This is a genomic window from Sphingorhabdus sp., assembly GCF_050921905.1.
In the GTDB taxonomy this organism is placed as follows: domain Bacteria; phylum Pseudomonadota; class Alphaproteobacteria; order Sphingomonadales; family Sphingomonadaceae; genus Sphingorhabdus_B.
In genome coordinates, this window is the sequence record NZ_CP050888.1 from 2,428,103 (window position 1) to 2,543,445 (window position 115,343).

The window sequence follows — 115,343 nt, forward strand, 5'->3', positions numbered from 1 at the left end:
CCAAGCCCATCAAGATTGCGCAGGCAACAATCGTTTCCGGATTGCCGCGCTTCCCGCGCTTTTTAAAGACTCTATCAATGGCAATCCCGCCGACCCAGGCACCTATAGAACCGGCGACAAGGATGGTGATGCCGAGGCTGTTACCTGCAGCAGCGACCCCCACACCATACTCTCGAGTGAGCAGTGCCGTTTGCCAGGAAGTGTAAGCGAAATCAGCGATTGCAATCGAAGCCCCCATAAGCAAGGCTATCCAGAGGAGGCTGCGTAGTTGCCAAAGCTCCAAGAAGCCGCCAGAACCAACGGGCGAAGATTTATGAGGCCGCGGGGGCTCCCGAAACGCCAACAGTGCGGGAATAAGTAGCAAGCCAGCACCGCCAAGCAACAGCATAACTTGGCGCCATGGCTCAAGCCCGCTTATGAGGGGCAGATCAGAGAAATTTCCACCGCGCGCCACCTCGAGAAGGAAGCCGCCCCCACTAAACGCAAGTGAAGTTCCTAGCGTCGCCCCGAAATAGGTAATGGCAAACGCCTTTCCCCGTCGCTCGGCGCTGACATAGCTACACATAAGTGATGTTCCAGCGGGCACGAGCACCGCCTCACCCGCCCCGACCAGAATGCGCCCGACAAAAAGCCCAGAAAAGCTAGTTGCAAGCCCGTAGACAAAAGAACCCAATGTCCAAGCGACGACGCCTACAACAAGTAGATTGCGTCGGTTTGAGCGGTCCGCCATCCAACCGCTGGTAATTGTGGTAACCGCATAGGTGATGGCAAACGCGGTTTGCAAGCTACTGAACTCTAAATCTGAAACCTGAATGTCTCGGCGCATGTCATCAAGCAGTACAACCGGGAGAAAACGATGAACAAATGACAAGACCGTTGCGGCAGCCATTACCGTGACGAATGCAAATGCAATGCGGGTGCCAGTCCTGACAGATTGATCCGGTATGATAGAACCACTCCTAAACATATTTTCACATTTAGAAATTTTGCGCTATAACGCAAAAATTGTCAATAAAGCATAGGGTGCTTGATGCGCTTATTCCTTGCCAGCCTACTTGCTGAAACCAACACCTTCTGCGTTATCCCAACCGGACGCGGTGCATTCGAAGAGCAAGGGATTTGTCGGCAGATCGATGACCCAGGTGACCTGATGGGCATGCGCCCAGCTCTTGTCGCAGTAAGGGAGTTCGCCGAATCGGCCGGATGGGATGTGGTGCTAGGGTTATGCACTGCGGCGCAGCCCCTTGGTCCCGTGGTCGAAGATGTCTATCAGGAGTTTCGAGGCGCGATCCTCTCCGATTTGGCGGCAGCAATGCCGCTCGATGCAGTGGTTCTGGTGCTGCATGGTGCCATGACGACCGAAACTTGTAATGACTGTGAAGGAGATTTGTTAAGCGCAATCCGAAGGCTTGTCGGGCCTAAGGTGCCAATTGGAGTTTCCCTGGACCTTCACTGCCACTTCACTGCAGAGATGCGCGCCGCAACCCCAATTCATGTGGCATATAAGGAATACCCGCACACTGATATTGTAGAGACCGCCGTAACGGTCACAAAGCTAGCTATTGCTGCGCGTGAAGGTTCAATCCTTCCGCAGATTGGTTTTGCAAAGTGTCCGATGATTGGTGTTTGGCCAACCACCAATTCGCCCATGCGCGAAATTGTGGAGGAATTACGTCAGATCGAAAACCAGCCGGGCATACTGTCTGTGTCGTTGGGACACGGCATGGCATATGGCGATGTGCCGGAAGCAGGTGCCTGCGCTTGGGTTGTTGCCGACGGCGACATTGAACTTGCAAAATTCTATGCGGAACACTTGTCCAATGAATTCTATCGGATACGCCATGAGATCTCCGCAACCTTTACCTCACTTAATGATGCGCTTGATCAACTGGCGGATTGGCAAGCACCCCGACCGCTGGCTCTTGCGGACTTCGCCGATAATCCCGGCGGCGGTGCCATGGGTGACAGTACATTCATCTTACAGGGACTCATCGAGCGTGGAATAGGGGGTGTCGCACTTGGGGGGATCTGGGACCCGGGCGCCGTACAACTTTGCTTTGATGCAGGGGTGGGCGCTAAGTTTCTAATGCGGATCGGCGGCAAGGCCGGTCCTGCGTCTGGATTGCCAACCGATGTCACAGCGCAGGTCATGGCTCTCGTCCCAGACCACAGCCAGGATGATTTTGGTGGGCGTGCAAACCTTGGCCCATCGGCCTGGGTGCGAACGGAGCAAGGTATAGATTTGGCGCTAATATCGGTCCGTCAGCAGGTGCTAGGGCTTGATTTGTTTACTGGGCTCGGCATCGATCTTGTCAGCCCACGCGGGATCGTCGTAAAGTCTATGCAGCACTTCCTATCAGCCTTTGATTCCGTCGTTGGAAATGTACTTCTTGTAGATACGCCAGGACTATTAAGTACTAACTTTGCGAATATTCCATTCAAAAACAGAAGTCTTCTATTCTGGCCACGTGTCGAAAATGCACATTAAAAACATAAAATATATTTATTTTGAAAATAATTTTATAAAATATTTAATATCTGTACCGAATATTTTAATATTACCATTGAATTTTCCTTTATTTATACAAGTACGTTACTTGATTGCGCACTTGCCACCTCAGGAGATCCTAGCCATTCTTGGGTAAGAATCTGATTAATTGTCTCAAGGTCCCGGGTAGAAACTTTGACGATCATGTCATACCAAATTGCTGTGACGCTGACTCACATTAGGGATTCCCAAAGCTTTAGAACTCTGATTCTATGGCATACTTCATTTGCGGAGGTGATCATGGGTTCAGCGATTAGTTTGCGGGGCGATTTTGATGGGGCAGAATTGAGAAGGTTGGCACGGACATCGAAAAGCGCAAACCAGGCTCGACGGCTTTTGGCATTGGCTCAGATTTACGACGGCGGCAGCAGGAGCGAGGCTGCCAAAATAGGGGATGTCACTCTTCAGATCGTGCGTGACTGGGTGCTGCGGTTCAATAGATATGGCCCTGACGGCCTGCATGATGGCAAGGCTCCGGGCAAGCCTTCGATCCTTAGCGATGCCCAGCGTCAGGCACTGGCGGAAATCGTCGAGCAAGGCCCGATCCCTTCGATCCATGGCGTTGTTCGCTGGCGGCTGATCGATCTGACCCGGTGGCTGTATGACGAATTTGCGGTGTCGATTGATAAGACGACGGTGAGCCGGGAGTTGAAGAAACTGGGCTATGTTAAGCTCACGGCGCGACCTCGCCATCATGCTCAGAACGAACTTGCTCTTGAAGCCTTTAAAAAGGGGGCTTTGCAGCCGAGTTGGCAAAGGTCAAAGCAACTCTCCCGGCAGACACACCTGTAGAGATCTGGTTCCAGGACGAGGCGCGGATCGGGCAGAAGAACAAGATAACGCGGCGCTGGGCCAGACGCGGGACGCGGCCTTGCGCGCCCAAAGACCAGCGGACGAAATCAGCCTATATCTTCGGCGCGATCTGCCCGGAGCACGGCAAGGGTGCAGGGCTGGTACTGCCCTTGTGCAATACCGAAGCCATGACGCTCCATCTGGCAGAAATTGCGATCGCCATCGCCCCTGGCGCTCATGCTGTTGTGCTGATGGATCAGGCCGGTTGGCATATGACAGGCAAGTTGAATGTGCCTGACAATATCAGCATCATCGCGCTCCCGGCCAAATGCCCTGAACTCAACCCTGTCGAGAATATCTGGCAGTTCATGCGCGACAACTGGTTATCCAACCGGGTGTTTACCTCCCACGACAACATCGTTGACCACTGCTGTGAGGCTTGGAACAAGCTTATGGATCAACCTTGGCGCATTATGACCATCGGGCACCGCAAATGGGCGCATAGGTTGCGATCAATGCAATTTGGCATCAGATGCCTCGGCGATCTTCTGGCATTCCACCACCTCATCAAGGTTCGGGAGTCTCTCACAAAACGAACCGGCGGCATCGGATGAATGGCTTTTCAGTGTGACAATAACATAGGCCTGAAGCCATGGCGCAGGACGCAATCATGCGCTAATCAACACTGACCACTTAGTGGTAGCTAGACAGGCAGCCGCTAGCGCAGCAGCAAAGTCCCGATCAACCGAACCGATGACCAAGACGCCGCATTCACGTGTTGCGGGCATTGGGAAAAATGGATTGGGCGCTTTCGATTCCTTGCCCATTATGTCTATTCGGAAAAATTTATTGGACATTTTTCGATATTTTGCCAATTTAGAAAATTATGGAGCATTTCAGGAGCTCAGATTCTGTCGTGCATTGATGTTCAGGCAGATGAAGGTGCACTTTCTCGCGAGATTGGGCCACTTGGCGCAGCGGCCGCAACGATCACCATCGCGATGGGATCCGGGCTTCTTTGGTAAAGAAGGTTCGAGTAATGGGGCAATGTAAGCCTGCACGGTTCTGCTTTCTATACTGCTTGATGCAACCGATTTTTTTTAGGAGTATTATTTAATGAATTATGATGATGTTATAATCGGAGGCGGTCACAACGGTTTGGTGTGTGCGTTTTATTTAGCACAGGCTGGGCGGCGGGTCCGCGTTTTGGAACGACGTCACATTGTCGGCGGTGCAGCTGTCACAGAAGAGTTTCATCCCGGTTTCCGCACCTCAATCGCCAGCTACACGGTGAGCCTTCTGAGCCCCGACGTAATCCGTGACATGCGCCTGACTGAACGAGGGCTTTGTATCGTAGAGCGTCCGTTTGCCGGGTTTGTGCCGTATTCTGATGACCGATACTTAGTTCTCGGAGGCGACCCCGAAAAAGCTCAAGCCCAAGTTAGAAAATTTTCGGAGAAGGATGCAGAAGCGCTCCCAGAATACGAGAATATGCTGAGCGAAGTTGCTGACGTCCTGAGGGACATCGCGAACAAGACTCCTCCAAATAGTGGTGGCGGTTTAAGGGCACTCCTCGCGACTGCGGCTCAAGGTTACAATCTGGCGCGGCTTCCGGTTGAAACGCAACGTAACGTACTCGATCTTTTTACAAAAAGCGCGCGCTCGGTTTTAGATTCTTGGTTTGAGAGTGACCAAGTTAAGGGCGCATTGGGATTCGACTCTGTAATTGGGTTCTATGGCAGCCCTGACACACCGGGTTCCGCTTACGTCCTGCTTCACCACTTTTTTGGCGAAGTGAATGGAAAGCGAGGCGCTTGGGGCCATGCAATCGGAGGAATGGGAGCTATTACAGCTAAAATGGCGCAAGCCTGTGTCGACGTCGGAGTGGAAATCTCACTTAACTCACCAGTTTGCAAGGTGCTGGTTGACAATAAGCGCGTCAGCGGAGTGGCTCTGGAGAGTGGAGAGGTAGTGCTGGGTCGCACGGTAGTCGCGAATGTCGGGCCAAAGCTGCTTTATGAGCGGTTGATCGAACCGCAAGCTCTCTCTAAGCCCTTTCGACGCGCGATGAGCGGCTTTCAAACGGGCTGTGGATCGTTTCGAATGAACGTAGCGCTGAAGGAGCTTCCTCAGTTTACCTGTCTCCCTGGCGACGGCGATCATCATCGAGCGGCCGTATTTATAGCGCCGTCGTTAGATTATATGGACCGCGCGTATAGAGATGCCCGCGAATTCGGATGGTCCAGAGAACCGGTCATCGATATGATGCTTCCAAGTGCTGTTGATCCTTCTCTGGCCCCGGCTGGTTCGCACGTCGCTGCGATTTTCTGTCAACAATTTGCGTCCCATCTACCCGACGGACGTAGCTGGGATGATGCCCGAGAAGACGCTGCCGACACAGTCATCGAAACGATTAATCGCTACGCCCCAAATTTTAGGGATTCGATTATTGCTCGACAGATTCTCTCACCCCTCGACCTCGAGCGGATCTTCGGCTTAGTGGATGGGGACATTATGCATGGGGCTATGAGCCTTGATCAATTATGGGCAGCGCGGCCGCTTTTAGGTCACGCCGATTATCGCGGTCCCATTCGCAACTTATTTATGTGCGGCGCGGGAACTCATCCGGGCGGTGGCGTTACTGGCCTACCCGGTCGCAACGCAGCGCGCGAAGTGGTCCGTGGGTGGTGAGACCGCCAGAATAAAGCCATTCGAAAACCGTTGCAGCAACGATTGAAAGCTATGTTGGCATTGAGATCGACGTGCTCGAGCGCGCTGCATCATTCCCTTGCGGATCGACGTGCAGCCAGTCGGCGTGCTTGTCCGTCGTAAGGTTGTTTGGCGTGGTTGGCGGCGTATATTAGCGGAGACGTGCCTCGTCTGGGGGTCGATGTTAGGCGGCGGTATTGGATCGTTGCAAGCGTCGCTTCAGTTCGCGCTGGCTAGCCGGGGTATAGTCGGCACCAAGACCAAGACCAAGACCGAGACCGAGACGGTGGGGAGGTCTTTGAAGGAAGCGCAGCTAACCGAACGCGGATAATGATAGGTAAGAAGGAACTGCGGTTCCCATCAGCCAGAATAGGGGGTGCACCCGGTGGAGTTTCGTTTTGTAGATTTTGGAAGGCGGCGGCTCCTTTGTCTATCTAGAATGCCCAGGCTTCCGGGCTGGATCTATCCCAAGGAACCCGGGATTATAAACATCAAGAAGATAGACCAGTTGCAGCCAAGCCACACCCGTCTGAGGGCTTGCCAGAGTAAATCGCGTTAAGTCGGTTCGGGAAATGTACAGATTTTTACCTAGAGCGGTCTGCTTCTAGTTTAATTCAAGCTAAGAATCTGAAAAATTATGCCGTCTACAAGATTCGAAGTCGTGCCCCCTGATTATAAATCGCTGGCCCCTGCGGATTGAGGTGAACAAAGGGCTACTGACCAAACTTCTACTCCTAATAGCGGACTGTCGGCACAGTCCAACAAAGCTGCCGTTAAATCGATGTATGAACGAACGTCTGGTTCTGGTGATTGTGCACGTAAAAGCGGACTGTCGGCAACGTCGAAAATTCTGTTGAAAAAGTCAGCCCGCTTAATTTTATTGCGCTGACCAGAAACGATTGCATCCTGTGGCGCAGGAACTTGAATCAATATTCCAAACTGAGCCAATCAATTGGAAAGAAATTTCACCACGGTCTGGAAGATCGACTTTTTCAACAGAATTTCGAACAAAGCTGCCGTTAGCTATTTGGGCAAATCCACCAAGATTTCCCAATGATTTGAGTGCCCATCTTTGGTGCCTGTCGGGCACCACTTATTCTCCTAACATTGCAGATTGCGGGTTTTCCAAATGGGAAACCAGCTTCGTGGGTTCCGATTGACCCTTAGAATTTGATCATGATCCGCCGCACAAGCGCAGGCGAGATGGAGTAGATCAGCCTAAGCAGTTTCACCATGCCGACATTGGCCTCCGGGGCATTGGTCGCAATGGCATCAACGATTTCCGCTGCACATTGGTTGGCCGACATTTTATTGCCGTTGATCCGGCCACGCGTCATCGCGGTGTCTACCACAGGCGGCAGCGCCTCAATCACAACGACGTTGGTGTCGCGCAAATTGTGCCGCAGCGATTGGGTGAAACTGCGCAAGCCCGCCTTGGTGGCGCAATAAACAGGACCGCCCGCGCGTGGTGCAATCGCAAGGCCCGAGGTGACATTGACGATCACCGCCTCTTGCCGCTGCAACAGGCCCGGCAGGAAATGGCCGATCAGATGCAAAGGCGCGTTAAGGTTCAGGAAAACGGCCTGATCGGTCAGCGCAAGGTCCAGCGGCTCATCGGGGCCAAAATTCCCGCTCATCCCGGCATTGTTGATCAGCATATCGATGGGCCGATCCGCCAAAGCAGCGGCAAGGGTCGCGCAGCCAGCGGCGGTGGAAAGATCAGCTTGAATGGCCTCAAAACCTTCCGTGCGCGCCGATGCCAGCGCGTCTGCGCGACGGCCGCATACAATCACGCTTGCGCCTTTTGCCATCAACTGGCGCGCGATTTCCAAGCCAATGCCGTCGGTCCCGCCCGTCACCAACGCGGTCTTATTTGTGATTTTCATGCTGTGGTTTCAGAGTTTTTTGCTGCGAACATCCGCCTCATGACGTGACCTGAAGTGCGGCAACGTCACATGCTTTGTGTAGCCGCCATGCGATCCAAGCGGATATCAAACAGGCTGCTGCGATCATGAACAATGTGTCGGCAATGCCAACGCCAGCGCTCACGAGCAGGCTGTAGACAATGGCGCCAATGACCATTGCGCCGGAATTGACGATATTGTTGGCCGCAATGGTTCGTGCGGTTTGCGACTTTGCAACGGTGGTGGTCAGAAATGCGTAAAGCGGGACCACGAACATTCCGCCGGCAATAGCGATGCCCAAAATGTCGACTATCATCCGTTCACCCCTACCAAGCATCAGGAAACTGTACCAATTCATCAACTCTGCGCCCACTGGACCCCAATGGCTGACGCTCCACCACAGGTCGAGGACGAACAGCCCCATGACAATAACCGATGCCGGTGCATATTTCGCAGAGACCGTTCCCTTAAGCAGGCGGTTGATGGCAATTGAGCCAATCGCGATGCCGATAGAGAAAAATGCGGTGAACAAGGTCGCTACGGTGTTGTCGCCACCAATCGCATTCTTGACCATCGGCGGAAAAATGGAACCCAAAACCGCGCCAATGCCCCAAAAAAAGCTGATCGCCATGATGGCCATGAACAAATGGGGGATGTGCATGGTGTCGCGGACAAGCCGCCAACTGCTGCGGAAAATGTTCCAGTCCATTTTGGCTGTCGGTGCGTCGTTTTCGGGTGGCGCGGTTGGCACAGACTGGGCGGTTATGCGTCCTATGATGGCAACGATGATGATGCCGACGCCAGCAATCTCACCAGGGATGATCCCGCCTGCAATCGTGCCCCCCAATATGGCCAAATAGGTTCCAGCCTCCACAAGGCCAGTGCCGCCCAGCACCTCATCTTTTTCCAGATGTTGCGGCAGGATCGCATATTTGATCGGGCCAAAAAATGTCGAATGCACGCCCATCGCAAACAAGGCGGCGAGCATCAGCGGAATATTCTGCAAATAGATGCCCGCTGCACCAAATAGCATGATGATTATCTCGGCCGTTTTGACCATGCGGATGACCTTGGTTTTTTCAATCGTGTCCGCCAATTGCCCCGCCAGCGCGGAAAACAGGAAAAACGGCAAAATGAACAATGCGCCCGCAATCGCGTTGAAATTTGCTTCGCGCGTGGGGTCGGAATAAATGTCGTAGGTGACCAAGATCACCATCGCCATTTTGTAGAAATTGTCGTTGAAAGCGTTGAGAAACTGCGTGACAAATAGCGGAAGAAAGCGGCGCTTGTTCATCAGAGACATTGTCGTGGCCATAAAATTACCAGTTTCCCATGCGGAAGGATGCCACGTGCCTTAGCTGCCCGTTCGAAGCATGGCAAAGCGGATTTCGGTTCGCGGTTAAATAGTCAGGTGATTTTACGCGCGCATCACGCTATCGACGCTTTATGCTCAGCCTGCCCAACATCCTAACCCTGTCGCGAATTTTCGCCGTGCCCATATTGGTTTTCCTGTTGTGGCCCGGGACAAAGCCAATGAGCGTGCAGCCGACACCGCTCGATTATGCGTTTGCGTTCGTGCTCTATTGCCTGATGGGCATCACCGATTATTTCGACGGCTATCTCGCCCGCGCCCAAGGGACGGTGTCGAAACTGGGCGTCTTTCTTGACCCCATCGCCGACAAAATCATGATTGCCGCCGTCATTTTGATGTTGGTGTTCACCCGCGATTTGGAAGGGTGGCACGTGATCGCCGCCTTGATCATCTTGTTGCGCGAAATGATTGTGTCGGGTTTGCGTGAATTTCTTGCAGGGCTTCAGATTTCGGTGCCAGTGTCCAAACTCGCCAAATGGAAAACGGCATTTCAATTGGTCTCGCTTGGCGGCGTCATTTTGGCTGGGGCGCTGCCGGACTGGATTTTGCTGAAGCAAGCGGCTTTGCTGTTGTTGTGGATCGCGGCGGTGCTGACGATGATTACCGGTTGGGATTATCTGCGCGTCGGCATCAAGCATATGGATTGACGCCATGAAATTGGTGTATTTTGCCAGCGTGCGCGAAGCGATTGGGCTGTCATCCGAAGAATGCGATGTGCCGCAGGATGCCCGCAGTGTTGGCGATCTGGTGGCTTGGATTTCCGCGGGTTCCCAAGAGCATGCCCGCGCATTACATGACCTTTCGCGCCTGCGTTTCGCGTTGGACCAAGAGATGGTTTCGGGCGATGCTTTGCTGGGTGCGGCGCAGGAACTGGCGATTTTCCCTCCGGTCACCGGCGGATGAAAGTGGTGCGGATCAGCAATGCGCCAATTGAGCCCGCGTCGGAGCTGGCCGCCTTGGCGGGTCTTGGCGGTGGTGCATTGGCCAGTTTCACGGGCATTGTGCGCGACGATGGCGGTGTAACCGCGATTGAATTGGAACATTATCCCGGCATGACCGAGGCAAGTCTTTACAGCCTCATAGAAGCCGCCACAGCGCGATGGTCTTTGCTGGGTGCTGTAATCAGCCACCGCGTCGGTATCGTCGCTGTGGGGGCTCCTGTGGTCGTTGTCGGAGCCGCTTCGTTGCACAGGGCGGAGGCATTGGAGGCGACGGCGTTCCTCATTGACCGGCTGAAGACCGAGGCGCCATTTTGGAAGCGCGCGCATTATGCCGATGGCACCGCACAATGGATCGACGCCAAAGCGAGCGATGACGCGCGTTCCGAGCGCTGGGCGTAATTATGCGGCGTATAAGCCGCGCAAAGCATCCGCCAGCAGTTCAAATTCCTCACGGCGCGGGCTGTTGGTGCGCCACACCAACGCAATCTCGCGCGACGCATGTTCGGCGTTCAATGGGCGGGCCTGCACATTGGTGCCGTTCAACAACCCCGCTGTAATGGCCATTTCGGGGATGATGGTCAGGCCAAGGCCATTATCGACCATTTGCACCAGCGTATGCAGCGATGTGCCCAGCATCGTTGCAAAGGCGCGCATTTCTGGGCGGTTGCAGGCGGCAAGCGCATGATCCTTCAGGCAGTGGCCATCAACCAGCAAAAGCAACCTGCTTTCATCGATTAGCTCGGGCTTGATGCTTTCAGGGGGGTCGCGCGGGTCGTCCTTGGGAAACGCCACAAACAAGCGGTCGTCAAACAAAGTCGCTTTTTCAATATCGCCAGCGGCAAAGGGCAGCGCCAGCAATACACAATCGACCTGCCCATGATGCAAGGCGTCGATTGCAGCGGCGCTGGCTTCTTCGCGCAAATATAATTTCAGATCGGGATATTGCTTACGCAATGCGGGCAATAATTTCGGCAGCAAAAAAGGCGCAATGGTTGGAATGACGCTCATCCGCAGATCGTCGGCCAATGGCGTGCCCGCTGAACGTGCCATTTCCGCCAGCTCCTCTGCTTCACGCAATATCCGGTGCGCCTTTGCGACCATCTTGTTGCCAAGCGGCGTGAACCGGACAACGCGGCGCGTGCGTTCAACCAACATAATGCCAAGCAGCGATTCCAGCTCGCGAATGCCCGCCGATAGCGTCGATTGCGTGACGAAACAGGATTCGGCAGCCTTTCCAAAATGGCCATGCTCTTGCAACGCAACCAGATATTGCAGTTGTTTGAGCGTTGGAAGATATGTGCTCATAAATCGGTTCCGTTAATCAATAGAAGACGCATAATCGTTTTTGTTAATATTTATATACATAATTATCGGCAAACTGCATCCTTTGCTGGAAAAACCCACCCGAACGTCTTAGCTTATGAACTATCAACGGGTCCGGCAAAGGCCAGCAGAGTCATGTATGTTTATTTCTAATTTCATCGATTATCTCGACTCGATCAAAGAACGCGACCCCGCGCCGCGTTCACGGTGGGAGATTTTGTTATATCCCGGCGTTTGGGCGGTAGGTTATCACCGCGTCGCGCACTGGTTGTTTTTGGGCCAGATGTTTTTTCTGGCGCGGCTGGTCAATCACTTTGCGCGTTTCCTGACGGGTATCGACATTCACCCTGGCGCGAAAATAGGCAGCAATTTCTTTTTGGATCACGGTTTCAGCGTCATTGGCGAAACGGCGGAAATCGGCGACAATGTCACCATGTATCAAAATGTCACGCTTGGCGGCACCAATCCGACGACGGGAATTGGTGGAAAGCGGCATCCGACCATATTGGATAATGTCATCATCGGTTCGGGCGCGCAGATTCTTGGGCCAATTACCGTTGGCGAACGTGCGCGCATTGGCGCTGCTGCGGTCGTGACAGACGATGTGCCCGCCGGCGCGACCATGATTGGTCAAAAGGCGCGATCGACGCTCGTAAAGGCGGAAACCTACGCACGTGATTTCATGCCCTACGGCACGCCTTGCCGCGAAATGTTCGACCCAACGACGCAAAGCCTTGAGATCATGCAATGCGAGATTGAAAGCTTGCGTAAGAAAGTGGCCGAGTTGATGGCACAGCGTGATGCCAGTTCGAATGTTACGCCTGCCAAGCCACGTCCAGCCAAGGGACGCAAGGTCAGTTGAGCGCGGTCATCACGCCCTTTCCCGGGGTTAGCCGCCATAATCAGGTCGGCTTTGACAAAAATGAGCTGACCCAGATATTGAACCTATATGGCCGGATGGTCGCGGCGGGAAACTGGCGCGATTATGCCATTGACTTGGGCCGCGACGCCGCCGTGTTCAGCATGTTCCGCCGCGCGACCGAGCGGCCTGAATATCGCATCGAAAAACGCCCCGCGTTGCGCAACCGCCAAGGCATATGGGCGTTGGTCGGCGAAGGCGGCGCGATCCTGAAACGCGGCCATGACTTGGGACCAGTGCTGGCGCCTGTCGAACGCAAGTTAATGAAACTGGTCGATGCGTAAAAAAGCCCGGCCAAAGACCGGGCTTTATAAGGCACTATTGGGGCGGCTTAGCCCAATGCTTGCAGCGCCTTCATCACCGCGATGGATTGCTCGCCTCCCGATTGCGGCACCGTTTCGCCGGTGCGGTCGATGATCTTGTCCCATGCTGCGGCGAAACCTTCGACATTGCGGTCTTCCTGACGCAACGCGACGCCCGGCGTCATAGTGACATAGGCCGCGTGATAGCCTCCGCCGCCTGCGCCGATGATCATGTTGGTCGGTGCGTCTTCGCTGACCAGATAGAGCGCGGCCGGCACGACATTTTCAGGGGTGAATTGTTCAAACAGGCCTTCTGGGAAAATATCTTCGGTCATGCGTGTGCCAGCGACGGGCGCAAGCGAGTTGACGCGAACATTATATTTCGCGCCTTCCAAATGGAGCGTTTTGGTAAAGCCAGCAAGGCCAAGCTTTGCCGCGCCATAATTGGCTTGGCCGAAATTGCCATATAGGCCCGTTGACGACGTGGTCATCAAGATACGGCCATAGGCTTGGTCACGCATTATGTCCCAAACCGCCTTGGTGCAATTGGCCGAACCCATGACATGGACCTGAAGCACCAAATTAAAATCAGGCATGTCCATCTTGGCAAAGCTTTTGTCGCGCAAGATACCGGCATTGTTGATCAATATGTGCACGCCGCCAAAGGCCTCTTTCGCCTTAGCCACCATTTCAACCATTTGGTCATATTCGGTGACGCTGCCGCCATTGGCCATCGCTTCGCCGCCAGCGGCCTTAATCTGTTCGACAACTTGCGCCGCTGCATCGGATGTGCCCGTGCCATCACGCGCGCCGCCCAGATCATTAACCACCACTTTGGCACCGCGCTTGGCCAGCTCAAGCGCATAAGCCTTGCCCAAACCGCCGCCTGCACCCGTCACAATTGCGACTTTGTCTTTAAAACTGATGGTCATTCCCTATCTCCAATATGCATAACGGACAAAGCCGCCAAATTTGCTCGCGTCTTGGCATGGCCAGTCACTTGACGCAAGCGTAAAGCAAGGGTGAAAAAGTTTACGCAAAGAGAGAGTTTAATCCTAAAGGCACAATCACCAAATTGCCGTCCGCACGTCATCAGTGGACCTTACCCTAGGAAGTCCGAATGAATCCTCGCTGTCTTATTACCGCACTTGCAACGCTCACAGGATTTGGGATTTCCGCGCCCGCCGTGGCGCAGTCGAAGGATGATGCGCAAGCCGCGCCAGATGCTCGCACATCCAAGGCAACGGACTTGGCCTCAGATTGGCAGCTAAAGCCGCGCTGGCGTATGCAATATGATGTGGCGAGCATCGATGGTCCCGATGGTTTGGCGGGTGTAGGCAATTTTCAAGATATCCGGCGCGCCCGGGTCGGGGTCGATCTTGCCATGCCCTATGGTTTTTCGGCACGGCTTGAAACGGAATTGACCGCTGATCCTATCGAATTGAGCGACGCCTATCTGCAATGGAGTAGCCGACGCTTGAAAGTCATATTGGGCCAACAAAAAGCGCAGTTTCCGCTCGATGAAGAAAATAGCGACCTCGACACCAGCTTTCTGGAGCGCGCCGCGTTTGTCAACGCCTTTGGCTATACAAGGCGCACGGGGATTTCCGGACATTATGTTGCAGGCGATTGGGCGATATCTGGTGGAATCTACACAGACGCCATAGCTGCGCTGAATGACGTGCGCGCCAACAGTGTCTCTGCGGATCTTCGTGCATTTTGGTCCGCGCAATTGGCCAGCACGCGGTTGCATTTCGGCGCTACTTATCGCTGGCGCGATTTGAACGATTTTGGGCTTGCAGCAACGCGCTATAGAAGCCGACCGGCGCTTCGTATTGCCGACACGCGCTACATAGGGACGCCAGAGTTGGCTGTTGAAAAGGAGCAGCGTTTTGGGTTGGAGGCCGCCGCCGTTCAAGGCCGATTCCATTTGGCGTCAGAGGCGCATTGGTTAAAGGCGCAGCGCGACGGATTGCACGACCCGATTTTTTTCGGCGCTTATGCCGAGATTGGCTTATTCCTGACCAAAGACAGCCGTCCGTTAAAAGGTGGCATGTTTGGCACCATCAAACCGCGCAAACCCATCGGCGGTGGCGGGCTTGGCGCGGTGCAACTGAATATACGCTATGATTATCTCACCCTCAACAGCGGGGCGATCATAGGCGGCACGCAAAATGGATATCTCGCGTCGCTTATCTGGACGCCAGCAGAGAATTTTCGCCTGATGGGGCAATATACCAAGCTGAAATACACCGACGCAGCCATAGCCGTTGCGGGAGATCGGTCCTACAGCGTCAATGTGATTGGCGTGCGCGGCCAGATTTCGTTTTAGACGGCGTCTTGATCGAGCGAATAGCCCGCCGAACGCACGGTCCGGATGATGTCGCTGTCAAAGCCTTCGTTCAAGGCCTTGCGCAGGCGGCGGATATGGACATCCACGGTGCGGATTTCGATGTCGCTGTCATGGCCCCAGACGCTGTCAAGCAAGCGCTCACGCGAAAAAACATGGCCTGGATATTCGAGGAAATGCTTGAGCAGCCGGTACTCGGTCGGCCCCAAAGGCACCTGCTTACTACCGCGTTTCACCTTGTGCGCGACAGTGTCCATTTCTACATCACCGAAGCGCAAGGCTTCGCCAGCCAGGGCTGGGCGCACGCGGCGCAGGACGGCCTTCGCACGGGCAACGAGTTCGCGAGGTGAAAACGGCTTGGTGACATAATCATCGGCACCGATTTCTAGCCCGCGAATGCGGTCATCTTCTTCACCGCGCGCGGTTAGCATGATGATGGGCACATTGGCGGTGTTGTCCGACTTGCGCAATTGGCGGCATACTTCGATGCCAGATAAATTCTCCAGCATCCAATCGAGCAATACCAAATCAGGCGTGCGCTCCTTGGCCATCAACAGCGCCTCTTCACCGTCGCCGGTGTGTTGGACGTCGAATTCCTCACGCTCAAAATGCCAGCGGACCAGCTCGGCAAGCGCACTGTCGTCTTCAACCAATAGCAATTGCGCCTTGGGCATATATCTCTCCGCTTTAAGCGTCGGGCAGGTTTTCACCCGTTTCGGTAAAATAAATCATTTGGGCAACGGTGGTTGTGTGATCGCCAATCCGTTCGAGGTTCTTGGCGGTGAACAGCAAATGCGCGACCTCCGTCGCGTTCTGCGGATTTTTTGCCACATAAGCGACGAAATCGACGAACAAATCCTTGTTAAGCTGATCCACCACATCGTCGCGAACGGAGACTGCGCGCGCCAGATCGACGTCACGCTTGGCATAAGCGTCCATCGCCGTGCGGATCATTTCGACGACGATTTCGCCCATGCGGCCCAATTGCTCAAGCGCGGAGGACGGTATCTTGCCATTCATCTGCGGCACGCGCTTGGCGATGTTTTTGGCATAATCGCCAATACGTTCAATGACGGCAGACATTTTGAGCGCGGCGATTAGCTCACGCAAATCGTCCGCCATGGGGGCGCGCAATGCGATGGTCCGGACCACCAATCGTTCTACTTCGGTTTCGAGTATGTCGATAATTTTGTCATCGGCGCGGATGGTTGCGGCTGTGTCGCTATCATGCTCACGCAACGCCTTCATCGCCGCAATGACCGCAGCTTCGGCCCGCGCACCCATTTCGGCAATGAGCCCACGGATTTCGTCCATGTCGTCGTCAAATGCAGTGATTGTGTGCTTTGTGCCAGTGCTCATGTTGCAATCTTTCTAACCGTAACGGCCTGTAATATAATCTTTGGTGCGGTCTTCGCGTGGATTGGTAAATATGTCGGACGTTTCGCCAAATTCAATCAAATGGCCCAAATGGAAAAAGGCGGTGCGTTGTGACACGCGCGCGGCTTGCTGCATATTGTGGGTCACGATGATGATAGCATATTTGCCGCGCAGGTCGTGAATTAACTCCTCAATCCGCGCAGTGGCGATTGGGTCAAGCGCGGAGCAAGGTTCATCCATCAGTATGACTTCAGGGTCCACCGCAATGGCGCGGGCAATGCACAGGCGCTGCTGCTGACCGCCGGACAGCGCCGTTCCGCTTTCGCTCAGGCGATCCTTGACCTCGGCCCACAATCCAGCGCGGGTGAGTGACGTCTCGACGATTTGATCCAACTCGGCCTTGCCGCTGGCGAGACCATGGATACGCGGTCCGTAAGCGACATTGTCGTAAATCGATTTCGGGAATGGATTTGGCTTTTGAAACACCATTCCGACGCGCGCCCGCAATTGCACGACATCCATGCCAGACGCATAAATGTCTTCCCCGTCGAGCAGTATCTGGCCTTCCACGCGGGCCCCTGCGACGGTGTCGTTCATCCGGTTCAACGACCGCAGAAATGTCGACTTTCCGCAGCCAGACGGACCGATAAACGCAGTGACATTCTCACGATCAACGTCGATCGAAACGTCGTTAATGGCTTGCTTGTCGCCATAATATACATTCACATTGCGTGTGGATATTTTGGCTATTCCGGGGGTTACGCCCACATTGAAGTCCTTTGTTTTCATAGGTCACCAACGCGTTTCGAAACGGTTGCGAAGATAGATGGCAAGGGCGTTCATGCCCAACAAGAATATCAGCAAAACAATGATTGCGGCACTGGTTTTTTCAACAAAGCCCTGATTAACCTCGTCCGACCAAAGATAGATTTGCACAGGCAATGCGGTTGTCGCGTCGGTGAAGCCTTCGGGCGCAGCCGGAATGAAGGCGCGCATGCCGATCATCAACAATGGTGCCGTTTCACCCAAAGCGCGCGCCATGCCGATAATAGTGCCCGTTAATATGCCCGGAAGGGCAAGCGGGAGTACATGGTGGAACACGACTTGCACGGGCGAGGCACCAATGCCCAATGCCGCCTCACGGATCGACGGCGGCACGGATTTGACAGCATTGCGGCCCGCAATGACGATGACTGGCATAGTCATCAGCGCAAGCGTTAAACCGCCGACCAATGCAGACGACCGCGGCATTCCGAACAGGCTCAGGAAAACCGCCAGACCCAGCAGACCAAAGATGATGGAAGGCACGGCCGCCAAATTGTTGATCGACACTTCAATCATGTCGGTCAGCTTATTCTTTGCGGCATATTCCTCAAGATATAACGCGGCCAATACGCCGACCGGGAAGGCAAGCATCAGGGTAATCGCCATGGTCATCAGCGATCCCTTGAACGCTGCCCAGATGCCAACCGCCGATGGGTCAGTGGCGTCTGCACCGGTCAGGAACGTCCAGTTAAAGCCTGTCCGCAACGCGTCTTTTTGCGCCAGAGCGGATACTGTCTGTTCGGCTGCCGGCTCACCATCGCGCTTGAACGCAACATCCAATCGCGAATCCACTGGCAACCAAAGCTGCTGCTTTGAGGTGACAAGGCCGGGATTATCAATCAGCATCTGCCGCACATTGCCTGCAGCGCCCGTTGTCAAAAGGCCCTCGCTTATATCCCCATATTGTTGGGCAACGGCCAGTTCAACAATGCCGGGAACATCCATAGAATTCAGCGCGGCATCTGCGTTGGTGCCGCTGATTGAGGCCGCTGTTGTGCCGGACGTTAACGCGGGAAAGTCAAAATCGACCGCAATTTCTGTGCGCTGAAAACCACGCAAGCCTTGGCCCAGCATCGTGAACAGCAAAAAGGCGAGGAACACAGTCGACAAGCCAATAGCCAGAAAGCCCATCGCCTTAAACCGACGCTCGGCCGCATAGCGCCGCGCAATGCGCTTTTGCATGATCTGCCCGTTCCAGTCGGTGGGCGTCGGATCCATCATGGCTTCACTCATATGCTTCCCGATATTTTTTCACCACGCGCAATGCGACATAATTTAGGAAGAATGTCGTCACGAACAACGCAAGGCCAAGCGCAAATGCAGCAAGCGTGTGCGGGCTTCCGAAATCTTGGTCACCGGTCAAGAGCGCGACAATCTGAACGGTGACGGTGGTGATGGTCGCAAATGGGTTGGCGGTGAGGCTGGCGGTGTAACCGGCCGCCATGACGACGATCATGGTTTCGCCAATCGCGCGGCTGACGGCCAGCAAGACGCCGCCTACGACGCCGGGCAAGGCGGCAGGCAGCAACACTTGCTTGATAGTCTCGCTCTTGGTGGCGCCCATCGCAAGGCTGCCGTCGCGCATGGCGCTGGGCACGGCGGCGATGCTGTCATCGGACATTGACGACACCAATGGAATAATCATGACGCCCATGACGATGCCGGCGGCTAAGGCATTGTCGGACGCCGCATTGCTGACGCCCAGCATGACTGCAAAGTCACGCACCGCGGGTGCCACCGTTAATGCGGCGAAATATCCATAGACCACAGTCGGAACACCCGCCAGAATTTCGAGTATTGGCTTCATCCATTTACGCACTGTCGCGGACGCATATTGCGTCAAGAAAATCGCGCTCATCAAGCCCAGCGGAATGGCGACAATCATGGCGATGATCGCGCCAATGAAAATCGTGCCCCAGAATAACGGAATCGCGCCATAACCATTGTCGGCCCCTGGCGTCACAACCGATTTTGGGTTCCATTCCGTGCCAAACAGAAATTCAAATGGCGATACCATTGAGAAGAAACGCCATGATTCAAAAATCAGCGAGGCAAAAATCCCCAGCGTTGTCAGAATTGCAATCAATGATGCGACCAGCAACCCGAACATGACAACGCGTTCGACCTTGCTGCGGGCGCGGAAGTCAGGCTTTATGCGGGTGAATGCAAACGCGCCGCCTGCGAAGAGCAGCAATAATGTCGCGGCCACGCCAATCCATTTATAGTAAGCCAATGCGCCTTTGTACAAAGGCACGAGCCTTTCGCTCTCACCCTGAAAGGCAGTGACTTGGAAACCTTGCGCAATCGCCCGCGCTTCCGACAGGATCGCGGCGCGCGCGAAGCCTTCTTGTGGCAGGTCGGCCGCCGCAGGTGCCGACAGCACCATGTTGGTGACCAATGACGGGGAAATCGATTGCCAGATGAACATGAAGGCAAGTGCAGGCGCAATGGCGCATATCGCAACGAACCAGCCATGATAATAAGGTAGGCTGTTGACGGTGCCCCGAGGCCCGCCCTTTGCGCTGCGCACAAACGCAGCCGCGCGCGCGCGCCCGGCGATCCAGCCAATAAGGCCGAGACCAAGGACAAGGAAAAGCAATGCCGTCCCAGTCATAAACCTAACCACGCTCCTTTGGACCAGATGATTCGAAACCTGTTATATACAGCGCTTCGATACAGAGAAGGCCTGGATCAAACACAGATTCGATCCAGGCCCATAGACGCCATCATTGTTGCACTTTTATTTCAAATCCGCGCCCGTCATTGCGGTCAGGCCGTTCGCAGAGTCGCTGGCCGTCTTATAGTCGGCATCGCTTGACGCAATCATACCCAATTTTGTCAGGTAACCGCCGGTTACACCGCCCTTCAGGAATTCAAGGACAAAATCTTTAATGCCCGGAATTTTATCGACATGCGCTTTCTTGACATAGATAAACATCTTGCGCGCGCCGGGGTAGCTGCCATCTAAAATCGTGGCGTTGGTTGGGCTCACACCATTCACAGTGATGCCATGCACCTTCGATGGATTTTCTTCCATATAGCTATAGCCGAGGATGCCGACCATGTTCGGGTTGGAGCTAAGCTTCTGTACGATCAGATTGTCGTTTTCGCCTTGCTCTTTGAACGCGCCATCGGTGCGCACTTCGGTACAAATCGCCTTGTATTTGTCTTCGTCGCTGTCTTTCAACGCCTTTGTCGTGGCATCGGTCTTGCAACCAGATTCCATGATCAGTTCATGGAATGAATCGCGCGTGCCAGAGGTCGTTGGCGGGCCATAGGCCGAAATAGGCAATTTGGGCAGCGACGGGTTCACGTCGGACCAAAGCTTGGCTGTTTGTGGCTTGCCAAATGGGTTGGCGGCAAGCGCCTTGTAAACATCGGCGGTGGACAATGCGAACTTCACGCCCTCGTTCGATTGTGCAAGCACAAGTCCGTCAATACCAACCTGAATTTCAATAATGTCTTTCACGCCATTTTTCTGACAGTTATCAAATTCGGTTTTTTTCATGCGACGCGACGCATTCACGATATCGGGCGTATCTGCGCCGACACCCTTGCAGAACTGCTCAATCCCGCCGCCCGTTCCGGTCGATTCAAGCACGGGCGATTTGCGAGATGCGTCTGCCTTTGCAAATGCCTCTGATGCGGCCTTGGCAAAGGGGAACACCGTCGATGAACCCACGATGCGGATTTCCTGACGCGAGCCACCCGCAGCGCCCCCGGTGCTGGCTTGGTCATTACACGCCGAAAGCGCGAGTGCACTTACGGCAATGAGCGAAATTTTTTTCAACATATTGGCTGTCCCCATATTGGATTTGACGCAGTTCGAACCGCAATTGACCGCATCCTAGACGGTCCAGATGGCTGATAAATGACTCTTGTGTTACATTATTATGACGGCCCAGTGGGTACGACGGGTAGCAGTACCGCAACGGTCGTGCCTTTTCCTACGGTGCTGCGGATTTCTAGATGGCCGCGATGCCGATCAACGATATGTTTGACGAGGCTTAAGCCTAAGCCAGTTCCGCCAACCAAGCGGCTGCGTCCTGAATCCACACGATAAAATCGTTCGGTTAGGCGCGGCAAATGTTCAGGGGCAATGCCTTCGCCCACATCCGTTACCGAAAAACTGATCATCGCGCCGGATCGTGAATGCCCCAGCAAAACCGTCACGGGTGTTCCAGTGCGACCATATTTGAGTGCATTGTTCAATATGTTGCTCGCCAACTGCCGCAATTGCCCGGCATCTCCAATGACAGGTGGCAGACCTGCCGTCATATCAACCACGATATCTGTGCCGCGGTCCTTTTGGCTGTTGCGTAACTGATCAACGGTTTCCCTAACGATGTCGGAAAAATCGACTGGCGTTTGTGGTGGGTCATATTTTTCGGCCTCAATCCGGCTCAACGACATCAGGTCACGGACAAGCGCCTGCATCCGGTCGGTTTCCGTGGCCATGATGCCCAGAAACCGGCTGCGCGTGGCGACGTCATCACCCGCTGCGGGATCAGCCAGCGTTTCAATAAAGCCCTTGATAGCGGCCAGCGGTGTCAACAATTCGTGGCTTGCATTGGCGACAAAATCGACGCGCATTTTTTCGGCGGCCTGTGTTCCGCTGCGGTCGGCCAAATGCACGATTTTCTGCGATGGACCCATGGTCTGAATCCGCATGTCCCATAATTGGTTTTTTTGGCCAATGCCTGCCAACCGAATCGGGTGCCCGCTGTGCTCCGCATCTGGGTCGGACAGCCGTTCAATCGCGCCAGCGTGACGGAATGCCATCCGCACATTTTGTCCAACAATATTTGTGCCAAGCAAACGCAGCGCGACTTGGTTGGCAGCAGTGACGCGGGCATTTTCGACCATCAATATGGCATCGGCCGACGCATCAATAAACGCCTGCAATTGTGGATGCGAGGTGATGGCTGTGCCATCAATGCTATTGCTATCAGATATGGCTGGTTCGGCAGGTATCTCTTCGCGATCATGTGGATCGGCAACGACGAACAATGCAACCAACATGGATACAAATATGACGAGAACGCGTTCGGCCGTTCCTTCCATTTGGGCAGCGAACATTGCGCCGACAAATGCCAGCGCAAATGCGACCAGAATCCGGGGAGACAACCAACTGTTCACTTTGTACCCTGCTGCAATGCCTGTGAGATCGCCCCACATATAGACACAGCGAATTGGCGCAAGCAACGGCGAAGAGAAAATCGGCTCGGCGTGCTCTGCGCCTCTGCGTGAACTAATTTGATCCCATGCCTTTGAGGCAATCAAGCAATTCGTCAAAATGACCAATGATTGCGTCTGCGCCCATGTCCTCGACCGGCCCATGCAAAAACCCGAAACTGACGGCCACGCTTGGGACGCTGGCATTCTTGGCCGCCATTATATCGTAAATGGAATCGCCGATATAGGCCGCCCTTCCGCCACCACAAAGTTTGATCATTTCAAAGATCGGTGCGCCCGAAGGCTTGGCATTTTCCTTGCCCAAAGTATCTGCGCCCAAAATGCATCCCATGCGGTGTGCAAGGTTCAGGTCGGTGAGCAATTTGACCGCAAGGCTTTCAAACTTGTTGGTCACTACGGCATAACGCACACCCATTTCGTCAAGTGCATCCAGCACCGCCAACGCGCCATCGAACGGGCGGCTATGCACACAGACATTGGCTTCGTAATAGGTCAGCATTTGGCGATAGAGCGGTTTGAAATCGCCATCCGGAATACCGCCTGTTGCCTCCAGTCCTTGTTGCAACATCCGCTTCGCGCCGCCGCCGATATGCTGCTTCACCGTGTCTGGTGATAGCAGCGGCCTGTTGACGCTCTCCAGGACATGATTGACCGCAGCGGTCAGATCGCCGCTGGTGTCCACCAAAGTACCGTCAAGATCGAAACCAATGATGTCGAAAGGAAAATCCAAACCCAAAAGTCCCTCATTATTCGTTTGTGTCGCGTGTCATTGAAGTGTTGCTCTGGAAACCGCAACAATTTGCTGGCATGAGAATATATATGACTGAATTAGCCGCCATCATTCTCGCCGCGGGCAAAGGCACGCGCATGAAATCCGACCTGCACAAGGTGCTGCATCCCATTGCCGGTCGGCCAATGCTGATGCACTTAATGGCCTCCGTCGATGCCTTACGCCCGACCAAAAAGATTGTGGTGGTCGGCAGCGGCAAGGAACAACTGGAGGCCGCTCTGGCGGGCGCAGCACAGCTTGCGGTGCAAGAGCCCCAATTTGGCACTGGCCATGCCGTGCAGCAAGCACAGGCCGCTCTGGAGGGGTTTGAGGGCGATGCCCTTATCCTTTATGGCGATGTGCCCTTCGTGCCGACCGCTACGATGCAAGCCATGGTTGACCGGCTCAACGCACCTGATGCGCCGGCGGTGGTCGTGTTGGCGTTCGCGCCAGAAGATCCAACCGGCTATGGCCGCGTCATCGTCGAAGATGGCCGCATCATCAAAATGGTCGAGCAAAAGGACGCAACCGAGGCGGAAAAAGCGGTGAAGCTGTCCAATTCCGGCCTGATGGCGGTGAAAGCACGCGACCTGTTCCCGCTTCTGAATCGCGTCACCGACGATAATGTGCAAAAGGAATTTTATCTTACCGATATCGTCAACATAGCCAGCGAAGACGGACGGATTTGCGTGGCTGTCACGACCGAACCCTACAAGGTCGCTGGCATCAACAGCCGCGCGCAATTGGCCGAGATGGAGCAAGCGTGGCAGCAGCGCCGCCGGGCGCAAGCCATGGATGATGGCGCAACTTTAATTGCGCCGGAAACGGTCTGGTTTGCGTGGGATACGCAGCTTGGCCGCGATGTCCTGATCGAACCCAATGTCTTTTTTGGCCCCGGCGTTAGCATATCTGACCATGTAAAAGTCCGCGCAAACAGCCATATTGAAGGCGCGATCATCGGTGAGGGCTGCGAAGTCGGCCCCTTTGCCCGGCTCCGGCCCGGAACGGTGCTGGAGGAAAAGGCAAAGATCGGCAATTTCGTCGAAACAAAAAAAGCAATTCTGGGCAAGGGCGCAAAGGCCAATCATTTGACCTATTTGGGCGACGCGATAATTGGCGCAGGCGCGAACATCGGCGCTGGTACGATCACCTGCAATTATGACGGCTATTTCAAATATCAGACGGTGATTGGCGAAGGCGCGTTCATCGGCAGCAACAGTGCGCTGATCGCTCCGGTGAAAATCGGACGAGATGCGATTGTAGCCGCAGGCAGCGCGGTATCCCGCGACGTAGCCGACGGCGAACTCCGCATGGTCCGCGCCGAACAATTGGTAAAGCCCGGCTGGGCGGACCGGTTTCACGATGCGATGCGGAAGAAGAAGGAGGGGAAGTGATAGTGCAGACGGTCGAGAAATTTCAGTCAGCTAATGACTTTTGGGTAGGTATGGTCGAACCTGACTTCCAAGAAAGCCAAAACAACCAAGGCGACCTTCGGGCGGCCCTGCACGCTGCAATTTCTCTTTTCCATATGAGTGACTGGGTTTTCGAACAACACAAATCTAACGTTTGCATCGCCTTCACGTTCACTGACAAAGGGGGACAGTCGCAGTTCGTCAAAGATTCTAAAACCTTTGCACACTCTTTGGAGGAGATTGAAAGTAATTTTGCGCTCATTAGAGGAATTGCAAATGCCGCAAAGCATTTAGCGCTAAAAGATATTCGACCGCATTCGGACGCGCCTAGCCACTCAGCCAATACCGCCAGTCAGTCATTGGGTTATGATGAGGGTGGGTTTGATGTTGGAGGATATGACGCGCTTTCGCAGGTTATGTTAGAAGGAGCAAACGGCCATTTACCTTTTTGCCAAATCGCAAAAAGCGTTTACGAAATGTGGCGCAAGTTAAATATCAAGCATAGTTGGTGGGTTGCTTGACATGATATCATGATATGATATCATTATATCATGACTCGCATCCTCGCCGATCTGCCTGATGAAGACATCAAATGGCTCGACCAACTTGCCGCCGAGCAGGGCAAGTCGCGTGCCTCAATACTGCGGGAGGCTGTGTCGGCCTATCGCGCAGAAGCGCCTACGCCCGGCAATACCGATTGGCTGGAGGCTGGCTTTGGTTTGTGGGCCAAATATGGTTTTACCGAGGACGGCATGGATTATCAGAACCGGCTTCGCGATGAATGGGTGCGCGAATGGGATATTGACTATGATCCTGCGAAACATGGTACTCTGACGGATGAGAAAGACGTCGCTGCGTGAGCGACATCTATTTTGACACCAATATCATTATCGATGCATTGGCAAGGAGACCGCAAGCCCTCGCCGAGCTTCGCCGTGCCAAGCGGCAATGGATCAGCCGTATGACCTGGATAGAGGTTCTCGCTGGTATGCCGGTACTAGCGCGCGCGGAAACCGAGGCGTATTTGCAAAATTATTCCATACGCGAACTATCACCAGAAATCGCCCGACGCGCTGCCGATCTTCGGTTCAATAAGCGTTCGCTCAAATTGCCCGACGCTGTGATCTTCGCTTCGGCGCAGGAACATGGCGCAATTTTGGTAACGCGCAATGTCAAAGACTTTCCTGCGAACATGCCAGGCATTCGCGTCCCTTATATAACGCCAGACAAGGTATAGAATTTATGTGCGGCATTATCGGTATTGTTGGCAAATTGCCTGTCTCTGACCGGCTGGTCGATGGGCTGAAGCGGATGGAATATCGGGGCTATGACAGCGCCGGTGTCTGCACGGTGTTTGACGGTCAACTCATCCGCCGCCGCGCCGAGGGCAAGCTGGCCAATCTCGTCAACGTCCTAAAAACCGATGATGCTGCGGGTAATATAGGCATTGCCCACACCCGTTGGGCCACGCACGGCGCGCCGACCACAAGCAACGCGCACCCGCATGCGACGGGCGAAGTGGCTTTGGTCCACAATGGCATCATCGAAAACTTCAAGCAGCTCCGCGATGAACTGACGGCGCGCGGGCGGACGTTCGAAAGCGAAACCGATACCGAAGTTGTGGCGCATCTGGTGTCCGAGCAGGTCGAGGCTGGTCATTCGCCCGCCGATGCGGTGAAGGCTGTGCTTCCGCGTTTGCGGGGAGCCTTTGCCCTTGCGATTGCGTTTCGCCAATTTCCCGATTTCCTGATTGGCGCGCGGCTCGGAAGCCCGCTGGTCGTCGGCTATGGCGATGGCGAAACCTATTTGGGTTCGGACGCACTTGCGCTTGCGCCATTGACGCAGAAAATTGCCTATCTGGAGGAAGGCGACTGGGTGATTGTCGCCCGCGACGGCGCACAAATTTTCGACAAGGACAATCATCCGGTGGAGCGCGCGATTACCACCTCCGGCGTGTCGGCGGCGCAGATCGAAAAGGGCAATTACCGCCATTATATGCAGAAAGAGATTTTTGAGCAGCCGACCGTGGTCGCGCAAACACTCTCCAGCTACATTCGCCCATTGGAGCAAACCGTTGCCCTGCCGCAGATGGATTTTGATCTTGCCGGTGTCAAACGCATTACCATCGTTGCCTGCGGCACATCTTATTACGCTGGCATGGTCGCCAAATATTGGTTCGAAACCTTCGCCCGCGTGCCCGTCGATATCGATGTCGCGTCGGAATTCCGGTATCGCGACCCCGTGTTGGAGGAAGGCGGCCTTGCGCTGTTCATTTCCCAATCGGGGGAGACAGCAGATACGCTGGCGGCGTTGCGCCATTGCAAGGAAAATGGTCAGACAATCGCGGTTGTCGTCAACGTGCCGACATCGAGCATGGCGCGTGAGGCGGACCTGTTGCTGCCCACACATGCCGGTCCTGAAATCGGTGTTGCCTCGACCAAGGCGTTTACCTGCCAGCTTGCGGTGCTGGCTGCGCTGGCCGCGCATCTGGCGCTGGTGAAGGGCAAGTTGAGCGCCGAGGAAGAACGCGAAATCGTGCGGCATTTGATCGAAGCACCCGCCGCCCTGAACGCGGCGTTGGCGCATGATGAAGATATTGCTGCAATGGCCCATTTGATCGCGCCTGCACGTGACGTGCTCTACCTTGGCCGTGGCCCGGATTATCCGCTGGCGATGGAAGGCGCGTTGAAGCTGAAGGAAATCAGCTACATTCATGCGGAGGGATATGCCTCGGGCGAGATGAAGCATGGACCAATCGCGTTAATCGACGAAGCCGTGCCGGTCATCGTTCTTGCGCCCAGCGGGCCGCTGTTTGAAAAAACCGTGAGCAATATGCAAGAGGTCCGCGCCCGTGGCGGAAAGGTTGTGTTGATATCCGACGCCGAAGGCATCGCCGAAGCCGGCGAAGGTTGCCTTGCCACCATCGAAATGCCAACCGTCCATCCGCTGATTGCGCCGTTGGTCTATGCCGTGCCCGTTCAATTGCTTGCATATCATGTCGCCTGCGCCAAGGGCACTGACGTGGACCAGCCACGCAATTTGGCCAAGTCGGTGACGGTGGAGTGATTTTGCGCAAAAGTCGTTGAAAGCGTGTCGGCAATTCGCCATCAGTTGAATTGCCTGGAGGTTGGACAAATTGCGGTTTTTTGCGCGCTTTAAACGCTATTTCAGTCGGCAAAAGTTGCTGCCACCGCCGCCGCGCGAGACGGGGGCGGCTGCACCATGGCCACCCGCGCCTGTTGCAGCCACTGCGCGCAATGCCTTTCAATCTGCCGTGTCACCAGAGCCTGCTTGGCTAAAATATCCAGTCACGCCGCCCAAGGGGCACATCATTGTTTTTGCCAATGAAAAAGGCGGCGTGGGTAAATCTATGTCTGCGTTTCACACCTGCATTGCGCTTTGCAATGCGGGTGAAAGCGTGGCGGCGCTTGATGTCGACTTGCGGCAGTTGACGCTCCACCGCGCTTTGTGGGCGCGGTTGGAAAGCGCTACGGAATATGGGGTGAAGCTGCCCGGACCAGAGCAAATCATGCTCGCACAACAAAATGAGAGCGAGCTTGAAGAAAAGCTGCGCATGGCGCGGATCCGGCACAGTTTCATCATCATTGATGTTGGCGGCCATGATTCGCCAATCGCGCGGCGGGCGATTTTCATGGCGGATACAATTGTAACGCCCGTAAATGATAGTTTCATTGACCTCGATATGCTTGGCCGTATTGACCCGCGCAGCGGGGAGTTCAAAACGCTCGGCAATTTCGCGCGATTGGTCGAGCATTTGAAGGAGCCGGGCCTTGCCATTCGACCCAAGCCGCTGGATTGGGTGGTGATGCAGAACCGGTCCCGAAGTCTTGGCACCAAAAACGAAATTAAGGTGCGCGAGGCGCTGGAAAAGATCGCGCCGGTTGCTGGCTTTCGCCTTGTACCGGGTTTGCGCGAGCGTGTGACCTATCGCGAACTGTTTCCGCAAGGGTTGACCCTGTTTGACCTGGAAATGCTTCCCCAATTGGGCCGAATGCAACCACAGGCACGTGAAGAAATCTGGGCGATGTTGCGTGCGCTGAGGCTCCCAAGCGAGGCGCTTAATCGGGCTATTGAATAGGCGCGTAAATATTTAGGGTCAGGACCACTTAAATCCATCTTCGGATTTGACCCTAGCATGCTGATAAAGCGTGAGTTGCAAAAATGTAAACCGGGCTTCTTCTGATTTTGCATTGCCTAACGTGCCCCTATGCTCGTTAAGAGGTATCAGAAACATCGGAACATGCTCATGTCTCACTATAGCGATATTCAATCTACCCATTGCAAGGCACTCGGATTTTCGGACTGGTTCGCCTTGCGGATCACCAAGACCCTGCGCTGGGGCGCAGATACGTTTTTTGCCAAACGATACGGCAATCGCGCGATAGTTTTAGAGACCGTCGCTGCTGTGCCCGGCATGGTTGGTGCAACGCTATCCCATTTACGGGCGCTTCGGCTGATGCAGGACGACCGGGGCTGGATCCGCACATTGATGGACGAAGCGGAAAATGAGCGGATGCATCTGATGACCTTCATCGAGATCGCGCAGCCATCTTGGTTTGAACGGATTGTCATCCTGTCCGTACAATGGGTCTTCTATATTTTCTTTTTCTTCCTCTATCTGATTTCCAGCAAGACGGCGCACCGGCTTGTTGGCTATTTCGAAGAAGAGGCCGTGCTGAGCTATACCCTATATCTCGCGGAAATTGACGAGGGGCGTCACCCCAACCCGCCCGCGCCCGCGGTTGCGCTGCGTTATTGGAACTTGCCTGAGGGCACGACGTTGCGCGATGTGATCCTGATCATCCGAGCGGATGAGGCCCACCACCGTGACACCAATCATTATATGGCCAATGCGCTATCGGGTCGTGATGCTGACCATGAGGCGATAACAGCATGCCCACCGCATGTGTCGCTTGACGCCGGATTGTTGTAACGGTTCGGGGTTGTTCATGACCCAAGCGGCGTTATGGGTGGGCGTATGAGTATGCCCGCCAAAATGATCATCATTTTTATCCTATTGTGGATGGCGGTGCATTTGTTGCTCTATGGATATTTGAAACGCCGGATCGCCGCTGCCAAGCGTGACAAGGATGCAGAGGCATAGCTTGATTTGCCATTTTCACATGCCTATAGCGAGAGAGTAAAAACAAGCGGTCCCGTGGGGCCGCTTTTTGGCTTTTGGAATATGCCAAACATTTGGTCGGAAGGAAGAAACCATGTCGATTACGCCCTTGATGCCAGTCTATCCGCGCTGCGGTTTTCGGCCGGTGCGCGGTGAGGGCGCTTGGCTGATTTCCGAAGACGGCAGCCGCGCACTGGATTTTGCCGCTGGCATCGCGGTGAATTTGCTTGGCCATGGCCATCCGCATTTGACCAAGGCCATTCAGGATCAGGCTGCAACGCTTATTCACGTATCTAACCTCTATGGTAGCCCGCAAGGCGAAGCCTTTGCCCAAAGGCTGGTGGATACGACCTTTGCCGACACCGTGTTTTTCACCAATTCCGGTGCCGAGGCCGTCGAATGCGCGATGAAAACCGCGCGGGCGTATCATCAGAGCCAAGGTAGCGACCGGTTCGAGATTATCACTTTCAAGAACGCCTTTCATGGCCGGACGATGGCGACGATTTCGGCAAGCAATCAGGAAAAGATGCACAAGGGCTTCATGCCATTGCTTGACGGCTTTAAATATGTCGATTTCGACGATTTGGAAGGCGCGAAAGCCGCTATCGGGCCAAAGACCGCCGCGTTTCTGGTTGAACCCATTCAGGGCGAGGGCGGCGTTCGTCCTGCGTCAGATGCGTTCATTCAAGGCCTGCGTGCGCTGGCGGATGAACATGGTATCCTGCTGATCCTGGATGAAGTGCAATGCGGTGTGGCGCGCTCGGGCACGCTATATGCGTATGAACAATATGGCATCATTCCCGACATCATGGCGACGGCAAAGGGCCTGGGCGGCGGATTTCCGGTCGGCGCATGCCTTGCCACCGAAGCGGCTGCGCGCGGCATGGTCGTTGGTACGCATGGATCGACCTATGGCGGCAATCCGTTCGCCATGGCGGCCTGTCAGGCGGTTTGGGATGTCGTGGCGAACGAAGAATTTTTGGCGCAAGTGCGTTCGACTGGCGACAAGCTACGTTCAACGCTTGAACAATTTATCGGCAATTATCCGGATTTGTTTACCGGTGTGCGCGGTAAGGGCCTGATGCTCGGCGTGATGATGACGCATGAAACACGGGCCTTTGTGGCGCATTTGCGCGATAATCACGGGCTGTTGTTGGTGGCGGCGGGTGACAACACCTTCCGCGTATTGCCGCCGTTGAACATCGGTGATGCCGAAATCCAGACATTCATGGAAAAGCTGTCGGCGGGTGCGGCAAGCTACCAGATGCCGCAAGCTGCATGACGCGCCATTTCTTGAACTTGAGCGACGCCGGCGGCGATGCAGTTGCAGCGATGTTGAACGATGCCATGGACAGGAAAAATGCCCGGATCGGATGGCCAAAGGGCAAATCAGATGCCGACGCGCCGCTTGCTGGCCACATATTGGCGATGGTTTTTGAGAAAAACTCGACCCGCACGCGGACATCGTTTGAAATGGCGATGAAGCAATTGGGCGGCGACAGTATCTTCATGGCGTCTGGCCAGATGCAGCTTGGCCGCGGTGAAACCATTGCCGACACGGCGCGCGTATTGTCGCGCTATGTCGACGCCATCATGATCCGCACGGATGACCATACTAAGGTCGAGGAACTGGCACATTACGCCAGTGTGCCAGTGATTAACGGTCTGACTGATCTGTCGCATCCCTGCCAGATTGTTGCTGACCTGTTAACGGTGATGGAACATGAAAAGGCATTGCCGGGACTAGAAGTAGCGTGGCTTGGTGATGGTAACAATGTGCTCAATTCTGTGGTGGAGGCGGCAGGGCTGTTCCAGTTTAATGTGCGGATCGCCGTACCCCAAGGGTATGAAAGCGACAGCAATTTTATACAAGCGGCCAAGGCCGCTGGTGCGAACATCACGCTTACCCGCGACGCCGCAGAGGCGGTGGCAGGCGCAGACATGGTTGTGACCGACACATGGGTGTCGATGGGGCAGGAGCATGCCCATAACAAAATGGCGGCCATGATGCCGTATCAGGTGAATGAACGCCTCATGGCTTTGGCAAAGCCGGATGCGAAGTTCCTACATTGCCTGCCAGCGCATCGTGGCGAGGAAGTGACCGACGCTGTGATCGACGGCCCGCAATCACTCATTTGGGATGAGGCTGAAAACCGGCTGCATGCGCAAAAGTCGATTTTGTTATGGTGCCTCGGCAAGTTATAATGGCCGAACAATCGGAAACCTTATCCAATCAGCCATTGCGCTTTTCCATACCCACGCGCGACGCGCGCGGACGGTTGGTGCGTCTCGACGATGTGCTTGGCGAAATTTTGGCGGCCCATGCTTATCCGCCAGTGATTGAACGGACGTTGGCGGAGGCTTTAGTTTTGACTGCGCTGCTGGGCGCGTCGTTGAAGGAGCCGGGCAGCCAGCTGACGTTGCAAACGCAGACGGAAAAAGGCGCAATCCGCTTATTAGCCTGCGACTATAAGGATGGCGCATTGCGCGGCTATGCGCAGTTTGATGCCGCGACTGCCGCTGCCCTGTCGCAGGATTCGACGCTATCTGGCATCTTTGGCCAAGGCTATCTCGCGATCACTTTTGACCGGATGAAGCCCGCGAGCGAAGGCGGTGGCCGTTATCAGGGCATCGTGCCACTTGAGGGCGAGACGCTCGCCGATGCGGCGCAGAATTATTTTGTACAATCCGAACAAATCCCGACCTTCATTCGCGTTGCTGTGGACCATGTCGATGGCCGTTGTGTGGCGGGCGGCCTGCTGGTGCAGCATTTGCCCGAGGGGGAGGAAGGTCGCGAGCGTTTGCATGTGCGGCTCGACCATCCTGAGTGGGCGCATATCGAGGTCATGTCTTCGACCATCGCCGCCGCCGAGCTTTCCGACCCGGCGCTTCCGCTTGAGGAAATCGTCTGGCGATTGTTCCATGAAGAAAAAGAAGTGCGTATTGAGCAAGGCGATGTCCTGTCAAAGGGCTGCCGCTGTGATCCAGTTCATATCCGCGATGTCATTGCCAAATTTCCTGCCGTTGACCGCGCCGAAATGGCAGATGATGCCGGAGACATCATCGTCGACTGCGAATTTTGTTCGCGTCGCTTTCCGATAAGCCTTGCCAGTTTTAACAACTGAACTGCGCAACAACGGCGGCACTTCATTTATCGTTCATGAACCACATGCTATCGTGCAAAACGTCACAAATGATGGTATGTAGATCACGAAAAATGGGTCGCTTCGCTGTATAAGGCTGATTTGCCGACAAAAGTTTATGAACAATATTTTCCTTCTTTATGCCTTCCCCGGTGCGCTTTTGCTTTCGCTGGCTGCGGCGGGTTCCGCAAAATCAGATGGCGATATGGCTTTGCTTGACTCACTCGATCGGGGAATGTGGCAATTACGACCAACGGGTGGGAGTGTGCCGACGACCAAAATCTGCCTTGGTAAATCGGAAAGCCTTACCCAAATCCAACACAGCGGCTTAGCGTGCGAACAGTATTTCGTGCGTTCGAGCCCAAATTCCCTAACGGTCAGCTACACCTGCGCAGGGCATGGTCAGGGGTTGACGATTATCCGTAAGGAAACAAACCGGATCATCCATATCCAATCGCAAGGTATTCGAGATAATGCGCCATTTTCGTTTTCAGCGGAAGGGCGAAGAACTGGGCCGTGTTAACCGAACATTTTTTCTCATTGGCCGTTCATCAATAATTTAATATCTTGGCCATATGAGGTCAGGTGTGTCTCTCACCAGACACGCTTTCCTCCCAATGGCTGAGAAGCCTAGCCTGGGCCGCTGCTGAAAAGCTGAGCGGCCCATTTTTTGTTAGAATGCCGCGATCCCCGTGATGGCGCGGCCCAATATAAGCGCGTGCACGTCATGCGCGCCTTCATAGGTATTGACCGTTTCAAGGTTTACCATGTGGCGCATGACCTGATATTCCTCGCTAATGCCGTTGCCGCCATGCATATCGCGCGCCACGCGGGCGATATCGAGCGCTTTGCCAACATTGTTGCGCTTAACGATGGAAATCATGTCAGGCGCAAGCTGGCCTTCGTCCATCAAGCGGCCAACGCGCAACGATGCCTGAAGCCCCATGGCAATATCAGTCATCATATCGGCCAGCTTCTTTTGATATAACTGGGTGGCGGCAAGCGGTTTGCCAAATTGGTGGCGATCAAGGCCATATTGCCGCGCGGAGTGCATGCAGAATTCTGCTGCACCCAATGCGCCCCAACTGATGCCGTACCGGGCGCGGTTGAGGCATCCAAACGGGCCTTTTAGCCCTTGTACATCGGGCAGCAATGCGTCTTCGCCAACTTCGACATTGTCCATGATAATCATGCCCGTTGTCGATGCGCGTAACGACAGCTTCCCCTGAATTTTCGGAGCAGTGAGGCCTTTCATACCCTTTTCAAGGACAAAGCCACGAATGCCACCGCCATGCGCTTCGGATTTTGCCCAGATGACAAAGACATCGGCAAAAGGTGCGTTGGAAATCCACGTTTTCGATCCATTGATGACATAGCCGCCATCAACCTTTTTAGCGAAGGTGCGCATGCCCGCAGGGTCCGACCCGGCGTCAGGCTCAGTCAGACCAAAGCAGCCGATCAGCGTGCCAGCAGCAAGACCCGGCAGATATTTGCGCCTCTGCGCTTCTGAACCAAAAGCATATATGGGATGCATCACCAAAGACGACTGTACCGATGCCATCGAACGATAGCCCGAATCGACGCGCTCAATTTCGCGCGCGATCAGCCCGTAAGCGACATATGACGCGCCGGCGCCGCCATATTCCAACGGTATGGTCGCGCCAAGCAGGCCGGTCTGCCCCATCAACGGGAATAGTTCAGGCGCATCACATTCCGTCCGGTAAGCATCGATAACGCGTGGTTGCAATTCGCTTTGCGCAAAGGCGCGCGCGCTGTCCCGGATCATGCGTTCGTCTTCGGTCAGTTGGTCCTCAAGACGAAAAGGGTCAGACCAATCGAATGCTGCCAACTCGGCCATTTTTATCTCCCTTGGGAAGGCCTGCTGAATAGCGACCTGCGCATTGTTCGCCTTTATAAGCGTGCGGGCAAGACAGCAACCCTTGCCATCAACTCTGCGCCTTGCCATGCATTATGGGAATGCAGAATAATGACTGGGGGCGGTAATGGAATGGTTTATGTTTCCGCCCCCCGGGGGCGGCAGTCTGGTCCGATTGTTAAGCTATGCCTTGCGCACCGCGTCCCTATGTGCGCCGCGCGACGAACACGATAAATTATTCCGACAATCTGCCACTTGCGCAAGGGGTGACATTCGACATAGGCTGATCGCCCAAAGGAAAGCGAAATGCAGGTTGATACACTACCGCCGGTGAAAGCAACGCTGCAACCGAGCAACCATCCCTATCTCAACGGGGCGTGGACGCCGCAGCATGCGGAAGTCACCGCGACCGACCTTGATGTGATCGAGGGCCGTATTCCCGACGACATTGACGGCATCTATTTGCGCAACACCGAAAACCAGTTGCATCAACCACTAGGCCGCTACCACCCGTTTGACGGCGATGACATGATCCACCAGATCGATTTTTCTGGCGGCAAGGCCAGCTATCGCAATCGTTTCGTCCGCACTCGCTGTTTTCAGGCGGAGCAGGATGCGGGCGGGTCTTTATGGGGCGGGTTGATGGATAAAAGCAGCCTGTCCAAACGCCCCGGATTTGGCGCGCATGGCAGCCTGAAGGATTCCTCTAGCACGGACATCATTGTACACGCGGGCAAGGCTGTTTCCACTTTCTACCAATGCGGGGAGGGCTATGTGCTTGACCCCGAAACGCTGGAGCAAGAGGGTGTTGCGTCTTGGGTTCCGCTTGATGGCATTTCCGCGCATCCCAAGGTTGACCAGCGCACGGGTGAGTTGCTGTTCTTCAACTATTCAAAACATGCGCCCTACATGCATTATGGCGTCGTCGATCGCAGCGGCAAGCTGGCGCATTATGTCCCCATCCCGCTGCCGGGGCCACGTTTGCCGCATGACATGATGTTCACGCAAAGCTGGTCAATATTGTGCGACTTCCCGTTATTTTGGGATGAAGAGTTGCTGAAGCGTGACGTCCATGTGACGCGGCTACATGAGGGACTACCATCGCGTTTCGCGCTCATCCCGCGTTACGGTCAGCCAGAAGATATCCGCTGGTTTGAAGCGGAGCCGACTTTTGTTCTGCACTTCATCAATGCCTTTGAAGACGGTGATGAAGTCGTGCTTGATGGTTATTTCGAAGAAGACCCCTATCCCCCGCCACTCGAAAACGCCGACGGCTACGGCCATATGATGGCGTATGTCGACGAACATAGCTTCATGCCAAAGCTGCACCGGTGGCGGTTTAACTTGGCCGATGGCACAACGCGCGAAGAGCGGCTCGATGACCGCATCCTCGAATTCGGGATGATGAACCAGCGTTATTTGGGGCTGCCCTATAGATACGCCTATAGCACGACTTCTAAGCCCGGCTGGTTCCTGTTTAACGGTTTATGACATGGTCACGGGCGAGTCATGGTCTGTGGAGCTTCCAGAGGGGCGCTACGGCAGTGAGGCACCCTTTGCCCCTCGTGTCGGTGCGGTTGACGAGGATGACGGCTATCTCGTCAGTTTTGTGACCGACGAAAATCGCGGAACATCCGAATGCATATTGATCGACTGCAAACGCTTTGCAGAAGGGCCAGTGTGCCGGATTGCGCTGCCGCATAAAATCAGTAGCGGCACCCATGCACATTGGGCAGATCGCTCGGCCTTATAGTAAAAAGTTATTGCCATCGTTTCGGCTGGCATCTTGGTTTTGAATGGCGCGCCCTACAGGAGTCGAACCTGTGGCCTCAAGATTAGAAGTCTCGCGCTCTATCCAGCTGAGCTAAGGGCGCGCGCTGATTTGCGCAATAACGGCTTTGCGCGCGAACGCAAAGCTGCTTATGTCGATTCATGCACGACGACCTTATCATTGACGAAAGCGCCAGCGCAGTTATCGGCCGCCAGTTTCGCTATTATGACTTCGTTATGGCGGCGTTTGTCGCCATTTTGTTGCTCTCGAACGTCATTGGGGCGGCCAAACCTGCGGCGCTGACAATATCGGGCGAGCAATGGATTTTTGGTGCTGGAATATTGTTTTTCCCGTTGGGCTACGTCATTGGTGACGTCCTGACTGAAGTCTACGGCTATGCGCGCGCGCGCCGTGTCATCTGGGTTGGCTTTGCGGCGCTGCTCTTCATGGCGTTTATGAGTTGGGTTGTTGTGACCCTGCCGCCTGCACCCGGTTGGGAAGGGCAGGCGGCATATGAAAGCGTCTTCGGGCAAGTTTGGCGGATCGTTATTGCATCAATCACTGCGTTTTGGGCGGGTGAGTTCGTCAACAGCTATGTGATGGCGCGCATGAAGATTTGGACCGCAGGAAAGCATTTATGGACGCGCACTATTGGTTCAACGATTGTCGGTCAGGGCATCGACAGCCTCATTTTTTATCCGCTCGCCTTTTGGGGGGTGTGGAGCAACGAGCAGGTTATAAGCGTTATGATTACCAACTGGCTGTTGAAAGTGGGCTGGGAAGTTGTGCTTACGCCCGTCACTTATGGTGTTGTTGGTTGGCTGAAACGCAAAGAGGGCGTCGAAATATTCGACAAGGGTACGAATTTTTCGCCATTCAAAACAAAAATTTAGGACATCATGCAAGACCGTTTACAGCTTCTGGCCGAGCATTGGGTCAGCTATAAAATCTGGCTAATCGAAACAGTTGGCCTGACCAATGATGCGATGCATATTCATGGGGCGCTTTTGATCTTATGCGTGTCGGCCCTGGTGTTGCGGCGGCGCCCCGACAGCCCGTGGTGCTGGTTAATCGTATGTATCGCTGAATTGTTTAACGAATATGCCGATTTGCGGGGGGCTGCGGCCGGAGAGGCTACCATAGATGCAGCCCTGCATGATGTTTACAACACGATGTTTTGGCCGACCGTGCTCTTGATATTGGGGCGTGCTTTATTTCCGCGAGAGCAAGCGACGCCTGTCAGCCCGGCAGCAATATCAAGCGATCTGCCGCACCAACCCCTCGAACAAGCGACGTCCGTCTGACCCGCCATGCACGGCTTCGGTCATGCGTTCGGGGTGCGGCATCATGCCCAACACATTTCCGGCAGCATTAAGCACGCCAGCGATGTTGCGGGCCGAACCATTTACGTTTTCGGCGTAACGGAAGGCAACACGGCCTTCGCCCTCAAGCCTATCAAGCGTCTCAGTATCAGCGAAATAATTGCCGTCATGATGCGCAACGGGAATTCGGACCTGCTCACCGGCGGAATAGCCGCTGGTAAAAACAGAGCGATTATTTTCGACCGTTAGCCCAACCGTGCGGCACACGAAGCGGATCCCGGCATTGCGCATGAGAGCGCCCGGCAACAGACCAGCCTCTGTCAAAATCTGAAAGCCATTGCATACACCCAGAACGGGCACCCCGCGTTCCGCAGCCTTAATGACCGCCTGCATAACCGGAGAGCGCGCAGCCATGGCACCGGAGCGCAGATAGTCGCCATAAGAAAAGCCGCCGGGAATAGCGATCAGATCAAGCCCATCAGGCAATTCGCCAGCGCGGTGCCAGACCAAAGTTGTTTCGGCACCGGTAATGTCGCGAATGGCAACGGCCATGTCACGATCACAATTAGAACCCGGAAATTGGATGACCGCCGCGCGCATCAGGCCTGCTCAATCTCGAAATTCTCAATAACCATATTGGCCAGTAACTTGGTGCACATCATTTCCAGGTCAGCCTTTGACACGCCCGGTTCATGATCAATTTCGATCAGGCGTCCGGCCCGCACGTCATGAACGCCCGAAAAACCTAAGCCCTCTATGGCGTGATGGATGGCTTTTCCTTGTGGGTCGAGAACACCGTTTTTCAATGTTACAAAAATGCGCGTTTTCATAGGACCCGTCCAATTGCCAGTTTCCGTTTCTATAGATGCCGCCACGTGCGATTCAAGCGTAAGCTAACGCCAATCGCATTTTAACGCGGTTTGGAAAGTCCGGCCCATAAGAATAATGTCAAAAGCCAGGGGCAGGACCACTTAAATCCACCTTCGGGGCGTCAAAATGGCACAGATATCGATGACGTTGCAGCATCAGGCAGCGGCGAAGTAACGAGAGTCACTCCGTCGGGCGTCAAAGGCCAGACTTTTTAACGGCGCGCCAGGTGCGTGGAAAGCGCCGCCGCTTCAAAGGAAGCCTCCAAAACCCGCAGAATTGCTTGCAAGTTCACACCAAAATCGCATTTGACCAAATTGCGCATTATATCGGGCGCGCAATAAAATTTCCTACAGGATCGCGGCGGGAGAGACGCGCGTAGGAGGGGCGTTATGGGATGCCGCATTTGGCTGTCAAAGAACGACGGAACATTATAGGAACAGGGGGTGATTGTCAAGTTGGGTGGTGACTGATCGGACGGTGACGTGACGCCGGGGCGGTACAGTGGACGGGCGACCACAAGCGGTTTCAAAACGACAGCCGCGCCATCGAAGAGGTTGGATAACATGGCAGGCGGGTCTTCAATTTAGACGGAGGCAGCCCTGTAAAGCAGGACCAGCTTCGATAGTTTTTACGTGCGACATAAGCGAATGTGTGCAATGGCGAATGGCCAGAAAGCGCCATTCAATTATCGAGTGACATATGCCGACGAAGTTATCCCAATCCGACGCTTTTAATACCCGAGCTGACAAGTTTAACAATGTAGCCTGTGTTCTCGCTCGCCTATCAATCTTAGTCGGTGGCGTAGTTTTGGCATCCTGTGGGCAAGCAAAGACGCCGTTGCGGCCTTCTATTTTGCCAGAAGTGGCTAAAATTCAGCCAGTTCTTGACTGCATTGAGGCTACTCCGCAGGGCGCAAATTCGGTAATTGAAAGCTGCGTAAATAAGGCAGGAATTAATATTGATCACGTGCCGGATGAACCAAAGAGAGCAGCGGAATTTATGCCGCTTGTTATCGCTTCTTGGGTGTTCTTCGATCAAGATAAGACCAAGCGGCTTTCTTCGAAATCTCTTCCATTGATGATCGATTATGCTCGATGCGTTGAAACGAATGCGTATGCCGACAGATCTTTTTCCAACCGCACGGAAAAAGGCGTCACACAGGCGCGGCTGCGTGCCGAACTTGCTTGTATGGAGCATCCGCTTGCTCTCTCAGGTTTGAAACCGGAACAAGCGGCCACGACAAGCAATCTTAGGGAACGCATGTTGGCCAATTTGATAGCAAACACCGCTACAACTTTCGCGCTCGAAGCAAATGGCTGGTATCCCGATGAAATGCGTCGCTGCGTCAAATATCTGGATGGTAGGCCACCATCAATCGGTTGCTCTCTCAATCCTGAGCCAAAATCGACTCCTCCGTTTGCCCCACCTGGTAATTAGCCCTATAATTTCCCCGCAATTTTTGGCGACAAGCCTATTCTGAAGATTCTATCCTTTGGTCAATTTGTGCAGGTTATCAGAAATTCACGCACGGGCTTGCAAAAGACATGTCTGCTCTTTTCTTAGGTGCACGAGCGGCAAGTGAATGCCTGCTCACTACAGCAAATTCGCTAAAGCGGTCAGCAAACGGCAACGTTTCGGTCGTTATCGATTATTCTCTTGTCCGCCGAGAGCGGACGGGAGTGTATTTGGCCACAGAAAGGGTAATGAACCAAGGACGAAGCCCAAGAAGGCTGCTTGTAGAATAAGGGCTAAATCAAAGCCGGGTATCCGCAGCGCAAAAGATGCAAATGCATTTGCTAAGACGTCGGTCACCATCACGACGGCCGCGAGCAGCAAAGCGCAACGTCGCCAACCTGCAATGATCAGAACTATCACAAGCGCGTCTAAAACCACAAGTGAAGTCCAGAACGCCTCTAATGCAGGCGGGCCAAAGGCGTAAGGCCGCCAACCGCGCGACAGAAAATCCGCAGCATGGCTTACGACGCCGATGCCGAAGCAAGCGATATATATGCCCAAGGCGAACCGTGTGCGCGTAAAATGCATCGCATCTTGCTAGCCCGAACTATGTCCGGATTCCACCCATAATCGGTCTTTTTTGAGCGATCTAACGATACCCCTAAACGGACCGGCAGTTTTGAGGGGTTCGTCACAGAAAGCCGTCCGTCCGTTCTCGACAACATTGCGGACTTAGCCATAGAAAGCTAAACACAACTAGGGGGGGTCAGACAATGTTGTTGGTTACAATCGGGTGTGCTTACGGTGCCGTGATGATATGGCTTGCGCTGCGCGCCAATACTAGATTTTCCGGTGAGCGACGCTTACCCATGCAATGGTGGCTTAACGGGGAAGTTACTTGGTATGCTCCGCGTCGTGTGGCGTTGGCCTTCATTCCAACGTTAGCAATCGGTATGTTTGGATTTACCGCCACAACAAAACCGAGGCCCGGCGATGAGCACCTCGTCATACCCGTTATGTTGTTTATGGGTTTTCTTTGTCTGGGTATTCAGTTGCTTTACCTATATTTAGTAAGGAAAACACTGCATCGGAATGGCGGCTAACCACCCAATTCCGGCCATACAGACAACAATGCCCCACAACCTTCAAACCCAAACCTACCCCGCCAAACTCCTCGCCGCTTGCTCCCAAAAATGCAGCAGGCCCTGGCTGAAACTCAATGGCACATAGGCGTCGCAGGTGGTTTCATCGACGACGTGCAGGCGGACGTTGATATGGTCGATGATTGTCGCTGCGCTGCATCCGGCGGCGAAAGTTGGGCTTTCGGCGTCGAATACGCCGCCTTCCATGAGGAGCGTGCGCCAGCCTTTGCCCGACAGGCGGATGCGGACGATGCCGCCGCCGATGGCTGCGCCGTTCTGGAACCGGATGTGTTTCCAAATCTTGTATCATATATCGAACGCGGGGAAATCCGGCCGATAGTAGCAGCAACCTACGACCTATCCGATATCGTCAAAGCGCAGGAAGCATTTTTGACGAAGCAGCATGTCGGAAAAATTGTCCTGTCGTTTTAATCAACAGTTTCGATCAATTCACTGATCCGTCCAACGATTTCATCGATATGGGATTTTTGCAGGATGAGCGGCGGCGACAGCGCAATGATGTCGCCTGTTGCGCGCACGAGCACGCCATTGTCGAAGCATTTGTGGAATAATTGCATGCCGCGCTTGCCAACGCCGGCGGCATTTGGCGCAAGTTCTATCGCCGCAACGATGCCCATGTTGCGGATGTCGATGACATTTTTTTTGCCTTTCAGGCTGTGCACCGCGTCTTGCCAATAGCCGTGGAGCGAACCAGCATGTTCGAAAATACCTTCCGACTTGTAAAGGTCCAATGTTGCCAGGGCTGCCGCTGCGGCCAAGGGGTGACCGGAATAGGTGTAGCCGTGGAACAATTCGATGCCATCGGGACCGCCTTCGACAACGCCGTCGTGGATATGGCGGCTGACCGCGACGGCGCCCATCGGCACGGCGGCATTTGTAAGGCCTTTTGCCATTGTAATAATGTCAGGCGTCACGCCTAAGGTTTCCGATGCTGTCGTACCGCCGACACGGCCAAAAGCCGTGATGACTTCGTCAAATATCAGCACGATGCCATGCCTATGTGTAATCTCACGCAATTTTTCGAGATAGCCGATTGGGGGCACCAACACGCCGGTTGAACCCGCCATGGGTTCGACAATGACCGCCGCAATGGTCTCCGCGCCATGCAGCGCGACAATGGCCTCCAGATTATCCGCCAAATGCGCGCCCCATTCGGGTCGGCCCATCGTAAAGGCGTTATGTTCCAGATTATGGGTGTGCGGAAGATGGTCAACACCCGTAAGCAGGGTGCCGAATTGCCGCCGGTTGTTGACGATGCCGCCAACCGAAATGCCACCAAAGCCGACGCCATTATAGCCGCGTTCTCGTCCTATCAGCCGGGTACGTGTGCCCTGGCCAATCGCGCGTTGGTAAGCGAGCGCAATTTTGAGCGCAGTATCGACCGATTCAGAACCCGAGTTGGTAAAGAATATCCGATCGAGGCCTTCAGGCATGAGCGTTGCGAGGCGCGAAGCCAGTTCAAACGCCAGCGGATGTCCCAATTGGAAGGGTGGGGCGTAATCAAGCTCTGCGGCGCATTTCTGGATCGCCTCGACAATAGTGGGGCGGCAGTGACCGGCATTGACCGCCCAAAGCCCAGCCGTGCCATCAAGGACCTGTCGTCCATCATCGCTGGTATAATGCATGTCCTTTGCAGATATGAGCTGCCGCGGCGTCGTCTTGAACGCCCGGTTCGCCGTAAACGGCATCCAAAACGCAGCGAGGGGGTCATTTTCCAGTTTCATCACGTCACTCCACCAACGGGTCTTCAGGGTCAGGACCACTTAAATCCACCTTCGCGGTTTGAGGCCATATTGTTCAGTGCAAGGCGGCAAACGCAGGACTTAGTGGTTCTAAGTCCAAGCTTGTCAACGTGGCAATGGACAATATGGATCAAATCCGAAGGACGTCTTGACGCCGCGAAGGTGGATTTAAGTGGTCCTGACCCTAGGTCACAGACTCATTATGTCTCAACCAGATCCGGATTGATGCGAGTTGGACAGATGCGAGATAATTATCGTCTCTTTGATCGTATCGCGTGGCAACTGCTCTGAAGTGCTTGAGTTTATTAAAGAAGCGCTCGACGAGGTTGCGTTGCTTATAGAGGAGGTGACTAAATACCGGTTTGATCACGCGTTGCGGCATGGCGCGGATATTGGCCCTGGCACCGCGCGCCTCCATTTCGGCGCGCAACGCATCGGAGTCATAAGCCCGGTCGGCGAGCAGGATATCCCCTTTGCCGACGGTATCGAACATGTCTACTGCACTGCGACCATCGGCGGCTTGCCCTTCGGTCAGCTTGAGCATGATCGGCATGCCCATCGCATCGACCAGTGCATGTATCTTGGTGGTCAGGCCGCCACGCGAGTGACCCATGCAACGGGATCGCTGGTCTTTTTTTTACCATTGGCTCCATGTTGATGAACCCGGATCGAAGACGAGTCGATCATCTGGATATCGCCTTCGTAAGCCACGGAAACTGCATCCAATATATGCTTCCACACACCGGCTCTGCGCCAGCGGTTGAACCGGTTCACACAGGTCGTATACGGACCGTATCGCGCCGGAATATCCGCCCAAGGCGCGCCAGTGCGTAACCGCCAGAATATCCCGTTCAAAACCCGCCGATCATCAACCCGCTTCACGCCACGCACCTTGGTCGGCAACAAAGGCTGGATCACCAACCACTCGAAATCTGTCAAATCAAACCGTGCCATCAACTTCTCCCTTTCAGGAAAAGCATTGAATCAGATATCAATCACTTTGGGAATCTAATTTATGAGTATGTGACCTAATGCGACTGACTCGCATTTACAAACGTTGTGCAAATCTATATGCGCTCGATTCCGAAAGGACGGGTGTCATAAATGTCCAATACGCTTCATCCCGGCACGACTGCGGTTTGCATCACAGGGCACGACGATCTCGTTGCGGACGCGGTATGACGCGCGCGGCGATCAAGGCGTGGGCGTGGGTCCATAAATGGACAAGCCTCATGAGCACGGCCTTCCTACTGATGCTGTGTCTGACCGGCCTGCCTCTGATCTTCCATGACGAGATCGACTGGCTGTTCGAAGAGCAGCCGACTTACGGCATGCCCGGCATCGGCTCATCTAGTACCGCTGCGGGCCTGCTCCCTCTCGATGACATGCTGACCCGCGCGCTCGACAACCGGCCGGGCGAGGTGCCGCTCTACATGGCCTTCGACAATGATCAGCCTTCGATGACGATCACCACCGGCCCGCGACCGGATTCGCCGGGGTCTGAAATGACCATCCAGTCCTTTGACCGATCGACTGGTGAATTAATCGCTTCAGTCTCGGAAGACAGCGTCAGCGGTGTGAGCGCTGTGATGCACTTCCTGCTTGAGCTGCACACCGACATGTTCCTCGGCCTGCCGGGCATGCTGTTTCTGGGCGCGATGGGCATGTGCTTCGTCGCAGCGCTGGTTTCTGGCGTGGTGCTCTACGCCCCTTTCATACGCAAGCTGGACTTCGGAACGCTGCGGGTCAGCCGCAGCGCCCGCACCAAGTGGCTCGATTATCACAACCTGCTCGGCATCGTCGGTCTTGCATGGATGCTGGTGGTAGGTTTGACCGGCGTGATCAATGCGCTCGCCGTGCCGATCGAGGCTGCGTGGAAAGCGAACGAACTGGCCTCGATGACCCGCGAGTATGCGGGGCGCAAGCCGCTCGATCCGGCGCGCTACGGCTCGCTTGACAAGGCAATGGCTGCTGCCCGCGCTGAGCTTCCCGACAACAATCCGCAGTTCATCGCCTTTCCCGGCGGTACCTTCAGTTCAAACCATCACTATGCGGTGTTCTTTCAAGGAGACACGCCGCTCACTGAGCGCCTGCTGACCCCGGCGCTGGTCGATGCCGAGACAGGCACCTTCACCGCCGCGCGGGCGATGCCGTGGTATTATCAGGCGCTCTCGCTGTCGCGCCCGCTCCATTTCGGCGACTACGGCGGCCTGCCCTTGAAGCTGCTGTGGGCGGCACTGACTCTGTTCACGATCCATGTTCTGGGGACCGGGCTTTATCTGTGGCTCGCCAAGCGAAAATCCTACGCGCCTGCCGCGATCCCTGACCACGCGCTGCTGAGCGAGCCCGCCGAATGAGCCGCGCCCGCCCTCTCTCCGCGATCTTTGCATGGCCGCTGACGATTTTCGCCCTTGGATTTGCCGGCCTCGTGATCGCGCTGACCGGCGATGGCTGGCGTGATGGGGCGGCATGGGCCGCACTGCTCGCCCCCGTTTGTGCCGCGACCTGGGCGATCCGCACCCGGCGCGGTTGATCCGCTTTTCGACTTTACACGACAAGGAACACGTAATGACGACTTCCAATGCCCGCGCCCGCCTGCTGTTTGCGACTGCCATCGGCCTTGCCCTTCCCGTCCTGCCGGCCGCAGCGCAGGATCGCGGGAATGACGAGAACCTCATCATCGTCACCGCCCAACGCGCCAACCAGTCAGGGGGCGAGCAACAGGGCAGCGTTGGGGTGCTGGGCGACAAAGACGCGGGCGACGTTCCCTTCTCCATCCGCAGCTACAACGAGGCGCTGATCCTCAACCAGCAGCCGCAGACATTGGGGCAGGTGCTGGAGAACGATCCCACCATTCGCACCACAACCGGCTTTGGCATCGCGGGCGAGCTGTTTGTGATCCGCGGCTTTTCGCTCGCGGGAGACGACATCGGCTATGACGGGCTTTACGGCATAATGCCGCGCCAACTGGTCGCGCCCGAACTTTACCAGTCGGTGCAGGTGCTGAACGGATCAACCGCATTCCTCAACGGCGCAGCGCCCGGTGGCACCGGGATCGGTGGGAGCGTCAACCTCATCCCCAAGCGCGCCGGTAGCGGCGAGCTGACGCGCATCACCGCAGGCTATACCGGTCCCGAGCACATCGGCGGCAGCTTCGATATCGGGCGACGCATGGGCGCGAATGACGAGTGGGGCGTCCGTGTCAACGGCACCGCGCGCGCCGGGGATGTGTCGATCGACGATGAATTCCGTAGCACCTATGTGCTGGGCGCTGCGTTCGACTACAATTCGGGGCCCTTTCGTGCCTCGCTCGATCTCGCCTACCAGCGTGTGAAGGTCTCGCATTTCCGACCCAAGCTGAGGGTCAACACGCTGACAGTCATCCCAGAGGCACCGGATGCTGAGACCAATTTCGGTCAACCCTGGCAGTTCACTACGCTGCGCGACATCTTCGGGCAGGCACGGGTGGAATATGACATCGCCAATGACGTCATGGTTTACGCCGCCTTCGGCGCGCGCGACGGTGCGGAAGAAGGCGTCTACAGCACGCCCACGCTGGTCAACGCGACCACTGGCGAGATCACGGTCAGCAGCTCCTTCATCCCCCGCACTGACAACAACGAAGCGGCGACCGCAGGGCTGCGCGCCAAGTTCGCAACCGGCGGGATCAGACATGAGATCAACGCAGGCGGATCGATCAATTGGTTGGTCAACCGCAACGCCTTTGAATTCTTCGCGTTGTCGGCCCAGCGCAACAACCTCTACGCCCCAATCGAGGTGACACCTTCGACCACGGTGACCTTCGCGGCCGGCGATCTTGACGATCCCCTGCCCGCCGGCCGCACCCGGCTGACGAGCGGGTTCATTTCGGACACCATCGGCTTGCTCGACGACCGCGTTCTGCTGACCGCCGGACTGCGCTTGCAGGCGATCAACGTCAGATCCTTCTCGAACGCCACTGGCGCGTTGACGAGCGAGTATGACGAGGACAAGGTGACCCCGGTGATCGGCCTAGTGGTCAAACCCGCAGACGGCCTTTCGCTCTATGCGAACAGGATCGAAGGCCTCGTGCAGGGCGCGGTTGCGCCGGTGAGCGGGGCGGACCCCAATGGCGGCGCGCCGCTGCCTGTCAGCAATGCGGGCGAGATCCTGCCGCCGTTCGTCTCGGAGCAATACGAGATTGGCGGCAAGCTGGCGCTCGGCGGGATCGACCTCTCGTTGGCGCTGTTCCAGATCGACCGTGAGACCGCGATCCTGCGGCCCGACCCGGATCAGGCCGGCGCGCTCGAATTCGGCCCCTTCGGCATCCAACGCAATCGCGGAGTCGAATTCACGCTCGCGGGCGAACTGACCCAGGGCCTGCGCCTGATCGCGGGTGGTTCGATCATCGACGCCAAGCTGCGCCGCACCCAGAACGGCGTTAACGAGGGTAACCAGGCGGTCGGCGTGCCCGAATACCTGCTCAACACCAACGTCGAATGGGACGTGCCCTTTATCCCCGCCCTCACGGTAACGGGCCGGGTGGTGCATACGGGCCAGCAGGCTGCCAACATCACCAACACGTTGTTCCTTGAGGAATGGACGCGCTTCGACCTGGGCCTGCGCTATGTTGCGGTGGTGGCGGGGAAGCCGCTGACCTTCCGGGTCAACCTCGATAACGTGGCAGATGCGAATTACTGGGCCTCAGCCTTCGATAGCTTCCGCCCCGACCTTCAACTTGGCGCGCCGCGCACATTCAAGGCATCGCTTACCTACGACTTCTGATTTGGGACTCCGACGGGCAAAGCTCAACGCTGCTTTGCCCGTCGGAATTCTTCGCTTAAGACGGCGGCTATGGGGTCGGTTGCTGAAGGGCAGGAGTTTTTCGGAGCTAAGGCAAAGCCGACACGCCGCTTTTGGGATCGAGCCGAGGCGTCGCTTATGGCAGCTCGTCGGTGATGGGGTGGACGCCCCCCCCCCGACGTAAACGGCATCCAAAACGCAGCGAGGGGGTCATTTTCCAGTTTCATCACGTCACTCCACCAACGGGTCTTTAGGGTCAGGACCACTTAAATCCACCTTCGCGGTTTGAGGCCATATTGTTCAGTGCAAGGCGGCAAACGCAGGACTTAGTGGTTCTAAGTCCAAGCTTGTCAACGTGGCAATGGACAATATGGATCAAATCCGAAGGACGTCTTGACGCCGCGAAGGTGGATTTAAGTGGTCCTGACCCTAGCCCTTATGCGACCGTATTACCGTCATTCTCGATTGAAAAGATTCTTGTGTCCGGAAAATTTTAGTTGGGCCTCATTTGCCGGCCGCTGCGCGATCATATGCGGGATTCCAAAGTGGGAACTGACGTCTTGTAGATGACGGGCCGAAGCGCAAAGCTTGTGGTCACATTGGCAACACCCTTCACCCGGGTCAGCCGATGGCGCAGAAAATCCTCAAATTGCGTCAAGGATGCGACCAATATGCGCAATTGATAATCTGCCTCACCCGTCATCAGATAACATTCCATGACCTCGGGAAAGCCGGCGACGGCCGTCTCAAAATCTTCCAAATGACGATCATCCTGTTGATCAAGGCGCACGCGGACAAATGCCGTGACGGAGAGGCCGATCTTATCAGGGTCAACTAAAGCGACATAATGGGTGATAGTGCCGTCGGATTCCAACTGGCGTACCCGGCGCAGACAGGGGCTGGGCGATAAGCCGACCCGTTCCGACAGTTCCTGATTGGACATTCGGCCATCTGATTGAAGGCAATCAATGATCTTGCGGTCAATGGTATCTAAGTAATTTTTTGGCATATTATATATCTAATTCAATAAATTTAAGCATAATCTATCAAATATTATGGCATCGACCGTTATGATACGCAAGGACATGCTGGGATGTGCTAGCTACAGTCCTGCTTTAATTTAAGCGGAAATTAGCCATGGCCAACATTGTCGTCGACAGGCGTGAAGAGAAAATAGCAGCAATCGAAACCCTCGATTCGCGGCTGCGTTGGTTGGCCTCCTGGATTGTGCACAACGCCAACCATATCCGGCCAAAGCGGGACGGGTTGAAGGTCGGCGGGCATCAGGCAAGCTGTGCATCGATGACGGCGATTATGGCGGCGCTTTATTTTCATGCGCTGCGTCCGAATGACAAGGTTTCCGTCAAACCACATGCGGGGCCTTTGCTGCAAGCGATCCATTATCTGCTGGGCAATCAGTCGCTGGAACAATTGCAACAGTTTCGCGCCCTGGGCGGCGCACAAAGCTATCCGTCCCGGACAAAGGATAAAATTCCGGTGGATTTCTCCACTGGTTCTGTAGGGTTGGGCGTTGCGATTACCGCCTTTTCAAGTCTGGTTCAGGACTATTTGATTGCGCACGGATCGATCGACGAGGGCAATGCAGGCCGGATGATTTCGTTGATGGGCGATGCTGAATTGGATGAAGGCAATATCTACGAATGCCTTATTGAAGGGTATAAGCACGACATCCGGAACTGCTGGTGGGTAGTCGACTATAATCGGCAATCGCTCGACAGCACGACGGCAGACCGGATGTTTCGGCGCTTTGACGATATTTTCGAGACCACGGGATGGCGGGTTATCACCTTAAAGCATGGCAAGCTGCAACGTGCCGCTTTCGCCCGGCCCGGAGGAAAATCGCTGGAGGACTGGATCGAAAATTGCCCTAATGCGGAATTCGCCGTTCTCACATATCAGGGCGGTGCGGCTTGGCGCGCGCGCCTGACGGCAGATATTGGCGGCAAACCGCATGTGAAGAAACTGCTCGATAGTTTTGAAGACGACGGTCTGGCCGCATTGATGACCAATCTGGGTGGGCATTGCGTCGAATCCTTGATGGATGCATTTGACAGTGCCGATGATGAACGGCCCACCTTGTTCATTGCCTATACGGTCAAGGGTTATGGCCTACCGCTGGCGGGGCATAAGGACAATCATTCGGGGATGATGAACCCCGGTCAGATTGATCAGCTTCGTATGGCCATGGGCATTGAGGCAGGCCAAGAGTGGGAACCATTTGCCGGTCTTGGCGGCAATATGGCGGCACGGCTCAAAAATTTCATCGGGGACAGCGTTCTTGCCGCCAAGCCGGAAGAGCCAGTAGCACCGCAGATACACGTGCCCGCACGCTTCGCAGTTCCGTCGGGTGATGTACAATCAACGCAGGCGGCATTCGGCAACGTGCTTCTCGATCTTGCCAAATCATCCAAAGAGCTGGCAGACCGGATCGTGACCACTGCGCCTGATGTGACGCAGACAACCAATCTCGGCGGTTTTGTGAACCAACGCGGGCTGTTTCGACGGTCCGACGTCGCCGATATATTCCGTGAGGCCAAAATTCCGTCCGCCCAGAAATGGGCAGCACATGCGGCGGGTCAGCATATTGAACTGGGGATTGCGGAGAACAATTTTTTCTTACTGCTGACGTCGCTTGGGCTGGCCGCGCCGCATTTCGGTACGCGCCTTATTCCGGTTGGTACGGTGTATGATCCATTCATCGCCCGTGGTCTCGATGCGCTGAATTATGGTTGCTATTCCGATGCGCGTTTTCTGCTGGTCGGAACGCCGTCCGGCTTGACTTTAGGACCGGAGGGCGGCGCGCATCAGTCTATTAACACGCCGTTGATTGGCATGGGGCAGCCGGGCCTTGCGTATTTTGAACCTGCCTATGCCGATGAAGTTGCTTTATTCATGCGGTGGGCGTTTGAATATCTGCAAAAGCCGGAGGGAAGCTCTGTCTATCTGCGGTTGAGTACGCGTCAGGTCGCGCAAGTCGATCGGGCCAATGCGGATTGGGAGGCGGATGCTCTCAAAGGTGGATATTGGTTGCGGCCACCCTCGGCAGGCGCAGAAGCGGCTATCGCATTTACAGGGGCCATCGCGCCTGAGGTGTTGGCAGCATATGCACAAATGTTGGATGATATTCCCGGTTTAGGCGTTTTGAACGTGACCTCGCCCGATGTGCTGCATCGTGAATGGTCCGCGAGCAAGGCTGCGCGCTGGACAGACCGGAACGCGCAAACATGCCATGTGGAGGATTTGTTGTCGCTATTGGCACCCGACGCAGGCATTGTGACGGTGATTGACGGTTCGCCCGGCGCTCTGTCCTGGCTGGGCGGTGTGCACGGCCTGCGTGTCAGTCCGCTGGGCACGGATCGTTTCGGTCAGACGGGGGATTTGCCCGACCTATACAGCGAATACCGGCTCGACTCTGCGGCGATTATTGATGCCATGGCCGCGCTTTTTTAAAAAGATGAGCCGCCAAAATTGAGACGAAACGGCTTCGAACGCTATTCGGCGGATTCTTCGCCACCGCTGACCATTTCATCTGGTAGTGCGCGGAATGTGAACTCTGCAGCTTTGCTCAAATAAAGCTTGGCCAATGCCCACAGGTCCTGCGTGGTTATTGACGCAAAATTTGTCTCGGCTTGTCGGAAGCGGATCAACATGTCGGTGCTTGTCTGTGCCTCCGCAACGACACCGAGCCAAGTGTTGTTTTGCTTTTTCCAATCGGCGTAGCTCTCAAGCACGGGTTTGCGCGCCCGTTCGAACACGTCGGGATCAACCGGTGACTTTACCAGCGCCGATATGACTTGATCGACAGTCGATTCTATCGTCGCAATATCTTTGGGGTCGCCAGCGGTAGATACGTAAAATGTGCCCCGCTGCAGATACAGGTTGGACATGTCGGACTGCGCGGACACGCCATAAGTCGCACCCAATTTCTCGCGCAATTCATCGGTCAGACGCAGCGTCGCAACGCGTGCAAGAAGATCCATGGATTGGGTGGTTTTCTGGTCATTATCGCCCGTGGTTGTCCATATACGGCGCCACGCCAACTGGTTCGCCTCGCCATTATGGGGAATATCAAAATTCCCGCGCTTTGCGCTCCAGCCCGGTTGAAGTTGCGCGCTATAATCCTTCCCGTCATCCGCGCGCGTCGGGAGGGCTCCAAAACTGCGTGCAACAGCCGCGATGGCCGCTTCTTCATCCAAGTCGCCGACCAATGCGATTTCTAAGCGATTCTGTTTTAATGCGTCGCCCAACACCGTCTTTAGCATTTCAAAATCTGCACCCTGTAAGGCCTTGAGAGGCGGCAGCGTAAAGCGCGGATCATCATCGGTCATGATGCTTGACATGGCGACCGAAAGCGCGGACCCCGGAACAGCGTCCAATCGCGCATATAATTCGGGCAGCGGACGGCGAAACAGGCGAAGGGCATTTTCCGAATAGCCCGGATGGGTGGTATATGCTGCCATGACTTGCAATTGCCGCACCAAATCCGCTGGTGCCACAGCACCGGCTGCGCCAAAAAATCTGTCGGCAACACCGAATGCGGGGGACACCGTTGTTCCGGCCAAGATGGATCGCAAATCTTCAATATCATGGGCTTCAAGGCCGCCAGAAACATAGGTCGCCGACATCAGTAAGGCCAAGACAGCATTTTCCTTGCCAAAATGCAGTTGGCCACCATCAATGCGCAGCGAATAGCGGACTCGATTGTCTTCAAAATCGGTTTTTTTAAGGTTCAGCAACACGCCATTGGCAAAGCGGATGGTGCGAATGCCCAAATCCGCAATCGTCTTGTCGGCAATGACAGCTCCGGCGGGGCCGAAGTCTGTGTAAGCAAAGCTTGACGCCACGCGTGTCATTGGCGCAGCGATTGGCGTGCCCCGACTGACGGCATAAGCGGCCAATATTTCATCCTCGGGAATAGCCGCGCTCTGCTTTGTTGTCAGGAAAATCTGCGGTCGATCCATTTGGCGGAACCAAAATGCAAATTCGGAAGTGATCGCCGCCGGTGTTATAAACGGGCGTATCTGTCGCCACAACAACTGGCGATATTTGTCCGAGTTGTACACGTCCTCGTCCAGACTGACCAAGGCGTTTGCAATTGCCCCACTCGATTCGGTACCTTCATCTTTGGCGGCATTTTCATATTGTGCGTCCAGACGCTTTATCTGTTCGGCAATCTCGGATTCTTCAAACCCATATTCCACGGCTTGGCGAACAGTTTGCTCGGTAAAGGCGAGCAATGAACGCCAACTGCCGTCCTTACCCGCGACGCCATAGCCGATGGTTGCATATTGGTCGCACAGACCGAAGTTGAAATTCACACCTCCACCTAAAAACGGCATGTCTGCTTCGCGGGATCGGCGCGCCATGCGGCGTGATATGATCGCGCTTGCGATGCCCATTTTGAGCTCAATCATCCCGCGTTCTAAGGTGTCAGGCCGCTTTTTATCCTGCAAAAACTGCTGAACACTCATGCTCTCGCTAATCTCTGGATGTACGAAGCTTTGCGCGGATAATGCGCGGTTGGTATCCAATAGGCACTGGTCAATTGCACCCAATGGCGGCGCGTCCACGCGCCAGTCCGCAAATTTGGCCACCAGTTCGCGTTCAATGGCCACGGGATCTACCGGGCCAACGATGATGATTTTGATGCGGTCCGGGCGATAATATTTGCGATACAGCGCGCGCATCCGCTCCGCAGGTGCCGATTGAATGACATCGGTTGTGCCGATGGGGTAACGCGTGGCGTAAAAAGTACCCGGGTAAAACAGGTTGTTCGCCGCACGTCCGCTTTGAAAACCAAAATTTTCGCGCGCGCTTTTTTCCGCCAAAATAACCCCGCGCTCGCGGTCAACTGCTGCCGGGTTGAACGATATTTCCCGCGCCGTCTCACGCATCAAAAACAGCGCACGTTCAATCAGATGCGGGTCCGACTTTGGCAAGTCTAATTTATACTCCGTTTGCGTATAGCCAGTCGAGGCGTTGGTATCGGCACCAAAGGACAGACCAAGCCGCTCAAGCATTTTGACCATTTCGCCCTCAGGCACATTGGTACTGCCGTTAAAGGCCATATGTTCGATGAAATGCGCAAGACCCTGCTCGTCCTCCGCCTCCGCCGCGGAGCCGAAGTCGATGGTCATGCGCACCAGCACCTGATTCTGTGGACGCTGATTCGGACGAATGGCGTAGCGCAGACCATTGGGTAGCCGCCCGTAAATGATGCTGGCGTCCGGTTCGAGGTCGGATGTCTCGGCGTTCCACGGCTCAGTCCGCTCTGCAGGCGCGGCAAGCGAGGATGTCGCTCCAGCAAAAAAGATTGCAACCGCAGATAGAAGGTTAAGCGCGATTCTCATACGCTATAGTCTTCCGCAAAAGCTTGGACACTGCAATATATTCTTATGTAAATTATTGATTCACTTGCCTTTGCGTAATCGGTGGCTGACCATATCAAGGACGGCCCCTTCGCTTTCATCCGGCATCAAGCCAAGGCGGCGGGCGACTTCTTGATAGGCTTCTGCCTCGCCGCCAAGGTCACGACGGAACCGGTCCTTGTCCAGCTTCTCGCCGGTTTCAATGTCCCACAAGCGGCAACCATCAGGGCTGATTTCGTCGGCCAGGATGATCCGTGAAAAATCGCCATCGAACAAGCGCCCAAACTCAAGTTTGAAGTCCACAAGCCGAATGCCGATGGCGGCAAACATACCACACATGAAGTCATTGATGCGGATCGCCATGGACGAAATGTCCTGCATTTCCTCCTGTGTCGCCCAACCAAAGCAGGCGATATGCTCCTCTGCAACCAATGGGTCGCCAAGGCTGTCATCCTTGTAACAATATTCGAGCAAGGTATGCGGAAGCGGCGTGCCTTCTTCGATACCAAGGCGTTTGGACAAGGAACCGGCGGCCACGTTGCGCACGATGACCTCGATGGGGACGATCTCAACCTGACGAATCAACTGTTCGCGCATGTTCAGGCGACGAATGAAGTGCGTCGGGATGCCGATATGGCTCAACCGCGTAAAGACATGTTCCGACACGCGGTTGTTGATGACGCCTTTACCGGAAATTGTGCCCTTTTTCTGGGCATTGAAGGCGGTGGCATCATCCTTGAAATATTGGATTAACGTGCCGGGTTCAGGACCTTCATACAGAATCTTGGCCTTGCCTTCGTATATTTTGCGGCGGCGGGTCATATGCGGTCCCTGACTTTGCTTGAAATGATACGCCCCGGTGGAGTTGGCCATTGAAGAGCCTAACTCTGCCGGGGCGATTACATAGGCTATAATCCATTGCATGCGTCGGCGCAATTCGAGATAGGTAGGGTCAGGACCACTTAAATCCACCTTCGCGGTTTGAGGCCATACTGTTCAGTGCCATGCGGCAACCGCAGGGCTTAGTGGTTCTAAGTCCAAGTTTGCCAACGCGGCAATGGACAATATGGGTCAAATCCGAAGGACGTCTTGACGCCGCGAAGGTGGATTTAAGTGGTCCTGACCCTAAATAGGACGGACACGAAAGGACATCATTTGCCCATCGATCTGGATTTACTGCTTCAGGCCTACGCCAATGGCATATTCCCGATGTCCGACGCCCGTGATGACCCCGATACCTTTTGGATTGAACCAGAGTTTCGGGCGGTCATGCCACTGGATGGCTTTCGTGTGTCAAAGTCGCTTGCCAAAACTATCCGGCAGGATCGGTTTGTGGTCACTGCCGACACCGCTTTTGCGCAGGTCATTGCCACATGTGCCGAATCGCAAGCGGATCGACGCGACACCTGGATTAATCCAGATATCGAAGAGGCTTTCTGCCGCTTGCACCAACAAGGGCGGGCACATAGCATCGAATGCTGGTCGGAAGGTCGCCTCGTGGGCGGACTTTACGGGCTGGCTTTGGGGCGCGCGTTTTTCGGGGAAAGCATGTTCTCTCGCGAAACTGACGCGTCGAAGGTTGCCTTGGCGTGGCTGGTCGCACGGCTTCGACTGGGCGGGTTTGAATTGCTCGATTGCCAGTTCATGACCGACCATTTGGCCAGCCTAGGGGCAATCGAAATGACACAAAGCGCGTATCTTAAACTGATTGCGGCTGCACTAACGAACGCCGTTCAAGCCCCGTCAGGGCTAGCTTCTTCAACCGCAGCGGGCGCTGCCTCAGGTGGCGACTGGAGTTCACTTGACGGCGCTTTGGCTGCAGGACCTTCTTCAGAAGATTTCTTCTCTACGGGTGCTTCTTCGCCGGGAAAGCGCATTTTGCAAGCCTTGATCCACACATCGTAAATCGGGTGCTCGACAACATTGGCTGCGGGATTTTCCTTGAACAGCCAGCCCGAAAAAACATTACGCCATCTTTCGGCCTGAGTCGTGCCGGGGGGGCGCTCATTCACGAGCAACTGCACAAATGCACCTTCGTCAGGTGGAGTTTCCCATGGCGCTGTTTTCTCGCAAGCCCTGAGTCGGATGACCACTTTGTCAAAGCGAATAGCTTCGCCAGGTTTTAGCTCAACGTCCCGCGTTTGACCATTTCGCTTGTTCAACAGGCCGAGCACGGCAACGCGTTCTGCCATGGGGGTACCTATGGTAGCGCCGGACATGGCAACAATTTTGTCGCTGGTCGGAAGGGCCTCGCCCGATTTCGCGGGCGCAAGCGTTTCGTCCTCTGAAGCACCGCACGCGGCAAGCGTTGCCAAAAGCGGCAACCAGATTAAACCGCGCGCGCGGATCATGATGCGTCGGGACTCCATGCCTCATAATCACCCGTCGCGCGAGCACGATGGCCGCCACGCTCAATGGACCCTGCTGGACGATAGGCAGCATCGGTGCCTGTGAGATTTGGCACAGCCGCGGTTTCATAGCCCCTGTGTGGCGGCAAGTAGCTCTCCGGATCGCCATCATGTGTGCCATGCAACCAGCCATGCCAATCGGGCGATACGCGGCTTGCATCATTGGGGCCGCTATAGATCACCCAGCGGCGTTTGCCGTCGGATGATTGATAATATCTATTGCCTAAGGCGTCAGCGCCCACAGCCTTGCCTTTGCGCCAGCTATAGATTGACGTGCCAATCGTCGCGCCGTCCCACCAGGTGAAGATTTTACTTAGAATACCCATGGCTCTTGCGATTAGGACCAAGCATGATTCCGCGCAATCCTTATTTGGTTGTCCATTGCACCTTGTCGCCAGCAACAATTCCCAGTTCAGCCGCGAGACCACCGCGCAATTCCAGCACAGCAGCAACAGGCTCGCCCGACACAACGGGTGTTGTGGAATAAGGGATGGTGTTGTCGGCGATACTCTCAATCGTGCCATCCGCGCGCACGAAAATGATGTCCAAGGGGATAACAGTATTTTTCATCCAGAAACTCGCAACGCGCGGTTCTGGAAAAGGAAAAATCATACCCGCATTGTCGGGCAGGTCCGTCCGGAACATAAGCCCCTTGGCTTGCTCTGCGCTTGTTCTTGCGGCCTCAACGGTGAAGCTATGCGTTTTGGTGGCATTGGTGACGCATAAGGTCACTTGCTCCAGTCCCGCTATGGACTGGCCTGCGGCTGCGCCTGGAGTGCAACCAGCGGCCGAGGTTACGCCATTGGCTGGCATATTGCAGGCGGTGAGTGACAGTGCGATGGCAAATGCACCGTAGCGACTAAACGGGCTTAAGGTCATTAACGCGATCCTTTTTCGATCTGAGCATAATTGATAGCGGCGTTTCCAGCCTGTTTAATGAAACAGCTTCCTCTTCCAGTAACGCTAATATTGCCTGAACCGCGATTAAAAATATTAGGGTCAGGACCACTTAAATCCACCTTCGCGGCGTCAAGACGTCCTTCGGATTTGACCCATACTGTCCATTGCTGCGTTGGCAAGCTTGGACTTAGAACCACTAAGTCCTGCGCTTGCCGCCTGGCACTGAACAATATGGCCTCAAACCGCGAAGGTGAATTTAAGAGGTCCTGACCCTAGCTTCTCCGGCGGCCAAGGGTGCCACTTTAGCCCGGTTGCGCATCACCGCAGGTTGCGTGCATGCGCTACCGATTAAGCGCGGCACGACGTTTCTGTCCCACCAATTGCTCATGCGCTCAGGCTGCCTTCGGTTAGGAGCAATTTATGCTTCCTGAACCTATTGATTTCGACTCGCATGTAGCGCCGCCGTTGACATTGATATCACCACTGCCAGCGACCTTTGCCTTGACCTTACCTGTCGCGGTTAACCGAACGTCGCCGGAACCCGCAATAGACACATCGGCGTCAGTGGCATTCAACTTCTGCGCGTTGACGCTGCCGGAACCTGCCACCGAGAAATCGGCGAGGTCAACCTTGCCAGAAACAACAGCGTTGCCCGAACCTGCGATTTTGGTCTCCAGCTCCTTCGCTTCTACATTGGCGACGTTCAAGCTGCCTGATCCGGCGACTTTCACTTTGACAATGTCGCCCGTCATCCGGTCAGCGGTAAAGTCACCTGACCCCGCGAGCGAGGCGGCGGACAACGCGGGCGCAGTGATCGTTACCGTGACGCCTTTGCCTGCATCGCCAAACCAACTGCCCTTTTCCCGGCCAATGACAATCGCTTTGTCATCCATCTTGTAGCGCAGCGCGGCGACCGCTTTCGCATTGCCTTCGGCCTTGATGGTAAAAGCGTCACCGGTGACGAACACGATATTATCGGGGCCCAGCGCCTTAACTGTGCTGAATGCATCCGTCGTTACGGCGCTGCTGGATACTGTCTTGCCGTCGGCAAAGCCGTTTTCCTCTATGGCTTTGACATCCTTAACCGCACCGGAAATGGTTTCGCCGCAACCGACAAGCGATAGGGCGAGGAGCGGCAGAAGGCAGATTGACTTGCGCATGGCTTATCTCCTTGTGTGTTGTCCTGACAATACACTTCGACGTTTATCACGCAACAGATATCTGCAGCCTATCTGGAAAGGCTCATTTTAATAGGTCCCCAACCTAGTCCATTAATTTTTGCAGGCGCGGCCTGATGATGAGGAAGCGGTTATAGAGACGTTCGAGCAGCCGAAGAACAAGCCGGTTACGGGCGATGAAGCCAAGCGGTTTCAGCAATGGTATGGCCCGCCACATGGCGGCAAAGGCGGCGGCGCCAGATAGGATAACGCCGTCTTCGCTGGCGTGGAAGCGCGCGAGCATCAATTGACGGTCAAGCGGACACACCGCATTTGCAGGCGCTATGTCGCGGAAATCGATGGCGCGCCGCCGATCAAGGCGACGCATCAATGCAATCTCGCGAATGCACAGGGGACACGCACCGTCATACCAGATGATTACTTTGGCCATAAACTACCTTACCACGGCCGATAGCCGCATTTCAGGCTGGGCGTTACGCGGTAGCATAAAGCCCGAAAAAAGGGCGCCGTTTCCAGCGCCCTTCAGATTTTTCCGGTAAGGAAAGTTTATTCTGCTTTTTCGTAATATTGCGGTGCCGCCTCATTCAAGATGACGAGAATTTTCTGGAGCGCCGCCTTTTCATCAGTCTTTTCCATGGCGGCAAGTTCGCGCGCCAAACGGCTGGATGCAGCTTCAAAAATTTGCCGCTCGGAATAGCTTTGCTCTGGTTGGTCATCGGGACGAAACAGATCGCGCGTCACTTCGGCGATCGATACAAGGTCGCCCGAGTTGATCTTCGATTCATATTCTTGCGCGCGCCGTGACCACATGGTGCGTTTCACCTTGGGCTTGCCGGTCAAGGTATACATCGCTTCCTTCAGCGTCTTGTCGCTCGAAAGCTTGCGCATGCCGACGCCTTCAGCCTTGTTGAAAGGCACGCGAAGCGTCATTTTTTCTTTTTCAAAGCGCAGGACATAAAGCTGAAGCTGCATCCCTGCGATTTCGGAATCCTGAAGTTCAATCACGCGGCCGACCCCATGCTTGGGATATACCACATAATCGCCTACATCAAATATCGCCGCGTTGGACGTCATATTACGACCTTTCTGATTATTCGGGAGAAATAGCGTGTTCAGGCAACAGAGCGTCACCCATCAGACTTTTTTCGTTCGTCCCTTACGTCATGAACCTGTCGCTGCCTGGATTGGACGCGCAGTCATCGACCATTTTTGGCCTGTCGCCAAACCTCGTAACAGATTCGCAACAAAAATTCAATGGCCGCTTTAAGGTCAGGAGCGCAGGTTAAATCGCGCTTAACTTCCTGACGCGATCATCCGCTTCATGCGTGTTGGCGCTGATCGGCGTAATGTCCGCCACGTTTATCCAGCATAGATCCATATGGCCAAGAACCCGTTCATCATGGCTACGGATTGTGACCGGCAGGATTGGCTGCCTGTCACGGTCATCAACCAATACCGGATTGGACAAAACGCCCGTACCCCATTTTTCGCCCCATTGGCGCAGGGCAATCATCGTTGGCAGTAAGTCGAGCCCTTTTTCCGTAAGGCGATATTCAACCTTTCGCCGGTCGTCGGGGCAGGGGGTGCGGTGTAATATTCCGCTTTCGGTCAAGCGAGTGAGGCGGTTGGCCAGTATGTTGCGCGCAATGCTGAATTCGGACAGAAACTCCTCAAAATGCCGAACGCCATTAAAGGCCGCGCGCAATATCATGAATGACCAGCGTTCACCCATCGCCTCCAGCGCCATGGGGAGGCCACATTCGGCGAGCTGGTGCAAAGGTTCCCGCAATTCACCCATCAAACATCCTCTCAATCGCAGATTGCGACCCTTGTTCAAAATAATCAATCCAAATTGCAAATTTAAGTTGCAATTAGAAACGTATAATAATAAGTACTGATTCGCAACTGATTTATCAGTTGTGCAAACCACAGACAAGGAACCAAAGCTTCGGGCTGTGATTTGAAAATATAGCAAAGCTGAAGGATAACATGATGACTCTCTCCCAAATTTCCGCCCGCATGGGCGCGCTTGCTGCTGCCACTGCTTTGAGCGCAACGCTTTTGTTCGCAGCGCCGCAGGCACATGCCGCCACCAACGGTAGCTATTATAAGGCCGAGCTGGCGCAGCCGACCACTGCCAAGCCAGAGCTGTTGCGCAGCGTATATGTAAAGTGCGAAGGCACGAGCTGCCGCGCGCCAATCGCATCGACTGCGCCAAAGAATATGTGCATTAGCATAGCACGTCAATTCGGCGCAGTTACGGCATTCACCGCCGGTGAGCGCGTGTTCACGGCTGAAGAAGTTGCGGCATGCAATGGCGACAATGCAAAGGCCATCGCCAAGAATTAGGGTCAGGAGCCGAATGCAAACTGCGCCGGAGGGACCGACCCTTCGGCGCTTTTTTGTTGCGCTGTTGGATAGTTGAAAAGTCACACTAGGTCACAGACTCATTATGTCTCAACCAGATCCGGATTGATGCGAGTTGGACAGATGCGAGATAATTATCGTCTCTTTGATCGTATCGCGTGGCAACTGCTCTGAAGTGCTTGAGTTTATTAAAGAAGCGCTCGACGAGGTTGCGTTGCTTATAGAGGAGGTGACTAAATACCGGTTTGATCACGCGTTGCGGCATGGCGCGGATATTGGCCCTGGCACCGCGCGCCTCCATTTCGGCGCGCAACGCATCGGAGTCATAAGCCCGGTCGGCGAGCAGGATATCCCCTTTGCCGACGGTATCGAACATGTCTACTGCACTGCGACCATCGGCGGCTTGCCCTTCGGTCAGCTTGAGCATGATCGGCATGCCCATCGCATCGACCAGTGCATGTATCTTGGTGGTCAGGCCGCCACGCGAGTGACCCATGCAACGGGATCGCTGGTCTTTTTTTTACCATTGGCTCCATGTTGATGAACCCGGATCGAGGACGAGTCGATCATCTGGATATCGCCTTCGTAAGCCACGGAAACTGCATCCAATATATGCTTCCACACACCAGCTCTGCGCCAGCGGTTGAACCGGTTCACACAGGTCGTATACGGACCGTATCGCGCCGGAATATCCGCCCAAGGCGCGCCAGTGCGTAACCGCCAGAATATCCCGTTCAAAACCCGCCGATCATCAACCCGCTTCACGCCACGCACCTTGGTCGGCAACAAAGGCTGGATCACCAACCACTCGAAATCTGTCAAATCAAACCGTGCCATCAACTTCTCCCTTTCAGGAAAAGCATTGAATCAGATATCAATCACTTTGGGAATCTAATTTATGAGTATGTGACCTAAGGTCTCACCTAAAACGCCGCCGTGGCGGGTCTTTTGGGGTTGCCAGACCAGCCGCGATCAAACGACGTTGCAGCCCCGCATCGCATTTCTCCTGTAATAATCGTAATGCCTCTTCATCTGGAAGTTGTTCCGACAGAAAATGCGGCAAGAAGCCGTCTGCCAAATCGGCTAGCGCATATGCATCTTCAAGCGACTCTGTATCCATTAACGCCTCAGGCGGCGCGGGCAGTTGCGGTTCCATCGCACGCAGGCTCATTTCCAGATTGCCCGCAGGTGGCACAGGCGTTGCCGATGCAGCTTGGGCATAACGCTCCGGCTTTAGATGGCGGAGCAAAAAGGTCAGCAGCCTATCATTATACACCCGTTTGGTGCAGATCACTTCGCCACATTCATCATATACATTATGTTCGACGCCTTGGATGGCGCGTTCAAAGGCAATATCTTCCAACGCGCCGCCTGCATATTGCCGGGCCGCATCCCATGCCCGCGCAAAGGCCGCGCCATGCGCCGAACGGCGGAGGCGGTTGGCGGACTCACGGCTCATCCCTACCGATTTTGCGGCGTGGCTAACAAGACCCGTGTCGGCCAAGGCTTCGATAAAGCGTCTCTGTTTTTCTTCCGTCCATCCATCATGTCGTGGTCGTCGTCGGACAGGGACCCAACGATATTCCTGCGGATCATAATATTCAGGCGCATCATATCCGTCGGGTGCAGGTGCGTCTGAAGTGGCAAGGGGTGCTTCCGTTTGAGCGCTTGACGCATCTTCGGGACGGGCGGGTGAGGTGGGTGTATGTGTCATCCAACAGTATAGAACATATCAGATATATTGTAGGAAAGTGTTTTTTTTGCGGAGAAGATCAAAAGGATATTTTAGAACAACCGCCCCCTTGCCGTTTTTACATATATTGTCAGTTTTTGCTGGGGCGAACTTAGGATGAACGCGTTTAGAATGATTTTCCTGTTGCATCGCAACGCAAAAGACCCAAGTTGGACCGATGATGCGGCAATATGAACTGGTTGAGCGGGTGCGGGCGTACGCACCTGATGTCGATGAAGATCGGCTTAACCGGGCTTATGTGTTCACCGTGCAAATGCATGGGGCGCAAAAGCGGGCCTCTGGTGACCCCTATTTCAGCCACCCGGTAGAGGTTGCAGGGCTGATGACTGACCTCAAAATGGATGAGGACACGATCATCACTGCGTTGCTGCACGACACGGTGGAAGACACGCTGACCACTATCGAAGATGTTGAAAAGCGCTTTGGTCCGGAGGTCGCACGGTTGGTCGATGGCGTTACCAAGCTGTCAAAGATTGAAGCGCAGACCGAGGATGAGCGGGCCGCCGAAAATCTGCGCAAATTCTTGCTCGCAATCTCCGATGATATCCGCGTGCTTTTGGTCAAGCTGGCCGACCGGCTGCACAATATGCGGACGCTGCATTTCATCAAAAGCCCCGACAAGCGGCGCCGTATTGCAAAGGAAACGATGGATATTTATGCCCCGCTGGCCGAGCGGATTGGCATGTATGAATATATGCGCGAGATGCAGTTGCTCGCCTTTGAACAATTGGAGCCTGCCGCTTATCAGACGATAACAGGCCGCTTAAAGCAAATCCGCGAAAAGGCGGATATCGAGATTGACCAAATCAACCAGACCATTGCTTGGGAGATGGAGCAGGCTGGCCTGAAAATCAAAATTTCCGGCCGCGAAAAGCACCCATATTCGATTTGGAAAAAGATGCAGGAACGCCATGTCGCGTTTGAACAACTGACCGACATCAACGCCTTTCGCGTCATTACCGAAACGACCGAGGACTGTTACCGCGCCTTGGGCGTGCTGCATCGGCGTTGGCAGATGGTGCCCGGACGGTTCAAAGATTTTATCTCAACACCCAAGCGCAACGGTTATAAATCGATCCACACGACGATAATGTTCGCCAAAAATATGCGGGTGGAGGTGCAGATCAGGAGCGCCGAGATGCACCGCAAATCGGAACATGGTTTTGCGGCGCATTGGGCCTATAAGCAGGATGATAAGCCCGATGGGCAGGCGGGATGGCTGCGCGATCTGATCGAGATACTCGAGACAAGCCAAGACGCCGAAGACATTCTCGAGAACACGCGGATGGCGATGTATCAGGACCGCATTTTCGCCTTTACGCCTAAAGGTGCGCTGCACCAGTTGCCGAAGGGTTCAACGGTCGTTGATTTTGCTTATGCTGTGCACACCGACCTTGGAGACAAAACCGTTGGTGGCAAGGTCAATGGCCGTCATGTGCCGTTGCGAACGCAGTTGCGCAATGGTGACATGGTCGAAATTCTGAAGTCCAAGGCGCAAGAGCCGCAACAGGCGTGGATGAACTTTGTGACCACGGGCAAGGCACGCGCCGCCATCCGTCGCCATGTCCGACACCGGGAACGTGATGAGCTGGTTGTGATTGGGCGCAAGCTTTATGAAGAAATCGCCGCGCGTATGCCGGGCAAAATCGGCAAAAAGGCCCTTACGGCGGCGCTGACGCGGTTAAAGCTGGAGGATGAGGACGAGCTGATGCATCGCATTGGCTTGGGCAAAATCAACGACCGCACGGTGATGGAGGCGCTCGTGCCTGGTTTCGACGCCGATGGCAGCCATATCGATTTTCCGGGTCAGGAAAGTGCTATCTCAATCCGCGGCTTGACCCCGGGCGTGGGGTATCATCTTGGCGAATGCTGCCATCCCATTCCCGGCGACCGGATTGTCGGGCTGCGGCTGGCGGGGCAGCCGGTTGAGGTGCACACCATTGAATGCGACCGGTTGGCGAGTGGGACGGACGCCGACTGGGTTGACTTGAGTTGGGGGCAGGGCAGCGACGGCGCGTCGGCGCGGCTTCGGGTTATCATCCACAACAGACCCGGCACATTGGGTGAGATTGCAGGGATATTCGGCTATCACAAGGCCAATATCATCCACCTGCGGATGACCGCGCGCGATGTCGAATTCCACACCTTTGAAGTGGATTTGGAGGTTCATGATCTGCAACACCTCATGCGCATCATTTCCGCGCTTCGGGCGTCAGAGGCGGTGGCAACAGCAGACCGCGTTTACGACTAAACTCAGTCTTCGCTGATCTCATCACCGGGTTCGGCATACACAAACCGTTTCGCCAATTCAAAACCATGTCCGGCGCGCAGGAAAGCGTTCAACTGCTTATTCCGTTTCTCCGGTGCTGCGGCTTCCTGTGCAAAGGGACCAAGCCGTTTTCGCCTGGCGAAGTTTTCGGCAGCGGTGAAGATGCTATCGTCCATATGCGCTTTGGCATTTATGGCATCGGCGTCACCAATGCCGCTGGCGCGCAAATCCTCGTTCAGCCGTCGCCCGCCAAAGCCCCTGCGGACAAAGGACCGGCTGCGGGCCTCGGCAAATTGGGCGTCGTTGATATAGCCCAACGACGTGAATTGCTCGGTCAATCCGACAATGTCTGCAGAACGTTCATCCTCCCAGCCCCGTTCGCGTATTTTGCGCGTCAAATAGCCCGCCAATTTTGACTGCGTGGTGGCATATTTACCCACATAATGCAGCGCCAATTGACGCAGCCTTTCCGCATTTAACGGTGGAGCGGGCTTTTTGGCAGGACGGGGCTGGTTCACGCCCTATTCTTGCCACAGTCGGGTCGAAATTTGAACTGCTATCCTCAGCTAGGAAAAGTGGATATTAAAAGTGACACGGGCCGCTGCCTAATCACATTATAGGAAATATTATGAGCGCACTCGCATCCACGCCAACGCAGGACAGCTTGCAACGCCGCTTTTCCGACTTTGCAACGCTTGGTGCGGCGCTTGATTACGCTGCCTTGGGTAAGCGCGGATTGAACTTCCACGATATGCGTGGCCAGTTGGCGCGGCCTTATCCGTATAGCGAGATGCGCGAAGACGCGCTGAAAATGGCGTATCGTTTGATCAGCCTCGGCATTTGTAAGGATGACCGCGTTGCCTTGGTCGCCGAAACAGGACCAGATTTTGCCGCGTTGTTTTTCGGATGTATCTATGCGGGCGCATGGCCCGTCCCCCTGCCGCTACCGACCTCATTTGGCGGCAAGGAAAGCTATGTCGACCAATTGTCGGTGCAGTTGAAAAGCTGTGATCCCAAAATATTGTTTTTCCCCGCCGAACTGGCCGACATGGCCAATGATGCTGCGCGTACTTGCGACGTTGAAGGGCTCGATTGGGAGAGCTTCAGCAACCGGATTGCGTCCGAAACCGAATTGCCCGCGGCGGGCACGGACGAAATTTGCTATCTGCAATATTCGAGCGGATCGACCCGTTTCCCGCATGGTGTCGCGGTGACGCATAAGGCATTGTTAAACAATCTGTCGGCGCACTCTCACGGCATGGAAGTGACCGAAAATGACCGCTGCGTGTCGTGGTTGCCATGGTATCATGACATGGGTCTCGTGGGTTGTTTTCTGTCGCCAGTGGCGAACCAGGTGTCGACCGATTACATGAAGACGGAGGATTTTGCCCGCCGCCCGCTGGCGTGGCTTGACGTCATCAGCGCCGCCGACGGCACGGTTATCAGTTACTCGCCGACATTCGGCTATGACATTTGCGCGCGGCGGATTTCAAGCCAGAGCCATGTGAACGACCGCTTTGACCTGTCCAAATGGCGGCTTGCGGGCAATGGCGCGGATATGATCCGGCCTGACGTGATGCAGGCATTTGTGGACGCCTTTGGTGATGCCGGCTTTAAGGCGTCGGCGTTCCTGCCAAGCTACGGCCTTGCCGAAACCACGCTTGCGGTGTCCATCATGCCGCCGGGTGAAGGCATTCGGGTTGAGTTGGTTGAAGAGACCGAACTTACGGGCCACCCGGGCGCGCCGGACCGCCCAGTTCGGTATCGCGCAATCGTCAATTGTGGGCGTGCCGTAAAAGACATGACCATCGAGATCCGCGACGAAAACGGCGCGGCAGTTGCGGACAGGACAATTGGCAAAGTGTGGTGCACTGGCCCGTCCTTGATGAAGGAATATTTCCGCGACAAGGAATCTACCGATGCTTGCTTGGTCGATGGATGGCTCGACACCGGCGACATGGGGTATCTGTCGAATGGTTATATCTACATCGTTGGTCGTGCCAAGGACATGATCATCATCAATGGCAAAAACCATTGGCCGCAGGACATTGAATGGGCTGTGGAACAATTGCCGGGCTTTAAGGCTGGCGACATTGCTGCCTTCGCCGTCACAATGCCAGGTGGCGAAGAATCGCCAGCCGTGCTGGTGCAATGCCGGACGACAGACGAAGTCGAACGTGCCAAGCTACGTGAACAAATCCGTGACAAGGTGCGTTCGGTTACGGGCATGAACTGCGTCGTGGAACTGATCCCACCGCGCACCTTGCCGCGGACAAGCTCCGGCAAGATGAGCCGGGCCAAGGCGCGCAATCTGTATCTGTCGGGTGAAATTCAACCTTATGCCATCGCGGCGTAACGCCGTTCACAAAATTTCGTGCACTTTTTCCTGAGGCCGACACAGCCGGACGCCCTTCGCCGTTTCGACAAAGGGACGTTCAACCAAAATTGGGTGCTCGACCATCGCGTCCAATATCCGTTCTGACGATGCACCTTCGATAAGGCCCAATTCTTCGGCGGGTGAGCCGCGTGTGCGTAACGCTTCGCGCGGCGTCAGGCCGGCATCGTGAAACAATTGTTCAAGCTTTGCGCGCGTAAATGGCTGTTTGCGATATTCGATGACATCAACCACGACAGCTTCGGTTTCTTCCAGAATCGCCAAGGTTTTTCGAGAGGTTCCGCAATCCGGATTGTGCCAAATCGTTACTTGCATCGTTTAAAACCTCCTTCAGTCTAGGTCCTGACCCTCATCTTGATAGTGCAAACAATCACCCAGATGCAAAATCAATCCAATGATTGCTACAATTTTTAATTGCACATGATAACGATTCGCAATAGTGGGCGCAAATAGATTTGCGAATCATTCGCAATAACGTAAGAAAGGTTCATTATGCCCCGCCTGTCCGCGTCCACTATCGCTTTGTTGTCCGCTTCGGTATTTTGGCAACCCGCATTTGCCGAAGACGCGTTTGACGTCGAAGCCTATGATGACAGCCGGACGATCATTGTAACTGGCCTAAGCGAGGGCTATCTTGCGACCAATTCGGTTACCGCGACAAAAACCGACACGCCGCTCATCGATATCCCGCAGACCATCAACGTCGTGACCCGCGAGCAGTTGGACGATCAGGCGCATCATTCGCTTGCGGACATCTTGCGCTATGTTCCCGGCACGACTGTAGGCCAAGGCGAGGGCAACCGCGACCAGATCACCTTGCGCGGGCAAAACACCACCGCTGACTTCTTTTTGGATGGCGTGCGCGATGACGTCCAATATTATCGCGGGCTTTATAACATCGAGCGTGTCGAAATATTGAAAGGGCCTTATGCCCTGATCTTCGGTCGCGGCGGCGGTGGCGGCATTATCAATCGCGTGCAGAAATCGCCTTTGAGCGATGATTTTATTTATGCAGGTCAAGCCAGCATTAACAGCCTTGGCGCTTATGATATGTCGGCGGATGTCAACGCGCCCTTGAGAGATGCCGCAGCCGTGCGCATCAACGCTGTTTACGAAAACTTCGACAGCCATCGCGATTTCGTGGGCGGTGCGCGTTATGCGTGGAACCCTTATGTTGCGTTCAAACTCAATGACGCGTGGAAGCTTGGGCTGTCCTATGAATATGTGCATGACGACCGCACAACCGACCGTGGCATCCCGTCAATCGCCAGTGGTGCCGGTCAGCCCAACCGCCCGATCGCTGGCTACCGCAACCAATTTTTTGGCGTTCCTGGCGCCAACTATACCAAGTTGGAGGCGCAAATCGCCAAACTGCGGCTTGATGGTGCGTTGACTTCAAATTTGAGCTTTAGCGGCACAATATTGTATGGCGACTATGACAAAACCTATCTGAACGTCTATCCCAATGGTGCTGCGACTGCGCAAAGTGGCACCGTTGCTTTGGCCGCGTATAGTGATCCGACCCAACGTGAAAATTTCATCGCGCAAGCCAATTTGGTCTGGGGTGTGGAAACGGGCCCGCTGATGCATAAAATCCTAGTCGGCACCGAATATGGAGATCAAAAATCGGCCAACCGTCGCTTCAATGGTGCCTTGTCCAATGCCACTTTTAACCTATCCAATCCCATATTCCCGACCGTCAATTTCAACGCACTATCACGCGATACCGTGTCCGACGTCACATTCTTTTCCGTCTATGTTCAGGATCAAATCAGCTTTGGCGACCATATCGACGTTGTTGCTGGCCTGCGTTATGACAATTTCGACATTGACGGCACTGACCTGTTGCCAGCGGTTGACCGGCCTTTTGCCCGGAAGGACGAAAAAGTCAGTCCGCGCCTTGGCCTGATTTTCAAGCCGCAGGAAAATATCTCTCTATATGGCAGCTACAGCCAGTCTTTCCTGCCGCGCTCCGGCGACCAGTTTTTGGCGCTGACGGTGACGCAGCAGAATCTCGCGCCGGAAAAGTTCACAAATTACGAGATTGGCGCCAAATGGGATGTGCAGCCCAATCTGAACCTGACGCTGGCGGCGTTTCAGTTGGAACGCAGCAATGCGACGACGCCTGATCCTCGCAATCCTGTGGTCAGCATCAATATCGGGACGACCCGGACGCAAGGCATTGAGCTGGCGGTGACGGGGAATATTACGTCATCGTGGCAAGTCCATGGCGGCTACAGCTATCAGGATGCAGCCCTGGCTGGCAATGACAGCGTGCGTTTGGGGCAGGTTCCCCAGCATCAGGCGAGCCTGTGGAACCGCTATGACTTTAACGATCGATTTGCAGCCGGCCTTGGGATCATTCACCAATCTAGCCAGTTTGCCGCAATCCGGACGGCCCCCAACACAACAAAGCTGCCGGCTTTCACACGCGTTGATGCGGCGTTTTATTATGACCTGAGCGATGCATTACAATTGCAGTTGAATGTCGAAAACCTGTTCGACACCGATTATTATTCGGATGCGCATAACAATAACAATATATCGGCCGGTGCGCCCATCAATGGCCGCTTCACCATAAGGGCGAAGTTTTAAGCCGAAGTTACAGCGGCGGCATGTGCCTTGGCGTTGTGGACATAATGCGCAACGCCAAGCCGCATGCCCATGACGGCGGCATCGTCAAGATCACGAACAAAGCGGGCAGGAGAACCCGCCCATAATTGCCGTGTCTCTATCCGTTTGCCTTGGGTCAGCATGGCACCTGCGGCGAGCATAGCGTCGCTTTCGATCACTGCGCCGTTCATCACGGTGGCAGAAAGGCCAACAAATGCGCGATCATGCAAGATGCAGCCGTGCAGCATGACATTATGCCCAACAAGGACATCGTCACCAATGATGGTGGGAAATCCGTCCTCAACCCCAGGCATCGGGCCATCGCAATGGACGATGCTGCCGTCCTGAATATTCGTTCGGGCGCCGATGACGATGCGGTTCACTTCGGCGCGGATGACGCAATTATACCAGATGCTTGAATCTGCGCCGATGGTGACATCACCAATGATCCGGCAACCCGGTGCGATAAACGCGCTGTCGTGGATTATCGGTGTTTTACCGTTCAGCGTGATAATGCTGATGTCGTGGCGGGTGTGTGTCATTGGCGTTTCCATAGATGAATATGCGGGGGTAGGCGGATTTAAGTGGTCCTGACCCTAAGCAAACGCGCCGCCAATGTCGCATGATAGGTCAATATACCTGAACATCCTGCGCGTTTGAACGCCATCAGCGTTTCCAGCACCAGCGCATCACGGTCGCCTGCGCCTGCGGCGTCGGCGGCCTCGATCATCGCATATTCGCCCGACACCTGATACGCGAACACAGGCACGTCAAAGCGGTCACGCACCCGGCGGACGATGTCGAGATAGGGCAGGCCAGGCTTCACCATGACGCTGTCTGCGCCTTCGGCAATGTCCATGGCCACTTCGCGCATGGCTTCGTCGGTGTTGGCCGGGTCCATTTGGTAACATTTCTTGTTACCCTTTAGCAGGCCGCGCGAGCCGACCGCATCGCGGAACGGCCCGTAAAAGGCGCTCGCATATTTGGCGGCATAGGACATGATCTGGACATTATGATGCCCGTTCATTTCCAGTGCTTTGCGAATAGCACCGACGCGGCCATCCATCATATCGCTCGGTGCGATGATATCCGCGCCCGCATTAGCTTGGTTGATAGCTTGGTCGACGAGCACGGCGACGGTGTCATCATTGACGACATAGCCGTCATCATCGATCAGCCCGTCTTGCCCATGGGTGGTATAGGGGTCGAGCGCGACATCGGTTAAAACGCCAATCCGGTCGCCATGCGCTTGTTTGATCGCACGGATGGCGCGGCACATGAGGTTATCGGGATTAAACGCTTCCGCGCCATCTTCGGTGCGGCGGTCCGCCTGCGTGTTCGGGAACAAGGCGATGCACGGTATGCCGAGTTCAATGGCTTCGGCGGCGCGCATCACAATCTGGTCAACGGACCAGCGCGATACGCCGGGCAAGGTCGCAATTGGTTCCTCCACGCCTTCGCCCTCGGTTACGAACAAGGGCCAGATAAGATCGGCAGGGGAAAGCATAGTCTCGCGCACCATCGCGCGGCTCCAGCCCGTTACACGGGTGCGGCGCAGGCGGCTGTTTGGGAAAGAAGATATATCGCTCATCCAAAACACTTAGCTGCGATACACTCTTTCCTCAACGCCTTATCCGCCGGAGGGTATCTGGCTGTCGCGAAGTGTCAGCCGATCAATTTCCCGCTTTGGTGCTTCGTCTTTTTTAGCCGCCGTTTGCAATGGCGTAAGCGCCGCGCCTGGCTTGACCGACTTCACGCTTTGAAGCTTGCCCTTGAAACGGGTGAGGTCACTTCCGGACAGTTGCGCGCGCTGGGTGAACTTCACGGACATTGGGTTTACCGCGCGCCCGTTGCGATAAAGCTCATAATGCAAATGGGGTCCTGTCGACAGGCCGGTGGAGCCGACATAGCCAATAATTTGTCCCCGCCGCACTCTGCTACCGGGGCGCGCTGCTATCCGGCTCATATGACCATAGCCACTTGCAAGACCGCCGCTGTGGTTGAGCCGCACAAAATTGCCATAACCGCCATTGCGTCCCGCAAAAGCCACCACGCCGTCGGTCACCGCAAAAATGGGCTGCCCATAGCCTGCCTTGAAATCAAGACCAGCATGCATCCGCTTATAGCCCAAAATCGGGTGCCGTCTGGGACCAAAACCAGATGTCACGGGGCCATTGACAGGGCGGCTGAGGGCGCCTTTCGATTCACCGACGCCCGATGCCTCAAACCATTGGGTGTTGTTACCCATCGTCCATTTCAGCATCTGGATATTGGATTTTCCATCGCGATCCACGCCAGCATATAGCAAGTCGCCCACTTTGACTTCGCCGGTTTCAGCGCGCTTGTAATCGATGATGATATCAAATTGGTCAGTCGGCCGGATGTTAGATAAGGATGTGCGTCCGGAAATGACTTTCAGATAATCCTGAATAGCACGCGCAGGCGCGCCAGCGGCCCGCGCCGAACGGTAGATGCCCTCGCTACCTACCGTCCCGCGAATACGCAGCGGCGTATTATCGACGTTTATGGGCTTTTTGCTCAATCTTAAACTGTCCCCTTCACGATTGATTTCGAGATTGAGGTCAAATCGTGCACGAAAAGCTACCGATTCAAGAGGTCTCGGCTGATTTTTCGACAGCCGCGTTCCAAGGACAATGTCAATGGGGGTGCCAGGCTCAATTTCCGACAAGGCCGTTACGCCCGATACCATGTTCACGACATTAGCGGCCTCACTGCCACCAACGCCCGAACGTTGGAGCACGCGGGCAAAGCTGTCGCCGCGTCCCAAAGATGCCGTGAGCGCGATGCGCGGGCGTTCCGGGCTTTCGGCCAGCGCTACAACGGTGTCGGTGGCGGCCATGCGCTTGCCGCTGTCGCTGCCATAACCGATTGGCATAATCATTTGTGCGCGCGCCTCTTCAAACTCTGCCGCGTTGGGCATTGAAGGCTGCACGCCGTAAATCGGTCCGTAATCCGGAAGAAGTGCAAGCGCAGCGACGCTTAATGCGGTTAAAGTGCCAAGCCCACGGAACCAGCGAAGCGACCCGATATCTTCGCCAAGGTCTGGCACAAAATCGAGTTTGGCCAAGCTGCGAAGCCAGCTAGCGCCAGACGCACGGGGTTCGGATTTTTGACGCATCGACCTGATCATGGCATCGGGCAACGACACATCCATGTCCCAGCCGTGTCCGGCAAGCCGTGTTTCTTTGCCGTCAAACATAAGGCGTATAATCCACGACCGTCTTCCCAAACCCCACGGGCGTTCCCGCATCCACTCCTGTGGCGTGTTATGGTTAAAGTCAAATTAACAGCGGCCTTGCCTTTGTCGAACTGCGGCAAACGGTGCAAATTCGCGGACAAGCGCTGGAACTTTGCTCCATGCGCGCACATCGAAATTTATCAGCTTCATAAAATAGGACGCAATGCTATGGCTGATATTGGCAAGGGGACGGGAACATGAACGGCGAACGGGTTGAATTCTTCTACGATCTTTCAAGTCCATGGACTTATATTGCGTTCCACAATCTTGATGCCGTCATTGCACGCACCGGCGTGTCTGTCCGCTTGCGTCCCATATTGGTCGGCGGCGTTTTCAATGCCGTCAATCCGTCTGTATATGCCGCACGAGAAGCGGCCGATAACCCCAAGTTTAAGCACAATTGGCGGGTTATGCGCGATTGGGCAAAGCTGGCGGGCGTTGAAATCAATTTCCCCAGCATCTATCATCCGGCAAAAAGCATCCATGCGATGCGTATGGCATGTTCGCTGGCCGCAGATCAGGTGGCGCTAAAGACGTTCAGTAGGGCCGCCTTTGAAAGCTATTTTGGCGCGCAGGAAAATCTTGACGACCCCGATGTGTTGGTCGCGGTGGCGAATAAGGCCGGTCTTGACGGAGAGGCCATGCGGATGGCGTCACAGACCGATGCGGTAAAGGCCCTGTTACGCGCCAACACTGACGAGGTCATAGCGCGCGGTGGCTATGGGTCGCCGACCATATTTGTTGACACCGACAAGATGTATTTTGGCAATGATCAATTGCCGCTGGTTGAGGCTGCGTTCCTTGGAAAAATATAATGAGGAAGGCAAAAAAACTTACAGCGGCGTGTGTATTGGCAATGATGGCGCTTGGCGGGTGTCATTTCGTGGAACCGAAAAATAAGGTTATGGATCAGCATCCGGTTTTCTATTTTGAGATTCCAGTGGCAGATATGGACCGCGCGGTTGCTTTTTACGAAGAGATCATGGGATTGAAATTGGATCGTCAGATCGTCGACGGGTATGAAATGGCGCTTTTCCCATTTGCGGAGGGAGCGCCGGGGGCAACCGGAGCGCTTGCCAAAGGCGATGTATATAGGCCTTCCAAAGATGGCGCGATTATCTATTTTCAGGTGCGCGACATCAAATCGACGGTAGAAAAGGCCCAAAAACTGGGTAGACCCATATTATACCCCGTAAAGGATATCGGCGATGCTGGCTTCGTCGCAGAGATAGAGGATACAGAGGGCAACCGACTTGCCCTTAATCAACCCCGATTGGATAAAGAATGAACGACCGCGTATCCATTTCCATCGACAATCATATCGCCGACGTCCGCCTGACGCGTGCGGACAAGATGAACGCGCTTGACCCGGCGATGTTTCAGGGGATCATCGCGGCCGGTGAAGAGCTTGCATCCATGAAAGGCGTTCGCGCGGTGGTATTGTCGGGCGAAGGACGCAGTTTCTGCGCAGGCCTTGACATGGCCAGCATGGCAAGCGGCGGCGCAAGCGCGAGCAGCGGGATGGGCAGCCTGACCGACAGGACGCACGGCAACGCCAACACATTCCAACAGGTCGCCATGCTCTGGCGCAAATTGCCGATGCCCGTGATCGCGGCGGTGCATGGTGTGTGTTTCGGCGGCGGGTTGCAAATTGCAAGCGGCGCAGACATCCGCGTGGTCGCGCCGGATGCGCGGATGGCCGTGATGGAAATGAAATGGGGCCTTATCCCCGACATGGGCGGCTATGCCTTGTGGCGCGGAATATTGCGTGAAGATATCTTGCGCGAACTGACCTACACCAACCGTGAGTTTTCAGGGGCCGAGGCGCTAAATCTTGGCTTTGCGACCTTCGTGGATGAAAACCCACATGCCCGCGCGATGGCCATTGCCCGCGAAATTGCCGACCGCAACCCAGAGGCGATGCGCGAGGCAAAGGCATTGTTCAACGAATATGCCGATATGGACGAAGACGCGATATTGATGGCCGAAAGCGTCCGCCAAGCCCGCGTCATCCGCAAACCCAACCAGATTGAAGCGGTGATGGCCGGAATGCAGAAGCGGGCGGGGGTGTTTGCCGATTAAGCGGACTTAATTGGTCCTGACCCTAACGTGTAACCGTTCAAATTCCGCGCGCAATTCTTGTGGTAAGGCGGTCGGGCCGGTCGCATCGGTTAGCACGATGGTGGTGATGCACGTCGCCTTGCATTCGCCGCCTTGAAACGCAGCAGAGGCGATGTCCCAACTGCTGCGGCCGATCCGCAATATGCCGCTGGCAATCTCCACATGTTCGGGAAAATGCGCCTCGGCAATATACTCAAGCGCGACGCTGACGATCAGCCAGCGTTGCCCCGGCGCACGGCGTTCGACCGCGATGGCGTAATTGAACATACCGCGACCATGTTCGAACAATCCCGCCATTGAGACATTGTTGATATGTCCCAACAAGTCCAGATCGGCAAAGCGCGTTTCGGCGCGGTGATTGAAGGGATAGCTTGCAGGGTCAAGCTGCCAGCTTTGCGGTTTGGGCATATAACGGAACCTTGTAAAATATAGTCACCCTGAACTTGGTTCAGGGTCAATTTATCAGCTTCAACCGCCGGTTGTATGGCACGATGGACCCTGAAACGAGTTCAGGGTGACGGAGTAGTCCGAGGATATCGCTCGTTCTAAAGACCCCGACCGATCAGTTCTTTCATGATCTCGTTCGTGCCGCCGAAAATCCGCGTGACGCGGGCTGCGCGCCACATGCGGGCGATGGGATATTCGTTCATATATCCCGCGCCGCCATGCAATTGCAGACAGGCATCGACCACGTCCCATTGCAAGTCGGTGTGCCACAATTTGGCGGCCGCGCCTTCTTCGGCGGTCAGTTCTTTTTTATAATGGCGGTTCAACGCCCAATCGAGATGCGCCCAGCCAACCTGCAACTTGGATTTGATGTCCGCCAGCACGAAACGGGTGTTCTGGAAATCGAGCAATGGCTTTCCAAACACGATGCGGTCGCGGCAAAAGGCGACGGTTTCGTCAAATGCCTTTTGCGTGCTCGCCATCGATGACACGGCGATGGAAAGACGCTCTTGCGGCAGTTCGCTCATCAGATAGATGAAGCCCTTGCCCTCTTCGCCCAAGCAATTGGTCATGGGGACGCGCACATCTTCGAAGAACAATTCCGACGTGTCGGCTTCGTCCATGCCGATTTTGTCAAGGTTGCGCCCGCGTTTGAAACCTTCACGTTCGGCCTCGACGAGGACAATCGACATGCCCTTATAGGCGGGCTGAATTTCGGTGTCGGTTTTGACGCAGACCAAGATCAGGTCCGCATTCTGGCCATTGGTGATGTAGGTTTTGCTGCCATTGATGACATAATGATTGCCATCCTTCTTGGCAGTGGTTTTCATGCTTTGCAGGTCGCTTCCGGTGCCAGGCTCGGTCATGGCGATGGCGGTGATAACCTCGCCCGAAATCATCTTGGGCAGCCAATGCTTCTTCTGCTCTTCGCTGCCATAGCTGGTGATGTAATTGACGACGATGTCAGACTGTAATGAAAAGCCTGTGGCGACGCCGCCATAATAAGCCGATTCCTCGTCAACAATGGCATTATAGCCAAAGTCGAGGCCAAGCCCTCCATATTCCACGGGCACATTGGGGCAGAGCATGCCGACTTCGCCGGCCTTGGGCCAAATGGATTTGGGGACAATGCCGTCTTCCTGCCACTGCTTTGCGTGGGGCGCGACTTCCTTTTGCAGGAATTGGCGCACCGACTGGCGGAACGCCTCATGATCTTCATTATAGGCGGTGCGTGGAATGCTATCGAGTGACATTGAAAAATCCCCTGCAAAAATGTCCTGCGGTTTCTGTTTGCATCAATGGCAGCAAGTTGACGCGGGCGTCAAGCCGAATTTAATCGGTTGATTAAACCGGTTCGCCCGCTTCGCGCGCCCGCTCGACTATCGTGCGTTCTGCCTTTGGTACTGATCGGTAGGCAGCGATCAACAAGGCCAAGGCAACGGGTGCAACGGCGATGAGCGACAGGATGCCAACGCGCAAATTGCCCACTAGTTTTCCGTCGACCATATTTCCGGAAAGGTCGGAAATCTGCCCCACCATATAAGGTCCGAACGACAAGCCGACGAGCGTGGTGCCAAGGAAAAACGCCGCCGTCGCGGTTCCGCGCATGCGGGGCAATACAAGATCTTGCGTTGTGGCTGCCGCCGCGCCGAGTGCTGCTGCGCCAAGCATCCCAGCGAGGAAGTTCATGACGTAGAATAGAATCGCATTATCGGTGGTGAAGCCAATGGCGAGCGGGATGATCGGACCCAATACGCCCGTGATGATAACCAATATGCGGCCAGCGGGGTTTTTCTTCCGCAAGGCATCGGCAACGGCGCCACCGATGATTACACCCAAAAAGCCGCTTAACGCCCCGCTACCCCCAAGAAAGAGAGCCAATTGTTGTTTTGGTAGACCAAGCACTGTTTCCGCATAAGGGGCGGACCAGAATGCGAGCGCATAGGCGACCAACGCGACAAGGCCATAGCCGACAGTTGTGCAGATAAAGGCAGGTGTGCCCCAAATCAGGCGGAAGGTCGCAGGGTCCTTTGCGCGAAGCGTTGATGCCCATGAGAAGACCGCATAATAACCAAAACCAACGGCGGACCATTGCGGCAGATTGCCCGTGAGCTGGATCATCCAATACGCAAAGGCCGCAATGGCCGCGCCGGTTGCGACGTTGATGGCGAGCGCAGCCGGACCGCGCTGAAAGGCTCCCCATAAGGTGAAGGGCGGGACGATCATCGAAAGATCGTTTGCAAATGCCCGGAAAGGCGCGGGGTGCGCGGGTGTGACGAGGGCATCCATCGCACCGCGGACAGGTTCACGCAATGTCGCGACCCACAAGGCAACGAGTACACCCGGAATACCGACGGCCACAAAAGCGGCATGCCAACCGACCAAACCGAGCGGGCCACCTTGCGGGTAAGCTGCGTCCCAACTTTGAACAATGAGCGCGCCAAGAAACAGCGAGACGCCGCCGCCGATATATAGGCCTGACGAGTATATCGCGAGCGCGGTCGCACGCTGCCGCTTCGGGAAATAATCGGAAATGAGGGAATAGGCCGTGGGGCTTGCCGTCGCTTCGCCAACGCCAACGCCCATACGCGCTATCGTCAATTCTGCTTGGTTACGGGCAAAGCCCGACAAGGCCGTCATGATCGACCATAAGGCAAGGCCAATCGAAAGCAGTTTCACCCGGCTCCAATTATCCGCAAGTCGCCCCAAGGGAATACCGAACAAAGCGTAAAACACGGCAAAGGCCGCGCCGCCCAAAAAGCCCATGTCTGCGTCGGTCAGGCCAAGGTCAGCCTTGATATCGACCGCCAAGATGCTGAGGATTTGCCGGTCGATGAAGTTGAGAATGTAGACGATCACCAACACCATGAGCACATACCAGCTGTAACTGCTTGCCTCAGGCAATGGAGCTTCGGGTTCTTGTAAAACGACGTTGCTGTTTTCACCTTCGGCCGTCACACGCACATCACTCTCCCTATCAGGCTGTTTGCGCCATCTGTACCTATGGCTAGCAGAACAGCAAAGCGGTGCAACCCGATTCATGAATGGGGCGATCACGCCTGTAATTTGGATATAGCTGCGATTATCTAGGGTCAGGACCTGGGCGACGGGCGAGGCAAAGACCCACTTTTTGTCATTATCTGTAAAAATAGGCATAGCCCTTGTCGTGTTTTGCTTGAATCTGGAACGATTTCATCCAATATACTGGTCATGCGGCTATATTGCCGTGTTTTGAGGAGAAATAAGTCATGGCACAGTGGTCCGATCCACGGGTAACCGGGACCCAGTCAAGTCTTGCAGGTGTCGGCTCACGCGCCGGTGACGTCGCTTTTGACGCCGGTCTGCGTTCGCACATGCTCAAGGTTTACAATTATATGGCGTCGGGCGTATTGCTGACCGGCATCGTCGCGATGTTGTTTGCGCAAACCGAACTGGCGCAAAATCTCATGGTCAACCCAAGCTTGATGAGCTGGGTGATCATTCTGTCACCTTTGGTGGTCGTGTTGGCGATGAGCTTTGGCCAAGGCAAGTTTTCGGCGGCAACGCTGCAGGCGATGTTCTGGGGCTTCGCGGTCCTGATGGGCCTTTCAATGGCGCGCATCTTCATGATGTTCACCGGTGAATCCATCGCGCAAACTTTCTTTGCCACGTCGGCTGCATTTGCTGGTCTCAGCCTGTGGGCCTACACTACGAAGAGGGACATGAGCGGTTGGGGAAGCTTCCTCGTGATGGGTATGGTCGGTTTGATCGTGGCATCAATCGTGAACATCTTCGTGGGTTCTGATACATTGGGATGGGTAATTAGCTGCGCAGGTGTGCTGATCTTCGCCGGTCTTACAGCTTATGATACACAGCGTATCAAAAACGAGTATTTCTACCTTCAAGGTCCAGAGATGCTTGGTAAGGCCGCAGTGATGGCTGCGCTGACGCTCTATCTGGACTTCATCAACATGTTCCAGTTCCTGTTGAGCTTCTTGGGCAACCGCGAATAACCATCCGCGGTTCAACCTAGGTCCTGACCCTAAACAGATCATTATGGCCCGGTGGTAAACCACTGGGCCATTTTTCTTGGGGATTTGGTCGAACAGGGCTTTTCTTTCCGTGCAAAATCTTGTTGGAGTGAGGTTCAGCGTATCGGAGACCAAATAATGCGTCGAGGCATCACAAAACTAGCAGCACTCATCCTCGTCACTGCCGTCGCCGCCTGTGCACCACCGCCCGTAAAGGTCGCACCCCCCGCGATTCAACTCCCGCCACCGCCACCACCGCTTCCTGCAATGCCTTTGCCACCGGGGGGCGCTGCTTTGTCGATGACCATACCGCCCGTGGGCGTGGATGGCATTCGCGTGACCCCAAATCGCGGCCTGAGCCGGGACGAGCAGATATGGCATTTCCGTGCTGCATTAAACGTTGCGGCGCTCAACTGTCAGGGCCCAGTGTGGGGACAAATCGCGACCGAGTATAACAAGTTCATTGTCATCCATAAGGTGCTGCTGTCGAAAACCAGTAAGTCGGTCGATCGCGAATATGTGAAGCGCTATCCAAAGCAGAATGGCATGCGCATCCGCGATACGCGCATGACGGATTTGTACAATTATTTCGCGCTACCGCCCGTGCGCGGGCAATATTGCGATATGGCGCTGCGCAAGCTGCAAGAGGCTAATCAGGTGCCGAAAGGGGCTTTGCCCGAATATGCCATGGGCAGCCTCGCCGATATCGACAATGTGTTTGTCAATTTCTACGAAGCCTATGTCAAATATGAACGTGATCTGGCGGATTGGAACATGAAATATGCGCCAAAGCGAGCTTATGACCCTGCCATCAACATCATGGCCCCGCCGGTGACAACGCAGCCCGTAGCCGCCTCTCCCGCCAATTTGACAACGCCATCGCAACCGCGATAGGTTTAACGGGCAGAGATTTTTTCACGCCATGCTGATATAGTCGCGCATGGCGGCGGCTTCGGTTTCGATCTTCTCGATCCGGTGTTTGACCAAATCGCCGATTGAGACAAAGCCCATAAGTGCATCATCCTTAATGACCGGCAAATGCCGGATGCGCCGTTTCGACATTAGCGATAGGGCGGACAATATTGCGGTGTCAGGCGCAACAGTAATGGCAGGTGCGGTCATGGTATCGGCAACCGTCTTGGTCAGAAAATCTGCGCCATGCTGGGCAACGCCATATACAATGTCGCGTTCGGAGAAGATGCCAATCACGCAGGTGCCGTCGACGACAGGAAGCGCGCCAATACGATTTTTAGCCAATCGGGTAACGACCTCACCCACACTTTCATGCGGCGATGCCGTCAACACTTCGCGATGGTGATTGGCCAGTATTGCAGAAATCGTCATCGACTCTCTCCCTAATGTCCTTGCCCATGATGGAACTTATAGCATAAGGCGGGCTTATCAAGCTATGACTCGTCCTTCCCGCCTCGATGATCCCGAATATGCTCACTTCGCGTGGCAGCGATACTGGCGTCTCATGCGGTGGATGTTTGGCGTCACATTGCTTGTGACCGCCATCGTATTGGGGACATTCTGGTGGCAGAATGGTATGGTTTCGATCCATTTCTTCATCGCGACCACAGGCGCAATTGTTGGCGCAATCATGCTCACGGCGGCGTTGATGGGCTTGGTTTTCTTGTCCAGCGGGTCGGGCCATGATGAGGCCATTGATGATCCATTTGAAGATGAAGCCGACCGGTGACGGAGAATATTCGAAACTTGCCGCAACGGAACGACCCGGTATTACGCGTTATTCCGGGGCCAGCAGATATCAACGCCAACGGCCACATCTTTGGTGGTTGGGTGCTGGGCATGATGGATCAGGCCGGCGGCATACTGGCGGGCCGTATCGCACAGGGTGCCTGTGCCACGGTCGCTATCGAAAAAATGGAATTCATTGCGCCGATATTGTTGCGCGACATCATCTCGGTCTACGCCTCACTTGAACGTCGCGGGCGGACATCGATGGGTGTTCGGGTGGAGGTGATAGCCACACGCGCGCGCGGCCAACAAGAGGTGAAGGTCACGGAAGGATTATTTACCGTCGTCGCGTTAGACGAAAACCACAAACCAAGGCCCTTGCCGGAGGGTTGAAGGCGCCGGAAAATAATCCAGCGCCAGTTTTCTTGTTTCAGCAGCAACGGCGTCATTGCCGCAGGTTGGTATCATTCCGCCGCAGTAGCAACCCCATCTCCACCAACAGGCTTCACGCGGCGGGCACGTGGCTTACGCGCTGGCTTTTCGGCGGCATCATCTTCACCGGACGATAATGCAATTGAGGGCGGCAACACGGCAAGATCGAGGCCAGCCGGGGCATCGTCAACGTCTTCGCTGTGGTGGCGGCGCGGGCCGCGATGTGCATTCCGGTTATTTGCCGGCCTCTCACTGCGTTCTGGACGTTCGCTGCGGTCATGGCGCTCACTGCGTTCCGGGCGACGCGCGCGTATATCGCGCTGTTCGCTGTCGTTAGACTCCTCATCGGATGCGTCTTCCGCATCGTCGTTACCCGATGAAGGTTGATCATCGTAATTGGGTGATCGATCATAATTGGGCGTGCGGTTGTCATTTTGCCAATCGTCGCGATCATCGCGATTGTCGTCGCGCGCATCGTCACGTGGACGGCGCTCGCCTTGCTGTTCCTGACGCGCTTCTTGGCGACCACGGAAATCGGCGAGCACGCGGAAATAATGGTCGGCAAACTGCAGATGATATTCCGCATTAACGCGGTCACCGTTGAACTGTGCATCTTGAGCCAGTTTCTTATATTTTTCCAACATCTGCGCTGCGTTGCCGCGCGCACGATTATCAATCTGGTTCTGATAGTCAAAACCACTGCGATTGTTATTTTGTTGCCGGTTGTTGTTATTATTGTTGCGACCGCGCCGACGATTGTTGTTCTGCTGCTGCCTGTTGTTGGTATTCATCAGGGCTGACCTGTCCTCTTTGTAGCACTTCGATTGCATGGAACCCCTGAACCCGGTTTAGGTTGCGCGAGGGTCAGCGTTGACCCTTATACTTTGTCCATCTGCGCTGGGGGGGCGGCTTCGCGCTTAAAAACCATCAAAAGGAGTTTTTTGCTGTGAAGCCCCTCTGTCCTAGCCCTACTATTCTGCGATTCCAAGCGAAAAGCGTATGGCCCGCGGATTACCAGCAAGATCATGATGTAATTCCGTCAAAAATCCTTCATCTACGCCCAATTTGTGAACGGCTTGTGCCTGATTATATCCGATTTCGAAAAAGGCGACTCCGCATGAATTAAGTAATGCGCGCAGCGATGGGACCAAGATTCGGTAGTCATCCAGGCCGTCTGCCCCCGCAAACAATGCGCCGTGCGGTTCATGCGCAGCCACCATCGGGGCGAGCATAAAGCCGTCCTCAATATAGGGCGGGTTACACAGGATAAGGTCGAATTGCCCAAGACCGTCGGCCCAGCCTGCTTTGGTCCAATCGCGCTGTTCAAATTGGACACGGTCGGCAAATTTGGCGCGGTTGGCATTATCGCTGGCGACGGCAAGCGCCTTTGCGCTGGTATCAAGGCCCATAGCTTTGGCATTCGGAAATATAGACAAGGCCGCGAGCAACAGCGCCCCTGACCCTGTGCCAAGGTCGGCAATACGCATGGGTGCGTTGTTTTCGCCAAACCAGTCAATCGCCGCCTGAACCAGCGTCTCGCTGTCTGCACGCGGGATCAGCACGTCAGGCGTCACACAAAGTTCAAGGTCCCAAAACGCCTGCACCCCAGTGATATAGGCGACGGGTTCGTCGACCACCCGACGCGCGAGCAGGCCACTATAGCTGTCGGGCACGCTTAAGTCGTGCTGCCGCAACAGCATCGCTGATCTGTCGATACCCAGCGCATGTGCCAGCAACAACTCCGCGTCTAACCGAGGTGTCGGGCTGATGCCTTCAAGGGCAGCGGTTGCTTCCAGCAGGACAGGGGCAAGGCCAGTCATCATCCGCCCGTATATCGCGCCGGACGTAAAGCCCAAATATATTTCCGCCACCGTGCACCCATTCAGTCCCTTCCGACGTTACTGTGGATTGGGCAATCATCTGGAAGGACTTAGATCATGAAAAAATCGACATTAACTTGGGCCGTCGGCCTGTCTGCGCTGGCTTTGTCGGCATGTAGTGGAAGCGAACCTGCGCCAACCGAAACCGAAGTCGTGCAAGACGATGCCATGGCATCCGACACCATTGTTGCCTCCGAAGCCGCCGGGGACAACAGTATCGTCGCATTGGCGCAGGGCAACCCGCAAGTGTCGACACTGGTCACCGCCATAACCGCTGCTGGCCTTGGCGAAACCTTGTCGGGGACTGGGCCATTCACCGTATTCGCGCCATCCAATGATGCATTTGCCAAATTGGACAAGGCAACGCTCGACGGTTTGATGATGCCCGCAAGCAAGGACAAGCTTGCGGCTTTGCTGAAATATCATGTCGTGGCTGGCAATGTGAAGTCTGGCGATCTTGCCAAGTTGATAACAGACGGCAAGGGAACCGCGACCGTCAAGACGGTCAATGGCGGCAGCCTGAAGGCCAGCATGAACGGTAACAAGATTGTCCTGACCGATGCCAAGGGCGGCAAGTCTACCGTCACTGCGGCGGATATGGTTGCGTCGAACGGCACGATCCATTTGGTCGATACCGTCGTCATGCCATAAGATTTCGGGTCGCTTCGGCGGCCTGAATGAACCCCGTCCGGTTCCCCTCCCCCGGACGGGGTCTTTATATATGCAAAGCGGTTACGCCGCCGGATTGACCGTCACGGGGCCGAGCTCTTTTAAGCAGGCCTGCACCTTCGCCACGCCTTCGGACGGGCTGGGCGGATTGGCGACGAGGTCAGACACGCTTTTGCCATCCATGACCTTGTCGGCGGCACAACCGCAAACCTGATTGATATCGACCTGAATGCCTTCGGGTATCTGTTCGCTGGCTGCGGTGGTGCAGGTGGCGACGATAGACTCGCGCACGCTGACCTTCAATGTATCGTTCAGCGCCCCGCCTTCACCGCATGCGGCGAGCGTGAACGACAACAGGGCGACTGATAATATCCGTTTCATGGCTTTTCCTCTGCTCTGAAACCCCCGAAGCCCGAATGTGGGCAGCGCGCCTTGTTTTTCAAGCATAACCCTACTTAAAACGCGCCGCTATTTAAAACCAAGGGCCGCACGCATGATTTGGAATATGGTGTTTTGTTCAATCGTCCCCTTGAACAAATGCGCCTTTGGCCCCGCCGCGCGGGCAACGACGTCGTCACCGCCATGCGTTTCGGACATAAGCGGGATCAACGATTGCTGACGGTAATTGAGCGCTTCGGTGTCCATTTTCGCAGGGTCCGGGCGTTCGGCCGCATTCACAGCGCCAGGGCCATTGGCATAACCCAAGGTGGTATAGCCCTTGTTATCCATCGCCAATGTCGGCGTGCCAATGGGCGCAGAGACCACGCCCAGGATCGGGTTCCCGCGCTCTGGATAGCCAGCGATTGTGAAAACATGGCTGTGGTCCGATGTCACGACAATCAACGTATCGCGCAAATCCACTCGGTCCATCGCAGCCTTGAGTGCGGCATTGAGCGCGACGGTGTCTTGCAAGGCGCGGCGGGCATTGCCGCCATGATGGGCATGGTCAATCCGACCAGCCTCCACCATCAGGACATAGCCCTTTTGGTTCTTGGATAGCATCGCAATCGCCTTGATGGTCATTTCGGCGAGTGAGGGTTCTTTGCCGCCAGCCGCTGTCCGGTCCGCCTCAAACTGCATATGCGATGGTTCAAACAGACCAAGCAGCTTGGTCGTTTTCTTAGGGTCAACGGCGGCGAAGCTGTCGCGGTTCCACACATAAGCGCCCTTGGGGTTGGCGGCGCTCCAGCTTGCGGCCAGATTCTTGCCATCGGCGCGCCTGCCTTTCTTGTCGGCATATTCGGGGTCCGCCATCGTCGCCGGAATGAAATGCTGACGCCCGCCGCCCAACATGACCTCAAGGCCGTCACCATGCGGCCATTCCATCATCTGCCGGGCAATGTCGGTGCAGCCTGCGGCCTTGGCCGCAGCGGGCATATTGGCATCCACCTCCCAATCGCGCTGCGCCACATGGGCGTAGGCGGCGGCGGGGGTTGCGTGCGTGATCGTCGCGGTGGAGACGATGCCGGTGGCAAGACCGCGATCCTCTGCCATGCCGAACAAGGATTGCACCTTAAACGGCGCGGTCGCGGCGCAGTTATTCTCGATTGCCTCTGGCCCCACGCCAATCACGCCATTTTTGGTTTTGACGCCCGCGACAATTGCGGTCGCGGTTGGCGCGCTGTCGGGCACTTGCGCGTCGTGGGAGTAAGTTTTGACCAACGCGGTGTGCGGCAAAAGGTCCATTTGCGCGACATAGGATTCGCCGTCGAGGCCAAGCTGCTGCCCTTCAAAAATCCGCCCGGCGGTCAACGTGCTGACCCCCATACCGTCGCCGATAAAGATGATGACATTGCGCGCCTTATTATTGTTGGGCTTGTCCGCCTCCAACCGCGCCAGCTCGGCTTGCCCTGCTTTAAGATAGCCTTCGCTCGTGTTAATCGGCGGTTTGGCGACTGGCGCAGGGATAGGCGCAGGGGCAGGGGCGCTTTGCGCCAGCAACGGCGCGGCGATCAGGCAGGATGCCAAAAGGGCGGGTGACAGTTTACGCATTATATACTCCTCAAAAACACACCTACCCATTGCAGATCAAAATGACGGGCGCGTGACAGGGGCGTGATGGGGCGTGTTTACACGGCCAAGCTTGCGTTGGCGAGGGGGGAGTGCGGCGGATTTAAGGTCGCTTGCCGATCACCATTTGCCGCCAGCATCCTCTATGGCCTTGAGCAAAGCCTTTTTGCTCTCCGTCCGGTTTTCGCCTTTGTTGCGGGGTAGGTCGGGTTCCCGCCCATATTTGGCTTTGTAGGCCTCTCGACGGCGCAGAACTTCGGCCCCGAACTCTTCGAGAGTCGGGATTTTCGGTTCAGCCTTTGAGCGCGTCGATGCCATATTCGTTTATCGTTTCTTCGCGGATACGGCGTTCCATATAGCCGATATCGGCCTGATTATGAAGGATAAACAGCCGCTGCGCCTGTTCGCGCCGAACCTTCCCCTCTCCCCTTGCGGGAGAGGTGGCCCGAAGGGTCGGAGAGGGGGCCGGGCCGCGTTGGTGGCGCTCCGTCTGTATCTCGTGCGCGGCATATCGGCCCGCAAACGCGCACCGCACCCCCACCCTGGCCCTCCCCCGTCAAGGGGGAGGGGTTTTTGGTTCACGCAGGAGTCGAAGACGGCCAGAGGCCAGCCGCCGAGGCGCGAGGGAAGTTTAGGGGTTATCGTGCGTGTTGCTGTAATTCCCGTCAGTCCTTTTCGGCGCCTAAGTTTACAAACATATACGGGAAATGCGGTATTTCTGTAAACTTACCTCGACTTTGCGAGGTTGGTTCACCGGGTCCGAAAGTCGGGGTGGGGTTCAAAACATTCAAAGAGCCGGTCGCGCAACACATGCGGGCGTGAAGCACAGAATCTCAGAGCAAATCCTACATTGCAAGCGAAAGTTGTTTCGGGGGTGTTGCGGGTGTTGCCGGAATTTCGGAGCTGTTTTCCACAGCTTTTAGGTGATATGGCAAGCGCCGAACAAACTACCACCCAAAATTGCTTGGCCAGAATTTTTCGCAAGTGTATCGTAAGCATTAAGCGTTGTAACGGGGTGCCTTTTTTGGGCAGTTTAGTGAGGACTGAGTGCCGGACAGGTTTATCTTCAGACAAGTATATTACCGCGATATCAGCATTTTTGCAGCGGACGGAGAGATACGTTCGAAAAATCATCCCGAACCGCAACCTTGTCATCAAACATCTTATGCTGACATCGTCCAACGACGAGGTACTTCCGAATTTGAGATGCCGTGCGGCGGTGTGGTGAACGATTATGTGCCGTTTTACTTCTCTCCGCGAACAGCCTTTTGCTATACGATTCACAAAGGGAACGTGGAGTTGAGAACCGTTGAAGGTGAAGTTTTGGGCACAGCTCGTGAAGCGGATCGGGCGTTCGTCGTGTGTCGGGCTGATGCCGTTCTTGCAAGCCATTGCACGTGCTATTTCAGTAATATTGCGCTGAATAGTTTAGATTATGAAATTGTATTCGGAAATACAGCCGGTGAACTGAAAGACGGAGTTATCTGGTCTCTTTTTGACGACTCGCCGATGACGAGCCATATTCCTGAGATTGGATATGGTGGTGTTTGCCAATATTTTCATGACAGGGCTAACCCAGCCGCTCAACAAAACCGAAGTCGACACCGGATGGCCGAATTTTTGGTGCACGAGCGGTTGCCATTAAGTTTAGTTGAGTGCATAGTGGTACAGAACGAGAACGTAGCTAATCACGTGCGGGACGTACTCGCAGCAAATGATTGGGACATAACGGTACTTGTTAAGCAAGGATGCTTTTTTTCATGACGATATCGTTTAAATCTGGCGATCTTTTTGATCAGCGAGTTGACGCTCTCATAAATACAGTTAATTGTGTTGGGGTGATGGGCAAAGGCGTGGCTCTTGAATTTAAACGCCGGTGGCCGGAAAATTTTAAGGCTTACAAACGCTTGTGTGAAACAAAGTGGTTGAGGCCGGGAGTTATTTATGTTCATCAGGTGGGTGATCTGCTTGGACATAATCAGCCTCAGTTTATTATAAATTTTCCAACCAAGGATCATTGGAAATCCAAATCTAAAATCGAATTCATCGAGTCTGGATTGGACACTCTCGTTAATGAACTGCGCGGCGGCGGAATAAAATCTATCGCTCTACCGCCCCTTGGATGCGGAAATGGCGGGCTTGACTGGAGAGATGTGAGGCCGCTAATTGTAGATAAGCTGAATAAACTAAATATTCAGATTATCGTCATGGAGCCTCATCAAAAGAAGGATCCATCTGAATATCGCGTTGCAGAATTTTCTATGACTTTGCCTAGAGCCATGCTGCTGAAAAGCTTGGGGGATCTCGAGCATATTTTTCACGGTGAGTATGACCGCATCACGTTGCAAAAGCTAACGTACTTTCTTCAGGCGTTGGGCACTTCATTCAACCTTAAATTTAGCCGAAATCTCTTTGGTCCTTATTCAGATACTCTGAGAAAATCATTTATCGCACTTGAAAAACAAGGCATGATTAAAGGATTTACAGCGGCCGAAAGGCTTACCCACGTTACGCCGGGTGCTTACGCGCTAGCAGATGATTATATCGGTAACATTGGTAAAAATGAAGAGGCACAGTCTACGATCGAAAAGCTAAGTCGGCTAATTCAAGGGTATGAAAGTCCATTTGGATTAGAATTATTGTCCTCTGTACATCATCTTGCGTCTGCTGAAGGCTTCTCATCACTTGATGACATTACGAAGGCTATGGTGAGTTGGAGCGAAGATAAAAGAAATAACTATCCAACGTCAGTAATTAAGGTGGCCTATGATAGACTTCGAGAAGACGGTTTGATGGCCTCTAAATAAATATTTTGCTGTACGCGCAAGCTGGAGTTACGCCGAATTGAGTTACGGGAATTAGAATTACGGCAGGAATCACGATAACATCTGCGCCATCCCCGAAATAGCCTTGTGCTATGACGGGTCGGGCCAACACCTTCTTCTTGTCTTTGCGTCTTTGTGCGAGATATATTGGCGCTGGGTTTCCATCTGCACGAACGCGGCGTGGTGCTTGACCGATGGGGCGCACCCCTCACCCAGCTTCGACTAACGAGCGCGCTCGTAAGTCTGCGCAACCCTCTCCCGCAAGGGGAGAGGGGTCCACCCGGATCGCTTGGGGGAGGGGAATGTTGGTGCGGTTTCGCCGTTGCGGCCCCCTCCGTCAGCCGTTCCGGCTGCCACCTCCCCGTGCCGGGGAGGATTTGGGTTACTTCGCTTTCGCCAACATTGGCGCGAGATAATGCCCGGTGTATGACCTCGGCTCCTTGGCGACCTGTTCCGGCGTGCCTTCCGCGACAATCTCGCCGCCCTTGACGCCGCCTTCGGGGCCCAAGTCGATCACCCAATCGGCGGTTTTGATGACGTCGAGATTATGTTCGATGACCACCACGCTGTTGCCCTGTTCGACCAAGCGGTGGAGGACTTCCAATAATTTGCGGACATCCTCGAAATGCAGGCCGGTGGTGGGCTCGTCGAGGATATAGAGCGTCTGGCCGGTGGATCGGCGGCTGAGTTCCTTGGCGAGTTTGACGCGTTGCGCCTCGCCGCCCGACAGGGTCGTGGCCTGTTGCCCGACCTTGACATAGCCCAAGCCAACCTCCGCCAGCATCGCCATTTTGTCGCGGATCGGGGGGACGGCCTTGAACACCTCCACCGCGTCCTCCACCGTCATGTCGAGCACGTCGGCGATGCTCATGCCCTTCCATTTGACCTCTAACGTTTCGCGGTTGTAGCGTTTGCCGTTACATTCCTCGCACGTCACATAGACGTCGGGCAGGAAGTGCATCTCGATCTTGATCAGGCCGTCGCCGCTGCAGGTTTCGCAGCGCCCGCCCTTGACGTTGAAGCTGAACCGCCCCGGCTTATACCCGCGTGCGGCGCTTTCGGGCAATTGCGCGAACCAGTCGCGGATGTTGGTGAACGCGCCGGTGTAGGTCGCCGGGTTTGACCTTGGCGTGCGGCCAATGGGGGATTGGTCGATGTCGATCACCTTGTCGCAATGTTCCAGGCCCGTGACCTTGTCATGCGCGCCCGCAATAACGCGCGCGCCATTTAAGGACCGTGCCGCCGAGGCGTAGAGCGTGTCGATGGTGAAGCTGGACTTGCCCGACCCCGATACGCCGGTGATGCAGGTGAACGTGCCCAACGGAATGCTCGCGGTGACGTTTTTCAGGTTGTTGGCGCGGGCGTTGTGGACGGTCACCTTCTTCTTATTGCCCTTGCGCCGTGTCTTGGGCACCGCAATCTCCCGCGTGCCGTTGAGGTAGGCGGCGGTCAGGCTGTCTTTCGATTTCAATATCTGTTTCAACGTGCCTTCGGCCATGACTGTGCCGCCATGGACGCCAGCGCCGGGCCCTAAGTCCACCACCCAGTCGGCGGTGCGGATCGCGTCTTCGTCATGTTCAACGACGATGACAGTGTTACCCAAATCGCGCAGGCGGCGCAGCGTGGCGAGCAGGCGGTCATTGTCTTTCTGATGCAGGCCGATGCTGGGTTCGTCGAGCACATAGAGCACGCCCGACAGGCCGCTGCCGATTTGGCTAGCCAAGCGGATACGCTGGCTTTCGCCGCCGGACAAGGTGCCGCTGGTGCGGTCAAGGTTGAGATAATCGAGCCCGACATTGTTGAGGAAGCCAAGCCGCTCGTTGATTTCTTTCAGAATCGCCTTGGCAATTTGCTGTTGCTGATTGGTCAATGTCTGATCGACGCTGCCGAACCAGACGAGCGCGTCACCCACGCTCATGCGGGTGGGCGTGGCGATGTCGACGCCCGCGATTTTGACGGACAGCGCCTCGGGCTTCAAACGCGCGCCGTGGCAGGTTTCGCACGGTTGCGACGTTTGGTATTTCGACAATTCTTCGCGCATCCATGCGCTGTCGGTTTGCAGCAAGCGGCGGTTGAGGTTGCCAATGACACCCTCAAACGCCTTGCGCACGGTATATTCCTTGCGCCCGTCTTTGAACGTCAGCTCCACCGCCATGCCGCCCGTGCCGTGGAGGATGATAAGCTTTTGTTCGGGGAGCAGATCCTCCCACGCGGTATCCAGATTGAAGCCATAAGCCTTCGCCAGGCTGGACAGCACTTGCATATAATATGGGCTTGGCGGGTTAGACTTCGCCCAAGGCACAATCGCGCCCTTTTTTAAGGATAGATGTTCGTTGGGGACGACCAATTGCGGGTCAAATTCCTGCCGCTCGCCAAGGCCGTCACAATCGGGGCACGCGCCTTGCGGGGCGTTGAACGAGAAGAGACGCGGCGCGATTTCCGCGATGGTGAAGCCAGAGACGGGGCAGGCGAATTTTTCGGAGAAGACAATGCGGTTGGCGGGCAGGCCAGTGCCCTTCATCTTGGCTTTAAGCCCCTCCCCTTCAGGCGTGGAGAGACCAGTCCCCCAGACTGGTCCGAGTGGCTCCACGGGGTTGGGGTGGGGTATATCGGTAAATGGAGCATCCGGCGAAGAGACCCCACCCCCGGCCCCTCCCCTGAAGGGGAGGGGGGATTCGCGCAGTAATGAACCGCCGCCACCCAATTCCGCCACCGTCATATCTGCCAGGTCCACAAACGCCAAGCCATCGGCCAGCTTCAACGCCGCCTCAAAGCTCTCGGCCAGCCGTTGCTGGATGCCGTCCTTGACGACGATACGGTCAACCACAACCTCAATGTCATGCTTGTATTTTTTGTCGAGCGTGGGCGCTTCTTCAATCGCGTAGAGTTCGCCGTCGATGCGCACACGGGTGTAACCCGAACGCTGCCATTCTGCGAGTTCCTTACGATATTCACCCTTGCGGCCTTGCACCACGGGCGCGAGCAAGAAGGCGCGGGTGCCTTTGGGCAAAGCCATCACGCGGTCGACCATCTGGCTGACGGTCTGCGCGGTGATCGGCAGGCCAGTCGCGGGCGAATATGGCACGCCAACGCGCGCCCATAACAGGCGCATATAATCGTAAATCTCGGTCACGGTCGCCACTGTCGAGCGCGGGTTGCGGCTAGTCGTTTTCTGCTCGATGGAGATTGCAGGGGATAGCCCCTCAATATGCTCGACATCCGGCTTCTGCATCATCTCCAGAAACTGACGGGCATATGCGCTCAGCGATTCGACGTAGCGGCGCTGCCCCTCGGCATAAATGGTGTCGAACGCGAGGCTGGACTTGCCGGAACCCGAAAGCCCAGTGATGACGATGAGCTTGTCGCGCGGCAGGTCGATATCGATGCCCTTGAGATTATGCTCGCGCGCACCGCGCACCTTGATGTGGGTGAGTGACATAGTATAGCTTGTTCCAGATTTGTTCTAAAAGCGCAAGTAAGCGCGTTGTTTTGGAAGTGGGCTAAAATTCATCGAATTTCAAGCTAGGCTTTTCCCGTATCGTGCGTCGCTCCGCATTTGCGGCATGTCGGAGCAACATCAGCCGCGACGCAGTAACGACTGTCGATTGATTTTCCGCTTCTAACATGTTCGAAAGCATGCTTGAGTAAACTTATGAAATCTGAACCGCGCAACCACCCGATCAGCGGCGAACCGCTTCCCGTCGCGACGCCTGCCGCCACGATGGTCATTTTTCAGCAGAACCCCGATGGCGGCGCGCCGTTATTGTTGATGGTGGAGCGTATCAAGGCCATGGCCTTTGCCGGCGGCGCTGCGGTGTTTCCCGGTGGTAAGGTTGACCCTGCCGATTTCGATTATGCGCAGATGTTGGGTTCGCCTTTGCCGTTGGATGAGGCTGCGGCACGGCTTGCGGCGATCCGCGAAACGATTGAGGAGGCCGGGCTTGCGTTGGGGTTGTCTGGCGTTTCGGATGCCGCCAATTGCATAGAAGCGCGTGCAGCGTTGCATGATGGGCAAAGCCTGCAGGCCGTCTGCAACCGTTTTGGCTGGACGCCGGATTTTGAACAGCTTGTTTTATGGTCACGCTGGCGGCCGCCCGCCTTTGAAAATGCCAGCCGCGTTTTTGACACGCGTTTCTATCTGGTGGATGCGGGCAACACGACGCCGCTCGCGACTGTTGACCAGACCGAGAACCGGATGCTGTTTTGGGCAACGGCGGCGGAGGTTTTGGAAAAAGCAGACAACGGCCAGGTGAAGATCATCTTCCCCACGCGGCGCAATTTGGAACGGCTGGCGATGTTCGGTGACTTTGACGCCGCTGCCGCCCATGCGGCGGAACATCCTGTGTCCACGGTGCTGACTTATATCGACAAGCGCGCGGACGGAAGCTGGCTATGCATCCCCGACGGTCATGGTTATCCTGTGCTTGAGGAGTCGCTCGGCAGCGCCATGCGGGGGTGAGTGTTCCCTTTCCGCCTGTATCAAACGCGTTGTCACCCTGAACTTGTTTCACCTTCGGTGACTGTCGTTCCAGGGTCTATCATGCAGCACGCGCAGAGCTTGAATGGATAAATGGACCCTGGAACGAAGTGACCATCGGTCAAACAAGTTCAGGGTGACGGAGGTAACGCGGGCAACAGCGAAGAGGCCCACCCCCAACCCCTCCCGCCTGCGGGAGGGGAGTTACGTCAGCGGGTTATCAATCTTCAGGCGCGATCGTCACGATCAAGCCATCGAGCGCATCGCTGACGGGAATCTGGCATGACAGGCGCGAGGTTTCGTTGCGGTGATCGGTGCTGTCGAGCAGGTCGTCTTCGTCCGCACTCATTTTTGGCAGGCGGTCGGCAAAGGAAGGGTCGATATGCACATGGCACGTCGCGCAGGAGCAGCAGCCGCCGCACAAAGCGAGCAATTCGTCAAAACCGTTGTCGCGGATCACTTCCATGAGCGACAGGCCGTTTTCTGCTTCGACTTCACGACCTTCGCCGTTACGTGAAATTACCGTGACTTTGGCCATGAACTGCTCCCTGTATTCTGAATATTGACGGACTGATAGGTTGCACCCGCAGACATGTGAAGCCCTAATTTAATGGGGATAAGTAAGGCGCTGCCCTTGGCCATCGCCGCGCGAGTGCCTATGTCCGCAGCCAACAGAATCAGAAAGACCAGTCATGACCGAAAATCGCCACGCCCCTGTTATCATCATTGGTTCCGGCCCTGCGGGATATACCGCCGCTGTTTACGCCGCACGCGCGAACCTGACGCCGATGATGATCACGGGCGTTGAAGTTGGCGGGCAATTGATGACAACGACGGAAGTCGATAACTGGCCCGGCGATGATGCAGGGGTCATGGGCCCTGAATTGATGGAACGGATGCGCAAACATGCCGAACGTTTTGGCACGCGCATTGAAAATGACTATATAGAGAAGGTCGATTTTTCGCAGCGGCCATTTGTGCTGACCGGCGGGGCAGGCGACTATACCGCAGACTCGGTCATCATCGCGACAGGTGCAAGCGCGCAATATCTTGGTCTGCCAAGCGAAACCGCGTTCATGGGCAAAGGGGTGTCAGCTTGCGCCACCTGTGATGGCTTCTTTTACCGCAATAAGCCAGTTGCCGTGATCGGTGGCGGAAATACCGCTGTAGAAGAGGCATTATACCTCGCCAATATCGCAAGTCATGTGACCTTGGTCCACCGCCGCGACAAATTAAAGGCCGAGAAAATCCTTCAAGATCGCCTCTTTGCCCGTGAAGCAGAGGGCAAGGTCACCATCAAGTGGAACCACAGGCTGGATGAAGTCTTGGGCGACGCGATGGGCGTTACAGGGATGCGTATCGCCGCGACCGACGGCGACGGCATCGAAGATATCGAACTGCACGGCGTGTTCATCGCCATCGGCCACAAACCAAATACCGGCATCTTTGAAGGCCATCTCGATATGGCAGGTGGCTATATCAAAGTGCGCGGCGGGTTCGAAGGGCAAGCAACCGAAACGAGTGTCCCCGGCGTCTTTGCCTGCGGTGATGTCATGGACCATATCTACCGTCAGGCGTGCACCAGCGCAGGCACCGGTTGCATGGCGGCGCTGGATGCGGAGCGGTTTATCGACGCTGTTGTTTAGGGTCAGCCCCCTGCTTTCTTCTCCTGCCGGAATTTATGGAGCAGCGGTTCGGTATAGCCATTGGGCTGCATGACGCCTTCAAAAATCAGGGCGCGGGCGGCCTTTAATGCAAGGCTTTCTGTGTTTAGCTTTTCATAGTGTGGGTCACCCGCATTTTGGGCGTCAACCTTGGTTGCCATCTTGGTCAGCGCGGCATCGACCTGCGCCTCGGTGGCAATGCCGTGGAGTAGCCAGTTGGCGATATGCTGCGACGAAATGCGCAGCGTGGCTCGGTCCTCCATCAGGCCTATGTCGTGAATGTCGGGCACCTTGGAACAGCCGACGCCTTGGTCAATCCAGCGCACGACATAGCCCAATATACCTTGCGCGTTGTTTTCCAGCTCTTGAGCTACATCCTCGTCCGACCAGTTATGGCCAACGGGGGCGACGGGAATGGTCAGCAGCGGGGCCAGCCCCGGCGCAGCTTCCTTGGCAAGTTCCGCTTGGCGGGCGAAGACGTCGCACTGATGATAATGCATCGCGTGCAACGTTGCTGCGGTGGGTGATGGCACCCATGCGGTGTTCGCGCCAGCCTTTGGATGGCCAATTTTCTGCACCATCATGTCGGCCATCCTATCGGGCGCGGCCCACATGCCCTTGCCGATCTGCGCCTTGCCGCTGAGGCCGCAGGCAAGGCCGATTTGGACATTGCGCGCTTCATAGGCTTGGATCCAGGATGATGTTTTCATCTCGGCTTTACGGATCATCGGGCCAGCGTGCATGGCCGTGTGCATTTCGTCGCCGGTGCGATCCAGAAAGCCAGTGTTGATGAACACAATACGGTCGCGGACCGCGTGAATGCAGGCGGCAAGGTTTGCGCTGGTGCGGCGTTCTTCGTCCATGACGCCGACCTTGATCGTATGGCGTGCAAGGCCAAGCACATCTTCGACCGCGTCAAACAGGTCATTGGTGAATGCGGCCTCTTCGGGGCCGTGCATTTTGGGTTTAACGATATAGATGCTGCCCGCGCGGCTATTGCGATGGGTGCCAAGCCCCTTAAGGTCGTGCAGCGCGCAGAGCGACGTGAACAAAGCGTCGAGTATTCCTTCGGGCGCTTCGCACCCGTCCGCGAGCAATACCGCCGGATTGGTCATCAAATGCCCGACATTGCGGACGAACATCAGGCTGCGTCCAGGCAAAGTCAGCCCGTCATAAACGCGGTCTGGTTCAAGCGCACGGGTGACAGTTTTGCCGCCCTTGTCAAAGCTGGCGACGAGATCGCCGCGCATCAGGCCAAGCCAGTTGGTATAAGCCGCGACCTTGTCATCGGCATCGACAGCCGCGACCGAGTCTTCCAAATCGATGATCGTAGTCAGTGCGGATTCAAGGATGACATCGGCGATGTGCAATGCATCGGTCGCGCCCACAGGATGCTTTGGATTGACCAAGACCTCAATATGCAGGCCATGATGTTGGAACAGGTAGCGTGCGGCGTCACCTATTTGCGTCTTCGCCACGAAATAGCGATTGTCGCCGCCAGCTAAAGCCGCCTGCCAACCCGGAATGGCGTCATCGAGAAAATGGCGCGCATAAGCAACGACCGCATCGCCTCGGTCGGTGTCATAGCCACCGGGCCGTGCGGCGGGTGCCGGCAGGACGTCGGTACCATAAAGCGCATCATATAGGCTGCCCCAGCGCGCATTGGCGGCGTTTAGGACGAAGCGGTCATTAAGGCTTGGCACCACAAGCTGTGGCCCAGCCATCGTTGCGATTTCCGCGTCGACATTTTGCGTGCCAATGCGGAAAGGCGCGGGTTCGGGGACCAGATAGCCAATGTCGCGCAAGAAGGCTTGATACCCGGCCATGTCGATGATTGGGCCGGGATTGGCGCGGTGCCATGCGTCCAATTTGGCCTGAATATCGTCGCGTTTGGCCAGCAGCATCCGGTTGTGCGGCACAAAGCGCGCTAGAATATCAGATAGGCCGCGCCAGAGAGCATCCGCAGCGATGCCCGTGCCGACAAGGGCATGGCTCTCGACAAATTCGGCAAGCTGCTCGGCAATCCGGAGTCCGGCACGCGTTGCATATTTGGTCATAATCGGGCTCCAGCAAAAATGGTGCCTGGGGAGATTCTTATCGTTGCGCACCCCCTAACGGGTGTTGCCCATCGACAAAAGGAAAAACGGGACTTTTATGCGTTCACGGTCACGTTAATGCGCTGGCGCGTCTTGAATCGGCCACGCAGACCCCGGCACGGTGCTTGGCATTGGTACGCATCGGCCGTCGAGGGCTGAAGAACTTCGAAATACCGCCTTGGCTGGGGAATTGCTCCGCAAAGGGTAAAGTCGGTGATTGCCTCTTGACCGCAGACGGTCGCATGGTTGGATAGTTGGCAGTTCCGAATTGTTTGATAAAGAGTTCCGTTTTGCGGTAAACGCAGCATAATATGGGTTATTTTTTTGTTGCAAGCAGTCACAAGTATTGCGGTTAAACAAAGGTCGTTCTAACAGACGATCTGGGTCACACTTTAATGATAATCCCGAAAACGGGCTCGCAAGGTTATATATTCGATGGAAATGAGAGTGGTTCTTGCCTACGCATTATGCGCGGCAATGGCAATTATTCTGGTGTTCGCACTTGGCCGCTACGTGCGTAACAAGCGGCAGTTTAAGCTCCGGCAAATGGGACGAGGCAAAAATGCACCTATTGCATCCGTCGGGAACCCAGAACCATCGGAATAGGTTCCGCTTGAATCTTTAGGCGCTTCAAATTAGAGGCAAGAAAGTCATCTGGGGAGTAGCCAGTCGTTCCACCCGAACGAGACATGCATCAACATATTTGGCCGAGAGGTCATGGTGCATGTGGGGCCACAAGGTCGAAAACGGTCATGTGGTTCAAGGCGAGACCAATGGCATCGGTTATCCGTTCCGGTCGGGCGGGATGGCCGGTGGCATTGCGTCGAAAAACAGCCTGACCCGGGATCGTTTCATGGAAATCTTTTTTACGTCTACTTTGCTTGTGGCTGTTGCCGAAATTGGCGACAAGACCATGCTTTTGGCGATGTTGCTTGCCACGCGGTTCAAAAAACCGCTCCCGGTGATTGCGGGCATATTTACAGCCACGATCGCCAATCACGCACTTGCCGCATGGGCGGGCAGCGCGCTTGCCGCAATCTTTATGAGCGAAATCTTCCGTTATGCTGTTGCGATTGGTTTTATCCTGATGGCAGCATGGACACTTATTCCGGACAAGGTGGATGATGAAATCAAAGTGGCGTCCAAACGCGGTGCATTTGTTGCGACCACCATCGCCTTTTTCTTCGTCGAAATGGGCGATAAGACGCAGGTCGCGACGATAGCGCTCGGCGCGCAATATCATGCGGTTTGGGCCGTGGCAGTCGGGACCACATTGGGCATGATGATTGCCAATGTGCCAGCGGTCTATTTGGGCGAGAGGCTGGTGGCGAAAATCTCGCTGCGCACGGTCCACATAATCGCCGCCGGAATGTTCCTCCTTCTGGGGCTTTGGCAGCTCTGGGAGTTGTCGAACCTTGCCTAAGCTGTTAGGCGCGCCGCAGATACATTAGCTTCGGAACCAAAGTGACATGACAGACAGCATCAAGAAGGTCGTTCTTGCTTATTCGGGCGGTCTCGACACCAGCGTCATCCTGAAATGGCTGCAGGTCGAATATGGCTGCGAAGTCGTCACCTTTACCGCTGACTTGGGCCAAGGCGAAGAGCTCGAACCTGCGCGCGCCAAGGCCGTACTGATGGGCGTGCCTGATCATCATATTTATATCGATGATCTGCGCGAAGAATTCGTCCGCGACTTTGTCTTTCCGATGATGCGCGCCAATGCCCGTTATGAAGGCGACTATCTATTGGGCACGTCGATTGCGCGGCCGTTGATTTCGAAACGGTTGATTGAAATTGCGGCGGAAACGGGCGCGGATGCCATTGCGCATGGCGCAACGGGCAAGGGCAATGACCAAGTGCGTTTCGAATTGTCGGCTTATGCGCTCAATCCCGATATCAAGGTCATTGCGCCTTGGCGCGAATGGGACCTGACCAGCCGTACGCGCCTGATTGAATGGGCGGAGCAGCACCAGATTCCTGTGCCAAAGGACAAGCGCGGAGAGAGCCCGTTTTCGACCGACGCTAACCTTCTGCACACCTCGTCCGAAGGCAAAGTGCTTGAAGACCCGTGGGACGAAACACCCGATTATGTCTATTCGCGCACGGTCAATCCCGAAGACGCGCCAGACACGCCCGAATATATCACTATCGACTTTGAAAAGGGCGACGGTGTCGCGCTCAACGGTGAAGCCATGTCGCCTGCGACCTTGCTGGCGGCGTTGAATGAATTGGGTCGCAGACATGGCATTGGCCGACTTGATCTGGTCGAAAACCGTTTCGTCGGGATGAAATCGCGCGGCATGTATGAAACGCCCGGCGGCGAAATCTACGCCCGCGCCCATCGCGGCATCGAGAGCATCACGCTGGATCGCGGCGCAGCGCATTTGAAAGACGAGCTGATGCCGAAATATGCCGAGCTGATTTACAATGGCTTTTGGTTCTCGCCAGAGCGTGAAATGCTGCAGGCCGCGATAGACCATAGCCAAGTGCATGTGTCCGGAACTGTGCGGTTGAAGCTTTACAAGGGCCTTGCAAGTGTTGTTGGCCGGAAATCGCCCAACAGCCTGTACAGCGAAAAGGTGGTGACCTTTGAAGACGATGCTGGCGCTTATGATCAGAAAGATGCAGCGGGCTTCATCAAGCTGAATGCGCTGCGTTTGCGATTATTGGCGGGACGTAGGGTCAGGTCCTAAATGATCGCGGCGAACTTAAGTCGGGCTATCTGGCGGATATCAACATTATTGATCTGGATCGGTTGAAGCTGAGCAAACCATGACTGGCGTTCGACCTGCCCGCTGGTGGCAGGCGTTTGCTGCAAAAAGCAGATGGCTATGTTGCGACGGTGAAGGCGGGAGTCGTCACCTTCCGTGAAGGCAAGATGACGGGCGCGCTGCCGGGTGTCGTGGTGCGTGGGCCGCAAAATGTGCTGATGGCCGAGGCGGCGGAGTAAGGTTGTCGCTGCTAAACAAATAGTTAGCGCAGCAGTGTACCTGCCCAATAAGCTAAACCGGCGACAGCGAGTTGAGTGGCGCAATAGCTCGCTAACATTAGAGGAAAAAACGATACCTGCCCGCGGTCATTGGCCTGTATCACCCGAGCATAATGTGGACCATTAGATAGCGCTAGTGATCCAGCTAGAAACACCGGCAATGTAATCCACCAAAACGAAAAATAGCCCGCTCCAGATGCAATGGCTGCTGCGATCATTATTAAAGTAGCTAAGCACCCCAACATCGTTTTGGCTTTCTATCCAAAGTCAGGCATTAAATTTATCAAACCCGCATTGGCATCAGTACATACAATGCCGCTGACTTATCATTCTCGCGGATCAAGGTCGGTGCGCTAGCGTCGGCCAAGTGCAGTTCAACCACGTCGCCTTCGATTTCGCCCAGTATGTCCATCAAATAACGCGCGTTGAAGCCGATTTCGAAGCTATCGCTGCTATATTCGCCGGATACTTCTTCCGCCGCCGTTCCGTTTTCGGGGCTGGTGACGGACAAGGTGATCTTGTCCTTGTCGAGCGCCATTTTCACGGCGCGGGTTTTTTCGGTGGCAATGGTCGCGACGCGGTCGACGCCTTGCGAAAATGCCTTAGGGTCGATGCGCAGCAATTTGTCATTCGCGGTCGGAATGACGCGGCTATAATCGGGGAAGGTTCCGTCGATTAACTTTGATGTCAGGATGACGCTGTCAAAGGTGAAACGGATTTTGCTCGCCGACAGGTCGATCTGGATGACATTGTCGCCGCTTTCATCAAGCAGCTTGCGGATTTCGGCAACGCATTTGCGCGGCACGATGATGTCGGGCATATTTTCCGCGCCAGCAGGGCGTGGAAGGGTTACGCGGGCCAAGCGGTGACCATCGGTCGCTGCGGCCTTCAAAACGGGTTCGGCATCGTCGGTAACGTGCAGGAAAATGCCGTTGAGATAATAACGCGTTTCTTCGGTCGAAATCGCAAAGCGCGTTTTATCGATGATCTGAATCAACGCGCTTGCAGAGATTTCAAACGAGGTAGGCAAGTCACCTTCGGCAATCGTCGGAAAATCTTCACGTGGAAGGGTCGCGAGCGAGAAACGAGCGCGGCCAGCATTCACGGCCATGCGACCATCGGCGGCGTGCAGTTGCACTTGCGAACCATCGGGCAACTTGCGGGCGATTTCGAACAATGTGTGCGCGGAAACGGTTGTTGCGCCGGGGGTTTCGACATCGGCAGCAAAAGTTTCAACGACCTGCAAATCAAGGTCGGTCGCGGTCAACTTGATTTTGCCGCCTTCGCTTGCTTCGATAAGGACATTGGACAATATCGGAATGGTGTTGCGCCGTTCCACCACGGACTGGACGTGGCTCAGGCTTTTCAGCAGCGTCGCGCGTTCGATCGTGGCTCTCATTCTCATTCCCCTTGTCGGGCCGGCTGGTCCGCAAGCCAGCCAAAAAACCCTGTTAATATACCGAATCTTCCATAACCGCTTTGACCGTTAGGGCAAGCCGATAGCTTTTGCCTCCAACAATATCCTGTGGAATAAGGGCGATATGGGAATTTCAACACATAATCGACGGCTTTTCATCGCGCGGCATGGGGAGACAGTGTTTAACAAAGTGGCACGGATGCAAGGTCAGGCCGAATTGCATACGCCGTTGACATGGGAGGGCTGCGTCCAAGCGCGTGAGATGGGCCGTGCGTTGGCGGAATATCTCGGGGCGGACGCAACGCCGCAGCTTTGGTCATCCACCGCAGGCCGCGCACTGCAAACGCTCGCCTTAATTGCCGAGGAAATTGATGCGGATTGGCACGAGACTAACCGCGACGACCGTTTGCTTGAAATCGACGTTGGACGTTGGTCAAGCCGGACCTATGCCGACATATCTGCTGAAATCGGCCCAATCGTCGACGCCGAACATAAATTGTTTTCGGTTCGGCCCGACGGCGGTGAATATTATGAAGATGTGGCGCATCGTCTGTCGCACTGGCTTGGCGAATTGCCCTTTGATCAGGATATGCTCATCATTTGTCATGGGATGACCGCGCGGGTGCTGCGCGGGTTGCTGCTTGGGATCGAACCGATGGCGCAGTTCGGCGCGCCCATCGCGCCCAGCCTGGCCCAAGGTAGCATGGTCATGATCTGCGATGGTGTCGAAGCTTTGGTCATCGATGGCAGCGGGCAGGGCGAGCGCGCGTGAAAGCGGTTGTGTGGTTGTTATATATGGTTATGATATCGGCGCCCGTGTCCGCCAAAAAGCGCTTGGGCGTCTATCAAAGCTGGGCTGCGTTTCACGAGCCACAGACGCCCCGTTGCTACGCGATTGCCGCTTCGATTGAAGGCTGCTAGCGAGGTAGCTTGGGCAGTGGGCAGGCGGCTGGACTTGGAGATTGTCTGCGCCATACGTACTGCCGAGTCGTTGAGCATTGAGACGATTGGCCGATACAGTGCGCGATGATCTTGTCCGCGAAAAACAGTTGTTGCTCAACGAAATACAGCACCGAGTCGCAAATAGCCTTCAGATTATCGCGAGCGTCTTGCTGCAAAGCGCGCGCAAGGTGCAGTCGAGCGAAACCCGCGAGCATTTGCGCGACGCGCATAACCGCGTGATGTCGATCGCAATGCTGCAAAAGCACCTGTCATCGACCGCTGTCGATAATGTAGGCCTCAAAAATTACTTTGCGGATTTGTGCAATAGTATCGGCGCATCAATGATCGGCGACCCCGGGCGGATAAAGCTCACAACGCAATGTGATGACAGCGTCGTTGACCCAGATACGTCGGTCAGCCTTGGCTTGGTTGTCACCGAACTGGTGATAAATGCGTTAAAGCATGCCTTTCCGGGCCGGTCCCAGCACGGGTCGATCAAGGTAGGCTTCACATCAGATGGTAAGGCATGGACACTTGTCGTTGCAGATGACGGCATCGGCATGCCCAAGGATAAAGAAGACCGTAAACCAGGCCTGGGCACAGGTATTGTCGAGGCATTGGCAAGCCAGTTGGGGGCAATTGTCACGATTTCGGATGCGGCACCGGGGACACAGGTTTCTGTGGTGCGTACCGCGTAAGCCGCCACGCTGGCTTTTCGCGGGCAACATAATTATAGGCGCGGCTAACATGCAAATTCCTGGCCATATCGACCCCGTTGTCACCCCGCGCGCCATTACGCCGCGCAATGATGGACGCATTGACCTCATGGGGTTGAGCCATCTCCAAATTCGGCAGTTGTTTGAAGAATCGCAGTTGGATGAAAAGGCGGCAAAGCTGCGGTCCAAGCAGGTGTTCCATTGGATCTACCATCGCGGCGTGACCGATTTTGAGGCGATGACCGATATTTCCAAAACGATGCGGCCTTGGCTCGCCGACCGTTTTGTCATTGGCAGGCCAGAAGTGGTCGAGGCGCAGGTGTCGACAGACGGCACGCGCAAATGGCTTTTGCGTACCGATGATGCGCAGGATTATGAAATGGTGTTCATCCCCGATGCGGATCGCGGGACTTTGTGTATTTCGAGCCAAGTTGGCTGCACGCTCAATTGCCGGTTCTGCCATACCGGTACGATGCGGCTGGTGCGCAATCTGACGCCCGGCGAAATCGTTGGTCAAGTGATGCTCGCACGCGATGCGCTTGGCGAATGGCCAAAGGGAAATATGGCCTTTGCGTCGGCCAACGAAGATGAAGACGACGACGTCGGCCATTATACCGCCGATGGCCGAATGCTGACCAATATCGTGCTGATGGGCATGGGGGAGCCGCTCTATAATTTTGACAATGTCCGTGACGCGATGAAGGTTGTCATGCATGGCGATGGCCTTGGCCTGTCGCGCCGAAGGATTACGCTGTCGACGTCGGGTGTCGTGCCGATGATGGCGCGCGCAGGCGAGGAGATTAACGTCAACCTCGCGGTATCGTTGCATGGAGTCACCAAAGAGGTTCGTGACGAGTTGGTGCCCTTGAACCGCAAATATGGCATTGATGAATTGCTGCGCGCTTGCGCAGAATATCCTGGTACCAGCAACGCGCGGCGGATTACGTTTGAATATGTGATGCTGAAGGGCAAAAACGACAGTGACGCGGACGCGCGCCAGCTAGTGGGCCTCATCCGGCAGTATAAACTGCCTGCCAAGGTCAACCTGATCCCCTTCAATCCATGGCCCGGCGCAGACTATGAATGTTCTGACCCCGAACGGATTAAGCGTTTTTCCAGCATTATTTTTGAAGCTGGCATCAGCGCCCCCATCCGCACACCACGTGGCCGCGACATCATGGCGGCTTGCGGGCAATTGAAATCCTCTAGCGAGAAGAAAAGCCGCGTCGAGCTTGAACGCCTCGCCGAAGAAAAACAGACGGCTTTGGGCTAGGCCATGAGCTTTACGTGGTGGCGATATCCGACACGTCGATTTGCGGTCGATGGGCTGGCGTTTAGCGTTTCCAGCCGGGCACGCGGCGATGGTTTGCATTCGGCTTTATCCATGCAGGGTGTGGCGCAAGCTGCGGACCACACACCGTCCCTTGGCCCCGAATCTGTCCGCAACCATCTGTTGCGGGTGACGCTCCCCGATGGACGTTTGTTGGAGGTGGAACTGGGTTATATGGGCCTATGGACCACTGGCATTGTCGCGCGTGTTAATGGCGTTCTGGTGTATGAAAGCCACAAAGGGCGCGTTCCGGTCTATCCCGAAAAATATCAGAGCACGGCGGTGCAGCACAGCAGCTTTGGCGAAATCGTGAAGGCAGGGCCAAGCGCACAAGGCACGCATAGCGGCGTATTCGCGCGCCACAACCGCCTGCCTTTTGCCATTGATGTGGCCACTGGTTTATTATTCTACTTCATAGCCAAAACGACCGATTTACAAACCGCCGCCTTGGTTGGTGTTGTCGTCGGCTTTGGCCTTGTCGCGTTCCAACGCATCACAAAAATCGATGTCACAGGTGGCCTTGCTTTGTTTGGCATCCTCATGCTTTGCATATCGGCGGGCCTTGCAGTCTTGTTGAATGATGAGGAATGGATAAAGCTGCGCGGCACAATCACAGGATTGATTGCCGCCAGCTTCTTCATCATCGATGGTGCGCGCGGAGGGCCATATATCGGCAAAGGCTTGGCGCGCTATATGCCATATTCGGATATTCATGTGGGCCGCTTTGCAATCGTCATGGGCGTGATCGGACTGATTATGGCGGCGTTGAATTATGGCGCTGCAAAGTTGCTGACCACTGACAATTGGCTGTTCTACAAAACCTTCGTCGATAATTTTATCGTTATTGGCCTTGTCCTGCTTGCATTGCGCTATTCCCGGACAAAGCCAACAGTTTAAACGAAAATCGCGACCGATTGCATACCCGTTAGCACCGCTTCGCCGCGGCTGTTCCAGACCGTCATATATTGGCTGCTTGCGCCGTTGGCGGCGTGGTGCGTTTCGCTGGATAGGTACCACCAGCCATTTTCGGTGGTTGGCGCATCGGTCAACATATTGATCTGCCAGTTCATGGAGCTCACCATGCCTTTTTCGGTCATGAGTCCCATGGCCGACGGCGGCAGGGCGTCACCGATACAGATGAGCTCGGCAATTGGGTCCAGCCCTTGATGCTCGGTCAGCCGATGCCAGCTTGCGAGCCGATTGGTCGCCATGCCCAGCTCCAGCCTTTTGTCTGGATATTGCATATGACCCGTGAAAAACTCTGGTGGGCCGCTACGCGCATTATCGGTCGTTGGGATAAGCGGGAAGTCCGGAGCCGGGATATTCACATAATCCAAATGGCTGTGCCTGCGGTTCATGAAAATGAAATTGCATGTCAGGCCAACGCCATCTGCACCGGATATTTCGGCTTGAATAAACGCGGTGTTCTTCCCACGCCGCAGAATATGCGCGCTGACCTCTATTTCGCCTGCCAGAGGCCCCACAAACGCAATCTGAGCCGATTGCAGAGGGGGCAGATCATCCGCTGCCAGCTTCGCCGCCTGATACGCCAGAACAGAGCTCAGGCCGCCATAGGCCGTGCGTCCCTGATGCCAGCTTGGCGGAATGGATATTGTGTGAGTCGTGGCGCCGGGTGAAAACTGGGCGAGAAGCGATGCTAGGTTCATGCCTTTGGCTTAGCGATGGAAAATCAATGCCGCAAGCCGCGGGCGAAAACTGGCTTGCGTTGGAATGCGTTGCGTGTTGAACCCTGTCATATCGCCAAAGGGAGACATCCGATTTATTACGGGATCGACGATCTGCTGCAGAATGGAAAGGCTATCCCGCCCGACACAATGTCGGCAAGTCTTGCCGCCCGGATATTGCGTGCCGCAGTTGCAGAGGGTGCGAACAAGCGAGAGCTTATCTGCGCCATTGGCCTTGATGAAACAAGGCTGCGCAATCCCTTAAGCCGGATTTCCGCGCCAGTCGCGTTGCGTTATTTTAAAACATTGCAGACCTATTTTAACGATCCAGCGGTGCACCTGCGGCTTGGCGACAAGGCCGCGATGCAGAACTTCTCTGACTTTGGCTATGTCACGCGTCTCGAACTCGATCTTGCCTCAGTGATTCGGGCGCATGTGCGTATTCAACCGCTGCGGCAGAATATGGTGCGGACGACCTTCCACTCAGATGGCAAGCCACCGTTTTTTATCTGGGAATACGCACCCGACCGCGTGCAGAGTTACGCCAGTTTTGTCGAGTGTTCGGTTATGGCCTTCGCGCGTTTGTCGCGGCAGGTGCTCAACGAACCACCTCTGCTTCAGGCGGTGCATTTTCAGCATCAGCCCCAATTTGGCACGGCTATTTATGACGCTGCTTTTGGTTGTCCGGTAGAATTCGGAATGCCGCAAACGCGTTTGGAAATCGCAGGGCGTCAGGTATTTCGTCCGTCACCGTTCGCCAATCAGGCGCTGCTTGATGCAGAGTCGCAACGGTATGAGCTTCCGGCCAAGTGGATGTTTGCAGGCAAAACCCAATTGGCCTTCAGCTATTTCTATCTGACAAGTGAGTTAGACAAGTCACCGCCGACGTTGGACCGAATGGCCGCGTCCTTTGGCATGAGCGAACGGACACTGCGGCGTAAACTGGTGGAGGAAGGCCTGTCCTTCCGGGATCTGCTTCGCCTTGTCCGTAAGGATATGTGCCAACTATATTTCATGGAAGACACCCGCTCACTTGGCGAGATCGCCTTGTTGCTCGGCTATAGCGATTTAAGCGCATTTACGCGGGCGCATAAAAACTGGACCGGAAGCTCCCCAAGCCGACGTTAAGCGGCAGCGAGTGTACCGGTTAAACCTGGGTCCTGACCCTCAGAACGCTCAGGAATGAAGACATCGCCAAGGAAAATATGGTGGGCGTAGCAAGGATTGAACTTGCGACCCCTGCGATGTCAACACAGTGCTTCGGGCGCAATTTGGCCAAAATGCGTCATTTTTTGAATTTTTTGACCGGAACAAGTCACGAACAAAATGCCATTCTGTGTCTATTTCACCGGAGTTACACCGGACGCTTGGGTGCGGCTTTGCGGATGTAAAGATGTCATTTCGGTGTTCGCCGCATCCACCTTTCGCAACGCGCACTAGGTTTTCAGAACTCGGTGACAATCGCATCGCGTTCGGCTAATCATTAACGATCTCTGGGCGCAACTTTGCGTATCCTGGAAATCGCGAACCGAAAGCATCTCATTTGGTGCAGGAAAATATAGTAGAATGAATGCTGTAGAAATTGAAGAAGCAGTGTCGGAACTTGCGAGCCAGCCCTTTGATCGGGCCGAATTCGCTTATCAATTTCTAGCAGCGTTCGGAAACAAGGACACCACCATAAAGCGCCTTCGCGGTGTGCGTGGTTCCGGGGGTGGTTCCAACGCGTCGGATGTTGCTGGCGGCATTCTCCAGCGTAATAATATTCACTTGGCGACCTGCGCAGCGGGTGAGGTCGATTCGACGTTGAAGGCGTTGCGCGACAGTCCGAAAACGGCGTCAGCCAAGGCCAAATTCATCCTCGCCACCGATGGCGAGACGCTACAGGCGGAGGACGTCACCAGCGACGATCCGCCCATCGCGTGCGAATATGCCAAGTTTCCTGATCATTTCGGGTTCTTCCTGCCGCTCGCAGGCATCACCACCGTCAAGCAAATCCGCGAAAGTTCATTCGACATTCGGGCCACGGGGCGGCTTAACAAGCTCTATGTCGAACTGCTGAAAGACAACCCCGAATGGGCGAGCCCCGAGCGCCGCCCCGACATGAACCATTTTATGGCGCGGCTGATCTTCTGCTTTTTCGCGGAGGACACTGACATCTTCAACGGCACCGGCCTGTTCACGGCAGAAGTGCAGAAAATGTCCGAAGCGGACAGCTCGAACACGCACGAGGTCATCAGCCATATATTCTTGGCGATGAATACGCCGACGCGGCATGATGGGAAGCCTGACAACCGCTATCGGGAAGCGGCGGGAATCCGTTTGTGGGCCAACAGGTTCCCCTATGTGAACGGCGGCCTGTTTTCCGGCAGCACCGAAGTGCCGCGTTTCAGCAAGATTGCGCGGTCCTATTTGATCAACATCGGCAGCCTCGATTGGAAAAAGATCAACCCCGACATTTTCGGCAGCATGATCCAAGCCGTTGCCGATGATGAGGAGCGCGGCGCTCTGGGTATGCACTACACCAGTGTCCCGAATATCCTGAAGGTTCTCAATCCGCTTTTCCTCGATGATCTGCGCGCGCAGTTGGCGGAAGCGGGCGACAATGGGCGCAAGCTGCTGAACCTGCGCAACCGTATGGCGAAAATTCGCGTGTTTGATCCAGCATGTGGCAGCGGCAATTTCCTTGTCATCGCTTACAAGGAAATGCGCGCGATTGAGGCGGTGATCAATGCGCGTCGCGGGGAGGAAGACCGGCGCAGCGACATTCCGCTGACAAACTATCGCGGCATTGAGCTACGGGATTTCCCGGCGGAGATTGCAAGGCTCGCGCTGATTATTGCTGAGTATCAGTGTGACGTTTTATACCGTGGACAGAAGGAGGCGCTCGCCGAGTTTCTTCCGCTTGATGCACAGAACTGGATTACGTGCGGCAACGCCTTGCGCTTGAACTGGCTGAGTATCTGCCCGCCAACCGGCACGGGTATGAAAATTCACGGCGATGACCTGTTTAATACGCCGCTTGATCAGGCACAGATCGACTTCGAGAATGAGGGTGGAGAGACATATATCTGCGGTAATCCGCCATATAAAGGTGCTCGGAAGCAAGAGCCGCCTGAGAAGGCAGATCTTGATAGGGTCTTCTTGGGGCACGCCGATTTCAAAGACGCCGATTACGTGACCGGTTGGTTTCTCAAAGCCTCAGAATATTGCACAAGGACTAAAGCTAAATTTGCGCTAGTTGCTACTAGTTCGGTTTGCCAAGGCGAGCAGGTTCAGTTTTTGTGGCCGAGAATATGGGGAAACGGACAAGAGATATTTTTTGCACATCCTCCGTTTAAGTGGGCAAATAACGCGGCGCATAATGCAGGCGTCTTCGTAGTGATTACAGGCATCCGCAAACGTGAAAATGGCGCAAAACTGATATTTGAAGAACTTCAAAAACGAGAAGTTGAAAATATTTCGCCGTATCTTACCAACGGGCCTGACACGGTGGTCAAGTCGGCTGACAAATCCATATCTCCATCCCTTCCAAAAATGATCATGGGCAACATGGCACGAGACGATGGGAACCTCATATTGAGCCGCGAACAGGCTAGGCAACTCATCACTTTAAACCCAGAAGCAAAGCCATTCTTATTGCCTCTGGTTGGGACCAAGGAGATCATCGACGGCCTGCCGAGGTTTGCTTTGCATTTGGACAATAGCAGCGAGAAAACTTGGTCCAACATCGCACCGATTGCCAGTCGCGTTAAGGCTGTCAAAAAATTTCGCCAAGATTCAAAAGCAAAGACTACTAATGGATATGCGGCTATTCCCCACCGCTTTGCCCAATATTGTCATCGTCATGCAACTGCCTTGGCTCTTCCATCTGTTTCGCCGGAGGAGCGCGCATATGTGACACCAATTATGATCCCAGCAGGGGTTATGGTCACAAATCTTGCGTATCTAATCTACAGCTTCAGCGTTGATCAATTTGCTCTACTATCTTCTCGAATGCATACGGTGTGGATCAAAGCTGTTTCTGGTCGGCTTGGCGAGGGCGTTCGTTACACCCCGACCATTAGCTATCACACATTTCCTATTCCTCTGCTCACGAATCAGGCGAAGGCCGACCTTACTCGCTGCGCCGAGGACATCTTGCTCGCGCGCGAGCATTATTTCCCCGCCACCATCGCCGATATGTATGACCCCGAGCGCATGGGCACAGAGTTTCCCCGCGTCCGTGCCGCGCATGAGGCCGAACGACGAGGTGCTGGAAGCGCATCTATATCGGACGTCAGGATTCAAGAACGATACCGAACGGCTAGAAAAGCTGTTTGAACTCTACACCAAGATGACCAAGCCCAAGGTGGCGGCATGACCGATCCCGAACAAAATCTGATTATTTACAACAGCAAGGATGGCAAGGCAGTCGGTCGCCCTGTTTGCGCGGGACGGCAATGTGTGGATGAACCAAAGCCAGCTAGCCGAACTTTTTGCCACCTCCAAACAAAATATCAGTCCTTCATATATCGAACATATTGAAAGATAACGAGTTATTGAGAAATTCAGTTGTCAAGGATTTCTTGACAACTGCGGCGGACGGCAAAAATTATCCGAATCACCTTCTATGCAATCGACATGGTTTTGGCGATTGGTTTCCGCGTCAGAAGCCCGCGCGGCACCGAATTTCGGAAATGGGCCAATGCCAACCTAAAGCAATACCTCATCAAAGGTTTTGTGATGGACGATGAGCGCCTGAAAAATGGTGGGGGCCGGGCCGATTATTTCGACGAATTGCTGGAACGCATTCGCGACATTCGGGCTTCCGAATTGCGGTTCTATCAAAAGGTGCGCGACCTGTTGGCTTTGTCATCCGATTATGATGCGAGCGACAAAGCCACCCAGATGTTTTTCGCCGAAACGCAGAATAAACTGCTGTTTGCCGTTACGGGTAAAACGGCGGCGGAAATTATTATGGCGCGGGCCGATGCGAACGCCCCCAATATGAACCTTACCGCATGGAAGGGATCTGTCGTTCGCAAAGGGGACATTATCACGGCCAAAAATTACCTGAATGCCGATGAAGTCGATAGTTTGAACCGCCTTACCATTATCTTTTTGGAAACTGCCGAATTGCGGGTGAAAGACCGAAAGGATCTAACGCTTTCCTATTGGCGTGCAAATGTCGATAGGCTTTTGGAGTTCAATGATAAGCCTGTCCTACGGACAGCAGGGCAGATTAGTCATGCGCAAATGGAGGCAAAAGTCGTTAGCATTTATCAAGAATTTGACGCGCGACGTAAAAAAGAGAATGCGGCCAAGGCTGATGAAGATGACATGCGTGAATTGAACCAAATCGAAGACAGTTTGAAATCCTCACGCAAGCCGATAAAGAATAAGCAGGGGGATGAATGATGACCACCGCAAAGCCCATCCCCGCCGTTTCCTTTACCACGGCCCGCACCGGTGCATCGGCCAAACCCAATGAAATGGGTATGCGTCAGATGCAGGAGCGCGCCTATGCCAAGCGCGGTGAGCAATATCTTTTGATCAAATCGCCGCCCGCATCGGGCAAATCACGCGCGCTGATGTTCATCGCGCTCGACAAGCTGCACAATCAGGGCGTCAAACAGGCGATCATCGTCGTGCCGGAAAAGAGCATCGGCGGCAGCTTTGCCGATGAGCCGCTTTCAAAGTTCGGCTTCTGGGCGGACTGGGCGGTGAAACCGCAATGGAATCTGTGCAACGCACCTGGCCCCGATGAGGAGCGGGTTGACCCATCCAAGGTGCGCGCTGTGGGCCAGTTCCTCGCCAGCGATGACAGGGTGCTGGTTTGCACACATGCGTCATTCCGCTTTGCGGTTGAGCAGCTTGGGATCGAGGCGTTCGACAACCGCCTGATCGCGGTGGACGAGTTCCACCACGTTTCCGCCAGTGCCGACAACAAGCTGGGCAGCCAGCTTGGCGACTTCATCCACCGTGACAAGGTGCATCTTGTCGCCATGACGGGCAGCTATTTCCGGGGCGATGCCGTTCCCGTGTTGATGCCCGAGGATGAGGCAAAGTTCGAGACTGTCACCTACACCTATTATGAGCAGCTCAATGGCTATGAGCATTTGAAATCGCTCAACATCGGCTATTTTTTCTACTCAGGCCGCTATCTCGGCGCGATTGAGGCCGTGCTTGATCCGTCGCGCAAAACCATTGTGCATATTCCTTCGGTCAACAGCCGAGAAAGCACGAAGGACAAGATCAAGGAAGTCGAAGAGATCATGGAATATCTCGGTGACTGGAAAGGCGCCGATCCCGTGACTGGCTTCCATCTGGTCGAGCTGCCCGCCGATGAAAATGGGAAAGTCCGCACGATCAAGATTGCCGACCTTGTGGACGACAGCGATCATGTGAAGCGCGCGAAAATTCTCGCGGCGCTCAAAGACCCCGCGCACAAGAATGACCGCGACCATGTGGACATCATCATCGCGCTTGGCATGGCGAAGGAAGGCTTCGACTGGATTTGGTGCGAACATGCGCTGACGGTCGGCTACCGCTCCAGCTTGACCGAGATCATTCAGATCATCGGCCGCGCAACCCGTGACGCGCCGGGCAAGGAAGTCGCGAGCTTCACCAATTTGATCGCCGAGCCCGATGCTTCCGAAGCCGCCGTGGTCGATGCGATCAACGATACGCTGAAAGCTATCGCAGCAAGCTTGCTCATGGAGCAGGTGCTTGCCCCGCGTTTCAATTTCACGCCGAAGGACAACGGACCGATTGACGATTTCGATTACGGGCCGGGTGGGTATCAGGAAGGCCAAACCAACGTCGGCTTCAACGAAGATCGCGGCCAGTTCCATTTCGAGATCAAGGGGCTTGTTACGCCCAAGAGTCCCGAGGCAACCCGCATTTGCGCCGAGGATTTGAACGAAGTCATCACCGCATTCGTGCAGGATAAGTCCGCTCTTGAGCGCGGTTTGTTCGATGGTGCGCACGTTGGCGGCGAGACATTGGCGGAAGAACTGACCCAGCTCAAAATGGGCAAAATCGTGCGGGATCGTTACCCTGAATTATCGGGCGAAGATCAGGAAGCGGTCCGCCAGCACGCGGTTGCCGCGTTGAACCTGACCCAGAAGGCCAAGCAGCTTGCGGGGGGCAGCGATGCTGGAGCAGACGACCTTGATGATGGGGAGGCGCGCTCCAACACAGCGTTGATCGAGGGCGTTCGCAAATTCGCCATTGAGGTGAAAGACCTCGACATCGACCTGATCGACCGGATCAATCCGTTCGAGGCAGCCTATTCCGTTCTCGCCAAGGCGATGAACGAGGGGACGTTGAAGCAGGTTGCCGCCGTTATCGGCAAACGCAAGGTCAGCATCCCCTATGACGAAGCGCGCGACTTGGCCGTCCGCGCATTGCAGTGGAAGAAGGAACGCGGACGCGCGCCCGAGATCACATCGCAAGATCCGTGGGAAAAGCGCCTTGCCGAAGGCGTTGCCGCCCTCGCGAAATTCACGGCGCAGAAGGCCGCCAATGGTTGAGCTGACCGACGACGAATTGCTCGCAGAACTCGGCGTCGCCGTCGAAGCGAAGCCTGCGCGCGCTTACACGCCGCAGCAGGAAAGGATCATCGCGGGCTTTGAGGACATTCTCAAATTCCACGATGAGCATGGCCGCGCGCCGCAGCACGGTGAGCAGCGCGACATATTCGAGCGACTTTATGCAGTGAGGCTCGATCGCCTGCGCGAGCTTGCGGATTGCCGTTCGCTGTTGGCGGGCCTGGACAAGCACGGTTTGCTTGAGGCGAATACGGATGCCAGCCACATCGTTCCCGATGCGCTGGACGATGATGCGCTGCTCGCTGAACTCGGAATTGATCCAGATGGCGATAATGACATCACGCAGCTCCGTCATGTGCAAACGCGCGAAGAGCGCCGCGCCGCTGAAGAGATTGCCCTTCGCGAAGTTTGCGTGGATTTTGAAGCGTTCAAGCCTCTGTTCGCGGCCGTCAAGGATGATCTTGACAAGGGCCATCGTGAAACACGCGAGTTTCAGCGTACTGCTGAAATCAAGCAGGGCGAGTTCTTCATCGTTGGCGGCCAGATTGCCTATGTGGCCGAAATTGGCGAGGAGTTCGTCACCGAATATGACCGGAAAGACCGCCGGACTCGCATCATCTATGACAATGGCACTGAAGGCAAAGTATTGGCTCGGTCGTTGCAAAAGGCATTATATCGCGATGGGGCGGGCCGTCGCATTACCAACCCGTCTGCTGGTCCACTTTTCGCCAATGAATCCGACGAAGACGACTCCGAAAGCGGAACAATTTATGTCCTGCGGAGCAAGTCCGACCATCGCCAGATCACGCAGCACCGTGATTTGATCCACAAGATCGGCGTGACGGGTGGCAGCGTCACGGCGC

At 55.2% G+C, this 115,343-nt stretch carries 105 protein-coding genes, 1 tRNA gene, 5 pseudogenes and 1 riboswitch (2 of these 112 running past the window's edge); of the genes and pseudogenes, 60 read left to right on the forward strand and 51 right to left on the reverse strand.

What is annotated here, in order from left to right; genetic code table 11:
- Positions 1–889: the 5' portion of an MFS transporter gene (locus tag HEQ18_RS11830; protein ID WP_432814864.1), read on the reverse strand. The gene continues 338 nt to the left of window position 1, outside the view; the window shows 889 of its 1,227 coding nt (coding positions 1–889); it begins with the start codon at positions 887–889; its stop codon lies beyond the left edge, outside the window.
- A 141-nt stretch (positions 890–1,030) separates the two neighbouring features.
- Here HEQ18_RS11830 and HEQ18_RS11835 point away from each other — a divergent pair, with 141 nt between their 5' ends.
- The 4 genes and pseudogenes from HEQ18_RS11835 (at position 1,031) to HEQ18_RS11850 (ending at position 6,380) form a co-directional block, all read left to right on the forward strand.
- Complete coding sequence (locus HEQ18_RS11835; protein WP_432816008.1) at positions 1,031–2,488, forward strand: M81 family metallopeptidase; 1,458 nt, start codon at positions 1,031–1,033, stop codon at positions 2,486–2,488.
- Between the two features lie 300 nt (positions 2,489–2,788).
- Positions 2,789–3,843 (forward strand): annotated as a pseudogene (locus HEQ18_RS11840) (IS630 family transposase); the annotation flags it as partial.
- Between the two features lie 613 nt (positions 3,844–4,456).
- Complete coding sequence (locus tag HEQ18_RS11845) at positions 4,457–6,031, forward strand: phytoene desaturase family protein (protein WP_432814865.1); 1,575 nt, start codon at positions 4,457–4,459, stop codon at positions 6,029–6,031.
- A 97-nt stretch (positions 6,032–6,128) separates the two neighbouring features.
- Positions 6,129–6,380: a hypothetical protein gene (locus tag HEQ18_RS11850; protein ID WP_432814866.1), complete on the forward strand. Its 252-nt coding sequence runs from the start codon at positions 6,129–6,131 to the stop codon at positions 6,378–6,380.
- Positions 6,381–7,212: 832 nt separating this feature from the next.
- Here the strand turns inward: HEQ18_RS11850 and HEQ18_RS11855 are convergent.
- Positions 7,213–7,935: an SDR family oxidoreductase gene (locus HEQ18_RS11855; RefSeq protein WP_432814867.1), complete on the reverse strand. Its 723-nt coding sequence runs from the start codon at positions 7,933–7,935 to the stop codon at positions 7,213–7,215.
- 37 nt (positions 7,936–7,972) lie between these two features.
- Complete coding sequence (locus HEQ18_RS11860) at positions 7,973–9,268, reverse strand: MFS transporter (RefSeq protein WP_432814868.1); 1,296 nt, start codon at positions 9,266–9,268, stop codon at positions 7,973–7,975.
- A 131-nt stretch (positions 9,269–9,399) separates the two neighbouring features.
- Between HEQ18_RS11860 and pgsA the strand changes: the two genes are divergently transcribed.
- Genes pgsA through HEQ18_RS11875 form a run of 3 tightly spaced genes read left to right on the forward strand, consistent with a single transcriptional unit; the run spans position 9,400 to position 10,665 of the window.
- On the forward strand, positions 9,400–9,972 hold the full coding sequence (gene pgsA, locus HEQ18_RS11865; protein WP_432814869.1) for a CDP-diacylglycerol--glycerol-3-phosphate 3-phosphatidyltransferase: 573 nt from the start codon (positions 9,400–9,402) through the stop codon (positions 9,970–9,972).
- A gap of 4 nt (positions 9,973–9,976) precedes the next feature.
- Positions 9,977–10,228: a molybdopterin converting factor subunit 1 gene (gene moaD, locus HEQ18_RS11870; protein WP_397606053.1), complete on the forward strand. Its 252-nt coding sequence runs from the start codon at positions 9,977–9,979 to the stop codon at positions 10,226–10,228.
- Positions 10,225–10,665 (forward strand): molybdenum cofactor biosynthesis protein MoaE, encoded by a 441-nt coding sequence (locus HEQ18_RS11875; RefSeq protein ID WP_432814870.1) that lies wholly within the window; start codon positions 10,225–10,227, stop codon positions 10,663–10,665. Before moaD ends, HEQ18_RS11875 begins: the two co-directional genes overlap by 4 nt.
- On the opposite strand, the gene HEQ18_RS11880 is transcribed toward HEQ18_RS11875, so the two are convergent.
- Positions 10,666–11,571, reverse strand: a complete 906-nt coding sequence (locus HEQ18_RS11880) for a hydrogen peroxide-inducible genes activator (RefSeq protein WP_432814871.1) — start codon at positions 11,569–11,571, stop codon at positions 10,666–10,668. It lies immediately after the preceding gene.
- A 157-nt stretch (positions 11,572–11,728) separates the two neighbouring features.
- On the opposite strand from HEQ18_RS11880, the gene epsC reads away from it, so the two are divergent.
- Positions 11,729–12,451, forward strand: a complete 723-nt coding sequence (gene epsC / locus HEQ18_RS11885) for a serine O-acetyltransferase EpsC (RefSeq protein ID WP_432814872.1) — start codon at positions 11,729–11,731, stop codon at positions 12,449–12,451.
- Positions 12,448–12,792, forward strand: coding sequence for a DUF2794 domain-containing protein (locus HEQ18_RS11890; protein ID WP_432814873.1), 345 nt, complete (start codon positions 12,448–12,450; stop codon positions 12,790–12,792). The genes epsC and HEQ18_RS11890 overlap by 4 nt, the downstream gene beginning before the upstream one ends.
- Before the next feature lie 47 nt (positions 12,793–12,839).
- On the opposite strand, the gene HEQ18_RS11895 is transcribed toward HEQ18_RS11890, so the two are convergent.
- Positions 12,840–13,742: an SDR family NAD(P)-dependent oxidoreductase gene (locus tag HEQ18_RS11895; protein WP_397579946.1), complete on the reverse strand. Its 903-nt coding sequence runs from the start codon at positions 13,740–13,742 to the stop codon at positions 12,840–12,842.
- A gap of 188 nt (positions 13,743–13,930) precedes the next feature.
- Here HEQ18_RS11895 and HEQ18_RS11900 point away from each other — a divergent pair, with 188 nt between their 5' ends.
- Complete coding sequence (locus HEQ18_RS11900) at positions 13,931–15,142, forward strand: OprO/OprP family phosphate-selective porin (protein ID WP_432814874.1); 1,212 nt, start codon at positions 13,931–13,933, stop codon at positions 15,140–15,142.
- On the opposite strand, the gene phoB is transcribed toward HEQ18_RS11900, so the two are convergent.
- From phoB to HEQ18_RS11940, 8 genes are all read right to left on the reverse strand, one after another.
- Entirely contained in the window at positions 15,139–15,834 is a 696-nt protein-coding gene (gene phoB / locus HEQ18_RS11905; protein ID WP_432814875.1) for a phosphate regulon transcriptional regulator PhoB, read from the reverse strand. The genes HEQ18_RS11900 and phoB overlap by 4 nt on opposite strands.
- Before the next feature lie 13 nt (positions 15,835–15,847).
- Positions 15,848–16,519: a phosphate signaling complex protein PhoU gene (gene phoU / locus HEQ18_RS11910; RefSeq protein ID WP_432814876.1), complete on the reverse strand. Its 672-nt coding sequence runs from the start codon at positions 16,517–16,519 to the stop codon at positions 15,848–15,850.
- Positions 16,520–16,531: 12 nt separating this feature from the next.
- Positions 16,532–17,326, reverse strand: coding sequence for a phosphate ABC transporter ATP-binding protein PstB (pstB, locus tag HEQ18_RS11915; RefSeq protein ID WP_395615602.1), 795 nt, complete (start codon positions 17,324–17,326; stop codon positions 16,532–16,534).
- Positions 17,327–17,329: 3 nt separating this feature from the next.
- Positions 17,330–18,583 carry a phosphate ABC transporter permease PstA gene (gene pstA / locus HEQ18_RS11920; protein ID WP_432814877.1) on the reverse strand — a complete coding sequence of 418 codons (1,254 nt, stop codon included), beginning with the start codon at positions 18,581–18,583 and terminating at the stop codon, positions 17,330–17,332.
- Between the two features lie 4 nt (positions 18,584–18,587).
- Positions 18,588–19,976, reverse strand: coding sequence for a phosphate ABC transporter permease subunit PstC (pstC, locus tag HEQ18_RS11925; protein WP_397606062.1), 1,389 nt, complete (start codon positions 19,974–19,976; stop codon positions 18,588–18,590).
- 126 nt (positions 19,977–20,102) lie between these two features.
- Entirely contained in the window at positions 20,103–21,155 is a 1,053-nt protein-coding gene (locus HEQ18_RS11930; protein ID WP_432814878.1) for a substrate-binding domain-containing protein, read from the reverse strand.
- 98 nt (positions 21,156–21,253) lie between these two features.
- The gene (locus HEQ18_RS11935; protein WP_432814879.1) at positions 21,254–22,540 is read right to left on the reverse strand and encodes a sensor histidine kinase; all 1,287 of its coding nucleotides are present in this window, start codon (positions 22,538–22,540) and stop codon (positions 21,254–21,256) included.
- 73 nt (positions 22,541–22,613) lie between these two features.
- Positions 22,614–23,294: an HAD hydrolase-like protein gene (locus HEQ18_RS11940; RefSeq protein WP_432814880.1), complete on the reverse strand. Its 681-nt coding sequence runs from the start codon at positions 23,292–23,294 to the stop codon at positions 22,614–22,616.
- Positions 23,295–23,377: 83 nt separating this feature from the next.
- On the opposite strand from HEQ18_RS11940, the gene glmU reads away from it, so the two are divergent.
- The 12 genes from glmU to HEQ18_RS12000 all read left to right on the forward strand — a co-directional run bounded on the left by glmU (position 23,378) and on the right by HEQ18_RS12000 (position 33,548).
- Positions 23,378–24,721 (forward strand): bifunctional UDP-N-acetylglucosamine diphosphorylase/glucosamine-1-phosphate N-acetyltransferase GlmU, encoded by a 1,344-nt coding sequence (gene glmU / locus HEQ18_RS11945; RefSeq protein ID WP_432814881.1) that lies wholly within the window; start codon positions 23,378–23,380, stop codon positions 24,719–24,721.
- 2 nt (positions 24,722–24,723) lie between these two features.
- A complete protein-coding gene (locus HEQ18_RS11950) occupies positions 24,724–25,260 on the forward strand; it encodes a hypothetical protein (protein ID WP_432814882.1) in 537 nt (178 codons plus the stop codon).
- Between the two features lie 30 nt (positions 25,261–25,290).
- Complete coding sequence (locus tag HEQ18_RS11955; RefSeq protein ID WP_296197581.1) at positions 25,291–25,599, forward strand: ribbon-helix-helix domain-containing protein; 309 nt, start codon at positions 25,291–25,293, stop codon at positions 25,597–25,599.
- Complete coding sequence (locus HEQ18_RS11960) at positions 25,596–25,976, forward strand: type II toxin-antitoxin system VapC family toxin (RefSeq protein ID WP_296197578.1); 381 nt, start codon at positions 25,596–25,598, stop codon at positions 25,974–25,976. Before HEQ18_RS11955 ends, HEQ18_RS11960 begins: the two co-directional genes overlap by 4 nt.
- Before the next feature lie 5 nt (positions 25,977–25,981).
- The gene (gene glmS, locus HEQ18_RS11965) at positions 25,982–27,805 is read left to right on the forward strand and encodes a glutamine--fructose-6-phosphate transaminase (isomerizing) (RefSeq protein WP_397602882.1); all 1,824 of its coding nucleotides are present in this window, start codon (positions 25,982–25,984) and stop codon (positions 27,803–27,805) included.
- A gap of 70 nt (positions 27,806–27,875) precedes the next feature.
- Positions 27,876–28,838, forward strand: a complete 963-nt coding sequence (locus tag HEQ18_RS11970) for a division plane positioning ATPase MipZ (protein WP_432814883.1) — start codon at positions 27,876–27,878, stop codon at positions 28,836–28,838.
- A 168-nt stretch (positions 28,839–29,006) separates the two neighbouring features.
- Complete coding sequence (locus HEQ18_RS11975; RefSeq protein ID WP_432814884.1) at positions 29,007–29,693, forward strand: alternative oxidase; 687 nt, start codon at positions 29,007–29,009, stop codon at positions 29,691–29,693.
- A gap of 45 nt (positions 29,694–29,738) precedes the next feature.
- Positions 29,739–29,864, forward strand: coding sequence for a hypothetical protein (locus HEQ18_RS11980; protein ID WP_432814885.1), 126 nt, complete (start codon positions 29,739–29,741; stop codon positions 29,862–29,864).
- 112 nt (positions 29,865–29,976) lie between these two features.
- Positions 29,977–31,164: an aspartate aminotransferase family protein gene (locus tag HEQ18_RS11985; RefSeq protein WP_432814886.1), complete on the forward strand. Its 1,188-nt coding sequence runs from the start codon at positions 29,977–29,979 to the stop codon at positions 31,162–31,164.
- Positions 31,161–32,087, forward strand: coding sequence for an ornithine carbamoyltransferase (argF, locus tag HEQ18_RS11990; RefSeq protein WP_432814887.1), 927 nt, complete (start codon positions 31,161–31,163; stop codon positions 32,085–32,087). The genes HEQ18_RS11985 and argF overlap by 4 nt, the downstream gene beginning before the upstream one ends.
- Entirely contained in the window at positions 32,087–33,007 is a 921-nt protein-coding gene (locus tag HEQ18_RS11995; protein ID WP_432814888.1) for an Hsp33 family molecular chaperone HslO, read from the forward strand. The genes argF and HEQ18_RS11995 overlap by 1 nt, the downstream gene beginning before the upstream one ends.
- 136 nt (positions 33,008–33,143) lie before the next feature.
- Positions 33,144–33,548, forward strand: a complete 405-nt coding sequence (locus HEQ18_RS12000; protein WP_432814889.1) for a DUF3617 domain-containing protein — start codon at positions 33,144–33,146, stop codon at positions 33,546–33,548.
- Positions 33,549–33,698: 150 nt separating this feature from the next.
- Here HEQ18_RS12000 and HEQ18_RS12005 read toward each other — a convergent pair whose 3' ends face one another.
- Positions 33,699–34,883, reverse strand: a complete 1,185-nt coding sequence (locus tag HEQ18_RS12005) for an acyl-CoA dehydrogenase (protein WP_432814890.1) — start codon at positions 34,881–34,883, stop codon at positions 33,699–33,701.
- 324 nt (positions 34,884–35,207) lie between these two features.
- Between HEQ18_RS12005 and HEQ18_RS12010 the strand changes: the two are divergent.
- A pseudogene (locus HEQ18_RS12010) lies at positions 35,208–36,654 on the forward strand (carotenoid oxygenase family protein).
- Positions 36,655–36,698: 44 nt separating this feature from the next.
- Here HEQ18_RS12010 and HEQ18_RS12015 read toward each other — a convergent pair.
- A tRNA-Arg gene (locus HEQ18_RS12015) sits at positions 36,699–36,775 on the reverse strand.
- A gap of 58 nt (positions 36,776–36,833) precedes the next feature.
- On the opposite strand from HEQ18_RS12015, the gene HEQ18_RS12020 reads away from it, so the two are divergent.
- Together HEQ18_RS12020 and HEQ18_RS12025 are read left to right on the forward strand one after the other, a co-directional pair.
- A complete protein-coding gene (locus HEQ18_RS12020; RefSeq protein ID WP_432814891.1) occupies positions 36,834–37,565 on the forward strand; it encodes a queuosine precursor transporter in 732 nt (243 codons plus the stop codon).
- A gap of 6 nt (positions 37,566–37,571) precedes the next feature.
- Positions 37,572–37,976 (forward strand): hypothetical protein, encoded by a 405-nt coding sequence (locus tag HEQ18_RS12025; RefSeq protein WP_397606147.1) that lies wholly within the window; start codon positions 37,572–37,574, stop codon positions 37,974–37,976.
- Here the strand turns inward: HEQ18_RS12025 and purQ are convergent.
- On the reverse strand, positions 37,929–38,594 hold the full coding sequence (gene purQ / locus HEQ18_RS12030) for a phosphoribosylformylglycinamidine synthase subunit PurQ (RefSeq protein ID WP_397603547.1): 666 nt from the start codon (positions 38,592–38,594) through the stop codon (positions 37,929–37,931). The genes HEQ18_RS12025 and purQ overlap by 48 nt on opposite strands.
- Complete coding sequence (gene purS, locus HEQ18_RS12035; protein WP_432814892.1) at positions 38,594–38,824, reverse strand: phosphoribosylformylglycinamidine synthase subunit PurS; 231 nt, start codon at positions 38,822–38,824, stop codon at positions 38,594–38,596. Before purS ends, purQ begins: the two co-directional genes overlap by 1 nt.
- A gap of 739 nt (positions 38,825–39,563) precedes the next feature.
- Between purS and HEQ18_RS12040 the strand changes: the two genes are divergently transcribed.
- Positions 39,564–40,301: a hypothetical protein gene (locus HEQ18_RS12040; protein ID WP_432814893.1), complete on the forward strand. Its 738-nt coding sequence runs from the start codon at positions 39,564–39,566 to the stop codon at positions 40,299–40,301.
- Between the two features lie 204 nt (positions 40,302–40,505).
- Here the strand turns inward: HEQ18_RS12040 and HEQ18_RS12045 are convergent, their stop codons facing one another.
- On the reverse strand, positions 40,506–40,907 hold the full coding sequence (locus HEQ18_RS12045; protein WP_432814894.1) for a hypothetical protein: 402 nt from the start codon (positions 40,905–40,907) through the stop codon (positions 40,506–40,508).
- A 605-nt stretch (positions 40,908–41,512) separates the two neighbouring features.
- Here HEQ18_RS12045 and HEQ18_RS12050 point away from each other — a divergent pair.
- Positions 41,513–41,893, forward strand: coding sequence for a zinc-binding dehydrogenase (locus HEQ18_RS12050; protein ID WP_432814895.1), 381 nt, complete (start codon positions 41,513–41,515; stop codon positions 41,891–41,893).
- On the opposite strand, the gene HEQ18_RS12055 is transcribed toward HEQ18_RS12050, so the two are convergent.
- Together HEQ18_RS12055 and HEQ18_RS12060 are read right to left on the reverse strand one after the other, a co-directional pair.
- Positions 41,890–43,206 (reverse strand): aspartate aminotransferase family protein, encoded by a 1,317-nt coding sequence (locus HEQ18_RS12055; RefSeq protein ID WP_432814896.1) that lies wholly within the window; start codon positions 43,204–43,206, stop codon positions 41,890–41,892. The two genes, HEQ18_RS12050 and HEQ18_RS12055, sit on opposite strands and share 4 nt — an antisense overlap.
- 202 nt (positions 43,207–43,408) lie before the next feature.
- Positions 43,409–44,115, reverse strand: a pseudogene (locus HEQ18_RS12060) (IS5 family transposase).
- A 287-nt stretch (positions 44,116–44,402) separates the two neighbouring features.
- Here HEQ18_RS12060 and HEQ18_RS12065 point away from each other — a divergent pair.
- Genes HEQ18_RS12065 through HEQ18_RS12075 form a run of 3 tightly spaced genes read left to right on the forward strand, consistent with a single transcriptional unit; the run spans position 44,403 to position 47,988 of the window.
- Positions 44,403–45,581 carry a PepSY-associated TM helix domain-containing protein gene (locus tag HEQ18_RS12065; RefSeq protein WP_432814897.1) on the forward strand — a complete coding sequence of 393 codons (1,179 nt, stop codon included), beginning with the start codon at positions 44,403–44,405 and terminating at the stop codon, positions 45,579–45,581.
- The gene (locus HEQ18_RS12070) at positions 45,578–45,757 is read left to right on the forward strand and encodes a hypothetical protein (RefSeq protein ID WP_432814898.1); all 180 of its coding nucleotides are present in this window, start codon (positions 45,578–45,580) and stop codon (positions 45,755–45,757) included. Before HEQ18_RS12065 ends, HEQ18_RS12070 begins: the two co-directional genes overlap by 4 nt.
- 35 nt (positions 45,758–45,792) lie before the next feature.
- On the forward strand, positions 45,793–47,988 hold the full coding sequence (locus HEQ18_RS12075) for a TonB-dependent receptor (RefSeq protein WP_432814899.1): 2,196 nt from the start codon (positions 45,793–45,795) through the stop codon (positions 47,986–47,988).
- A gap of 544 nt (positions 47,989–48,532) precedes the next feature.
- Here HEQ18_RS12075 and HEQ18_RS12080 read toward each other — a convergent pair.
- On the reverse strand, positions 48,533–49,015 hold the full coding sequence (locus HEQ18_RS12080; RefSeq protein ID WP_397605431.1) for an Lrp/AsnC family transcriptional regulator: 483 nt from the start codon (positions 49,013–49,015) through the stop codon (positions 48,533–48,535).
- 128 nt (positions 49,016–49,143) lie between these two features.
- Here HEQ18_RS12080 and HEQ18_RS12085 point away from each other — a divergent pair, with 128 nt between their 5' ends.
- Entirely contained in the window at positions 49,144–51,477 is a 2,334-nt protein-coding gene (locus HEQ18_RS12085) for a transketolase (RefSeq protein ID WP_432814900.1), read from the forward strand.
- 41 nt (positions 51,478–51,518) lie between these two features.
- On the opposite strand, the gene HEQ18_RS12090 is transcribed toward HEQ18_RS12085, so the two are convergent.
- Both HEQ18_RS12090 and purC read right to left on the reverse strand, forming a co-directional pair.
- Positions 51,519–54,377 (reverse strand): M16 family metallopeptidase, encoded by a 2,859-nt coding sequence (locus HEQ18_RS12090; RefSeq protein WP_432814901.1) that lies wholly within the window; start codon positions 54,375–54,377, stop codon positions 51,519–51,521.
- 60 nt (positions 54,378–54,437) lie between these two features.
- Complete coding sequence (gene purC, locus HEQ18_RS12095) at positions 54,438–55,217, reverse strand: phosphoribosylaminoimidazolesuccinocarboxamide synthase (RefSeq protein ID WP_296197379.1); 780 nt, start codon at positions 55,215–55,217, stop codon at positions 54,438–54,440.
- 387 nt (positions 55,218–55,604) lie between these two features.
- Here purC and aat point away from each other — a divergent pair, with 387 nt between their 5' ends.
- Positions 55,605–56,300, forward strand: a complete 696-nt coding sequence (aat, locus tag HEQ18_RS12100; protein WP_432816009.1) for a leucyl/phenylalanyl-tRNA--protein transferase — start codon at positions 55,605–55,607, stop codon at positions 56,298–56,300.
- A 35-nt stretch (positions 56,301–56,335) separates the two neighbouring features.
- On the opposite strand, the pseudogene HEQ18_RS12105 reads toward aat, so the two are convergent.
- The 7 genes and pseudogenes from HEQ18_RS12105 to HEQ18_RS12135 form a co-directional block, all read right to left on the reverse strand.
- A pseudogene (locus HEQ18_RS12105) lies at positions 56,336–56,764 on the reverse strand (DUF2155 domain-containing protein); the annotation flags it as partial.
- Complete coding sequence (locus tag HEQ18_RS12110; protein ID WP_397605435.1) at positions 56,743–57,129, reverse strand: NADH:ubiquinone oxidoreductase subunit NDUFA12; 387 nt, start codon at positions 57,127–57,129, stop codon at positions 56,743–56,745. The pseudogene HEQ18_RS12105 and the gene HEQ18_RS12110, both read right to left, overlap by 22 nt.
- Positions 57,130–57,169: 40 nt before the next feature.
- Complete coding sequence (locus tag HEQ18_RS12115) at positions 57,170–57,682, reverse strand: DUF192 domain-containing protein (RefSeq protein WP_397605436.1); 513 nt, start codon at positions 57,680–57,682, stop codon at positions 57,170–57,172.
- A gap of 428 nt (positions 57,683–58,110) precedes the next feature.
- Entirely contained in the window at positions 58,111–58,863 is a 753-nt protein-coding gene (locus tag HEQ18_RS12120) for a head GIN domain-containing protein (protein WP_432814902.1), read from the reverse strand.
- 103 nt (positions 58,864–58,966) lie between these two features.
- Positions 58,967–59,311, reverse strand: a complete 345-nt coding sequence (locus HEQ18_RS12125) for a DCC1-like thiol-disulfide oxidoreductase family protein (protein ID WP_397605438.1) — start codon at positions 59,309–59,311, stop codon at positions 58,967–58,969.
- A gap of 116 nt (positions 59,312–59,427) precedes the next feature.
- Positions 59,428–59,955 carry a CarD family transcriptional regulator gene (locus HEQ18_RS12130; protein ID WP_432814903.1) on the reverse strand — a complete coding sequence of 176 codons (528 nt, stop codon included), beginning with the start codon at positions 59,953–59,955 and terminating at the stop codon, positions 59,428–59,430.
- 208 nt (positions 59,956–60,163) lie between these two features.
- Positions 60,164–60,679, reverse strand: a complete 516-nt coding sequence (locus HEQ18_RS12135) for a winged helix-turn-helix transcriptional regulator (protein WP_432814904.1) — start codon at positions 60,677–60,679, stop codon at positions 60,164–60,166.
- A 191-nt stretch (positions 60,680–60,870) separates the two neighbouring features.
- On the opposite strand from HEQ18_RS12135, the gene HEQ18_RS12140 reads away from it, so the two are divergent.
- On the forward strand, positions 60,871–61,230 hold the full coding sequence (locus tag HEQ18_RS12140; RefSeq protein WP_432814905.1) for a CC_3452 family protein: 360 nt from the start codon (positions 60,871–60,873) through the stop codon (positions 61,228–61,230).
- 85 nt (positions 61,231–61,315) lie between these two features.
- Here the strand turns inward: HEQ18_RS12140 and HEQ18_RS12145 are convergent.
- Together HEQ18_RS12145 and HEQ18_RS12150 are read right to left on the reverse strand one after the other, a co-directional pair.
- Positions 61,316–62,022: pseudogene (locus HEQ18_RS12145) on the reverse strand (IS5 family transposase).
- 145 nt (positions 62,023–62,167) lie between these two features.
- Complete coding sequence (locus tag HEQ18_RS12150; RefSeq protein WP_432814906.1) at positions 62,168–62,962, reverse strand: hypothetical protein; 795 nt, start codon at positions 62,960–62,962, stop codon at positions 62,168–62,170.
- Between the two features lie 196 nt (positions 62,963–63,158).
- On the opposite strand from HEQ18_RS12150, the gene HEQ18_RS12155 reads away from it, so the two are divergent.
- Entirely contained in the window at positions 63,159–65,252 is a 2,094-nt protein-coding gene (locus HEQ18_RS12155) for a RelA/SpoT family protein (RefSeq protein WP_432814907.1), read from the forward strand.
- A 2-nt stretch (positions 65,253–65,254) separates the two neighbouring features.
- On the opposite strand, the gene HEQ18_RS12160 is transcribed toward HEQ18_RS12155, so the two are convergent.
- On the reverse strand, positions 65,255–65,788 hold the full coding sequence (locus HEQ18_RS12160; RefSeq protein WP_432814908.1) for a regulatory protein RecX: 534 nt from the start codon (positions 65,786–65,788) through the stop codon (positions 65,255–65,257).
- Positions 65,789–65,898: 110 nt separating this feature from the next.
- On the opposite strand from HEQ18_RS12160, the gene HEQ18_RS12165 reads away from it, so the two are divergent.
- On the forward strand, positions 65,899–67,626 hold the full coding sequence (locus HEQ18_RS12165; protein ID WP_432814909.1) for a fatty acyl-AMP ligase: 1,728 nt from the start codon (positions 65,899–65,901) through the stop codon (positions 67,624–67,626).
- Positions 67,627–67,632: 6 nt separating this feature from the next.
- Here HEQ18_RS12165 and arsC read toward each other — a convergent pair whose 3' ends face one another.
- Positions 67,633–67,980 (reverse strand): arsenate reductase (glutaredoxin), encoded by a 348-nt coding sequence (gene arsC, locus HEQ18_RS12170; RefSeq protein WP_397605445.1) that lies wholly within the window; start codon positions 67,978–67,980, stop codon positions 67,633–67,635.
- A gap of 177 nt (positions 67,981–68,157) precedes the next feature.
- Between arsC and HEQ18_RS12175 the strand changes: the two genes are divergently transcribed.
- Positions 68,158–70,260, forward strand: coding sequence for a TonB-dependent receptor (locus HEQ18_RS12175; protein ID WP_432814910.1), 2,103 nt, complete (start codon positions 68,158–68,160; stop codon positions 70,258–70,260).
- Here the strand turns inward: HEQ18_RS12175 and HEQ18_RS12180 are convergent.
- From HEQ18_RS12180 to HEQ18_RS12190, 3 genes are read right to left on the reverse strand one after another with little or no spacing between them, the layout of a single operon-like run.
- A complete protein-coding gene (locus HEQ18_RS12180) occupies positions 70,257–70,820 on the reverse strand; it encodes a gamma carbonic anhydrase family protein (RefSeq protein ID WP_432814911.1) in 564 nt (187 codons plus the stop codon). The two genes, HEQ18_RS12175 and HEQ18_RS12180, sit on opposite strands and share 4 nt — an antisense overlap.
- A gap of 38 nt (positions 70,821–70,858) precedes the next feature.
- On the reverse strand, positions 70,859–71,869 hold the full coding sequence (gene hemB / locus HEQ18_RS12185) for a porphobilinogen synthase (RefSeq protein WP_397605448.1): 1,011 nt from the start codon (positions 71,867–71,869) through the stop codon (positions 70,859–70,861).
- A gap of 39 nt (positions 71,870–71,908) precedes the next feature.
- Positions 71,909–73,498 carry a M23 family metallopeptidase gene (locus tag HEQ18_RS12190; RefSeq protein ID WP_432814912.1) on the reverse strand — a complete coding sequence of 530 codons (1,590 nt, stop codon included), beginning with the start codon at positions 73,496–73,498 and terminating at the stop codon, positions 71,909–71,911.
- Positions 73,499–73,734: 236 nt separating this feature from the next.
- Here HEQ18_RS12190 and HEQ18_RS12195 point away from each other — a divergent pair, with 236 nt between their 5' ends.
- Genes HEQ18_RS12195 through HEQ18_RS12205 form a run of 3 tightly spaced genes read left to right on the forward strand, consistent with a single transcriptional unit; the run spans position 73,735 to position 75,619 of the window.
- The gene (locus HEQ18_RS12195) at positions 73,735–74,352 is read left to right on the forward strand and encodes a 2-hydroxychromene-2-carboxylate isomerase (protein ID WP_432814913.1); all 618 of its coding nucleotides are present in this window, start codon (positions 73,735–73,737) and stop codon (positions 74,350–74,352) included.
- A complete protein-coding gene (locus tag HEQ18_RS12200; RefSeq protein WP_432814914.1) occupies positions 74,352–74,825 on the forward strand; it encodes a VOC family protein in 474 nt (157 codons plus the stop codon). The genes HEQ18_RS12195 and HEQ18_RS12200 overlap by 1 nt, the downstream gene beginning before the upstream one ends.
- Positions 74,822–75,619 carry a crotonase/enoyl-CoA hydratase family protein gene (locus HEQ18_RS12205; RefSeq protein WP_432814915.1) on the forward strand — a complete coding sequence of 266 codons (798 nt, stop codon included), beginning with the start codon at positions 74,822–74,824 and terminating at the stop codon, positions 75,617–75,619. Before HEQ18_RS12200 ends, HEQ18_RS12205 begins: the two co-directional genes overlap by 4 nt.
- A 6-nt stretch (positions 75,620–75,625) precedes the next feature.
- On the opposite strand, the gene HEQ18_RS12210 is transcribed toward HEQ18_RS12205, so the two are convergent.
- The 3 genes from HEQ18_RS12210 to HEQ18_RS12220 form a co-directional block, all read right to left on the reverse strand.
- Complete coding sequence (locus HEQ18_RS12210) at positions 75,626–76,066, reverse strand: acyl-CoA thioesterase (protein ID WP_432814916.1); 441 nt, start codon at positions 76,064–76,066, stop codon at positions 75,626–75,628.
- Positions 76,067–76,203: 137 nt separating this feature from the next.
- A complete protein-coding gene (locus HEQ18_RS12215) occupies positions 76,204–77,358 on the reverse strand; it encodes an acyl-CoA dehydrogenase family protein (protein ID WP_432814917.1) in 1,155 nt (384 codons plus the stop codon).
- Positions 77,359–77,449: 91 nt separating this feature from the next.
- The gene (locus HEQ18_RS12220) at positions 77,450–78,973 is read right to left on the reverse strand and encodes a spinster family MFS transporter (protein WP_432816010.1); all 1,524 of its coding nucleotides are present in this window, start codon (positions 78,971–78,973) and stop codon (positions 77,450–77,452) included.
- Positions 78,974–79,353: 380 nt separating this feature from the next.
- On the opposite strand from HEQ18_RS12220, the gene HEQ18_RS12225 reads away from it, so the two are divergent.
- Together HEQ18_RS12225 and HEQ18_RS12230 are read left to right on the forward strand one after the other, a co-directional pair.
- Positions 79,354–80,097, forward strand: a complete 744-nt coding sequence (locus tag HEQ18_RS12225) for a Bax inhibitor-1/YccA family protein (protein ID WP_432814918.1) — start codon at positions 79,354–79,356, stop codon at positions 80,095–80,097.
- A 156-nt stretch (positions 80,098–80,253) separates the two neighbouring features.
- Entirely contained in the window at positions 80,254–81,009 is a 756-nt protein-coding gene (locus HEQ18_RS12230) for a hypothetical protein (RefSeq protein WP_432814919.1), read from the forward strand.
- Positions 81,010–81,030: 21 nt separating this feature from the next.
- Here HEQ18_RS12230 and HEQ18_RS12235 read toward each other — a convergent pair whose 3' ends face one another.
- A complete protein-coding gene (locus HEQ18_RS12235; RefSeq protein WP_432814920.1) occupies positions 81,031–81,459 on the reverse strand; it encodes a CBS domain-containing protein in 429 nt (142 codons plus the stop codon).
- Positions 81,460–81,523: 64 nt separating this feature from the next.
- Here HEQ18_RS12235 and HEQ18_RS12240 point away from each other — a divergent pair, with 64 nt between their 5' ends.
- Positions 81,524–81,817, forward strand: coding sequence for a hypothetical protein (locus HEQ18_RS12240; RefSeq protein ID WP_397605458.1), 294 nt, complete (start codon positions 81,524–81,526; stop codon positions 81,815–81,817).
- Entirely contained in the window at positions 81,814–82,209 is a 396-nt protein-coding gene (locus HEQ18_RS12245) for an acyl-CoA thioesterase (protein WP_432814921.1), read from the forward strand. The genes HEQ18_RS12240 and HEQ18_RS12245 overlap by 4 nt, the downstream gene beginning before the upstream one ends.
- A gap of 71 nt (positions 82,210–82,280) precedes the next feature.
- On the opposite strand, the gene HEQ18_RS12250 is transcribed toward HEQ18_RS12245, so the two are convergent.
- Positions 82,281–83,039 (reverse strand): DUF4167 domain-containing protein, encoded by a 759-nt coding sequence (locus tag HEQ18_RS12250; RefSeq protein ID WP_432814922.1) that lies wholly within the window; start codon positions 83,037–83,039, stop codon positions 82,281–82,283.
- A gap of 180 nt (positions 83,040–83,219) precedes the next feature.
- A complete protein-coding gene (gene prmC, locus HEQ18_RS12255; RefSeq protein ID WP_432814923.1) occupies positions 83,220–84,119 on the reverse strand; it encodes a peptide chain release factor N(5)-glutamine methyltransferase in 900 nt (299 codons plus the stop codon).
- Between the two features lie 66 nt (positions 84,120–84,185).
- On the opposite strand from prmC, the gene HEQ18_RS12260 reads away from it, so the two are divergent.
- The gene (locus HEQ18_RS12260) at positions 84,186–84,779 is read left to right on the forward strand and encodes a fasciclin domain-containing protein (RefSeq protein ID WP_432814924.1); all 594 of its coding nucleotides are present in this window, start codon (positions 84,186–84,188) and stop codon (positions 84,777–84,779) included.
- Between the two features lie 81 nt (positions 84,780–84,860).
- Here HEQ18_RS12260 and HEQ18_RS12265 read toward each other — a convergent pair whose 3' ends face one another.
- From HEQ18_RS12265 to HEQ18_RS12275, 3 genes are all read right to left on the reverse strand, one after another.
- On the reverse strand, positions 84,861–85,178 hold the full coding sequence (locus HEQ18_RS12265; RefSeq protein ID WP_397603843.1) for a hypothetical protein: 318 nt from the start codon (positions 85,176–85,178) through the stop codon (positions 84,861–84,863).
- Between the two features lie 87 nt (positions 85,179–85,265).
- Positions 85,266–86,789: an alkaline phosphatase gene (locus HEQ18_RS12270; protein ID WP_432814925.1), complete on the reverse strand. Its 1,524-nt coding sequence runs from the start codon at positions 86,787–86,789 to the stop codon at positions 85,266–85,268.
- Positions 86,790–86,927: 138 nt separating this feature from the next.
- The gene (locus tag HEQ18_RS12275; protein WP_432814926.1) at positions 86,928–87,125 is read right to left on the reverse strand and encodes a hypothetical protein; all 198 of its coding nucleotides are present in this window, start codon (positions 87,123–87,125) and stop codon (positions 86,928–86,930) included.
- A 729-nt stretch (positions 87,126–87,854) separates the two neighbouring features.
- Here HEQ18_RS12275 and HEQ18_RS12280 point away from each other — a divergent pair.
- Both HEQ18_RS12280 and darG read left to right on the forward strand, forming a co-directional pair.
- Positions 87,855–88,571, forward strand: a complete 717-nt coding sequence (locus tag HEQ18_RS12280; RefSeq protein ID WP_432814927.1) for a DarT ssDNA thymidine ADP-ribosyltransferase family protein — start codon at positions 87,855–87,857, stop codon at positions 88,569–88,571.
- A complete protein-coding gene (gene darG, locus HEQ18_RS12285) occupies positions 88,568–89,614 on the forward strand; it encodes a type II toxin-antitoxin system antitoxin DNA ADP-ribosyl glycohydrolase DarG (protein WP_432814928.1) in 1,047 nt (348 codons plus the stop codon). Before HEQ18_RS12280 ends, darG begins: the two co-directional genes overlap by 4 nt.
- A gap of 400 nt (positions 89,615–90,014) precedes the next feature.
- Here the strand turns inward: darG and uvrA are convergent, their stop codons facing one another.
- Complete coding sequence (gene uvrA, locus HEQ18_RS12290; RefSeq protein WP_432814929.1) at positions 90,015–93,071, reverse strand: excinuclease ABC subunit UvrA; 3,057 nt, start codon at positions 93,069–93,071, stop codon at positions 90,015–90,017.
- 213 nt (positions 93,072–93,284) lie between these two features.
- Between uvrA and HEQ18_RS12295 the strand changes: the two genes are divergently transcribed.
- A complete protein-coding gene (locus HEQ18_RS12295; RefSeq protein WP_432814930.1) occupies positions 93,285–94,091 on the forward strand; it encodes an NUDIX hydrolase in 807 nt (268 codons plus the stop codon).
- 238 nt (positions 94,092–94,329) lie between these two features.
- On the opposite strand, the gene HEQ18_RS12300 is transcribed toward HEQ18_RS12295, so the two are convergent.
- Positions 94,330–94,647, reverse strand: coding sequence for a 2Fe-2S iron-sulfur cluster-binding protein (locus HEQ18_RS12300; protein ID WP_296197264.1), 318 nt, complete (start codon positions 94,645–94,647; stop codon positions 94,330–94,332).
- Positions 94,648–94,801: 154 nt separating this feature from the next.
- Here HEQ18_RS12300 and trxB point away from each other — a divergent pair, with 154 nt between their 5' ends.
- Positions 94,802–95,755, forward strand: coding sequence for a thioredoxin-disulfide reductase (trxB, locus tag HEQ18_RS12305; protein WP_397605847.1), 954 nt, complete (start codon positions 94,802–94,804; stop codon positions 95,753–95,755).
- Positions 95,756–95,757: 2 nt separating this feature from the next.
- On the opposite strand, the gene HEQ18_RS12310 is transcribed toward trxB, so the two are convergent.
- The gene (locus HEQ18_RS12310; protein ID WP_432814931.1) at positions 95,758–97,830 is read right to left on the reverse strand and encodes a malate synthase G; all 2,073 of its coding nucleotides are present in this window, start codon (positions 97,828–97,830) and stop codon (positions 95,758–95,760) included.
- Positions 97,831–98,512: 682 nt separating this feature from the next.
- Positions 98,513–98,630: riboswitch (yybP-ykoY riboswitch) on the forward strand.
- A 92-nt stretch (positions 98,631–98,722) separates the two neighbouring features.
- Here HEQ18_RS12310 and HEQ18_RS12315 point away from each other — a divergent pair.
- The 3 genes from HEQ18_RS12315 (at position 98,723) to HEQ18_RS12325 (ending at position 100,819) form a co-directional block, all read left to right on the forward strand.
- Entirely contained in the window at positions 98,723–99,292 is a 570-nt protein-coding gene (locus tag HEQ18_RS12315; protein ID WP_432816011.1) for a TMEM165/GDT1 family protein, read from the forward strand.
- 46 nt (positions 99,293–99,338) lie between these two features.
- A complete protein-coding gene (locus HEQ18_RS12320; RefSeq protein ID WP_432814932.1) occupies positions 99,339–100,562 on the forward strand; it encodes an argininosuccinate synthase in 1,224 nt (407 codons plus the stop codon).
- 116 nt (positions 100,563–100,678) lie between these two features.
- Entirely contained in the window at positions 100,679–100,819 is a 141-nt protein-coding gene (locus HEQ18_RS12325) for a hypothetical protein (protein ID WP_432814933.1), read from the forward strand.
- A 322-nt stretch (positions 100,820–101,141) separates the two neighbouring features.
- On the opposite strand, the gene dnaN is transcribed toward HEQ18_RS12325, so the two are convergent.
- On the reverse strand, positions 101,142–102,257 hold the full coding sequence (gene dnaN, locus HEQ18_RS12330; RefSeq protein ID WP_397605850.1) for a DNA polymerase III subunit beta: 1,116 nt from the start codon (positions 102,255–102,257) through the stop codon (positions 101,142–101,144).
- A gap of 142 nt (positions 102,258–102,399) precedes the next feature.
- On the opposite strand from dnaN, the gene HEQ18_RS12335 reads away from it, so the two are divergent.
- The 4 genes from HEQ18_RS12335 (at position 102,400) to HEQ18_RS12350 (ending at position 106,160) form a co-directional block, all read left to right on the forward strand.
- On the forward strand, positions 102,400–103,047 hold the full coding sequence (locus HEQ18_RS12335; protein WP_397605851.1) for a histidine phosphatase family protein: 648 nt from the start codon (positions 102,400–102,402) through the stop codon (positions 103,045–103,047).
- A gap of 235 nt (positions 103,048–103,282) precedes the next feature.
- Positions 103,283–103,915 carry a sensor histidine kinase gene (locus HEQ18_RS12340; protein ID WP_432814934.1) on the forward strand — a complete coding sequence of 211 codons (633 nt, stop codon included), beginning with the start codon at positions 103,283–103,285 and terminating at the stop codon, positions 103,913–103,915.
- 49 nt (positions 103,916–103,964) lie between these two features.
- Positions 103,965–105,206, forward strand: a complete 1,242-nt coding sequence (rlmN, locus tag HEQ18_RS12345) for a 23S rRNA (adenine(2503)-C(2))-methyltransferase RlmN (RefSeq protein ID WP_432814935.1) — start codon at positions 103,965–103,967, stop codon at positions 105,204–105,206.
- 3 nt (positions 105,207–105,209) lie between these two features.
- A complete protein-coding gene (locus HEQ18_RS12350) occupies positions 105,210–106,160 on the forward strand; it encodes a septation protein IspZ (RefSeq protein ID WP_432814936.1) in 951 nt (316 codons plus the stop codon).
- Here HEQ18_RS12350 and HEQ18_RS12355 read toward each other — a convergent pair.
- The gene (locus HEQ18_RS12355) at positions 106,157–106,930 is read right to left on the reverse strand and encodes a thioesterase family protein (protein ID WP_397605856.1); all 774 of its coding nucleotides are present in this window, start codon (positions 106,928–106,930) and stop codon (positions 106,157–106,159) included. The two genes, HEQ18_RS12350 and HEQ18_RS12355, sit on opposite strands and share 4 nt — an antisense overlap.
- Positions 106,931–106,945: 15 nt before the next feature.
- Here HEQ18_RS12355 and HEQ18_RS12360 point away from each other — a divergent pair, with 15 nt between their 5' ends.
- The 5 genes from HEQ18_RS12360 to HEQ18_RS12380 all read left to right on the forward strand — a co-directional run.
- Entirely contained in the window at positions 106,946–108,076 is a 1,131-nt protein-coding gene (locus HEQ18_RS12360; RefSeq protein WP_432814937.1) for an AraC family transcriptional regulator ligand-binding domain-containing protein, read from the forward strand.
- A gap of 438 nt (positions 108,077–108,514) precedes the next feature.
- Positions 108,515–111,268: a class I SAM-dependent DNA methyltransferase gene (locus HEQ18_RS12365; RefSeq protein WP_432814938.1), complete on the forward strand. Its 2,754-nt coding sequence runs from the start codon at positions 108,515–108,517 to the stop codon at positions 111,266–111,268.
- A 300-nt stretch (positions 111,269–111,568) separates the two neighbouring features.
- Entirely contained in the window at positions 111,569–112,345 is a 777-nt protein-coding gene (gene rhuM / locus HEQ18_RS12370; RefSeq protein WP_432814939.1) for a RhuM family protein, read from the forward strand.
- A complete protein-coding gene (locus HEQ18_RS12375) occupies positions 112,342–114,462 on the forward strand; it encodes a DEAD/DEAH box helicase (protein ID WP_432814940.1) in 2,121 nt (706 codons plus the stop codon). Before rhuM ends, HEQ18_RS12375 begins: the two co-directional genes overlap by 4 nt.
- Positions 114,455–115,343: the 5' portion of a GIY-YIG nuclease family protein gene (locus HEQ18_RS12380; RefSeq protein WP_432814941.1), read on the forward strand. It continues 299 nt past the right edge of the window; 889 of the gene's 1,188 nt are visible here — the first part of the coding sequence; it begins with the start codon at positions 114,455–114,457; its stop codon lies off the right edge, out of view. The genes HEQ18_RS12375 and HEQ18_RS12380 overlap by 8 nt, the downstream gene beginning before the upstream one ends.

Bases quoted from the DNA above. Each gene is read 5' to 3' on its own strand.
- HEQ18_RS11835 (WP_432816008.1), top strand. From the start codon at position 1,031: ATGCGCTTATTCCTTGCCAGCCTACTTGCTGAAACCAACACCTTCTGC.
- HEQ18_RS11845 (WP_432814865.1), top strand. From the start codon at position 4,457: ATGAATTATGATGATGTTATAATCGGAGGCGGTCACAACGGTTTGGTG.
- HEQ18_RS11855 (WP_432814867.1), bottom strand. From the start codon at position 7,935: ATGAAAATCACAAATAAGACCGCGTTGGTGACGGGCGGGACCGACGGC.
- HEQ18_RS11860 (WP_432814868.1), bottom strand. From the start codon at position 9,268: ATGGCCACGACAATGTCTCTGATGAACAAGCGCCGCTTTCTTCCGCTA.
- pgsA (WP_432814869.1), top strand. From the start codon at position 9,400: ATGCTCAGCCTGCCCAACATCCTAACCCTGTCGCGAATTTTCGCCGTG.
- moaD (WP_397606053.1), top strand. From the start codon at position 9,977: ATGAAATTGGTGTATTTTGCCAGCGTGCGCGAAGCGATTGGGCTGTCA.
- HEQ18_RS11875 (WP_432814870.1), top strand. From the start codon at position 10,225: ATGAAAGTGGTGCGGATCAGCAATGCGCCAATTGAGCCCGCGTCGGAG.
- HEQ18_RS11880 (WP_432814871.1), bottom strand. From the start codon at position 11,571: ATGAGCACATATCTTCCAACGCTCAAACAACTGCAATATCTGGTTGCG.
- epsC (WP_432814872.1), top strand. From the start codon at position 11,729: ATGTTTATTTCTAATTTCATCGATTATCTCGACTCGATCAAAGAACGC.
- HEQ18_RS11895 (WP_397579946.1), bottom strand. From the start codon at position 13,742: ATGACCATCAGTTTTAAAGACAAAGTCGCAATTGTGACGGGTGCAGGC.
- HEQ18_RS11900 (WP_432814874.1), top strand. From the start codon at position 13,931: ATGAATCCTCGCTGTCTTATTACCGCACTTGCAACGCTCACAGGATTT.
- phoB (WP_432814875.1), bottom strand. From the start codon at position 15,834: ATGCCCAAGGCGCAATTGCTATTGGTTGAAGACGACAGTGCGCTTGCC.
- phoU (WP_432814876.1), bottom strand. From the start codon at position 16,519: ATGAGCACTGGCACAAAGCACACAATCACTGCATTTGACGACGACATG.
- pstB (WP_395615602.1), bottom strand. From the start codon at position 17,326: ATGAAAACAAAGGACTTCAATGTGGGCGTAACCCCCGGAATAGCCAAA.
- pstA (WP_432814877.1), bottom strand. From the start codon at position 18,583: ATGATGGATCCGACGCCCACCGACTGGAACGGGCAGATCATGCAAAAG.
- pstC (WP_397606062.1), bottom strand. From the start codon at position 19,976: ATGACTGGGACGGCATTGCTTTTCCTTGTCCTTGGTCTCGGCCTTATT.
- HEQ18_RS11930 (WP_432814878.1), bottom strand. From the start codon at position 21,155: ATGTTGAAAAAAATTTCGCTCATTGCCGTAAGTGCACTCGCGCTTTCG.
- HEQ18_RS11935 (WP_432814879.1), bottom strand. From the start codon at position 22,540: ATGTGGGGCGATCTCACAGGCATTGCAGCAGGGTACAAAGTGAACAGT.
- glmU (WP_432814881.1), top strand. From the start codon at position 23,378: ATGACTGAATTAGCCGCCATCATTCTCGCCGCGGGCAAAGGCACGCGC.
- HEQ18_RS11955 (WP_296197581.1), top strand. From the start codon at position 25,291: ATGACTCGCATCCTCGCCGATCTGCCTGATGAAGACATCAAATGGCTC.
- glmS (WP_397602882.1), top strand. From the start codon at position 25,982: ATGTGCGGCATTATCGGTATTGTTGGCAAATTGCCTGTCTCTGACCGG.
- HEQ18_RS11975 (WP_432814884.1), top strand. From the start codon at position 29,007: ATGTCTCACTATAGCGATATTCAATCTACCCATTGCAAGGCACTCGGA.
- HEQ18_RS11980 (WP_432814885.1), top strand. From the start codon at position 29,739: ATGAGTATGCCCGCCAAAATGATCATCATTTTTATCCTATTGTGGATG.
- HEQ18_RS11985 (WP_432814886.1), top strand. From the start codon at position 29,977: ATGTCGATTACGCCCTTGATGCCAGTCTATCCGCGCTGCGGTTTTCGG.
- argF (WP_432814887.1), top strand. From the start codon at position 31,161: ATGACGCGCCATTTCTTGAACTTGAGCGACGCCGGCGGCGATGCAGTT.
- HEQ18_RS11995 (WP_432814888.1), top strand. From the start codon at position 32,087: ATGGCCGAACAATCGGAAACCTTATCCAATCAGCCATTGCGCTTTTCC.
- HEQ18_RS12000 (WP_432814889.1), top strand. From the start codon at position 33,144: ATGAACAATATTTTCCTTCTTTATGCCTTCCCCGGTGCGCTTTTGCTT.
- HEQ18_RS12005 (WP_432814890.1), bottom strand. From the start codon at position 34,883: ATGGCCGAGTTGGCAGCATTCGATTGGTCTGACCCTTTTCGTCTTGAG.
- HEQ18_RS12020 (WP_432814891.1), top strand. From the start codon at position 36,834: ATGCACGACGACCTTATCATTGACGAAAGCGCCAGCGCAGTTATCGGC.
- HEQ18_RS12025 (WP_397606147.1), top strand. From the start codon at position 37,572: ATGCAAGACCGTTTACAGCTTCTGGCCGAGCATTGGGTCAGCTATAAA.
- purQ (WP_397603547.1), bottom strand. From the start codon at position 38,594: ATGCGCGCGGCGGTCATCCAATTTCCGGGTTCTAATTGTGATCGTGAC.
- purS (WP_432814892.1), bottom strand. From the start codon at position 38,824: ATGAAAACGCGCATTTTTGTAACATTGAAAAACGGTGTTCTCGACCCA.
- HEQ18_RS12040 (WP_432814893.1), top strand. From the start codon at position 39,564: ATGCCGACGAAGTTATCCCAATCCGACGCTTTTAATACCCGAGCTGAC.
- HEQ18_RS12045 (WP_432814894.1), bottom strand. From the start codon at position 40,907: ATGCATTTTACGCGCACACGGTTCGCCTTGGGCATATATATCGCTTGC.
- HEQ18_RS12050 (WP_432814895.1), top strand. From the start codon at position 41,513: ATGCAGCAGGCCCTGGCTGAAACTCAATGGCACATAGGCGTCGCAGGT.
- HEQ18_RS12055 (WP_432814896.1), bottom strand. From the start codon at position 43,206: ATGAAACTGGAAAATGACCCCCTCGCTGCGTTTTGGATGCCGTTTACG.
- HEQ18_RS12065 (WP_432814897.1), top strand. From the start codon at position 44,403: ATGACGCGCGCGGCGATCAAGGCGTGGGCGTGGGTCCATAAATGGACA.
- HEQ18_RS12070 (WP_432814898.1), top strand. From the start codon at position 45,578: ATGAGCCGCGCCCGCCCTCTCTCCGCGATCTTTGCATGGCCGCTGACG.
- HEQ18_RS12075 (WP_432814899.1), top strand. From the start codon at position 45,793: ATGACGACTTCCAATGCCCGCGCCCGCCTGCTGTTTGCGACTGCCATC.
- HEQ18_RS12080 (WP_397605431.1), bottom strand. From the start codon at position 49,015: ATGCCAAAAAATTACTTAGATACCATTGACCGCAAGATCATTGATTGC.
- HEQ18_RS12085 (WP_432814900.1), top strand. From the start codon at position 49,144: ATGGCCAACATTGTCGTCGACAGGCGTGAAGAGAAAATAGCAGCAATC.
- HEQ18_RS12090 (WP_432814901.1), bottom strand. From the start codon at position 54,377: ATGAGAATCGCGCTTAACCTTCTATCTGCGGTTGCAATCTTTTTTGCT.
- purC (WP_296197379.1), bottom strand. From the start codon at position 55,217: ATGACCCGCCGCCGCAAAATATACGAAGGCAAGGCCAAGATTCTGTAT.
- aat (WP_432816009.1), top strand. From the start codon at position 55,605: ATGTCCGACGCCCGTGATGACCCCGATACCTTTTGGATTGAACCAGAG.
- HEQ18_RS12110 (WP_397605435.1), bottom strand. From the start codon at position 57,129: ATGGGTATTCTAAGTAAAATCTTCACCTGGTGGGACGGCGCGACGATT.
- HEQ18_RS12115 (WP_397605436.1), bottom strand. From the start codon at position 57,682: ATGACCTTAAGCCCGTTTAGTCGCTACGGTGCATTTGCCATCGCACTG.
- HEQ18_RS12120 (WP_432814902.1), bottom strand. From the start codon at position 58,863: ATGCGCAAGTCAATCTGCCTTCTGCCGCTCCTCGCCCTATCGCTTGTC.
- HEQ18_RS12125 (WP_397605438.1), bottom strand. From the start codon at position 59,311: ATGGCCAAAGTAATCATCTGGTATGACGGTGCGTGTCCCCTGTGCATT.
- HEQ18_RS12130 (WP_432814903.1), bottom strand. From the start codon at position 59,955: ATGACGTCCAACGCGGCGATATTTGATGTAGGCGATTATGTGGTATAT.
- HEQ18_RS12135 (WP_432814904.1), bottom strand. From the start codon at position 60,679: ATGGGTGAATTGCGGGAACCTTTGCACCAGCTCGCCGAATGTGGCCTC.
- HEQ18_RS12140 (WP_432814905.1), top strand. From the start codon at position 60,871: ATGATGACTCTCTCCCAAATTTCCGCCCGCATGGGCGCGCTTGCTGCT.
- HEQ18_RS12150 (WP_432814906.1), bottom strand. From the start codon at position 62,962: ATGACACATACACCCACCTCACCCGCCCGTCCCGAAGATGCGTCAAGC.
- HEQ18_RS12155 (WP_432814907.1), top strand. From the start codon at position 63,159: ATGATGCGGCAATATGAACTGGTTGAGCGGGTGCGGGCGTACGCACCT.
- HEQ18_RS12165 (WP_432814909.1), top strand. From the start codon at position 65,899: ATGAGCGCACTCGCATCCACGCCAACGCAGGACAGCTTGCAACGCCGC.
- arsC (WP_397605445.1), bottom strand. From the start codon at position 67,980: ATGCAAGTAACGATTTGGCACAATCCGGATTGCGGAACCTCTCGAAAA.
- HEQ18_RS12175 (WP_432814910.1), top strand. From the start codon at position 68,158: ATGCCCCGCCTGTCCGCGTCCACTATCGCTTTGTTGTCCGCTTCGGTA.
- HEQ18_RS12180 (WP_432814911.1), bottom strand. From the start codon at position 70,820: ATGACACACACCCGCCACGACATCAGCATTATCACGCTGAACGGTAAA.
- hemB (WP_397605448.1), bottom strand. From the start codon at position 71,869: ATGAGCGATATATCTTCTTTCCCAAACAGCCGCCTGCGCCGCACCCGT.
- HEQ18_RS12190 (WP_432814912.1), bottom strand. From the start codon at position 73,498: ATGTTTGACGGCAAAGAAACACGGCTTGCCGGACACGGCTGGGACATG.
- HEQ18_RS12195 (WP_432814913.1), top strand. From the start codon at position 73,735: ATGAACGGCGAACGGGTTGAATTCTTCTACGATCTTTCAAGTCCATGG.
- HEQ18_RS12200 (WP_432814914.1), top strand. From the start codon at position 74,352: ATGAGGAAGGCAAAAAAACTTACAGCGGCGTGTGTATTGGCAATGATG.
- HEQ18_RS12205 (WP_432814915.1), top strand. From the start codon at position 74,822: ATGAACGACCGCGTATCCATTTCCATCGACAATCATATCGCCGACGTC.
- HEQ18_RS12210 (WP_432814916.1), bottom strand. From the start codon at position 76,066: ATGCCCAAACCGCAAAGCTGGCAGCTTGACCCTGCAAGCTATCCCTTC.
- HEQ18_RS12215 (WP_432814917.1), bottom strand. From the start codon at position 77,358: ATGTCACTCGATAGCATTCCACGCACCGCCTATAATGAAGATCATGAG.
- HEQ18_RS12220 (WP_432816010.1), bottom strand. From the start codon at position 78,973: ATGGTGTTGGTGATCGTCTACATTCTCAACTTCATCGACCGGCAAATC.
- HEQ18_RS12225 (WP_432814918.1), top strand. From the start codon at position 79,354: ATGGCACAGTGGTCCGATCCACGGGTAACCGGGACCCAGTCAAGTCTT.
- HEQ18_RS12230 (WP_432814919.1), top strand. From the start codon at position 80,254: ATGCGTCGAGGCATCACAAAACTAGCAGCACTCATCCTCGTCACTGCC.
- HEQ18_RS12235 (WP_432814920.1), bottom strand. From the start codon at position 81,459: ATGACGATTTCTGCAATACTGGCCAATCACCATCGCGAAGTGTTGACG.
- HEQ18_RS12240 (WP_397605458.1), top strand. From the start codon at position 81,524: ATGACTCGTCCTTCCCGCCTCGATGATCCCGAATATGCTCACTTCGCG.
- HEQ18_RS12250 (WP_432814922.1), bottom strand. From the start codon at position 83,039: ATGAATACCAACAACAGGCAGCAGCAGAACAACAATCGTCGGCGCGGT.
- HEQ18_RS12260 (WP_432814924.1), top strand. From the start codon at position 84,186: ATGAAAAAATCGACATTAACTTGGGCCGTCGGCCTGTCTGCGCTGGCT.
- HEQ18_RS12265 (WP_397603843.1), bottom strand. From the start codon at position 85,178: ATGAAACGGATATTATCAGTCGCCCTGTTGTCGTTCACGCTCGCCGCA.
- HEQ18_RS12270 (WP_432814925.1), bottom strand. From the start codon at position 86,789: ATGCGTAAACTGTCACCCGCCCTTTTGGCATCCTGCCTGATCGCCGCG.
- HEQ18_RS12275 (WP_432814926.1), bottom strand. From the start codon at position 87,125: ATGGCATCGACGCGCTCAAAGGCTGAACCGAAAATCCCGACTCTCGAA.
- darG (WP_432814928.1), top strand. From the start codon at position 88,568: ATGACGATATCGTTTAAATCTGGCGATCTTTTTGATCAGCGAGTTGAC.
- uvrA (WP_432814929.1), bottom strand. From the start codon at position 93,071: ATGTCACTCACCCACATCAAGGTGCGCGGTGCGCGCGAGCATAATCTC.
- HEQ18_RS12295 (WP_432814930.1), top strand. From the start codon at position 93,285: ATGAAATCTGAACCGCGCAACCACCCGATCAGCGGCGAACCGCTTCCC.
- HEQ18_RS12300 (WP_296197264.1), bottom strand. From the start codon at position 94,647: ATGGCCAAAGTCACGGTAATTTCACGTAACGGCGAAGGTCGTGAAGTC.
- trxB (WP_397605847.1), top strand. From the start codon at position 94,802: ATGACCGAAAATCGCCACGCCCCTGTTATCATCATTGGTTCCGGCCCT.
- HEQ18_RS12310 (WP_432814931.1), bottom strand. From the start codon at position 97,830: ATGACCAAATATGCAACGCGTGCCGGACTCCGGATTGCCGAGCAGCTT.
- HEQ18_RS12315 (WP_432816011.1), top strand. From the start codon at position 98,723: ATGGAAATCTTTTTTACGTCTACTTTGCTTGTGGCTGTTGCCGAAATT.
- HEQ18_RS12320 (WP_432814932.1), top strand. From the start codon at position 99,339: ATGACAGACAGCATCAAGAAGGTCGTTCTTGCTTATTCGGGCGGTCTC.
- dnaN (WP_397605850.1), bottom strand. From the start codon at position 102,257: ATGAGAGCCACGATCGAACGCGCGACGCTGCTGAAAAGCCTGAGCCAC.
- HEQ18_RS12335 (WP_397605851.1), top strand. From the start codon at position 102,400: ATGGGAATTTCAACACATAATCGACGGCTTTTCATCGCGCGGCATGGG.
- rlmN (WP_432814935.1), top strand. From the start codon at position 103,965: ATGCAAATTCCTGGCCATATCGACCCCGTTGTCACCCCGCGCGCCATT.
- HEQ18_RS12350 (WP_432814936.1), top strand. From the start codon at position 105,210: ATGAGCTTTACGTGGTGGCGATATCCGACACGTCGATTTGCGGTCGAT.
- HEQ18_RS12355 (WP_397605856.1), bottom strand. From the start codon at position 106,930: ATGAACCTAGCATCGCTTCTCGCCCAGTTTTCACCCGGCGCCACGACT.
- HEQ18_RS12360 (WP_432814937.1), top strand. From the start codon at position 106,946: ATGGAAAATCAATGCCGCAAGCCGCGGGCGAAAACTGGCTTGCGTTGG.
- HEQ18_RS12365 (WP_432814938.1), top strand. From the start codon at position 108,515: ATGAATGCTGTAGAAATTGAAGAAGCAGTGTCGGAACTTGCGAGCCAG.
- rhuM (WP_432814939.1), top strand. From the start codon at position 111,569: ATGGTTTTGGCGATTGGTTTCCGCGTCAGAAGCCCGCGCGGCACCGAA.
- HEQ18_RS12375 (WP_432814940.1), top strand. From the start codon at position 112,342: ATGATGACCACCGCAAAGCCCATCCCCGCCGTTTCCTTTACCACGGCC.